Annotated in this window: 113 protein-coding genes, 1 other RNA gene and 3 pseudogenes; 37 read left to right on the forward strand and 80 right to left on the reverse strand. The window is 37.5% G+C overall.

Going from position 1 to position 105,376, the window contains the following annotated elements; translation table 11 throughout:
* The coding region (locus tag SB717_RS24315; RefSeq protein ID WP_410905100.1) for an IS3 family transposase at positions 1-157 on the forward strand (157 nt) is incomplete at its 5' end.
* Between the two features lie 49 nt (positions 158-206).
* On the opposite strand, the gene SB717_RS24320 is transcribed toward SB717_RS24315, so the two are convergent.
* Positions 207-521, reverse strand: coding sequence for an MGMT family protein (locus SB717_RS24320; protein WP_029715121.1), 315 nt, complete (start codon positions 519-521; stop codon positions 207-209).
* Between the two features lie 354 nt (positions 522-875).
* Between SB717_RS24320 and SB717_RS24325 the strand changes: the two genes are divergently transcribed.
* Positions 876-1,433, forward strand: a complete 558-nt coding sequence (locus SB717_RS24325; protein ID WP_410904968.1) for a MerR family transcriptional regulator — start codon at positions 876-878, stop codon at positions 1,431-1,433.
* Between the two features lie 32 nt (positions 1,434-1,465).
* Here the strand turns inward: SB717_RS24325 and SB717_RS24330 are convergent, their stop codons facing one another.
* From SB717_RS24330 to rnpB, 3 genes are all read right to left on the reverse strand, one after another.
* Complete coding sequence (locus SB717_RS24330; protein WP_074679766.1) at positions 1,466-2,350, reverse strand: LysR family transcriptional regulator; 885 nt, start codon at positions 2,348-2,350, stop codon at positions 1,466-1,468.
* A 358-nt stretch (positions 2,351-2,708) separates the two neighbouring features.
* Positions 2,709-3,098 (reverse strand): VOC family protein, encoded by a 390-nt coding sequence (locus SB717_RS24335; protein ID WP_045290728.1) that lies wholly within the window; start codon positions 3,096-3,098, stop codon positions 2,709-2,711.
* Between the two features lie 222 nt (positions 3,099-3,320).
* An RNA gene (rnpB, locus tag SB717_RS24340) (RNase P RNA component class B) lies at positions 3,321-3,709 on the reverse strand.
* Between the two features lie 248 nt (positions 3,710-3,957).
* On the opposite strand from rnpB, the gene SB717_RS24345 reads away from it, so the two are divergent.
* The 3 genes from SB717_RS24345 to SB717_RS24355 all read left to right on the forward strand — a co-directional run bounded on the left by SB717_RS24345 (position 3,958) and on the right by SB717_RS24355 (position 7,567).
* Positions 3,958-4,776 carry a histidinol-phosphatase gene (locus SB717_RS24345; protein ID WP_410904971.1) on the forward strand — a complete coding sequence of 273 codons (819 nt, stop codon included), beginning with the start codon at positions 3,958-3,960 and terminating at the stop codon, positions 4,774-4,776.
* A 301-nt stretch (positions 4,777-5,077) separates the two neighbouring features.
* Positions 5,078-6,658: a sensor domain-containing diguanylate cyclase gene (locus tag SB717_RS24350; RefSeq protein WP_410904973.1), complete on the forward strand. Its 1,581-nt coding sequence runs from the start codon at positions 5,078-5,080 to the stop codon at positions 6,656-6,658.
* 144 nt (positions 6,659-6,802) lie between these two features.
* Positions 6,803-7,567, forward strand: a complete 765-nt coding sequence (locus SB717_RS24355; protein ID WP_410904975.1) for an MBL fold metallo-hydrolase — start codon at positions 6,803-6,805, stop codon at positions 7,565-7,567.
* Between the two features lie 69 nt (positions 7,568-7,636).
* Here SB717_RS24355 and SB717_RS24360 read toward each other — a convergent pair whose 3' ends face one another.
* From SB717_RS24360 to gdh, 3 genes are all read right to left on the reverse strand, one after another.
* Entirely contained in the window at positions 7,637-7,774 is a 138-nt protein-coding gene (locus tag SB717_RS24360; protein ID WP_200970359.1) for a hypothetical protein, read from the reverse strand.
* A 131-nt stretch (positions 7,775-7,905) separates the two neighbouring features.
* Complete coding sequence (locus tag SB717_RS24365; RefSeq protein ID WP_410904977.1) at positions 7,906-8,895, reverse strand: DUF4003 family protein; 990 nt, start codon at positions 8,893-8,895, stop codon at positions 7,906-7,908.
* A 145-nt stretch (positions 8,896-9,040) separates the two neighbouring features.
* Positions 9,041-9,826, reverse strand: a complete 786-nt coding sequence (gdh, locus tag SB717_RS24370; RefSeq protein WP_410904979.1) for a glucose 1-dehydrogenase — start codon at positions 9,824-9,826, stop codon at positions 9,041-9,043.
* A gap of 450 nt (positions 9,827-10,276) precedes the next feature.
* On the opposite strand from gdh, the gene SB717_RS24375 reads away from it, so the two are divergent.
* Entirely contained in the window at positions 10,277-10,903 is a 627-nt protein-coding gene (locus SB717_RS24375; RefSeq protein ID WP_080890138.1) for a nitroreductase family protein, read from the forward strand.
* A gap of 63 nt (positions 10,904-10,966) precedes the next feature.
* Complete coding sequence (locus SB717_RS24380) at positions 10,967-12,271, forward strand: aldehyde dehydrogenase (protein ID WP_410904981.1); 1,305 nt, start codon at positions 10,967-10,969, stop codon at positions 12,269-12,271.
* A gap of 41 nt (positions 12,272-12,312) precedes the next feature.
* Here the strand turns inward: SB717_RS24380 and SB717_RS24385 are convergent, their stop codons facing one another.
* The 6 genes and pseudogenes from SB717_RS24385 to SB717_RS24410 all read right to left on the reverse strand — a co-directional run bounded on the left by SB717_RS24385 (position 12,313) and on the right by SB717_RS24410 (position 17,380).
* Positions 12,313-13,683, reverse strand: coding sequence for a DUF2254 domain-containing protein (locus SB717_RS24385; RefSeq protein ID WP_410904983.1), 1,371 nt, complete (start codon positions 13,681-13,683; stop codon positions 12,313-12,315).
* Positions 13,684-13,900: 217 nt separating this feature from the next.
* Entirely contained in the window at positions 13,901-14,674 is a 774-nt protein-coding gene (locus SB717_RS24390) for a TPM domain-containing protein (protein WP_410904985.1), read from the reverse strand.
* Complete coding sequence (locus SB717_RS24395) at positions 14,674-15,243, reverse strand: LemA family protein (RefSeq protein ID WP_410904987.1); 570 nt, start codon at positions 15,241-15,243, stop codon at positions 14,674-14,676. The genes SB717_RS24390 and SB717_RS24395 overlap by 1 nt, the downstream gene beginning before the upstream one ends.
* A gap of 257 nt (positions 15,244-15,500) precedes the next feature.
* Complete coding sequence (locus SB717_RS24400) at positions 15,501-15,761, reverse strand: hypothetical protein (RefSeq protein ID WP_410905107.1); 261 nt, start codon at positions 15,759-15,761, stop codon at positions 15,501-15,503.
* A 51-nt stretch (positions 15,762-15,812) separates the two neighbouring features.
* A pseudogene (locus SB717_RS24405) lies at positions 15,813-15,987 on the reverse strand (polysaccharide deacetylase family protein); the annotation flags it as partial.
* A gap of 43 nt (positions 15,988-16,030) precedes the next feature.
* A complete protein-coding gene (locus tag SB717_RS24410) occupies positions 16,031-17,380 on the reverse strand; it encodes a glycosyltransferase family 2 protein (RefSeq protein WP_410904989.1) in 1,350 nt (449 codons plus the stop codon).
* Between the two features lie 666 nt (positions 17,381-18,046).
* On the opposite strand from SB717_RS24410, the gene SB717_RS24415 reads away from it, so the two are divergent.
* The 3 genes from SB717_RS24415 to SB717_RS24425 all read left to right on the forward strand — a co-directional run bounded on the left by SB717_RS24415 (position 18,047) and on the right by SB717_RS24425 (position 20,160).
* On the forward strand, positions 18,047-18,364 hold the full coding sequence (locus SB717_RS24415; RefSeq protein ID WP_013058076.1) for a winged helix-turn-helix transcriptional regulator: 318 nt from the start codon (positions 18,047-18,049) through the stop codon (positions 18,362-18,364).
* Positions 18,365-18,404: 40 nt separating this feature from the next.
* Positions 18,405-19,040 carry an FMN-dependent NADH-azoreductase gene (locus SB717_RS24420; RefSeq protein WP_029714180.1) on the forward strand — a complete coding sequence of 212 codons (636 nt, stop codon included), beginning with the start codon at positions 18,405-18,407 and terminating at the stop codon, positions 19,038-19,040.
* Positions 19,041-19,524: 484 nt separating this feature from the next.
* Positions 19,525-20,160 (forward strand): FMN-dependent NADH-azoreductase, encoded by a 636-nt coding sequence (locus SB717_RS24425; protein WP_029714179.1) that lies wholly within the window; start codon positions 19,525-19,527, stop codon positions 20,158-20,160.
* A 61-nt stretch (positions 20,161-20,221) separates the two neighbouring features.
* Here the strand turns inward: SB717_RS24425 and SB717_RS24430 are convergent.
* Positions 20,222-20,761, reverse strand: a pseudogene (locus SB717_RS24430) (GNAT family N-acetyltransferase).
* Between the two features lie 198 nt (positions 20,762-20,959).
* Here SB717_RS24430 and SB717_RS24435 point away from each other — a divergent pair.
* The 3 genes from SB717_RS24435 to SB717_RS24445 all read left to right on the forward strand — a co-directional run bounded on the left by SB717_RS24435 (position 20,960) and on the right by SB717_RS24445 (position 22,400).
* Positions 20,960-21,169 carry a hypothetical protein gene (locus SB717_RS24435; RefSeq protein ID WP_410904992.1) on the forward strand — a complete coding sequence of 70 codons (210 nt, stop codon included), beginning with the start codon at positions 20,960-20,962 and terminating at the stop codon, positions 21,167-21,169.
* A 4-nt stretch (positions 21,170-21,173) separates the two neighbouring features.
* Positions 21,174-21,677 (forward strand): hypothetical protein, encoded by a 504-nt coding sequence (locus tag SB717_RS24440; RefSeq protein WP_410904993.1) that lies wholly within the window; start codon positions 21,174-21,176, stop codon positions 21,675-21,677.
* A 453-nt stretch (positions 21,678-22,130) separates the two neighbouring features.
* On the forward strand, positions 22,131-22,400 hold the full coding sequence (locus tag SB717_RS24445) for a YjcZ family sporulation protein (RefSeq protein WP_074679740.1): 270 nt from the start codon (positions 22,131-22,133) through the stop codon (positions 22,398-22,400).
* A 57-nt stretch (positions 22,401-22,457) separates the two neighbouring features.
* Here SB717_RS24445 and SB717_RS24450 read toward each other — a convergent pair whose 3' ends face one another.
* From SB717_RS24450 to SB717_RS24465, 4 genes are all read right to left on the reverse strand, one after another.
* Positions 22,458-23,435: a ring-cleaving dioxygenase gene (locus SB717_RS24450; protein WP_410904995.1), complete on the reverse strand. Its 978-nt coding sequence runs from the start codon at positions 23,433-23,435 to the stop codon at positions 22,458-22,460.
* 214 nt (positions 23,436-23,649) lie between these two features.
* Positions 23,650-24,273, reverse strand: a complete 624-nt coding sequence (locus SB717_RS24455) for an FMN-binding negative transcriptional regulator (RefSeq protein ID WP_029714172.1) — start codon at positions 24,271-24,273, stop codon at positions 23,650-23,652.
* Positions 24,274-24,544: 271 nt separating this feature from the next.
* Positions 24,545-24,922 (reverse strand): hypothetical protein, encoded by a 378-nt coding sequence (locus tag SB717_RS24460; RefSeq protein WP_410904997.1) that lies wholly within the window; start codon positions 24,920-24,922, stop codon positions 24,545-24,547.
* Positions 24,923-24,945: 23 nt separating this feature from the next.
* Positions 24,946-25,119, reverse strand: coding sequence for a glycine zipper domain-containing protein (locus tag SB717_RS24465; RefSeq protein ID WP_176547870.1), 174 nt, complete (start codon positions 25,117-25,119; stop codon positions 24,946-24,948).
* Positions 25,120-25,411: 292 nt separating this feature from the next.
* On the opposite strand from SB717_RS24465, the gene SB717_RS24470 reads away from it, so the two are divergent.
* Positions 25,412-25,978, forward strand: a complete 567-nt coding sequence (locus SB717_RS24470) for a CBO0543 family protein (RefSeq protein WP_255901863.1) — start codon at positions 25,412-25,414, stop codon at positions 25,976-25,978.
* 220 nt (positions 25,979-26,198) lie between these two features.
* Here the strand turns inward: SB717_RS24470 and phaZ are convergent, their stop codons facing one another.
* From phaZ to SB717_RS24485, 3 genes are all read right to left on the reverse strand, one after another.
* A complete protein-coding gene (phaZ, locus tag SB717_RS24475; protein WP_029714169.1) occupies positions 26,199-27,095 on the reverse strand; it encodes an intracellular short-chain-length polyhydroxyalkanoate depolymerase in 897 nt (298 codons plus the stop codon).
* Positions 27,096-27,302: 207 nt separating this feature from the next.
* The gene (locus SB717_RS24480; protein WP_013058089.1) at positions 27,303-27,494 is read right to left on the reverse strand and encodes a hypothetical protein; all 192 of its coding nucleotides are present in this window, start codon (positions 27,492-27,494) and stop codon (positions 27,303-27,305) included.
* An 89-nt stretch (positions 27,495-27,583) separates the two neighbouring features.
* A complete protein-coding gene (locus SB717_RS24485; RefSeq protein WP_013084107.1) occupies positions 27,584-28,114 on the reverse strand; it encodes an ECF transporter S component in 531 nt (176 codons plus the stop codon).
* A gap of 422 nt (positions 28,115-28,536) precedes the next feature.
* Here SB717_RS24485 and SB717_RS24490 point away from each other — a divergent pair, with 422 nt between their 5' ends.
* Together SB717_RS24490 and SB717_RS24495 are read left to right on the forward strand one after the other, a co-directional pair.
* A complete protein-coding gene (locus tag SB717_RS24490) occupies positions 28,537-29,040 on the forward strand; it encodes a YehS family protein (protein WP_074679734.1) in 504 nt (167 codons plus the stop codon).
* 1 nt (position 29,041) lies between these two features.
* Entirely contained in the window at positions 29,042-29,749 is a 708-nt protein-coding gene (locus tag SB717_RS24495) for a M48 family metallopeptidase (protein WP_410905000.1), read from the forward strand.
* A 54-nt stretch (positions 29,750-29,803) separates the two neighbouring features.
* Here SB717_RS24495 and fbp read toward each other — a convergent pair whose 3' ends face one another.
* Both fbp and SB717_RS24505 read right to left on the reverse strand, forming a co-directional pair.
* Positions 29,804-31,732, reverse strand: a complete 1,929-nt coding sequence (gene fbp, locus SB717_RS24500; RefSeq protein ID WP_029714165.1) for a fructose-1,6-bisphosphatase — start codon at positions 31,730-31,732, stop codon at positions 29,804-29,806.
* 885 nt (positions 31,733-32,617) lie between these two features.
* Positions 32,618-33,493 (reverse strand): YitT family protein, encoded by an 876-nt coding sequence (locus tag SB717_RS24505; protein WP_013058095.1) that lies wholly within the window; start codon positions 33,491-33,493, stop codon positions 32,618-32,620.
* A gap of 290 nt (positions 33,494-33,783) precedes the next feature.
* Between SB717_RS24505 and SB717_RS24510 the strand changes: the two genes are divergently transcribed.
* The gene (locus SB717_RS24510; RefSeq protein WP_029714163.1) at positions 33,784-33,984 is read left to right on the forward strand and encodes a cold-shock protein; all 201 of its coding nucleotides are present in this window, start codon (positions 33,784-33,786) and stop codon (positions 33,982-33,984) included.
* A 745-nt stretch (positions 33,985-34,729) separates the two neighbouring features.
* Here the strand turns inward: SB717_RS24510 and SB717_RS24515 are convergent.
* From SB717_RS24515 to SB717_RS24530, 4 genes are all read right to left on the reverse strand, one after another.
* Entirely contained in the window at positions 34,730-34,933 is a 204-nt protein-coding gene (locus SB717_RS24515) for a cold-shock protein (protein WP_014459099.1), read from the reverse strand.
* Positions 34,934-35,226: 293 nt separating this feature from the next.
* Positions 35,227-36,630 (reverse strand): MFS transporter, encoded by a 1,404-nt coding sequence (locus SB717_RS24520; protein WP_029714161.1) that lies wholly within the window; start codon positions 36,628-36,630, stop codon positions 35,227-35,229.
* Positions 36,631-37,155: 525 nt separating this feature from the next.
* Positions 37,156-37,392 (reverse strand): hypothetical protein, encoded by a 237-nt coding sequence (locus tag SB717_RS24525; RefSeq protein WP_410905003.1) that lies wholly within the window; start codon positions 37,390-37,392, stop codon positions 37,156-37,158.
* Between the two features lie 148 nt (positions 37,393-37,540).
* The gene (locus SB717_RS24530; RefSeq protein ID WP_410905102.1) at positions 37,541-38,755 is read right to left on the reverse strand and encodes a threonine synthase; all 1,215 of its coding nucleotides are present in this window, start codon (positions 38,753-38,755) and stop codon (positions 37,541-37,543) included.
* Between the two features lie 314 nt (positions 38,756-39,069).
* On the opposite strand from SB717_RS24530, the gene SB717_RS24535 reads away from it, so the two are divergent.
* Positions 39,070-39,741, forward strand: coding sequence for a MarR family winged helix-turn-helix transcriptional regulator (locus SB717_RS24535; RefSeq protein ID WP_410905005.1), 672 nt, complete (start codon positions 39,070-39,072; stop codon positions 39,739-39,741).
* A 53-nt stretch (positions 39,742-39,794) separates the two neighbouring features.
* The gene (locus tag SB717_RS24540; RefSeq protein WP_410905007.1) at positions 39,795-41,324 is read left to right on the forward strand and encodes an MDR family MFS transporter; all 1,530 of its coding nucleotides are present in this window, start codon (positions 39,795-39,797) and stop codon (positions 41,322-41,324) included.
* Positions 41,325-41,500: 176 nt separating this feature from the next.
* Here the strand turns inward: SB717_RS24540 and SB717_RS24545 are convergent, their stop codons facing one another.
* The 4 genes from SB717_RS24545 to SB717_RS24560 form a co-directional block, all read right to left on the reverse strand.
* A complete protein-coding gene (locus tag SB717_RS24545; protein WP_410905009.1) occupies positions 41,501-41,791 on the reverse strand; it encodes a hypothetical protein in 291 nt (96 codons plus the stop codon).
* Positions 41,792-42,144: 353 nt separating this feature from the next.
* Positions 42,145-42,921: an SDR family NAD(P)-dependent oxidoreductase gene (locus tag SB717_RS24550; protein WP_410905011.1), complete on the reverse strand. Its 777-nt coding sequence runs from the start codon at positions 42,919-42,921 to the stop codon at positions 42,145-42,147.
* Positions 42,922-43,391: 470 nt separating this feature from the next.
* Complete coding sequence (locus SB717_RS24555; RefSeq protein ID WP_410905013.1) at positions 43,392-43,955, reverse strand: CPBP family intramembrane glutamic endopeptidase; 564 nt, start codon at positions 43,953-43,955, stop codon at positions 43,392-43,394.
* Between the two features lie 255 nt (positions 43,956-44,210).
* The gene (locus SB717_RS24560) at positions 44,211-44,648 is read right to left on the reverse strand and encodes a helix-turn-helix domain-containing protein (RefSeq protein WP_410905015.1); all 438 of its coding nucleotides are present in this window, start codon (positions 44,646-44,648) and stop codon (positions 44,211-44,213) included.
* 268 nt (positions 44,649-44,916) lie between these two features.
* Between SB717_RS24560 and SB717_RS24565 the strand changes: the two genes are divergently transcribed.
* Both SB717_RS24565 and SB717_RS24570 read left to right on the forward strand, forming a co-directional pair.
* Positions 44,917-45,423 (forward strand): CcdC protein domain-containing protein, encoded by a 507-nt coding sequence (locus SB717_RS24565; RefSeq protein WP_029714153.1) that lies wholly within the window; start codon positions 44,917-44,919, stop codon positions 45,421-45,423.
* A 220-nt stretch (positions 45,424-45,643) separates the two neighbouring features.
* Entirely contained in the window at positions 45,644-46,588 is a 945-nt protein-coding gene (locus SB717_RS24570) for a phosphotriesterase family protein (protein ID WP_410905017.1), read from the forward strand.
* An 88-nt stretch (positions 46,589-46,676) separates the two neighbouring features.
* On the opposite strand, the gene SB717_RS24575 is transcribed toward SB717_RS24570, so the two are convergent.
* From SB717_RS24575 to SB717_RS24590, 4 genes are all read right to left on the reverse strand, one after another.
* On the reverse strand, positions 46,677-47,939 hold the full coding sequence (locus tag SB717_RS24575) for a SulP family inorganic anion transporter (RefSeq protein ID WP_074679713.1): 1,263 nt from the start codon (positions 47,937-47,939) through the stop codon (positions 46,677-46,679).
* Between the two features lie 410 nt (positions 47,940-48,349).
* On the reverse strand, positions 48,350-48,622 hold the full coding sequence (locus SB717_RS24580; protein WP_234483794.1) for a hypothetical protein: 273 nt from the start codon (positions 48,620-48,622) through the stop codon (positions 48,350-48,352).
* A gap of 11 nt (positions 48,623-48,633) precedes the next feature.
* Complete coding sequence (locus tag SB717_RS24585; RefSeq protein WP_312036107.1) at positions 48,634-48,951, reverse strand: hypothetical protein; 318 nt, start codon at positions 48,949-48,951, stop codon at positions 48,634-48,636.
* A 12-nt stretch (positions 48,952-48,963) separates the two neighbouring features.
* On the reverse strand, positions 48,964-49,869 hold the full coding sequence (locus SB717_RS24590) for a LysR family transcriptional regulator (protein ID WP_074679711.1): 906 nt from the start codon (positions 49,867-49,869) through the stop codon (positions 48,964-48,966).
* Positions 49,870-49,996: 127 nt separating this feature from the next.
* On the opposite strand from SB717_RS24590, the gene SB717_RS24595 reads away from it, so the two are divergent.
* Positions 49,997-51,043, forward strand: a complete 1,047-nt coding sequence (locus SB717_RS24595; protein ID WP_410905020.1) for a 2,3-butanediol dehydrogenase — start codon at positions 49,997-49,999, stop codon at positions 51,041-51,043.
* Positions 51,044-51,999: 956 nt separating this feature from the next.
* Here the strand turns inward: SB717_RS24595 and SB717_RS24600 are convergent.
* The 4 genes and pseudogenes from SB717_RS24600 to SB717_RS24615 all read right to left on the reverse strand — a co-directional run bounded on the left by SB717_RS24600 (position 52,000) and on the right by SB717_RS24615 (position 53,671).
* Positions 52,000-52,305, reverse strand: a complete 306-nt coding sequence (locus SB717_RS24600) for a hypothetical protein (RefSeq protein WP_029714145.1) — start codon at positions 52,303-52,305, stop codon at positions 52,000-52,002.
* A 340-nt stretch (positions 52,306-52,645) separates the two neighbouring features.
* Positions 52,646-52,996, reverse strand: a pseudogene (locus SB717_RS24605) (ATP-binding cassette domain-containing protein); the annotation flags it as partial.
* 292 nt (positions 52,997-53,288) lie between these two features.
* On the reverse strand, positions 53,289-53,528 hold the full coding sequence (locus tag SB717_RS24610) for a hypothetical protein (RefSeq protein WP_410905022.1): 240 nt from the start codon (positions 53,526-53,528) through the stop codon (positions 53,289-53,291).
* Entirely contained in the window at positions 53,528-53,671 is a 144-nt protein-coding gene (locus SB717_RS24615; protein ID WP_410905024.1) for a hypothetical protein, read from the reverse strand. The genes SB717_RS24610 and SB717_RS24615 overlap by 1 nt, the downstream gene beginning before the upstream one ends.
* Before the next feature lie 293 nt (positions 53,672-53,964).
* Here SB717_RS24615 and SB717_RS24620 point away from each other — a divergent pair, with 293 nt between their 5' ends.
* Entirely contained in the window at positions 53,965-54,246 is a 282-nt protein-coding gene (locus SB717_RS24620; protein WP_271993311.1) for a DUF4190 domain-containing protein, read from the forward strand.
* 510 nt (positions 54,247-54,756) lie between these two features.
* On the forward strand, positions 54,757-54,942 hold the full coding sequence (locus tag SB717_RS24625) for a hypothetical protein (RefSeq protein ID WP_410905026.1): 186 nt from the start codon (positions 54,757-54,759) through the stop codon (positions 54,940-54,942).
* A 522-nt stretch (positions 54,943-55,464) separates the two neighbouring features.
* Here the strand turns inward: SB717_RS24625 and SB717_RS24630 are convergent.
* Both SB717_RS24630 and SB717_RS24635 read right to left on the reverse strand, forming a co-directional pair.
* Complete coding sequence (locus SB717_RS24630) at positions 55,465-55,758, reverse strand: DUF1878 family protein (RefSeq protein ID WP_410905028.1); 294 nt, start codon at positions 55,756-55,758, stop codon at positions 55,465-55,467.
* Positions 55,759-56,015: 257 nt separating this feature from the next.
* On the reverse strand, positions 56,016-56,513 hold the full coding sequence (locus SB717_RS24635) for a hypothetical protein (protein WP_410905104.1): 498 nt from the start codon (positions 56,511-56,513) through the stop codon (positions 56,016-56,018).
* A 114-nt stretch (positions 56,514-56,627) separates the two neighbouring features.
* Here SB717_RS24635 and SB717_RS24640 point away from each other — a divergent pair, with 114 nt between their 5' ends.
* A complete protein-coding gene (locus SB717_RS24640) occupies positions 56,628-56,798 on the forward strand; it encodes a hypothetical protein (RefSeq protein WP_186326202.1) in 171 nt (56 codons plus the stop codon).
* Between the two features lie 14 nt (positions 56,799-56,812).
* On the forward strand, positions 56,813-57,586 hold the full coding sequence (locus tag SB717_RS24645; RefSeq protein ID WP_410905030.1) for a Cof-type HAD-IIB family hydrolase: 774 nt from the start codon (positions 56,813-56,815) through the stop codon (positions 57,584-57,586).
* Positions 57,587-57,612: 26 nt separating this feature from the next.
* Here SB717_RS24645 and SB717_RS24650 read toward each other — a convergent pair whose 3' ends face one another.
* From SB717_RS24650 to SB717_RS24660, 3 genes are all read right to left on the reverse strand, one after another.
* Positions 57,613-57,981 (reverse strand): cupin domain-containing protein, encoded by a 369-nt coding sequence (locus SB717_RS24650; protein ID WP_251460645.1) that lies wholly within the window; start codon positions 57,979-57,981, stop codon positions 57,613-57,615.
* A 31-nt stretch (positions 57,982-58,012) separates the two neighbouring features.
* Complete coding sequence (locus SB717_RS24655) at positions 58,013-59,266, reverse strand: erythromycin esterase family protein (protein ID WP_410905033.1); 1,254 nt, start codon at positions 59,264-59,266, stop codon at positions 58,013-58,015.
* A 139-nt stretch (positions 59,267-59,405) separates the two neighbouring features.
* Complete coding sequence (locus SB717_RS24660; RefSeq protein WP_410905035.1) at positions 59,406-60,470, reverse strand: beta-carotene 15,15'-monooxygenase; 1,065 nt, start codon at positions 60,468-60,470, stop codon at positions 59,406-59,408.
* Positions 60,471-60,718: 248 nt separating this feature from the next.
* On the opposite strand from SB717_RS24660, the gene SB717_RS24665 reads away from it, so the two are divergent.
* Positions 60,719-61,021, forward strand: a complete 303-nt coding sequence (locus tag SB717_RS24665) for a hypothetical protein (protein ID WP_410905037.1) — start codon at positions 60,719-60,721, stop codon at positions 61,019-61,021.
* A 426-nt stretch (positions 61,022-61,447) separates the two neighbouring features.
* Here SB717_RS24665 and SB717_RS24670 read toward each other — a convergent pair whose 3' ends face one another.
* A complete protein-coding gene (locus SB717_RS24670) occupies positions 61,448-61,774 on the reverse strand; it encodes an antibiotic biosynthesis monooxygenase family protein (protein ID WP_029714136.1) in 327 nt (108 codons plus the stop codon).
* 223 nt (positions 61,775-61,997) lie between these two features.
* On the opposite strand from SB717_RS24670, the gene SB717_RS24675 reads away from it, so the two are divergent.
* Positions 61,998-62,822, forward strand: a complete 825-nt coding sequence (locus SB717_RS24675) for a hypothetical protein (RefSeq protein WP_410905039.1) — start codon at positions 61,998-62,000, stop codon at positions 62,820-62,822.
* A gap of 92 nt (positions 62,823-62,914) precedes the next feature.
* Here the strand turns inward: SB717_RS24675 and SB717_RS24680 are convergent, their stop codons facing one another.
* Positions 62,915-64,372, reverse strand: a complete 1,458-nt coding sequence (locus tag SB717_RS24680) for a S8 family serine peptidase (RefSeq protein ID WP_410905041.1) — start codon at positions 64,370-64,372, stop codon at positions 62,915-62,917.
* A 257-nt stretch (positions 64,373-64,629) separates the two neighbouring features.
* On the opposite strand from SB717_RS24680, the gene SB717_RS24685 reads away from it, so the two are divergent.
* Entirely contained in the window at positions 64,630-65,496 is an 867-nt protein-coding gene (locus tag SB717_RS24685; RefSeq protein ID WP_410905043.1) for an alpha/beta fold hydrolase, read from the forward strand.
* A 235-nt stretch (positions 65,497-65,731) separates the two neighbouring features.
* On the opposite strand, the gene SB717_RS24690 is transcribed toward SB717_RS24685, so the two are convergent.
* From SB717_RS24690 to SB717_RS24720, 7 genes are all read right to left on the reverse strand, one after another.
* Positions 65,732-67,195 (reverse strand): sensor histidine kinase, encoded by a 1,464-nt coding sequence (locus tag SB717_RS24690; RefSeq protein WP_251533845.1) that lies wholly within the window; start codon positions 67,193-67,195, stop codon positions 65,732-65,734.
* A complete protein-coding gene (locus tag SB717_RS24695) occupies positions 67,183-67,860 on the reverse strand; it encodes a response regulator transcription factor (RefSeq protein WP_410905045.1) in 678 nt (225 codons plus the stop codon). Before SB717_RS24695 ends, SB717_RS24690 begins: the two co-directional genes overlap by 13 nt.
* 7 nt (positions 67,861-67,867) lie before the next feature.
* Entirely contained in the window at positions 67,868-68,641 is a 774-nt protein-coding gene (locus tag SB717_RS24700) for an ABC transporter permease (RefSeq protein ID WP_410905047.1), read from the reverse strand.
* A gap of 13 nt (positions 68,642-68,654) precedes the next feature.
* The gene (locus SB717_RS24705; protein WP_410905049.1) at positions 68,655-69,482 is read right to left on the reverse strand and encodes an ABC transporter permease; all 828 of its coding nucleotides are present in this window, start codon (positions 69,480-69,482) and stop codon (positions 68,655-68,657) included.
* Positions 69,479-70,204 carry an ABC transporter ATP-binding protein gene (locus SB717_RS24710; RefSeq protein WP_410905051.1) on the reverse strand — a complete coding sequence of 242 codons (726 nt, stop codon included), beginning with the start codon at positions 70,202-70,204 and terminating at the stop codon, positions 69,479-69,481. Before SB717_RS24710 ends, SB717_RS24705 begins: the two co-directional genes overlap by 4 nt.
* Positions 70,205-70,381: 177 nt before the next feature.
* Positions 70,382-70,531: a hypothetical protein gene (locus SB717_RS24715; RefSeq protein ID WP_312036104.1), complete on the reverse strand. Its 150-nt coding sequence runs from the start codon at positions 70,529-70,531 to the stop codon at positions 70,382-70,384.
* 54 nt (positions 70,532-70,585) lie between these two features.
* Positions 70,586-70,897 (reverse strand): hypothetical protein, encoded by a 312-nt coding sequence (locus tag SB717_RS24720; protein ID WP_029715104.1) that lies wholly within the window; start codon positions 70,895-70,897, stop codon positions 70,586-70,588.
* 409 nt (positions 70,898-71,306) lie between these two features.
* On the opposite strand from SB717_RS24720, the gene SB717_RS24725 reads away from it, so the two are divergent.
* From SB717_RS24725 to SB717_RS24735, 3 genes are read left to right on the forward strand one after another with little or no spacing between them, the layout of a single operon-like run.
* Positions 71,307-71,789: a DUF2975 domain-containing protein gene (locus tag SB717_RS24725; protein WP_074679673.1), complete on the forward strand. Its 483-nt coding sequence runs from the start codon at positions 71,307-71,309 to the stop codon at positions 71,787-71,789.
* Between the two features lie 28 nt (positions 71,790-71,817).
* On the forward strand, positions 71,818-72,297 hold the full coding sequence (locus tag SB717_RS24730; RefSeq protein WP_074679671.1) for a DUF2975 domain-containing protein: 480 nt from the start codon (positions 71,818-71,820) through the stop codon (positions 72,295-72,297).
* A gap of 10 nt (positions 72,298-72,307) precedes the next feature.
* Positions 72,308-72,523, forward strand: coding sequence for a helix-turn-helix domain-containing protein (locus tag SB717_RS24735; RefSeq protein ID WP_029714934.1), 216 nt, complete (start codon positions 72,308-72,310; stop codon positions 72,521-72,523).
* A 371-nt stretch (positions 72,524-72,894) separates the two neighbouring features.
* On the opposite strand, the gene SB717_RS24740 is transcribed toward SB717_RS24735, so the two are convergent.
* Positions 72,895-73,506 (reverse strand): DUF421 domain-containing protein, encoded by a 612-nt coding sequence (locus SB717_RS24740; protein ID WP_410905054.1) that lies wholly within the window; start codon positions 73,504-73,506, stop codon positions 72,895-72,897.
* 106 nt (positions 73,507-73,612) lie between these two features.
* Positions 73,613-74,455, reverse strand: a complete 843-nt coding sequence (locus SB717_RS24745) for a LysR family transcriptional regulator (RefSeq protein ID WP_410905056.1) — start codon at positions 74,453-74,455, stop codon at positions 73,613-73,615.
* A 117-nt stretch (positions 74,456-74,572) separates the two neighbouring features.
* Here SB717_RS24745 and SB717_RS24750 point away from each other — a divergent pair, with 117 nt between their 5' ends.
* Positions 74,573-75,316 carry an SDR family NAD(P)-dependent oxidoreductase gene (locus tag SB717_RS24750; RefSeq protein ID WP_410905058.1) on the forward strand — a complete coding sequence of 248 codons (744 nt, stop codon included), beginning with the start codon at positions 74,573-74,575 and terminating at the stop codon, positions 75,314-75,316.
* An 83-nt stretch (positions 75,317-75,399) separates the two neighbouring features.
* Here the strand turns inward: SB717_RS24750 and SB717_RS24755 are convergent, their stop codons facing one another.
* From SB717_RS24755 to iolE, 17 genes are all read right to left on the reverse strand, one after another.
* The gene (locus tag SB717_RS24755) at positions 75,400-76,122 is read right to left on the reverse strand and encodes a nucleotidyltransferase domain-containing protein (protein ID WP_410905060.1); all 723 of its coding nucleotides are present in this window, start codon (positions 76,120-76,122) and stop codon (positions 75,400-75,402) included.
* Positions 76,123-76,184: 62 nt separating this feature from the next.
* Complete coding sequence (locus tag SB717_RS24760; RefSeq protein WP_410905062.1) at positions 76,185-77,126, reverse strand: sugar phosphate isomerase/epimerase family protein; 942 nt, start codon at positions 77,124-77,126, stop codon at positions 76,185-76,187.
* 246 nt (positions 77,127-77,372) lie between these two features.
* Positions 77,373-78,275: an AraC family transcriptional regulator gene (locus tag SB717_RS24765; RefSeq protein ID WP_410905064.1), complete on the reverse strand. Its 903-nt coding sequence runs from the start codon at positions 78,273-78,275 to the stop codon at positions 77,373-77,375.
* 119 nt (positions 78,276-78,394) lie between these two features.
* Positions 78,395-78,700: a hypothetical protein gene (locus SB717_RS24770; protein ID WP_045290888.1), complete on the reverse strand. Its 306-nt coding sequence runs from the start codon at positions 78,698-78,700 to the stop codon at positions 78,395-78,397.
* A 127-nt stretch (positions 78,701-78,827) separates the two neighbouring features.
* Entirely contained in the window at positions 78,828-79,877 is a 1,050-nt protein-coding gene (locus SB717_RS24775) for a LacI family DNA-binding transcriptional regulator (protein ID WP_013084165.1), read from the reverse strand.
* A gap of 252 nt (positions 79,878-80,129) precedes the next feature.
* Positions 80,130-81,011: a sugar phosphate isomerase/epimerase family protein gene (locus tag SB717_RS24780; protein ID WP_410905067.1), complete on the reverse strand. Its 882-nt coding sequence runs from the start codon at positions 81,009-81,011 to the stop codon at positions 80,130-80,132.
* 102 nt (positions 81,012-81,113) lie between these two features.
* Complete coding sequence (gene iolG, locus SB717_RS24785) at positions 81,114-82,151, reverse strand: bifunctional inositol 2-dehydrogenase/D-chiro-inositol 1-dehydrogenase (RefSeq protein WP_410905069.1); 1,038 nt, start codon at positions 82,149-82,151, stop codon at positions 81,114-81,116.
* A 64-nt stretch (positions 82,152-82,215) separates the two neighbouring features.
* Complete coding sequence (locus tag SB717_RS24790; RefSeq protein WP_074679653.1) at positions 82,216-83,403, reverse strand: MFS transporter; 1,188 nt, start codon at positions 83,401-83,403, stop codon at positions 82,216-82,218.
* Positions 83,404-83,516: 113 nt separating this feature from the next.
* Positions 83,517-84,974, reverse strand: coding sequence for a CoA-acylating methylmalonate-semialdehyde dehydrogenase (locus SB717_RS24795; protein WP_410905071.1), 1,458 nt, complete (start codon positions 84,972-84,974; stop codon positions 83,517-83,519).
* Positions 84,975-84,998: 24 nt separating this feature from the next.
* Positions 84,999-86,006, reverse strand: coding sequence for a 5-dehydro-2-deoxygluconokinase (gene iolC, locus SB717_RS24800; RefSeq protein WP_074679652.1), 1,008 nt, complete (start codon positions 86,004-86,006; stop codon positions 84,999-85,001).
* 15 nt (positions 86,007-86,021) lie between these two features.
* Positions 86,022-86,840 carry a 5-deoxy-glucuronate isomerase gene (gene iolB, locus SB717_RS24805; protein WP_410905073.1) on the reverse strand — a complete coding sequence of 273 codons (819 nt, stop codon included), beginning with the start codon at positions 86,838-86,840 and terminating at the stop codon, positions 86,022-86,024.
* Positions 86,841-86,934: 94 nt separating this feature from the next.
* Positions 86,935-88,857 (reverse strand): 3D-(3,5/4)-trihydroxycyclohexane-1,2-dione acylhydrolase (decyclizing), encoded by a 1,923-nt coding sequence (gene iolD / locus SB717_RS24810; RefSeq protein ID WP_074679650.1) that lies wholly within the window; start codon positions 88,855-88,857, stop codon positions 86,935-86,937.
* 599 nt (positions 88,858-89,456) lie between these two features.
* Positions 89,457-90,212 (reverse strand): DeoR/GlpR family DNA-binding transcription regulator, encoded by a 756-nt coding sequence (locus SB717_RS24815; protein ID WP_013084173.1) that lies wholly within the window; start codon positions 90,210-90,212, stop codon positions 89,457-89,459.
* 379 nt (positions 90,213-90,591) lie between these two features.
* Positions 90,592-91,431 (reverse strand): class II fructose-1,6-bisphosphate aldolase, encoded by an 840-nt coding sequence (gene fba / locus SB717_RS24820; protein WP_095379114.1) that lies wholly within the window; start codon positions 91,429-91,431, stop codon positions 90,592-90,594.
* Between the two features lie 46 nt (positions 91,432-91,477).
* Complete coding sequence (iolI, locus tag SB717_RS24825; RefSeq protein WP_410905076.1) at positions 91,478-92,335, reverse strand: 2-keto-myo-inositol isomerase; 858 nt, start codon at positions 92,333-92,335, stop codon at positions 91,478-91,480.
* 22 nt (positions 92,336-92,357) lie between these two features.
* Positions 92,358-93,776, reverse strand: a complete 1,419-nt coding sequence (locus tag SB717_RS24830; RefSeq protein WP_045290907.1) for a sugar porter family MFS transporter — start codon at positions 93,774-93,776, stop codon at positions 92,358-92,360.
* Between the two features lie 20 nt (positions 93,777-93,796).
* Positions 93,797-94,690: a myo-inosose-2 dehydratase gene (gene iolE, locus SB717_RS24835; protein ID WP_410905078.1), complete on the reverse strand. Its 894-nt coding sequence runs from the start codon at positions 94,688-94,690 to the stop codon at positions 93,797-93,799.
* Positions 94,691-95,628: 938 nt separating this feature from the next.
* Here iolE and SB717_RS24840 point away from each other — a divergent pair.
* Both SB717_RS24840 and SB717_RS24845 read left to right on the forward strand, forming a co-directional pair.
* Positions 95,629-95,889 (forward strand): HPr family phosphocarrier protein, encoded by a 261-nt coding sequence (locus tag SB717_RS24840; protein ID WP_410905080.1) that lies wholly within the window; start codon positions 95,629-95,631, stop codon positions 95,887-95,889.
* A gap of 197 nt (positions 95,890-96,086) precedes the next feature.
* Positions 96,087-97,148 carry an NAD(P)-dependent alcohol dehydrogenase gene (locus tag SB717_RS24845; RefSeq protein ID WP_410905082.1) on the forward strand — a complete coding sequence of 354 codons (1,062 nt, stop codon included), beginning with the start codon at positions 96,087-96,089 and terminating at the stop codon, positions 97,146-97,148.
* An 81-nt stretch (positions 97,149-97,229) separates the two neighbouring features.
* On the opposite strand, the gene SB717_RS24850 is transcribed toward SB717_RS24845, so the two are convergent.
* The 3 genes from SB717_RS24850 to SB717_RS24860 all read right to left on the reverse strand — a co-directional run bounded on the left by SB717_RS24850 (position 97,230) and on the right by SB717_RS24860 (position 98,477).
* A complete protein-coding gene (locus SB717_RS24850) occupies positions 97,230-97,619 on the reverse strand; it encodes a MerR family transcriptional regulator (protein ID WP_410905084.1) in 390 nt (129 codons plus the stop codon).
* A 251-nt stretch (positions 97,620-97,870) separates the two neighbouring features.
* On the reverse strand, positions 97,871-98,047 hold the full coding sequence (locus tag SB717_RS24855; RefSeq protein WP_223260221.1) for an aspartyl-phosphate phosphatase Spo0E family protein: 177 nt from the start codon (positions 98,045-98,047) through the stop codon (positions 97,871-97,873).
* A 241-nt stretch (positions 98,048-98,288) separates the two neighbouring features.
* On the reverse strand, positions 98,289-98,477 hold the full coding sequence (locus SB717_RS24860) for a hypothetical protein (RefSeq protein WP_410905086.1): 189 nt from the start codon (positions 98,475-98,477) through the stop codon (positions 98,289-98,291).
* 276 nt (positions 98,478-98,753) lie between these two features.
* Between SB717_RS24860 and SB717_RS24865 the strand changes: the two genes are divergently transcribed.
* The gene (locus SB717_RS24865; protein WP_410905088.1) at positions 98,754-99,281 is read left to right on the forward strand and encodes a cupin domain-containing protein; all 528 of its coding nucleotides are present in this window, start codon (positions 98,754-98,756) and stop codon (positions 99,279-99,281) included.
* An 807-nt stretch (positions 99,282-100,088) separates the two neighbouring features.
* Here SB717_RS24865 and SB717_RS24870 read toward each other — a convergent pair.
* The 3 genes from SB717_RS24870 to SB717_RS24880 all read right to left on the reverse strand — a co-directional run bounded on the left by SB717_RS24870 (position 100,089) and on the right by SB717_RS24880 (position 103,217).
* On the reverse strand, positions 100,089-100,796 hold the full coding sequence (locus SB717_RS24870) for a hypothetical protein (protein WP_410905090.1): 708 nt from the start codon (positions 100,794-100,796) through the stop codon (positions 100,089-100,091).
* A gap of 15 nt (positions 100,797-100,811) precedes the next feature.
* Positions 100,812-101,969 carry an Alp7A family actin-like protein gene (locus SB717_RS24875; protein WP_410905092.1) on the reverse strand — a complete coding sequence of 386 codons (1,158 nt, stop codon included), beginning with the start codon at positions 101,967-101,969 and terminating at the stop codon, positions 100,812-100,814.
* A gap of 378 nt (positions 101,970-102,347) precedes the next feature.
* Positions 102,348-103,217 carry an STAS domain-containing protein gene (locus tag SB717_RS24880; protein WP_410905094.1) on the reverse strand — a complete coding sequence of 290 codons (870 nt, stop codon included), beginning with the start codon at positions 103,215-103,217 and terminating at the stop codon, positions 102,348-102,350.
* A gap of 232 nt (positions 103,218-103,449) precedes the next feature.
* On the opposite strand from SB717_RS24880, the gene SB717_RS24885 reads away from it, so the two are divergent.
* Complete coding sequence (locus SB717_RS24885) at positions 103,450-103,662, forward strand: cold-shock protein (RefSeq protein WP_410905096.1); 213 nt, start codon at positions 103,450-103,452, stop codon at positions 103,660-103,662.
* Positions 103,663-103,790: 128 nt separating this feature from the next.
* Here SB717_RS24885 and SB717_RS24890 read toward each other — a convergent pair whose 3' ends face one another.
* On the reverse strand, positions 103,791-104,282 hold the full coding sequence (locus tag SB717_RS24890; protein WP_013084188.1) for a DUF2690 domain-containing protein: 492 nt from the start codon (positions 104,280-104,282) through the stop codon (positions 103,791-103,793).
* A 375-nt stretch (positions 104,283-104,657) separates the two neighbouring features.
* Complete coding sequence (locus SB717_RS24895) at positions 104,658-105,089, reverse strand: VOC family protein (RefSeq protein ID WP_410905098.1); 432 nt, start codon at positions 105,087-105,089, stop codon at positions 104,658-104,660.
* Positions 105,090-105,376: the final 287 nt, after the last annotated feature.

Below are 105,376 nucleotides of genomic sequence, written 5' to 3' on the forward strand. Positions count from 1 at the left end.
ATCAGAGTTACTCTATCTCCAAGAATTTGAGAGTATGGAGCACTTTCAACAGGAATTAGAGAGGTATATTGTTTATTACAACCACAAACGAATAAAAGTAAAATTAAAAGGATTGACCCCTGTAGAATACAGAATTCAATCCTCATTCGCTGCTTAGATAAAGGATCTAACTTTTTGGGTTCAGTTCATTTCAGATAGCTTTTTTGTTATTTATACACGTCAGGTTCATAGAGATAGACTTTAAGATCAAGTCTTCCTTCCGAAGAAACGATTATTCCTTCCGCTTCAAGGGAAAGTTTTTGAACAAGGTGCATTTCTTCATCTTTAAATCCAATTTCTCCTTTGGAATTGATGACTCGGTGCCAAGGGAGTTTATGTTTCTTACTCATCGAGTGCAATACTCGTACAACTTGCCTTGCACCTCGCGGACTACCCGCCAGGCCGGCAATTTGTCCGTATGTCATTACTTTCCCGGATGGTATTTGTTTAATAAGTGCTACTGCTCGTTCTGTAAAACTCAAGTCGCTCCTCCTTTCGTTTCTTCTTTAGTACAACATTACCATATTAAATAAACAGTGAAGTAATCACTCGATTTTTCTTCAGCAACATTATAAGATAATAGATAAGCAGTCCACTCATCATTGTTTAATCTACTTCAGACAAGTGTTTGCTGATTATTCCCTATTCTTCAACTAACAAATCTTTGTGGGAGTGCCAGCTTATACCTCATTTATGACACTGTGATTATAAAAACGTTACAGAAACCAACACAGCAAAGTACTTAGAAGCGTTACGTGATAAGATAAACAGTAGATACCAGTACAATTTCAAATGGATGCTGACGAATAAGTAATCATTTAAAAAGTGGTGAGAAAATGACAAAATGGCTTAGTGTAAAAGAGTTATCTGAAGAAACAAATATTCCTATTTCAACGATTAGAAGATATATAGATAAATTCCAATATTTCTTTATACAAAAAGAAGATCATCGACCAAAACAATATGAAGCTGCGGCTGTGACCGTTTTACTGAAAATTAAGCAGCTTTATGATGAGGGTTATCAAGCAGAAGAAATTAATGAATCTCTGCAAAAAGAATTCTCTTTGACTGCAAGCGAGGATCAAGCTGCCGTGTCTCTAGAAGAGGACGAAGACAAAGAGGACATAGAGAACACAGCAGAAACCGCTGACCAGCCCGAGGCCGACGACCAGCAGCCGACACCTTCTGAACTTCCTGTACAGCCTTCACCCCAACAAGAGCCTGATACAAAACAAATTCTTCAGGAAAAAGACAAGCAGCTTATTCAATCTTTGCGTAAAAGCTTGCGTGAACAGCAGGCCATTTCAGAATTAGTAGAAGCTTCAAAAGAAAGCAGCGTAGTAGGTAAAAAAAGATCGATTTTAAAACGATTATTCAAACGAAAAAAGGACTAAGTTTGTAAACAAGCCTAGGCCATGAAACATCTTTATTTCTGATCATTAAATTTATGTAAAACAAAGTTTCTAAACTGTTTAACAGCCGGTGATAGATATCTTCCTTCCATCCATGCTAGTCCAATTACTCGGTGACAGTTGGCTTTAGCTAATGGGATTTTCACTATTTTGCTTTGATCTATTCCGTGTAAATCTGGAAGGATAGAAATTCCTAAGCCGGCTCCTACAAGTCCCGCTACGGTGTCAGCTTCCTCTCCTTCAAACATAATGTGAGGCTTTCCCCCTGTCTCTTCAAATAACTGCTCAAACGTAAGACGAAGAGAAAAGCCTTCTTTTAAGTGAATAAATGATTCTTCAGCAATTTCTTCTAGTGCGATACTTTCACGGCGAGCGTACCGGTGATTTTTTGGCACAATCACAAACAGTTCTTCACTCCAAAGATGACGCCATTTAATAAACGATTTCTCTTCCATCGGCGCAATCAAGCAAAGATCCAGTTCGCCGAGCTGCAGCTGCTCAAGAAGAACGTGAGAAGGACTTTGCCTCAGCTGAAAATTCACCTTAGGATATAAGCTGCGAAACGACGCGATTAAATCTGGAATCAAATCTGTGCTGAGCGTATGTAAAAACCCAAGTGACACCTGCCCTTTCTCAGGATCTAGCAGCGCTTGAATTTCCTCTTGTCCTTTATCAAATTCTTTCATCATATTATCTACACGCTTCAAAAAGACTTTACCGTATTGATTCAATCGAATGGAACGTCCTTGCCGGTCAAATAGCGGCGCTCCTACTTCCTCTTCAAAACGAGCGATTGAACGACTGAGCGCAGGCTGCGTAATTAACAGCTCTTCTGCTGCCCGCGTCATATGCTGCGTACGTGCTAGCGTTTGAAAATATTTAAACTGCTGCCATTCCATTTTGCACCATCTCCTTATCAAGCGGCTCTACTCATTACATAGATGTATAAAAAATATGATTATAATGAATTATACATTATAAATAGCGGGTGTTACGATAAAAATTGGAAACATACTCGAGGATGTTTTTAGTTCATCTTGACGACTGCCGTATACAGCTCCTATAAAATTTTTTGATCATTATTTTCTAGCAGAAAGAAGGATTTGTTATGAAACGTAAGGAAAGTTATTAAAAAGCTAACTAAAATATCGTAGTAAATGCACATGAAAAAAGACCTTTCTATCACCATAAAAGAAAGGTCTTTTTTGAGAATCTAAAACACATTTTTTCTTGTATGTACCCCTTAAAGTAGACGTTTTAAAGTTTAACCCGTTCTACTAACTGCAGCAATTCTTTGTTTGGGCCATGAAATAAAATCATACGTCCGCCTTCGAGCGTTGGCTGAGGCTCAGATGATAAAAATTCAATTCCTTTGCTCTTATAATGTTGAATTGCCTTATTTATATCTTCTACCGTAAAGGCAAGGTGGTTAACAATCCCGCTTTTGTTATACTCTCCAATCGGATCAATATCTCGAATGAGCTCAATTTCAATACCCGGCTGTTCTTCAAGATACAAAAAAGCCATCTCTCTCTTTTCGTTAGAGCCTTGAAGGCGAACTTTGAAGCCAAACATATCACAGTAGTAGTGAATCGTTTCATCCATATTTCCAACAATAATTGCTGTATGTTCCATTTTCTTAATCATCCATCTTCTCCCTTTCCCCATAATTAGTAAGTATAAGTAAACTATACAACAATTTAGGCAATATGTATTTCCATATACCTTAAGTCCTTATACTAAGGTGAGGAAAATTCAAGCACTCTAACAATAAGTCAGCTATGATTTAAAAAATAATAAACAAAAAAAACAAACCCCATTGGTTTGTTTTGATTACATATTACATAGTCAGTCTCTGTTTCAACAACGTTCGATAAGCCATGTTTTGTACCTTTGTACTGCAAACGATTTTACTCTCGTACTCAGGTGGTAATCATCTATCTACGATTACACATGTAACCGTCCGTCTCTCCGTTGAATTCCTTAGAGACAGTTCCCCTACCATTGTTTGGGTTTCTCGCTCGTGGGGTTTACCGCGTTCCACCTTTGCTGTTTCCAGCAAAGCTTCGTCACTGTGGCACTTTCAGGGATACTCGACCATATCCAAGGACTTAGGTGGTTTTTCCCGCCGTCAGCTAAGCTATAAGCCAAGCTGCCCTAGCTTATTTTTTCACTAGGCACGAACACTACGGGCATCTCAGCACCGTGCGAGCATGGACTTTCCTCTACATCAAATGATGCAGCGATTACCTGAACGTTATTTCAGATCGTGTATGAGTAGTATATGCGTTTTAGCTTGCCGAATCAAATGTAACTTTTGGAATGAATTCCATGTCAATTTTTGCAGTAAATTAAATAAAACAACTTGTTTCTGCACACTCTTTTTAGTAGATGAAACATCCGTAAGCCCAAGAAATATTCGCTTCATCCATTTCTAAGAGGGATACTTTGTTTCTTTGTAGAATACTCTATAAACCACATAAAAAGATGACAGAGGTGATGAAAAATGAAGGCTGACTTAAAATTTGATTTTCATACCCATCACGACCGATGCGGACATGCTCGCGGAACGATTCGAGATTATATAGAGGCGTCTATTGATAAAGGCCTTGATATCATTGGGATTTCGGATCATTCGCCTTATTTTGCGAGCGAAGAAAATCAGCCGTATCCTCATATTGCGATGGGAAAAAGCGCATTCTCCGGATATGTAGCTGAGATTTTGAAACTAAAAGAAGAATATAAAGAAAAAATTGAAGTGCTGTTAGGCGTGGAGTCTGATTTCTTTCCAGAGTATACAAAAATATATCAAAGCCACTACGAAAAATACCCGTTTGACTACATAATCGGCTCTGTGCATCAAGTTGATGAAATTAGTATCTTTCATAAAACGCGCTGGGAAGGACTTTCTCAAAAAGAAAAACAGCGCACGAAAGAAACGTATTATCAATTAATCGAAGAATCCGCTCGGAGCAGAATGTTTCAGATTCTTGGCCATATTGATGCCATGAAAGGATTCTATCCCTCTTTTTCTTCTATCGAGACAGCTGTAATTGATCAAACGCTAAAGGTAATTTCAGCACATGACATTGCTATAGAAGTGAATACATCAGGCAAAACCAAAGACTGCGGAGGCTGGTATCCTGCAGACGCTATTTTAGAAAGAGCCCTGCACTACGGGGTACACATTACATTTGGTTCCGATGCTCATGATCCGGAGCGTATTGGCGACGACTTTGAATTGGTAAAAAAGCGTCTTAAAGAAATCGGCTTTACAGATTGGGTATTTTTTAGACAGAAAAAAATGCAGGTGACACCTTTGTAAAACGGTGAACTTAAATAGACTGTAAATACAAATATGCCTGAAGACACGCAGATGACGGACATCGCGTATTTTCAGGCATGTGTTTTTTTACTGAGAAACTTTGACTTTTGTAGCTGAAGATAAAGTTTCTCCGTTCGTTTCAATTACTTGTTGTTTAGGCACCATTTTTTCATCGTCTTGACCTACCCTTATAGTCCCTCTACCATCTCGAACACTACTAATTTCCTACATGAAATATCCACATTTCATTTCAACTGTGCTACATTTAAGTAAAAATGTTTTCATAATGAGGGAGACACTTGTGAATTTAGATTTAACAGCTTATATAACGCTTATCTGTACGTCTGGTGTTCTTAATCTATACTTATGTTTTTACGTATTTATTAAGCGTCATCACTACGCTAACATTGCGCATTTATTTATTCTTCATACAGGTTTCACTACCATTTATTGTATGGGTGCGGCGTTTAGCTTACTATCCGTTAATCTCGGAGAAATGAAATTTTGGACCGTTATTCAATACGTGGGCATGCCTTTTTCGCCTCCTGCAGGGCTACTGTTTGTTATGCAGTATGTCGGCATAAAGGTAAGAAAAAAACATATTTTTGCCCTTTTTATCATTCCTTTTATTAGTTTGATTATGGTCGCAACAAATGACTGGCACCACCTTCATTACCGCGTGTTTGAAATTGATCCCGTTCTAGGTGCCCCTTACGTTCATCAAGAAATTGGACCATGGTACACGATTCACGGCATGTTCATCTTTTCGTCTATGTTCGTTGCTTTTTTGCTCGCCGTTTACCGCTGGAAAGAAACAGCCAAAGCTTATCGCCTGCAGTTAATTTCATTAATGGTCGGGCAATTAGTCCCAATGGTCACAGCATTTATCTATTTAATGGGCTATACGCCGCAGGGAATTGATCCAGTCCCAATGGTTTTATGGGTTTCTTCTTTCTTATATCTATGGTCCATTAACTCATCGCGTATGTTTACGGTCATGCCCGTTGCAAAAGATGCGATATTTAACAGTATCAATGACGGGGTTATCGTACTTGATGAATTCTACAGACTAATTGAATTTAACCTAGCGTCTAAAAACATGTTTCCTCAGCTAAAAAAAGCAATGTTTGGAAAACGGTTTGCTGATATTTGGTTCACGCTATCAGGCAGCTCGTTTCCTTTTACATTAGAAAATGCAAAAAGCAGTCATGAGCTGCAGCTTTTTTCTTGGGATCAATCTCAGTATACGTATCAAGTTCGCACCTCTCCTTTGCAGTATGCTAATAATAGTCACGGCTTGCTGCTTATTTTTACGGATATTACGGAGCTAAAAAGACTTCAGCTAAAGCTTGAAAATCAAGCTTATTACGATGAGCTGACTCAAATTTATAATCGTCGGGCATTTTTTCAGTACAGTAAGCAAGCGTTCAAAGAAGCAAAACAGTCCGCAGCTTCTTTTACGCTTCTTTTACTTGATATTGATTATTTTAAAAAAGTGAACGACACGTATGGTCATTATGCCGGCGATCAGGTGCTTGTACATGTCGTAAAAGCCTGCCAGTCCGTATTACCGCAAGGAGCGCTTTTTGCTCGGTACGGCGGTGAAGAGTTTGTACTCACGCTAAAGGACTATACATCATCAGAAGCTGAGGCCCTTGCCAATCAGCTTCGCAGGCACGTTGAGACTCAGCCCTTACGGATCAATGAAGAGACCATTTCTGTTACGCTAAGCCTTGGAGTAGCCCAAGCAGCAAAACAAGAAAACGACACGTTGGATGACCTTTTAAATAAAGCAGATATTGCCCTGTACGCTGCCAAACAAAACGGACGCAACCAAGTACGTGTGTATGAAGAGAAAAAAGAAATCGCAAAAAGAACCTAAACACCATTGTTTCGGTTCTTTTTGCTTTTGACTACTATTCTTTCATTTATCAAGTGAAAGTGTTAAAAGACTTGATTTTATCTATGTATTTGCGAGTAGTTTATCTTATAAACTATACGTAGATCAAAAAAAGGAGAGATAAAGATGAAGATTACACATATTCGAAATGCTACTTTACTTGTTGAATACGAGGGAAAAACGTTTTTAATTGATCCTATGTTAGCGGAAAAAGGAACTTACCCCCCTTTTCCAAATTCGATCAGACAAGATCAAAACAACCCTTTAGTGAGCTTATCGTTATCCGTTGAAGAGATTATTGATGGTATTGATGCCGTCATTCTCACTCACCTCCATTTAGACCACTTTGACGATGCCGCTAAACAGGCGTTGCCAAACGATATCAAAATGTTCGTTCAAAATGAAGAAGATGCCGCAGTAGTAAAAGAAGCTGGTTTTAAAAACGTAGAAATACTTACGCAAAACACGGTTTTTAAAGACATTCAATTAATCAAAACAAAAGGCGAGCACGGAAGAGGAGAAATTTTAAAACGTACTGGTTTAGTATGCGGCGTTGTGTTTAAACATGAGAGCGAAAAAACGCTCTATGTAGCTGGAGATACGGTATGGTATTCCGCTGTTGAAGAAGAAATCAACACCCATCAACCGGATGTCATCGTCGTAAACGGCGGTGATAATCAGTTTTTAGAAGGCGGTTCTCTTGTAATGGGGAAAGAAGATATTTACGAAGTATACAAAGCAGCTCCTAAGGCTACGATTATTTCTGTCCATATGGAAGCTGTAAACCACTGGACGCTATCAAGAGAAGAATTAAAAGGCTTTATCAAAGAAAAAGACATGACATCTCACGTCTTTGTTCCAGATGATGGCGAGGTTTATACTTTTAAGTAGAAGAGATTGAGACATAACAAAATCATTCCAATCTAAAGACGGACAAATGAGATCGCATGAATCGCTCGCTTATGACACCGCCGTTGATTTCCGTGCAAGACTACGCTTTCCGCGGGCGGCCGATGAGCCTCCTCGTCGCTTGCGCTCCTGCGGGGTCTCATCCCTTCCGCTTTTCCCGCAGGAGTCTTCGCCTTGCCCTCCAATCAACGGCTAGAAGTAACTAAATTGAGTAAACCTACCTTCCCTCTGCCAATAAAAAATTCGACCGATTCATCGTTCAGGTCACCCTTCAACTAACATACTTTTGCCCCAGCCTCTTTTTATAGCCGTTTCATTTATCAAGTAGTAGTCGTAGTAGCAACCGCTGAAGTGCTTGCAATAACCGCTAGCATAGCTGCTTGCTGAGCTTGAATAATGGTTTCAATCGTTGTATAGATGCCCGTTTCGACCAGTCTAGAATCCTTCAGCTTTTCACTGATAACTAAATTAACCGCCAGCATAACATTGATGTCTTTCTGCCATTTGAAAAGTTTGTCTGCGTTTAGCTGTTTCACTACTTCATGGATGATTTCAATTTCAGTTTCTGGTTTTTCAAATAGTGCTAATAAGCCAATGACCGGGTAATGCATCGCTTTCACTTTGATACCTGCCGATTCACAGGCTTCTTTTACAGATACGCATATTTCAATAAGGGTATCCGCATGCAGGTTTTTATCGATTGCGAGAATATGACTTAAAAATTGAAGGTCATTTCCTTTTTTAAATCCATGCTGCGCCAATGTCATATAAAAGTGTTCAATTTCATGCATCAGATCATCAGTGAACTCACATGTTTCAGCTAATAAAACCGCAAGAGGTACATCACCGCTTGACGTGAGGAAGAGATGCTTTTTTTTCATGCCCTGATAAATTTCTAATGACCGTCGAACCATTTCTTTATGACTTCGACTTGACTCATTCGACAGCATAGCCGAAGCCGCAATATACGTAAATGCGCCTCTCGTAAACCCGCCTTGTATCAATTGGTCGTATACATCCAGAAACTCATGAAACGTTTCTTTTGGATTCTCATAGCGAGTGTCTAGCATGGCTGCGATCGTAAATCGCTGCGATGATTTTAATGTAGAAAACATTCCTACTTGATTTTTAATATAGTCACTTAACTCAATATAAGGCTGAAGCTCGAGCGATTTGCCTTTCACTGCGTACATAGAAGCCATAGCCATAAACTGCTTCGGATCTGCCACTTTCCATTTAAGTTCATTTTTTAAGCTGATATAAAAACCTCTATACTGAGCTACTTTTTGTTGAATCGTTTCGGGTAGCATATCAACACGTCCTTTATTCGTCGTTAGCTTATATACGTAAAACTTCAATAAAAGTTTCAATATTCGGTAAATAATCCGTACATTTATGACAATACAAAAAAGACCTCGGAATATTCCGAGATCTTTTTCCTTTCAGCTTTATTTATTAACCTCTTCCCGCTTGGAAAGAAGGATATTTTGTCATACCGCCATCAGCAAATAGTGTAATACCTGTTACGTAGCTTGCTTGTGATGATGCTAAGAATGCTGCAACTGATGCGATTTCTTCCGGGTTGCCGATATAGCCCATTGGAATCATGCTTTCTACGTCTGCACGCTGTTCCGGATTTGCGAATTTTTCAGCGTTGATTGGCGTATCGATTGCACCTGGTCCAATGTTATTTACGCGGATACCTTTTGGCGCATATTCAAGAGCCAATGTTTCCGTCATTAATTTCATACCGCCTTTACTTGCTGCATAGTGAACAAATAATGGCCAAGGAATCATTTCGTGAACGCTGGACATGTTAATAACGTTTCCTTTAATGTCATTTTCAACGAAATATTTAATTGCTTCACGGCTTCCTAAAAATGCCCCTGTTAAGTTTGTATCAATCACTTGGTTCCAGTTTTCTAATGATAATTCATGAGAAGGAACCGGGTTTTCAACACCTGCATTATTAATCATAACGTCTAATGTACCAAATTCTTTAACAGCTGTCTCTACAAGGTTCACAACGTCTTCTTCTTTTGTTACGTCGCCTCGAACAATAATAGCTTGACCGCCAGCTTCTTCAATTTCTTTTTTCACTTCTAACGCTTCTTCTGCATTGGTGCGGTAGTTTATAACTACTTTTGACTGCTCTTGACCAAAACGAACGGCCATTGCACGACCCAATCCTTTTGATCCGCCTGTTACAACTACTACTTTATCTTTTAAATCTGTATACATCTTGAAGTCCTCCTACTTTTTCTGCTTGATATGTCTTGCTATACTGTACTAATTGCAGATACAGTTTAAGTTTTAAGAAGGGAAGAAACATTTTTCTATCTCTTCTTTCTCGAACTGTCATTCATTTAAAAAGTAACAAATTCACTTTTGTTTCTTTTCGTTACTTATCGTAACCAAGAGATAAAAAGTAGTCAAACTTTTTGTTTGTTCATTTTTATCATTTCTTTTTTCTACTTACTCTCTTTATATTTGTTCGCTCCCTGAAAATATAACTTCACACTTCAAATTAGCACCACTTCAAAAGTTTAAACTTTTTCCCTTGCAATTCTCAAATCAATGTATTATATTGTTGATGTATCAATTATTGATACGTCAAACAATTGTCCACAATCAAAAATATGGAAATGATAATAAATAAGTTTAACGCCTAAAAAGAAAGGAATAATGACTATGACTACAAAAGACTTTAACGAAATTGCTTTAAAACGCCGTTCAATTAAAAAATATGATCCTTCAGTAAAAATCAGCCGTGAGGAAATGGAGGAAATTCTTACAGAAGCCATGCGCGCTCCTTCTTCTGTTAATATGCAGCCGTGGCGCTTTGTTGTAATTGAAACGCCTGAAGGGAAAGAAAAATTAGCTAAACTTGCGAAATTCAACAGTGAACAAGTTCATACATCTTCAGCTGTTATTGCCGTGTTTGGTGACATGAACAACGTTGAATATGCAGATGAAATTTTCGGTAAAGCCGTTGAGCTTGGCTATATGCCTCAGGATATTAAAGAACAGCAGCTAAATTTCTTTAAGCCGATTTATGAAAACATGCCAAAAGCTGATATGAAAGACATCGTTTTAATAGATTCAGGTCTTGTATCTATGCAGCTCATGCTTGTTGCTCGCGCTCACGGATATGATACAAATCCAATCGGCGGATACGAAAAACACTTAATCGCAGAAGAATTCGGTTTAGATAAAGAACGTTATCTTCCAATTATGCTTATCTCAATCGGGAAAGCAGCAAGCGAAGGCCATGCTTCTTACCGTTTACCGGTCAATACGGTTACAACTTGGAAATAAGCAGTAGCTAGTTCTATTTAGTAAATAAAGGGCTAAAATTGTGAAGTAAAAGGAGATTTTCTGATGAATAACTATCAAGAACTTACAAAAAAACAGCTTTCATTCTTTAATAGCGGTAAAACAAAAGAAGTTGCGTTCCGTATCGAAACGCTAAAGAAATTAAGAGAACTTGTTGTGCGTCATGAAGACGACATTTTAAAAGCAGTAAAAGCGGATCTTAACAAACCAGAAATGGAAGCTAAACGTGCAGAAGTTGGTCTTGTGCTAAGTGAAATCGACTTTGCAGTTGAGAACCTTGCAGAATGGGCAGCGCCAAAAGAAGTAGAAACACCATCTACTCACGCAGGAGCAAAAAGCTACATTTATCAAGATCCATACGGTTTAGCTCTAGTGATTGCACCTTGGAACTATCCGTTCCAACTTGCTGTATCACCAGTAGTAGGCGCGATTGCTGCAGGTAACTGCGTGGTGTTAAAGCCTTCTGAATTAACACCTCATACGTCAAGCCTTCTTGCTAAGATGTTTAATGAGAACTTCCCTGAAGAATACTTGACGGTAGTCGAAGGTGAAGTGGAAACAAGCACGGCTTTACTAAAAGAAAACTTTGATTACATCTTCTTTACAGGAAGTACAATGGTCGGCAAAATTGTGGCAGACGCTGCTGCTAAACATTTAACACCTGTTACGCTTGAGCTAGGCGGAAAAAGTCCTACAATTGTACACGAAGATGCAAATATTGAAGAAGCAGCAAAACGCATTGCGCGCGGTAAATTTGCAAATGCTGGCCAAACTTGCGTAGCGCCGGACTACATTCTTGTTCAGCGAAATGTAAAAGACGAGCTGCTAGCTAACCTAAAACAAGTCGTAACAAACACGTACGGCGAAGATGTTTCACAAAATCTAGACTTCCCTCACGTAGTGAGCGAAAAGCATTTTGACCGTCTCAACAGCTTCTTAACAAACGGAGATATCGTTTTTGGAGGCAAAACGGATCGTTCTCGTCTGTTTATTGAACCAACTGTTCTTGACAACATCTCATGGGAAGACAATGTGATGCAAGATGAAATCTTTGGACCAATTCTTCCAGTCATCGTATACGATGAAATCTCAGAAGTAATTGAAGCAATCGTAAAACGTCCAAAACCATTGGCACTTTATCTTTTCTCTGAAGATGAAGCAGTCCAAGATCACATCTTAAACAGCGTGTCATTCGGTGGCGGTTCTATTAACGATACAATTAACCACATGACGTCTCACTACCTTCCATTTGGCGGCGTTGGTGACAGCGGAATGGGTGCGTATCACGGAAAAGCAAGCTTTGATACATTTTCACATGCTAAAAGCATCTTAAAACGTTCAAATAAATAATAAAAAAGAAAAGCCGAAGCCACGCGTTAACTTCGGCTTTTTTACTTCTTCATTTGTTTAGTTATCTGTTCATATTGCTCTTCCTTTTTTGTAGAAATAGCTAAATCATAAAGAATATGTAAAAAATATTTTTTATCTTGAACAAATAAATATTCTTCTTCAAAGCCTTGAGACGTGTAGACGGCAAACTCCCAAATGTCGTCGTAATAAGCTGGCCCAATGGCCTCGGCGAGATTTCCAAGCGTTTTAAGCAGCTCCATTGTAATGATAATATTACGTCTAGCATAGTGCCGGATATTAGCAAATCCATCATACAAAAAGTCTTCAAATTTTTTATCAGGAATGACCATTCGTACAACGCCGCTGTCATCAACTAAATACGAAGAAAACTGACTAACATCACAAATTTTCCGAAGAATATCGCTAATTTGGTGAATGGAGTTAACCGCCGTTTTGAAGTCATCACTTCCTAATGATTTAATCGCCATCTCGACAAACTTGGTAATAATATGAGTTGTGTCTTGAATATCGGTTTGAGATTTTCCTATATGAACATATCGATGGAAAATAGTTTGATCGATTTCATCCTGCTCTGCAGAATCTCGTTTCCAATAATAAAACAATATCGTTCCGTCGAGTACGTAGTCCCCTACTTCCCTCTCCATTTTGATCACTAAGTTATGCTCTTTGGCATAGTGAATTAATCGGCTGTAATTTACGGTCTGAATATAGCCAGATGTTTGAATATATACTGGGTTGTTATCCCCTTCAGGAAAGGAAAATTGTTCGTTATGAGCAGATTGCGTTCGATGAACCTCTAGCTCTTCACGTATCGTCGTTTCAATAGCTTTTATAGATTCCGTTTTCATCGATTGAGTCATGTGGTTAACTTGCAGCCATTTAACGGAATGATTAATAAAGTAGACAAACGTGCCTGCACTAAAAACTGATAGCGCCGTGGTCGCAAATGGGATAGCAAAGTAGCCATCTACTTGTGAACTGTTTAAAAAGAGAAAGACAAAAAGTGTATATAAGAAACTCCCCATAAAAATCCCGAGAATTCGCTGAGTCGATTTTGAAGAAGCAAAGTTTTTTAACACGCGAGGAGAAAACTGAGCTGCAAATGATGTAAACACAACAAGCATTAAATTAAAGGTAAACGTCGTAATCGATAGAATTCCGGGCATAATCGTACTCACTAACGTATTGGTTAAATCCATGTTGATTGAAAAAAATGAAGGAACCTTCTCTCCTAATTTGCAATAATAGTCCAGAAACAGCGTCAATGCAGCTAAAAGGACAGAAAACAGAGCATAAATTAAGGGACTAAACCATATTTGGCTATTTAGCTCATCTTTAAAAGCACGAGGAGAGAGCTGCTTCCTTGCCGCTATCCATTTAAATTTATTCATATAAAACCTTCCTTTTTATTTGTAAATCTCTAGCTTTTTTCTTAGTTCCCTTAATTTTTCTAATTATGCTTATCTAATGGAAAAAATCTATTTTTCAAAGTATAACTGTACAAACAAAAAAACCGAACGCGTCGGATTCTTAATAAAGAATCCGTCTCGTTCGGATTTTCTTTCAACTAACCTAGTCTTATCTTAGCCTCTTTTTACTCTTATCTGTTTACCAGCCCCGGCTAGCTCCGCCGCCTCCAGAGCTGCCTCCTCCCCCTCCGCGAGGACCGCTGCCTCCGCTGCCGCCACCTCCGCCTCTTCCTCCGAACATCACAAGGAAGTTTAGCAGAAATTGCATGATCGCTCCTTTAAAAAAGACGAAGTCAAGAATAAGCAAGCCCACAATAACAGCTGCGATCAGCAGCGTTTGAAGCGTTGTGAAATGAACGCCGCTATCAGAAGGCGGAGATGCTTTTGGCACTTTTTGTTCAAAATCTGTTCCTAAATCATACTCTTTCACGACTTGGTTATAAACAGCTTTGTATGTGCTTTCTAGCGCCGTATCGTATTTTCCATTTTTCAAGTTAGGAATAGCATAAGAATCTAAAATTTCTCCCGATTTGATATCGGTGATAGCTCCTTCTAACCCGTATCCTACTTCGATTCGAATTTTTCGCTCCTTTTTAGCAAGCAAAATAAGAACGCCATTGTTCAGCTTTTTATCACCGAGTTTGTACTTTCGAAACGCTTCATTCGCGTACTCTTCTACATCCGCATCACCTAATGAATCCACGGTAAGAATCGCTACTTGAGCTTTCGTTTCATCATCCAATTTTCTGCCCATTTGGTTTATTTCAGTTTTTTCCTGATCGTTTAATAAATGAGCAAAATCTTGAACGTAAATATCGCCTACCGGATTTGGAATATCAGGTGCAGCAAAAGCAACGCTTACCGTATTACATAAAAGAGACAATAATAAAGCAAACGAAGCAAGAAATTTCATCACTTATCGCTCCCAAAATCAACTTTCGGCGCTTCTTTTTCTTCATTTGTCACTTCAAAATATGGCTTCTTTTCAAAGCCGAACGTACCCGCTAACATGCTTTCAGGAAATCTCTTAACCGATTTATTGTATTTTGCAACTTCATCGTTATAGTCTTTACGCGCTACAGCGAGTCGATTTTCCGTTCCTTCTAAACTGTCCATTAAGCTTCTGAAGTTTTCATTCGCTTTTAAATCCGGATATTTTTCAACTACTACGAGCAGGCGGTTTAATGCGCCGCTCAACTGTTGATTAGCATCAGCTTTGTCTTCAGGAGTTTTCGCTCCCGCTAGCTGCGCTCTTGCCTGAGTAACTGAATCAATAGCTTCCTGCTCATGCTTAGCATAGCCTTTTACCGTTTCCACTAAGTTCGGAATTAAATCAGATCGTCTTTTTAGCTGGTTATCCACTTGGGAAAATTTATTATCTACATCTTCCTCTGCGCTAACGAGGCTGTTGTAAGAGCTCACTCCGTAAATCACAACAAGCACCAACACAATGATCGCAGCGATCAAACCTTTGTTTTTCAATGTACTACCTCTTTTCTTCATCAAAATTATGTATCTACTTACTAGTACGAATCACACTCTAAAAAGATTCATTTTTTACCAATTTTATTTGTATTGCACGTCTAAGTAAGACATCTCCTAACGATCAATTCCTCTCTATAAGGTGAAACGCTTTTCTCTACCTAGTCTTTCTATCAATTAGCACATGTAACCCTTCGCGATTTTATCTTGTTTTATAATAAAAAAAAGGAATACCTCTTGGCTATTCCCTTTTCGGCTTAAGACCACCCTTCAATCTTGTATGCGACTCGGTGAAATTCAGGAACCGTTACAAATTGATAGTCGTTTTTTATTAAATACTTAATAAGTTTCGGCAATGAAGCAACAATTTGATCCCACGCTCCGCTGCCGTATCGATCCCCATCGTGCATGACAATAAGATTCTTTTCTTGTAAATTTTTAATCGTATATTTGCATATGGCCAATGGATTTTCTTCACGCCAATCCTGACTATCTACATTCCATAGAACAGACGTCATTCCCAATTCCTTAATAGCAGCAAGAGCTGTATCATTTATTGAACTGTAAGGTGGACGAAACAGCTTTGGAGAATAACCGATGATTTTCTCTATGAATACGTTGGATCAGCTTTGGAAATCTTTCCACTTCCGAACCTACGACAAAAAAGGTCGCACGTACATTATATCTTTTTAGAATTTTCAAAATAGAAGCTGTGTAAGCTGAGGGGCTTTTACGGCGAGACAATTTTTAAGAGATAATGTTATATCTTTTTCTGCATGCAATAGCGCTACAGGTAATAGATCTGTTCAAAAGAACTCGCCAAGTAGTCAAATCCGCGAGGACGCAGTGTTTCAAACTGCTGAAGAATTTTTATTCTTTCCTCTGACCCTCCTGGGAGATCGTAGAGTTTCGTTACGGGCTGTCCACTATTTAAATATTCAATGCTTCTAAACAGCATGACGCGAAAAGCATGTTTAAATTCCTTATATTCGTCAGGAAAACGCTTCTCCAGCGCTTTATATTCAACTAATGTTTGATGCATATGCATAAACGGAAGCTCTTTCCATTCGAGAGATAGAATAAGAACGTCTATATTCGGATGTTTTTTCACAAAACGATAGTGATTCCCCCACTGTTCTTTCACTTTTCGCTTGGATATACCATGTTCCTGGTGATAAGCAACTGTTGAGGGATCTAAAACAAATTGTGCACCATTTTTATATAAACGATATCCAAGCTCCCAGTCTTCTGCCCCGTAGCCAACAAACGTTTCATCAAAAAGACCGGATTTTTTTAAGTTCCCTTTTCTTACTGATACATTTCCACTTAAAAATGCAATATAAGGTAGTGTAAATCCTTCAAGTCGCTCTCCGAAATGTTTTAGCCCGCTGTTAAGGAAATAACGATTAGGGAATGATAAACATTGAAAACGGTTTGTATCAATGTCTTCTTTTGTTACAAGAGGATAAGGAGCGTTTGAATGCTGCCTCGTCTGTTCATAGTTTTCGTACAATCTTCTATACTCGGCATCATTATTTACTAGTTCTTTTAAATGAGCCATTTGATCTTCATTATAGTCTGGCATAATAAACGTGTAGACTCCCTCATAATGCATGGCACCGGTAACCACGAGATTTGATTCGTGCATATGATGTTTATAATGATTTTTAATAAAAGAAGGAGGCGCTAGCATTTCTCCATCTAAAAAGATTAAAAGATCTCCTTTAGCATGATTAATTCCTATATTACGTACTGAGGAACGCCCTTTATTTTGTTTCATGCGGATATACTTAAATTTGAACGGGACATCAGCTTCTTTAAAAATGTTGGGCGTATTATCAGAAGAAGCGTCATCCACTAAAATGACTTCATACTCAGCTTGAGGAAACGTTTGTTTTGATAAACTATAAAGCGAAAGAGCAGTTTGATGATATTTATTATACGTAGGCATAATGATACTAACTTTAATAGGATGTTTGTGATTATTTTTCACGCTCATTTTATATAATGAATTGTCTGTTTTATTCCTTTTGTTTTTGGGCTCTTTTAAAGAATTGTGATTATTTTTTTTCTTTTTAATATAATATTTTCCATCGGAACGGTTGTAATAGGAATCATATGAGTCTATTTTAATCATCCTTTCTTTATTTTTCCTCTATATACTATTCAATAAGTCACAAGGTGCTTGTACAATATGTAAAAAGTTTTAGAAAAGGCTTATATGATGGATTCACGAACTTTTATCAGGTCGCTCTATCATTATTTTTATTAACCAAACATTCTCTTCTCATCAACATAAAAAAGATGCTTACAACTTCATATGTTATAAGCAGCTCCCTTTTATAGCTGATTTCCATATACCCCATCAATATTCGCAACAGCGGTTTGATCAAATAGATCTGCATCCATATTTGTGTTTTTCATTCGAGCACAAGCAGCTGAGATGTCTCCGTACGTTGAATTGATTCCAACAGATTTAACATCTGCCGTGTGTCAGTTGTGAAGCACTTCTCCAAAATTCATTGACCCGTTTCTTGCCATGCCATTAATTCTTGTGTTACAGATATTAATAACTCCTGCCATGACCATACCACCTTTTCTTAAAATGAATTCGTACATCGTATGCTGTAACAAGCCTACGTGTGAAAAGTTTTCAAGAAGTGAAAAGAAAAGTACAAATACTAGTGAAATTATTCAATTTCCCCTGCTTCACCCAAAGTTTCCACATGTTTTTACGTTTTTTCTGTTACAATAAATGCATAAGTTATTTTTCATCCATATTGTTTGAAGGAGGAGACGTAATATGGACGAACCAAAAGATATTCAACCTAAAGTAGAAAAGAGTTTTGAACTTATTGGAAAGAAATGGACAGGATTAATTATTTATGTACTGATGAGCGGCCCTAAGCGCTTTAGTGAACTAAATGAAAGTATACCAGCCTTAAGCAGAAGGCTGTTGACAGAACGGATTAAAGAACTTGAAGATCACGGAATCGTTGTCCGAAATGTCATTCCGGATCGTCCTATTCGCTCTGAATATTCGCTGACTCAAAAAGGAACAGAGTTAGGAAAAATACTAGGACCGATTAGCCAGTGGGCAGAAAGCTGGGTCCAAGATTAATTTGTGAGATTAAAATCACTCCATAGAAAGGATGAGCATCATGGCAAATGTTCTCTATATTACGGCACACCCTTTAGCTGAAGACGAATCGCTTAGCATGGCTGTTGGGAAAGAATTTATTGACGTGTATAAGCAAACGCATCCAGAAGATGATGTGGTTCACTTAGACTTATATCAAGCAGATATTCCATACTTAGATGCAGACGTATTTAACGGATGGAAAAAGCTTCGTTCTCACTCTTCCATCCAGGATTTATCAACGGATGAACGATTAAAAGTAGGACGATTGGCTGAATTAGGCGGACAGTTCGTACTCGCTGACAAATATATTTTTGTCACGCCAATGTGGAATTTCTCCGTTCCTGCGATTATGAAAACGTACATTGATGCGATCACCGTGTCAGGTAAAACTTTTACATATACAAAAGAAGGCGCTCAAGGCTTACTTAAAGGAAAAAAAGCAATTCACATTCAGTCCCGCGGAGACGTGTATTCAAAAGGCCCTGAAATGGCAAGAGAAATGGGCCACCGCTATTTAGAAATCATGATGGACTTCTTTGGTATTGAAGCGTTTGAAAGCATTATTATTGAAGGGCAAGTAAAATTCCCGGATCAAATTCCGCAAATTAAAGAAAAAGCACTCCAAAAAGCGCATTCAATGGCAAAAACGTTTTAAATTCAATAAAAACCAAAAAGACCTCGAAGCAGATCGAGGTCTTTTTCTTTACTCTTCCCTCCCTTATATTTCCCTTGAAATAATGATTACCTTCCTGCTCGTTTCACGCTAAAAATAGGTTTAAAGGAAAGATGAAACGCTGTTATTTTTTGTTACTATTCATAACGCAGGTTATGTAAATATGTGTTTTTCTTTTTCTTTTTAATATTATTCACTTTCAAAAAAAGATATTTATTTTCAAATCATAGTATTTAAAATCATAATGAAGGACTCATAAAACCCTATTTTAAAAGGGTTTAGGCATAAAAGAAGAAAATATATTATGAGCAAGAAACATTTTAAACATGATAAAACCCAATAAAAAACCTTTGACTAAATTTGTTACGTAAGTTACTATTAATAACGTAGTAGATGTTTTCGAACATATTATCTTTAATTCATGAAACAACATTTATATATTGAAGACAGAAAGGTGAAAAGAATTATGGCAAAAGTATTATATATTACAGCAAACCCTAACGATGCTACGCAATCATTCAGTATGGCTGCGGGAGATGCATTTATTAATGAGTATAAAGAAGTAAACCCAACGGATGAGATTGTTCACGTTAATTTATATCAAGAGCATATCCCTCACATCGACGGCGATGTATTCAGCGGATGGGGCAAACTTGGAAGCGGCGCAGAATTTGATGCACTTACTTCTGAAGAACAGCGCAAAGTTGCTCGCTTAAACGAGTTAAGTGACCAATTTGCTCAAGCGGACAAATATGTATTTGTTACACCAATGTGGAACTTCTCATTCCCACCAGTGATGAAAGCATACTTAGATGCTGTAGCAGTAGCCGGGAAATCATTCAAATACACAGCAGAAGGTTCTGTAGGTCTATTAACAGATAAAAAAGCGTTCCATATTCAAGCAAACGGCGGTATTTACTCTCGCGGCCCTGCTGGTGAGCTAGAAATGGGTCACCGCTATATGCGCATTATGATGAACTTCTTCGGGGTTCCTTCTATCGGAAGTCTATTTGTAGAAGGACAGGCTGCAATGCCAGATAAAGCACAAGAAATCAAAGAAGACGGTATTGCTCGCGCTAAAGAAGCTGCACGTACATTCTAATAACAAATATAAGCACAAAAAAAGGAACATCTCCCCGTGTTCCTTTTTTTTGTGCTTATATTTATATCTTTGCTTCCCCGCGCAGCAGCGAATAAACATATGTATCAAATGGGATACCGTCTTGGTACATGTACTCTCTTAATGTTCCTTCTTTTTTAAATCCTACTTTGCTTAATAAGGCGATCGATCCACTATTTTGCGTAAATACAATCGCTCCTATGCGATTTAATTGAAGTTCGTTGAAGCCATAAGAAATCCCTTCATGAACGGCTTCTGTTGCGTATCCTTTGTTCCAATAATCCGGAAAAAGAGCATAGCTTACGTTTGCTTTCTTATGCTAAGAAGACCACTCTTGAAACCCTACTGTGCCAATCAGCTTTTCGTTTCCTTTTAGCTGAATCCCCCATTTAATTAATTGCTTTTTTCCGTAGCCTTCGGAAAAATTCTTAATAATCTCCTTCACTTGGTCGATCGATTCTAAAGATTTTTGTCCGTAATAGCGCAGCACCTCTTCATCAGAAAAGCATTCTAAAATTTCACCCGCATCATTTTCTACAATTTTTCTTAATATCAGCCGTTTTGTCTCTAATTCCGGAAACATTTTCTTCCCTCTTTTCTGCGCAGCTTATCTATCTACGGTAAACCATACTATTCTCCTCTCAACTAGCAATATCCTGCTAAAACCTCACCCGGGAGGACTCATTTCCTGTACAAATAGTCGATTTACAGCGGGGATAGTGTTATTTTATATAGTGGGTATAAGTTGCTTTTTATCAACACAGAGGCGGTGAACGCAGAAATGAACGAAGATAAAGAATTGCTGTCCACGATACATGCTCTTCAAAAAGAGCTGCAGCAAGAAAAAGAAAACCGTGCGTATATGCAAAAAGATATGGACGAACTAAGAAGCGCTTTATTACAATCAGAACAAGTAAAACAAAACTTAATTGATCAGCTAGAAAAGAAAGTCGATTTGATTTTAACGTTGATTCAAAAAGGAGAAGCATAAAGAAATGGATTTTTTTAAAAACAGCAAAATACTATACACTATTGTAGCACTTGTTATTGCCCTCATCGCTGTATTTACCAACAATTCGCCTATTTCCCTCATTCAGCAGCATGAAAAAAATTCAAGCAGCACATCGGACACTACATCAGGCAACGAATGCTCAGCTGAGACTCAAAGCGACAGGTTATTTACCGGCAAAGAACTTGTCTTACAAGAAGGAAATAATAAATATGGATATTGCCACATTGTCGCGCATATGCAAAAACCAGGAGCAGACAATTACCATGGTAAAAGCCAATTCAGCAAATACTTAAGTGAAAAACAAGCGATGTCTGTTGCCGAGGAAGTCATCAACGAAGGTGAAGACGGCACCAATAATAAATCTGGCAATTACGTTAAAGAAAAGTACATTAGTTCTTTAAACCAAGAAGTTAGAGTTGTGTATACCGATTACAGAGGCAAAGACTACGACTACAGCGTAACGACTATGTATCCAATTGGTCATTAACCCTAATATATGAAATGAAAAAGCAGGCTCACGCCTGCTTTTTTTCATTTCATTATCTACAGCTCTAGAAAGTTAATAATTGATTTAAAGTCTATTTGATATGTAAAAAATCCGACTTTAGACTATGAAATTCTGGAGATATGACAGTAGCACTTTTACCTCTTGGACATATTCTAAATATAAAAAAGAAACAGCCTCTTGCTTCTTTACGTTCATCATAACCAGTTCTAGAAACAGCGGTATACAATTTAGAACAGGTAACCCCCTTCCCTTCTGACATAACTTATAAGGCTACAAGCATTGTAAAACTCACTGCTACATTTCCATTCACCATAAAATATAGTTAATTAACCATAATTGGGCTGTAAATAAGCTTCATATGAGGACCTTGGAACATATGAATAAGTTATCAAAGCTTTATAAAAGTTTTATAAATGAAGGGAAGATATTAAAATGCATAATAACGTAAACGCACCTTTTAGTTCTAATGAAAATATGCCGTTTTCACCTGCTATGGCTCACCACGGCTATACAGCACCTGCTTATGATCATATGATTCCACACTGCGGATATACAATGCCGGACTATGGATATATGGTTCCTGAATGTGGATATGGCGTTCCTCACCATGGATGTAATGGTTTTGCCATTATCATCGTACTGTTTATTTTACTCATTATTATTGGTGCATGTGGTTGCGGTTTCTGGCACGATGAGTGTTAACCTAAAAAACTCCAGTATAAATACTGGAGTTTTTTCATGTCTCAATAGCCACAAATCTTATAGTGTTTCATCCAAATCTAGAGGTCTCAGCTTCGCTTCAATTTCTTTGCGCTTCGGCTCTAAAAATGGTGGCAGAGCTAATGTTTGACCCATCGTTTCAAGCGGTTCATCGGTCGCAAATCCAGGTGTGTCCGTTGATAATTCAAATAAAATGCCGTTTGGTTCTCTGAAGTATAGTGCTTTGAAATAGTATCTCTCTACTTTACCGGAATTCGGCAGACTATTTTCATTTAACCGGCTTGCCCACTTATTGTATTCTTCTTCATTTGGAACACGGAATGCAACGTGATGAACGCCGCCGCGCCCTAAGCGAACTTTCGGCAAATCGGGTCTCGTTTCAATATGAACTTCGGCTCCGCTTCCGCCTTCACCCGTTGCATAAACTAAAATATCGCTATGATCTCCTGCAAGAGATGGATAAGAACCTACGTAGCGAAATCCCATAATGCTTGTCAGTACATCGACTGTTGGCTCCGCCGTACCTACCGTTAGCGTGACCGGTCCTAAGCCGATAATTGCATGTTCTAACGGAATGTCTTCACGCTTCCATGGCACGCCTGCTCTTACCCCTTTTTCACCGTTGTCCGCAACAAGAAGCAAACGTGTACCTTCATAATCTTTAAATGCTAACGTATCACGATTAGCTCGTTTAGCTATTTCTTCATATTCCACTCCGTACTGCTCAAAGCGCTCTTTCCAAAAGTGTAAAGAATCCGTACTTTTAACGCGAAGCGACACAGTCGAAATGTCAGATGCACCTTGATGCGTTCTTGCAAGCCCCGGAATATCAAAAAACGTTACTTCCGTTCCTGGCGTCCCTTCTCCATCTGCATAAAACAAGTGGTAAGACTGAGTGTTATCTTGATTCACCGTTTTTTTTACTAATCGCATGCCTAAAACTTTAGTGAAAAACTGATAGTTTTTTTCAGCTTTCCCCGTCAAAATAGATACATGATGCAACCCTAACAATTCCATCTGCTCCGCCTCTTTTCATAATATATAAATTTTTTAACTTCCGCTGAAATTATCTTTAATCTAATTATCTTTAATTAAAGATAATTTTAAAGGATATACAGCCTGTTTGTCAATAACAAGAAAATAGTTGTGAATATAACAAAAAAGAAACTAAACACATCGTTAGTTTCTTTTTATTTTTCCTTAACGAATTTATTATCTTTTCAAACGGACTTTACTTTTTAAGTACATGCTGCACATTTTGTTTCATCAGCTCGGCAATTTTTTGTTCATTCTCACGAGATGCCTGTTCTAGCTTTTCGATGACTAGCTGCTGTCTCTCTACCGAATGATTTTGACTTAGCTTTTGCTTGCCTTCCATTTTAGTGATATCGATTTTAAATCCAACGATTCCTTTGCTTAAACCATTCATATAAGCAGGATCAACGTTATTTAGTGTATATGTACTACTCGGCCTTTCATATTTCGCTACCATCTTACTCAGCAGCTCAAGCAGTTCTGCTGGTTCTTCAATCATTTTCATGGTTCCATACACGTGAACAGCTTCGTAATTCCATGTCGGTACAGCTTGATTCGTTTCATACCAAGACGGTGAAATATAACAGTGAGGCCCTTGAAACACAACTAGAATTTCTTGATCTTCAGCATCTTTCCACTGCTGATTCGGACGAGCAAAATGTCCGTATAAAGCTTTTTCTTTCCGGCTTAACATTAGAGGCAAATGAGTAGCATAAGGCTTTTCATTATGATATGAAAACAAAATGGCGAATCCATTGTCTTCAATAAAATCATACATGATTTGTTCATCATTCACTTTAAAATACTTTGGAATATACATCGGCGCTTCTCCTTTATCGCTTATTTAGTAAAGAATATAATAATACAGGTGTTTGCAACAGCGTCAGTTATGAACTTTTTATGGAGGTCAGCAAACATTTTCCCTTTTATAAATTGGTTTTTTATGAAGCTTATGCTATATTGCTGTGATGTAAACTGCTGATTTTTTATATGTATTTATTTAGCACATGATGCAATTAAATATTTGTTGGTTAAATACAGAGCTTGAACCTAAAAAAAAGAAGAGCTTGTTAGCAGCTCCTTTCTCACGTTTATCTATACAATTGAGGATTTTTTTCTCGTTTGATAGGTCCGCCTTTGGCTATATGCCACTCAATGACGCAATCTGTCAAGCGATCGTATACGTCGTCTTCTAAATACGGATCTTCTGCCGAAGTGAGCAAGGTGTGAACATCGGCTTTTATTTCGGCTAACATAGATGCGCTGAATACGTCCGGGTCATTTAATACGTCTAATATATAAAAAACCAGCATCTCAAATCCGACGTCCCAATTGGCATTTCCGTTGCCTTGAGCTTCACAGCGAAGCTTTTCAATGGCTCGGATGACCTCTCCTTCTACAATATCCGACTGCCCATTTCTTGGGACATAGTTTAACCATAGTTCTTTTGCTTCGTCAAAATATTTCATTCTCTACTCCTTTCTTCAGAAATTTATTCCTTTTTGTTTCTTTGATTCATCGTCGTTCCAAAAACAACGCCCAATGAGGTTCCAATCGCAATACCAAACCCCATATTATCCTTCAACATTCCAAGAGAAGCCCCCATCGCAACGCCCAGACCTAATCCCATTCCTAGATAATTTGCCTTTTTCTTTTCTTCAGACAAACAGCCACTCCTTTTTCTACTATTTTATTGATACCTTTTATACGTAAAAACCTCGCTAAAATTTTCATAAAAATGGAAAAAGCAGTCGCTGTAACTGCTTTTTAAATGATGAGCTGATAAACGGCCTCTCCGAGCAGCAAAATCGACGTAAGCATGCAGATTACACCGAATACATACATCGTTTTGCGTGCAGAAAAATACAAACAACTCAACAGGGAAAGGTATCCAAACCTTAAGAAAAGGGCATTTTAAAAGCAACGAAATTTTGCTTACTTAAAAAGGATGGATTACATTGACACCAAACCAACAGGAATATCTAAAAAAAATACATAGCATACAAGAAAATCTAGCCAAAACGTGGGCTGAATATTGGCAGCAATACTCCACTCCAGGCTCTTGGCAGTTTTGGGTGACCTTGAGTGCTTTTATTTTGCCTTTAGTCATTCTCTTCTTTTTAATTGATCGAAAAAAAGCGTTTCATTTAGGGTTTTATGGATTTAACGTGCACGTTTGGTTTCACTATAGTGATACAGCCGGAGTTTATAACGGGCTGTGGACGTATCCTTACCAAATCAACACAATCATACCCGTAAGCTTTAGCCTAGATGCTTCGCTTATTCCTGTCTCTTTTATGCTGCTTTACCAATGGACAATTAACCATCATAAAAATTACTATTTATACGCAACGATTCTTTGCTTATTTTTTGCTTTTATTTTCAAACCGTTATTAACAGGGATTGGCTTTTTCCAGCTGCATGAATGGGCTACTTACGGTCATTTATTTGTATTTTATCTCGGTGTGATAGTGCTATCAAAATGGATTACCAACCTTTTTCTTTATTTTGAAAAACAGAATTGAATATGTTGCGTGCATGTAAAAAAACGTAAGCCTCTTTAAAAAGACCTTACGTTTTTTGTAGTGGCTTTATTTGCTCGCTGTCTGCTTCCTCAAAAGATAACACGCTTTTTTCATCTCACAGTATCTCTTTTGCAGACAGCCCATTTTGATTGTGTGAATTTAGAACATGCTGCATCTAGCAATAATAAAACTTCTATTACTGGAGAGAATCGAGATTTTCCTAAGCCCTACTTAAATTAGCGTTGTATAAGTCCATTAAACTGCTTAAATCATCTAACAGCGGGCAGTGGCCTACACCTTTCATAATTTTTAACGTTGCATTTTCTCCTATGCCTTTCGCGATGTCAGATGCATCTCTTGTCGAAACCATCTTATCTTCATCTCCTTGAATAACCATAGTAGGAATCGTGATTTTTTCCACCTCTCCTGTCCCTTGAACAACACCATTAAAGTCGTTTGAAATATTAAATCTCATGAGTGCGTAATTGATATCAATTAAGTTGCGCTGCTTGATCGTTCCTTCTAAATACTTTTCAAATTGATCAGCAGACGGCTTATTTTTTGTATATAAAAATTGACGCAGCATCATTTTTAAAAACCATGTGTTTTTTGTTTCTTTCGCGTTTTCTACCATTCTAAATGCTTCTTTTACTTCTTCTTTGGTTTGTATAAAGTTGTTAGGAATAGGCAGTTCTAGGAACGTTCTTCTTGGAATGGGATAGCCTTTGATGTTGACGGAGCTTAATAGAATTAATTTTTTCGCATCATTCGGATGATCAATCACATATTGCATAGCAACTGCTCCTCCTAATGACCACCCGCTTATTGTAAAAGCAGACAACTTTAGAGCATCCGCAAACAGTTTGACATCATCTGATAAGTCTTTGATTGTGTGGATAGGTGTATGATAAGTGGAGTCTCCAAACCCTCTTAAATCGATCGCATAAGCTGTGATATGTTCTGGAAGTTCGTTCATTAACACATCCCAGTTAAGGGAAGAATTCATGTTTCCGTGAATTAACAAAAGTACCTCTTTTCCGCCTTTTTTCATTCGGTAATTTACTGTTTCTCCATTTGATAATTCTACTTTTGCTTGTTCTAAAGCACATACGGTCATCGCTATTTTCCTCTTTTCTTATATAATTAGAACGATCGCTAGCATTTATTTTTCAATACCCTATTTATCAAGATTTAAGCAGTTAGAAAGAAGTTGTGCAAAAGCCAAAACAATTCTATGTCATTCTATTTGCTAAAAAAAGCAGCCAAATACGCGATTCGGCTGCCTTTTTATAATGAAGAAATATACGAATGAGCAACAAGGCCATTACTTTTTCGGTGCGTCCAGGGCTTGATAGGCAAGCTGATATTTCCCGCCTTCAGCCACTTCTGCATGGTAGAGAGCTTTAAGAGCAAAGTTTTTTTCAAGGCTGTGCTCTTTCATCAGTCCATTCAGCTTACCTTGCAGTTCCTGGTTGTCTTTAATGAGCTGCTTCATCTGTGATTTTAGATATTTCATGGTGTTTTCCGCTCCTTTCACTTGATGAATATCTATCAAGTATATCACTTAAGGATAGGATAATGGTAAAACGACTTACGATTGACGAATTAAATTTGTACCGCTCTGTTCTTTAATCGTCCTACAAGCGGAACGACGATGATACCTGCTATCACAACTTGCATCACATTGCCCGGTATAGAGCCAAGCGGAAGGATCCAGTTACCGTAAAGAATCACTTCGGCAAAATAGTAGCCTACGATTTTTACAATCAGCGCAGCAACAACTGCCAGTGTGTTCACAAGTGCTCTTTTACCCGGTGCTTTTTCAGAGATAAGACCTGCTAAAAAGCCCATTGCTCCTACGATAATAAATGTAAACGGCGCCCATGCTGTCCAGCCGGAGATGAGGTCGAATAAACCCATTCCGAAAGCCCCTGCTATCGCTCCTGTTTTTTTGCCGTAAAGAAAGGCCGCTATAAAAAGAGGAACGTTGCCTAAATGGATGAGGCCTCCGTTACCCATGATGGGAAGCTTGATGTTGATAAACATGGTAGCTACAAACGTCAGTGCGATAAAAAGCGCATGCATGGATAAAGCTTTAATTTTTGTGGATTCTCTTGGTGAGTATGTTGAATTCATCTGTTGACCTCTTTCTTTTTTTACTACTATCATACTCCTAATTGGACACTTAATAAATATATAAAACTATTTATTTATTAAGATATATCATTCTAGCAGCACACAGGGATTCTTTAACTTCAAAAATTGCCCTATCCATTCTTAAAAAAATAAAGCTACCTCTGCTTCTTTTAGCAGACTGCGGCGCCTAATTTTTGTTATGGTAAAGAGTCTGTTCGGACATAATATGAGCAAATCGTTCTTTTTCAAGAGTTGACGAAGGCTGATAAATATGAGAAGTTATATGTTTGTAGAAATGAATGGAATAACCTAGAATTCCAGCGGAACCTGTTACTATAATTGTACTGATATTGACAAAGTTCGTTCAGATTGTGGCAGTCATGATTTTTACATACAGCAAGCAAGTTATAGGAGGAGCAAGAATGGATAATAACGATATTTTAATTAGATTACGATATGCCTTAGATTTAAAAAATACAGAAATGGTAGAGATCTTTAATCTTGGCGGAGAAGATGTAACAAAAGAAGACGTATTAAAAATTCTTACGAGAACACCGGATGCAGAGGACGAGGATGCAGTTCATGCGGACGATCATGTACCGTGCACGAACAGTATGTTAGATTCTTTTTTAAACGGTTTTATTACCTTTAAAAGAGGAAAACAAGACCCTAAACCAGGGCAAGCACCGCCAGCGCCAGTTCAAAGCAATCAAAATATGTATAACGTCTTATTAAAGAAAGTGAAAATTGCTTTGTCCCTAACAAGTGAAGAGATGTTAGAAGTATTTGATGACGGTGGCATACGTGTATCTAAAGCAGAATTAGGTGCTTTATTACGAAAAAAAGGCCACAAAAATTACAAACCGTGCAAAGAGAATTTTGCTCGAAAATTCCTAAGAGGCTTAACCGTACAATATAGAGGATAAAATGATACACACTTTTTCAAATCAGAGTATCCATTATGAAATACGATATAAAAACCGAAGTTCTTTTGCAATTAAAGTAGACGGATATGGAACGGTCGAAGTCCTTGCTCCTAAAGGAACGTCTACTGAACAAGTACGTATGTTATTAGAGAACAACTGGGCATTGATTCAGCAAAAAATAAATGAAATGAAAGATAGAACCCATGGATCAAAGAAAAAAGTCTATGAACATGGAGAAAGCTTTTTGTATGTAGGAAAAAACTATCCGATACAGATTCATCACGATTCGACCATTACAAAGGATTCTGTAGTGTTTGAAGCGGACACGCTTCAGATTTATGTCAATCAGCACGACGATGAAGCGATAAAACAAGCGCTCAAACGCTTTTACTATCAGCAATGTAAAGCGCTAGTAACCAAGAGTATCTCCTCTTATCAAAAACATTTTAAAACAAAGCCGCGATCCATCTCGATTTCAGATAGCAAAAAAGCGTGGGGCACGTGTGATTCTAAGCGTCAGCTAACCTTTAACTGGCGGCTGGCAATGGCACCGCAGCACGTCATTGATTACGTAGTTGTTCATGAAATGTGCCACATGGTTCACATGAATCATGATCGGTCCTTTTGGCGTCTTGTCGGAAAAATCATGCCCGACTATCGTGAACAAGAGCACTGGCTGGAAATGTCGAGCTGGGAAATGACGGTGTAGTACCGCTAAATAAAAAAGAGCAGACGCCCAGGGGCATACTGCTCTTTTTTATCTTTAACTATAGCGATATTTTCTTAAATCTTTTAAAATAGAAATTTCTTTTAACAATTCTTCTCCGACGTTTGTTTCTAAAACCATTTTTCTTTCTAGTTCTTTGTCAACCAATCGCTTCACCGATAAGACGTCCGTTCCTTCTAATAAAATCTCTTCTTTTGAATTAAAGTGTTTGTGAGCGACTAGCTGCATACCGTAAGAATTATATAACAACGTGTATCCAGCAATCCCTGTTGTGGATTGATACGCTTTTGAAAAACCGCCGTCAATAACAATCATCTTTCCATTTGCTTTGACCGGGTTTTCTCCTTCAATTTCTTTGACTGGCGTATGACCATTAATAATATGACCGTGATCAGGATTCAGATTAAATTCCGCGAGGATGTTTTGGCAGACTTCCTCATTTTCCCGTAAATAGTAGTATGGATTCTTCTTCTCTTTATGCGTTGCTTTATCACTGATAAAATATCGTTCAAACGTCGTCATTGCGCGTTTTCCGAAAAGCGATGAGTACTCCCCGGTCCATAGGTACCAGACCATATCTGTGGCCAAATCATCCGTTTCTTCAGGATGTGCAAAAGCCTCTTGTAAATAATGTTCAAACACATCAAGCAAGTTACGGCCTGCATACGTTTTATCTTCTATCGTCATTTTTTCCATGTTTCCTTCTTCATCTAAAGGAATGCAGCCGTGTATTAATAAGTTTCCGTTGTATTTCAAATAAAGGCTGCCTTTTTTCATAAGAAACTTCATATGTCTCGCCAGCTTTTCCGAATGCTGTACGGAAAGCAGCAATCTTTCCATTACCTGCTCTTCTTCTTCTAATAGCTGATCAGGCTGCGCCGGATCCACCGTTGCAAAGCAGCTGTTTTCTAGCGGATACGTGTTTCCATATATCGTAATTTCATTTTTATCATAATCAATTTTTTCAAGCAGCAGCCTTTCCGACATATTAAAGAAAGGACGTCTTTTTATAATCGGACTTTCAAGCTTGAACTGAATCATCGCAATAGCCTGATGAATTTTCGTAATTTGTAGTCGTTCATGATCCGATAGTTTGTCACTTGAGCTTACTTTTGGTCTAAAAGCAGGATTATCATCATAGTATTTCTCCGCCAAGTTAAGCAGCGGTCTCAGGTTAATGCCATATACATCTTCAATAATATCTAGATTGTCGTATCTCGCGCATATACGAATAATATTGGCAAGACACACTTTCGAACCCGCAAAAGCGCCTAGCCATAGTACATCGTGATTTCCCCACTGAATATCCACGGAGTGATAGTTAATCAGCGTATCCATAATTTTATCCGGTTCAGGTCCACGATCATAAATATCTCCTACTACGTGCAGATGGTCCACAACCAATCTTTGCGTCGTATAAGCAAGCCCTATAATAAGCTTATCGGCTTGCCCAAGAGAAATAATCTGCTGAACAATTTTTGTATAGTACTGTTCTTTATTTGTAAATTCATCCGTTTTGTACAGCAGTTCTTCAATGATGTACACAAATTGCTCCGGCAATGCTTTACGCAGTTTAGAGCGCGTATATTTAGAAGAAGCGTATGAAATGAGATTCAGCATACGATCAATGATTTCTGTATACCATTCATACAGTTCTTTTTTGTTTCGAAACTGCGCTTTAATCAACGGCAATTTTTCTTCAGGATAATACACTAATGTCGCAAATTCATTGATTTCTTGGTCAGATAATACATTTTTAAAAAGATCTTTGATTTTCTCTTTTACATTTCCTGAACCATTTCGCAGCACGTGCTGAAAAGCTTGGTACTCGCCGTGTAAATCGCTGACAAAATGTTCGGTCCCCTTTGGAAGATGAAGAATAGCTTCAAGGTTAATAATCTCGGTTACCACTTTTTCTTCCGTATCATACTTTTGTGCAAGTAAATCTAGATATTTTGTGTTCAAAACTATGTATCCCCTTTCAACGTTCACCATTTAGTATAACCACCGTTATAATCCTGTAAGATAAATTGTGATTATAATGTTACGCACCTCTTATTTAACTCTTTTCTCTCCATGCCTCACCTCTCTATTTTAACCTATTTTACGTATGGGTAAAATGATATAAAGTCTATTTGTCTATAAAGATTAACCGCTCTTGTCCGCTTGAAGAGGACAGCTAGTCCATAGCATAAAAAAACCTGCTGATCTTAGTCAGCAGGTTCGATACATATGAAAGAAGCGCACATAATTAAGAAAGTTTACTCCGACCTCTACACAATAACAGATTTTTTCTTCCCACGCTGTGAGAAAACGCACAGCGCCAAACCCTTGCTGATGGTACGATAAAGATGACCTTTCTGAGACAGGAAAAGTCATCCTTTGTATTATATAAGAATCATCATTCTGTTGAATCTCTGTTCTTCTACGTTCAGAGATTTTTTCTGTTGAATTTGTTAGATAAAGCACGAGAGGAAAGTTCATACAAATACATATGGTACACGAAGGAAGAAGTTATATGTGGCTTTTTTCAGTAACAATTGCTTCTATTATAATATGGAGCGCTGTTGTCAAATCTTCAAAGAAGAAACACAAAGGAAAAATCATGACGTTAATGTCTGCAAGTACCCTATCCGGCTTCATTCTGAACGTTTCACTTTTTCAAAGTATCCGGTTTTTAAAAACCTCGGCTAAGTAAATTAGCTATCCAACAGGCGGCTTCTCGCAAGTGGATGGTACGATACAAAAAAAGCAGCGGATGCAAGAATCACGCTGCTTTTTCTTATCTCTACACGCCTAAATAAAAGAGGATATGGCAGAGTGTTCGTAAAAATGTATTGATTGGTGTACTTAGTGGATATTATTCTTTCGGAAATTACCACCTTTAACTTCGGCTACGTCATATACCGTAACAAAAGCCGTTGGATCAATTTCATTGATAATTTCTTTCATTTTGCTTTCTTCCAAGCGATTGATTACACATGTGATTTCCTTGAATTTCTCATGGGAGTATCCGCCGTAAGCTTCTTTATATGTAGCACTTCGACCTAAACGATCACGTATTGTCTCTACCATTAACGCAGGCTGAGAGGTGATAATTTGGAAGGTTTTCGATCCGCTTAGACCTACCTCTACGATGTGAATAACTTTGGATGCAATAAAGTATGCAATTGCAGAAAGAATCGCACCTTGCAGACCAAATACCAATGAAACAAAAATAAATACAAACGCATTTAAGAACAAAATAAGATCACTTGTTCCAAACGGCAATTTTCGAGAAAGCAGTACAGCTAGCATATCGATGCCATCTAGCGCGCCGCCATTACGCAATGCAATTCCCATTCCAAAGCCAAGGATAATACCGCCGACAACGGTTACGAGTAGTGTATCTCCTTCAATAATCGCTGGGGTGTGATGCATGAGGCTTGTACCGACAGCTAGTGAGACGATTCCGAGGATGGAAAATATAGCAAAACTTTTTCCGATTTGTTGATACCCTAACCATACAAAAGGAATGTTAATAACGGCAATTAGAACTCCTAGTGGTAAGCCAAATAGGTTTGAAGCAACGATACTAATGCCTGTTACTCCTCCATCTGAGACGTGGTTTGGAATTAAGACAGTTTCTAGACCGTAAGCTGCAATAATCCCTCCGATAATGACCATTAGTGCTCGGAAAGCAATTTTTAGGCGCTTAGGCCTGTGGTGTTTTTTAGTTGTGTTCATATAATTCCTCGCTTTTAAATGTTTTTTACTATTTAAGTGTACCACAAACATTCTCTTTATTTGAACTGAGGAGGCTTACGTATCGTTTTTTAGCTCATATAGTGCAAACATAGACAAAGGAGAACTTCTAGCTGTACAGACTCTACTCTTGCAATAAGTCTCTATTTCTGTTAAGTTTAAGAAGAATTATTTTTGTTCGGTAAAGATTGATAAGTTAAATAACTTTCGTCTGTAGATTTGGGCAAGGATAGTAACACAATGTGTGCGTGTCACACTAGGAGGCAACAATTATGGAACAAGGTAAAGTAAAATGGTTTAACGCAGAAAAAGGTTTTGGATTCATCGAACGCGAAAACGGAGACGATGTATTTGTACATTTCTCAGCAATTCAAAGCGAAGGCTTCAAATCTTTAGACGAAGGTCAAGAAGTTACATTTGAAGTAGAACAAGGTCAACGCGGCCCTCAAGCTACTAACGTTCAAAAAGCATAATCCATCATAAATATAAAAAGACAGACTCCATGGAGTCTGTCTTTTTCATTACTTTGAAAATGTAATAATAAAACCCTATCCGCTGAGGAATAGGGCTTATTAATACAAAAATAGTAATCGGTAATACAAATGGTAAACTCAGTATAGCATAGTATTGGCGTAATCCAAACTATAAATCAATATTTCTTCATGAATAATTATGATTCGTGTTTCATTAACTCTTCTTCAAAGAAAAATGTACTGGGATATTTATCAACTGTATAAGAATATCTTTTCATGTTTTTCACATAATGACTTTTTACAATGATCACTATTTCATTAGATGCTTTTATACTTACTGTTTCTCCATTAGCAAATAAGCTTATACTCATATCCTTCATCCTCTCTCATATCAAAAACAATTAAATTTTTAACTTTATTTATCGGGAAATATAATGTGCATCTTATATTTTACTTCATCAGCATTCTGATAGTCAGCAACCTTTTCCAACGGCTACTCCAGCGAAAGTTAGTTATTTTTGATACCTTACGTATACCTGCTCCTAAAGCCTATCGTTCTACAGCTATCAGGTATTCTTTTCTATTTATTTACGACACAGGATATAGGTAGCTCTTCTTTACTAGCTTTCTGTCTCCAATGTCTATACTTATGTTTAAAGTAACCTTTTTAAAATCATTTCTTTTTAAATTATTAAAATTCAACGTAAAAAGACCCCTATGTGGAGTCTTTTTTACTTTGGATTAATTATGCTACTTTATGAACGTTAGCAGCTTGTGCTCCGCGTTGACCTTGTTCAATGTCAAACGTTACTTTTTGACCTTCTTCTAACGATTTAAAGCCTTCACCTTGAATAGAGCTGAAATGTACGAATACATCGTCTCCGCCTTCAACTTCGATAAAGCCGAAGCCTTTGTCTGCATTAAACCATTTCACTGTACCTTGTTCCATAATATTGCCTCCTGGTGTGGAATACTCCACGATTGTATTACTACCCTTGTCCAACCATACTATCTTAAGATAAAAAATTCTATTGAAGAGATTTCTCTTCTCTCAATCCTATACCGAACAAAAATAATTAATTTAATCGTAACATACGGAACGGCAGATAGCAAATACAGGAAATGGATAAATCGTCCAACGATAAAAAGAGCCTTCTCTTTGTAGCTCTATACAAAGAGAAGGCTCTTTTGAGTATTCTTATTTTACGCAGCAGTTAATGTAGCAGCTGCTTATTATTTACTTTATTTTTCTGTTTGCTCTGTGTGCCACCATAATGAGTCTTTTGGATTTTCAACCGCTTCATTGTACTCAGACTTAGAAGCAACTGTAGGGTATGAACCTTTCAGTGATTTTCCTGCCGTGTTCGCGAACAGGAACAAGATTACGAAAAATCCGATGATGCTCACAATCGTTAAATAGAACGCTGGAGCCAAGTGATTGCCCGTTGCGTGAACTAACCATGTCGCAACTAATGGCGTCGTTCCACCAAAGATAGAAACTGAAACATTAAACGTAATCGCTAATGTTCGGTAGCGAATATCTGTGTAGAACATCGTTGGCAGCGTTCCAGGCATTGTTCCTTCATACGTAGCAAGTAAAGCACCTAGAATAAGAATACCGATTGAAATAAAAACTAAACCATTTAAGTTGATTAAATAGAACGAAAAGGCTGACAGTAAGCTCAATCCGCCTAAACCGATTAAGAAAACTTTTTTGTTTCCGATTTTGTCGCTCAGTTTTCCAAACATAAGAGCAAGCGGCACCATTAAAATCATAACTGCCGTAATTAATACCGTACCAACTGTGTTAGATAAACCAATAATTTCATTTAAATAAGAAGGCATGTACGATAATAGCATATAGTTTGTAATGTTAAAGAAAGCCACGGCTACGAAACAAACAAACACATCTTTTTTGTGATTTTTTAAAATAGAGAGGAAGCTTTCTTCTTCAACTTCGTCTTCGTTGGAAAGTTCATTTTCAAAAATAGGTGTTTCCCCTAAACTTCTTCGTAAATAAAAACCAATAAGTCCTAAAGGCAATCCTAATAAGAAAGGAATTCTCCAGCCCCATGAGGCCATCTGTTTATCCGAAAGAACAAAAAACAGTAAGCTAGCTAGCAGTGAAGCAAGAATATAACCAACAAGTGTACCGATTTCTAGTCCACTTCCAAGCACATTTCGCTTATTGTCTGGAGACGATTCTGCAATATACACCATCGCACCAGCATATTCACCACCAGTTGAAAAACCTTGGATGATTCGTGCAATTAATAAAAGGATGGGTGCCCATATACCGATTTGATCATATGTAGGTAACAACCCAATGAGTAATGTGGAAAAGGCCATTAAAATAATGGTGGTGGTTAAAACGACTTTCCTTCCTAACTTGTCCCCAATTTTACCGAATATAACACCGCCTAATGGACGCATTAAAAAGGCAATCGCAAATGTGGCAAATGTGAACACTAATTTGAGCTGATCATTTTCAACTGCGCTAAAAAAGTTTTGACTAATAATTACGGCTAAATATGAATACAAGCCAAAGTCAAACCATTCCATCGCGTTTCCTACTCCTGTAGCAAAGACGCTTTTTTTAGCTTTGTCAATATCTACGACGTTAATTTTTTTCTTATTAAACTTCATTTCATTACGTCACCTCCGCGGTATACGATTATACAAGACTGAGTAGTAAAGTCAAATTTGACTCACTGTATTTCACATGTAAATGTGTTGGAACACTTCTTATTTTTAAGTAAAAAACGAAAACTATTCATGTGATGTTAAATATTAAAAAAGGTTATGGCTAAAGGGTTTGAAGCCAAAAAAAGCTGAGGAAGGAACGCTAATAAATAAATGAATTAAAACCAAAATAAACTTTTTTTATTTCAACGTACAATTGGTTGCTATTAAAAAAACGATTTCCGCCTAAAATAAGGATCGCTTTCGATGGAATTACAGTCGCTGAAATAGCAACTTGTCGTTAAAAATAGCGCATCTGGTTCACAATGTGATTGGTATAAATTCCTACTCAGGTTATCTGACAATTATTTTTACAACCCATTAGATATAAGCTTTATTTTGTAATAGATACACTGTTTCTATTACAAAAATTATGTAGCCTTAAAAATAAATATAAAGCTCGTTTTAACAAGTGCAGCACTGGATGATTCAGTCCATAGAATAAAACTTTAAGATTTTGGCTGGGGTACGAGGGGATACAAATTCGACTCCTTTCTCCGTGTAATCATTCGTGGCTTCAAGTAAGTTTTCTACTGTAAAAGCAAGCTGGTTTACAGTGCTACTTTTGTCATATTCTTCAACTTGCGTAATATGCCAGCTCCACTCCCTGATGACGCTGTTTTTCCAGATAGAAAGATACTCTCTTTCTTCTTTTAGATACCCCATAAGACGAACTTTAAACCTAAATACATCCGTATAGTTTTGAACATAAAGATTCACACATATTACATTTTTTTACATTAGATAAACGTTTTATCTGCGATAGAATAAAAAATAGACCTCCGCTTAGACGGAGATCTATTTTTTACTTGCTTTATTTTTTAGCAAGGCTGCCATTTCGTTCTAAAACAGGGACTTCAATATCTACCGTGTTTGGATATTTAACTCCAAGCCCTGTATTTAAAGCCACAACCGTTTCGTTTTCTTTAATCCACCCTTCTTCTCGCAAACGGCGTGCAGCTAAAAATGTTGCAGCGCCTTCCGGACAAATGAACGAACCTTCAAGCTGTGCAACCTTTTCTTGTTCCTCCACAATCTTATCTTCGTCCACCGCAATCGCACATCCATTTGTATTGTATACGGCTTCTAAGACAAGAAAGTCTCCGATTGCTTTTGGTACATTAATCCCAAAGGCAATCGTTGAAGAATCCGCCCAAAATTCAGATTCTTGTTTTTGTTCATTCCACGCTTTTACAATAGGCGCACAGTTTTCAGCTTGTACCGCAACTAAACGAGGAAGATCACCTGTAATCCAGCCAAGCTCTTTTAATTCATTTAACGCTTTATAGATGCCGATTAAACCAACGCCTCCTCCTGTTGGATATAAAATCACATCAGGAAGATTCCAAGATAACTGTTCAGCAATTTCTAGACCCATTGTTTTTTTGCCTTCGATTCGGTACGGCTCTTTAAGCGTAGAAGCGTCATAAAGATCCCAGGCTTTAATAGCTTCACCGACAATTTTACCCGCATCGCTGATGAGTCCATCTACTAAGTAAAGGTCAGCTCCAGCGACAGCACACTCATTTCGTGTAATAACAGGCGCATCTTTTGGCATCACAACCGTTGCTTTTATGTCAGCGCGTGACGAATACAGCGACCAAGCAGCTCCAGCGTTCCCATTTGTAGGCATCGCTAACTGTTCAACGCCCAGTTCTTTTGCTTTTGACACCCCTACAGCGGCACCTCTAGCTTTAAATGATCCCGTTGGAATAATACCTTCATCTTTCATATATAAGTTTGGAATATTCATTTCTTTACCTAGCTTAGGCATTTTTATAAGCGGAGTCATCCCTTCGCCTAAGGAAATGACGTTTTCCGGATCTTCTACTGGAAGCAGCTCATGATATCTCCATAAATTTGGTTCTCTGCTTTGAACAGCTTCTGGAGTCAGGTTATCTTTCAATCTCTCTAAATCATACGCTACCAATAGCGGTGAGCCACATTCACATAATTGATGTTTTTCTTTTGGACTATATTCTTTTTTGCATTTAGAACAATATAAGTGAGAAACATAACTAAACGGCATCATACACACTCCTTTAAATTCTGTAAACATACTACCCTATATATAGGAATAATCATTTAAGAAGTAGTAACTGCTCTTCGAATTTCACCACAGAAACGTTTACTGCTATTCAAAACAAAATTTACTTAGCAAGACCTTTCTTCAACTATCCAGCTTTTATACATATGTTTAACTTTTTCAAAGTATCTTTTTTATAAGATATTGACATTTTAGTAAGGTACCTTTATTATTTTATTAAGGTACCTTATCTTTTTGAGAAGATAACATTTTTTGTCCAAATCAGGATAACGTTAATTAGCAAGGAGGTTTTTATCATGAATGAAAGAGATAGCGAATATTTACACGAACAAGATTTGATTGATCAATTTTTCAGGTTCCAGAGACAGCTAGCAAGATATCAGCGATACTACTTTATCAGCAGAAGAGATCCTGGAGCATTAGGTGATCAGCACCGAGGGCAAGGACGGATATTAAAATTACTAAAATTACAGCCTAAAACTACACAAAAAGAGCTGTCGTACTTACTGGACATGAGACCTCAGTCAATAGGTGAATTACTTAGTAAGTTAGAAAGAAAAGGTTACATTGTTCGTACACCATCCGAGAAAGATCGACGAGTACTCTCCGTTGAGTTAACAGAATCCGGACTAGAGGCTATCGAGGCTACGGAGGAACAAAACAATAGCTCAGGCATCTTTGATGTTCTTTCAGAAGAAGAGCAAGATACTCTTTCACATTTAATGCAGAAGTTAAATACTTACTTAGACGAAGAGATGTTAAAACAAGGTCATGATAAAGCCCAAGAATTTCGACATCCTAATGATCTGCGAGGATTTGGACCTCACCATAGATTCTTTGGTGGTGATCCAGAGCACGGACCAAGAGGTTTTGGGCGCGGACCTTGGGGAGACGCTTCTGAATCTAGAACACCGAGATTTAGAAATCGAAACCCCCGAGAAACTAATAGAGACAATAACGAGAAATGATTCACATGCTGTTTAGTGATTCTTTCTACTGATTTTATGAGAGGAAATGCAATATGGAAAACATCTCAAATGTTGGAGAACAAGTTTTAAATAATAAAAACAATAAAATATTAGTAATGGCTGGATTGATGATTGGAATCATTTTTTCTGAGCTTGATGAAACGGTTGTAAATACAGCCATGCCAACGATTATACGTGATCTTGGCGGATTATCTATGTATGGCTGGGTTGCAGGCATCTATATGCTAGCGCTATCTGCTTTTATGCCTATACTAGGTAAATTAGCCGATTTATTTAGTCGAAAAAAAGTCTACTTCGCTTCTATGGCTTTCTTTATTGGAGGCTCCATTATATGTGGGCTTTCTCATTCCATGATTATGCTTTTAATTGGACGAGGAATTCAAGGACTTGGCGCGGGTGGCTTAATGCCATTAGCCATGACGATTTCGAGTGATTTGTTCCCTGTTGAACAACGAGCAAAAGTTCAAGCGTTTATGGGTCCAGTTATGTTTATCCCTATGCTTTTAGGGCCGTTAATGGGCGGCTTTTTTGTAGATCAAGCAAGCTGGCATTGGATTTTCTTCGTAAATATTCCTGTAGGATTAATAGCAGTCATTTTTTTAGCAAGTGGGTTAAAAGAAACACACGAAAGAAAAAAAGTAAAGATTGATTGGGCAGGAGCCGTTCTTCTGGTAGCCGCAATCATTTCGTTATTAATTACGCCTGTTTTAGTCGAGAATGAAGGATATGCGTGGAGCTCTCCATTCATCATTTCGCTACTATGTGTAGGCGTACTTTTAATTGGATTTTTCATTTGGGTAGAATCAAAAGTGGTTGAACCTATCGTACCGCTGCATCTATTTAAAAATCGTAATATTTTAGTATTATCACTGCTTGTTTTTACTGTAGGCTGTGGATTAATGGGATCATTCTCATCTTTCCCTTACTTTGCACAGAACGTATTAGGCCTTACCCCTACTGAATCTGGGTATTTAACCTTGCCCATGATGGTAGGTGCTGTTGCAACTTCAATTGTTTCTGGGTTTCTATTAACAAAAGTTCGGTACCGCGAATTGTTTGTGATTTCTTTCATTATGCCTGTTATCGGCTTTTATTTATTTTCTAAATTAAATATTAGTACCACTACCCTGCAGGTTATCGTTTTCTTTTTCATCACCGGTCTTGGCTTAGGCGTCATGTTTGGGGGGGATAACTTAATTGTTCAAGAATCCGTAGAAAAAGAACACAAAGGAATTGCATTAGCAACCGTTCCATTGTTTCAGTCTATTGGCGCAACTGTGGGCGTAAGTGTGTTTGGTACGCTATTATCTTCCACACTTACTTCAAAGCTAAGTAGTTTAGGCGATGAATTGCCAAAAAGCATGGCGGATAATATGAATAGCCTGGCAGCAGGAGGAATTCCAAACGGTATTACTCCAGAATTATTTATAAAAATCAAAGTTTTATTTATTGAATCATTTCAGCATATCTATACTTACGCATTTGTACTTACAATCATTTCCTTTATTTTATGCTTCTTTCTAAAAAAAGAAGTGCTATCTTCAAAACCAGAAGAGGAATAAAAGAGATTCATACTTTAGTCAAAAGTTTATTTGTACAACGATGGTTCCCAAAAATGAAAAAGCCAATTCGAATTTAACACGAATTGGCTTTTTTTATTAATAGATTAAAGATTTTACTTTAGTTATTTCAGAGTCATATTACTATCAGCTGTACTCTTGATTGTTCTTTCTTTTTCTTAAATAGATTTATTCGCACTCTCTTTCTTAAAGACTCCTATTAACAGCGTAACCAGTCCTATTAAAAAGAAAAACGGAAACAATAACATCATTAATGAAACTCCTGCAAAACCTTCTTCCTGGCTAATCACAAACAAAATTGAAACGGCCCATGAAAAGAACGGAGCTATGATTAATATAGTTGTTGTTCCCCACACTATATATTTTCTTTTAGCCGATTTTCCTTGGCTTAGTCCGCTTGCAAACATCAGACCTAATACTAAAACAAGTAATGCAACTCCAATTGCCATATCATCCCCACCTTGAGCAGCCGTTTAGTTTTCACTTTATAGCGTTTTCTTTTTCGCCTCTTGAACGGAAATGAATACACTTGTAATAACGAGTAAGATCAAACCTTCTCCGATAATTATTAAACCTTTTATTTGACTGTCTAGAGCATCAAACCCGCTTATTTTGGCAAAAGCGTAAAGAAGTAAAAATGAACCGAATAATATAGAACAAATGAAAGAACAAGGGCAACTATTCTTTTGTTAAACGCAATACTTATAAAAAAAATTACCGTAAATACGATACTAATGGCTATACAATTATTAAGAATGAACGACATAAGCATCCCCTTAAATACCTTTTTATTTCATTAATCTTACTCAAACCTAAACCCAATCCCACCGTCTACAATAATGTTTTGCCCTGTAACAAAAGAAGCGTCATCAGAAAGAAGCCACTTTACTGCTTTTGCCGCCTCAAGCGGATCACCAATTCTGCCTAGCGCGTTTAGCTTTTGATAGGATTCATTGAGCTTTACTTTTTCCTCTGAAGATAAATCTGAAAACCTTTCTTCTAACATAGGCGTACGAAATGCACCTGGGCAAAAAGAGTTAATTCTTATATGTTGATGACCATATTCTTGAGCAACTGATTTCGTTAAAGCGATCACACCGCTTTTCCCAGCCGCATATACACCAGTCCCCGCTGAGCACAAAATAGCGTCCATTGACGATGTATTCACAATAACACCTCTGTTTTGTTTGGTCATGACCTGCAGCTGATATTTCATACAAAGCCATACACTTTTTAACGTAATGTTGATCAAATGGTCAAAGTCTTCTTCTTTGAATTCGTGTGTAGCATTAAAGGAAGCCTCTGTGTTAGCCGCATTGTTAAAGCCCACATCGATTTTTCCAAATGTAGAGTATGTTTGGCTAACAAGGTTTTTGACATCTTGACTATTCGTTACATCGGTTTTGATAAAAAGAGATCGAGGAGACCACTTTCTTAATCTAGAAAGAGCTTCTTCTCCTTTTTCACTGTTTCTAGAGGCAATGACAACATGCATGCCCTCTTTTGCGAGTAATTCCGCTGTTGCTAAACCAATCCCCGACGTTCCACCCGTAATAATCCCTACTTTTTCTTCAAACATATAGTTTTCCCCTTTTGCGTTTAATAAGATCTCAACAAATTAAATTCACCAGCATTAGTCATAAGAGTTATTCAGCTTTGGATAGATTAATACCTGCTTCGAAATTCTAAAAAGAGAGTGAGACCACAACTAAAGCAATTCAATCTAAAGGCGAGCGAATTGGACAAAGGAGCTAGTATAGGTCACTTGCTACACCGCTGTTGATTTCCTTGCAAGGCTTCGCTTTCCGCGGGCGGCCGGTGAGCCTCCTCGTCACTTACGTTCCTGCGGGGTCTCACCTATTCCGCTTTTCCCGCAGGAGTCTTCGCCTTGCCCTCCAATCAACCGCTAGAAGCACCCACCCACATAAACGAAACCTAGGTTCATCACAACAACAAAAAATCCGAACGAGTTTGATTCTCCATCAAGAATCTCCATTCATCGTTCAGATTTTTCTTTAACTAAAATACTGTTGTTGCAGTCTCTTTTGACTAGCTACTAATCTGATGTTGAGAAACAGATAAAGTAGCTTTTCGATTCCATAAATAAAAGGCGTATCCGCTTAAAAATAAAAGCAGCGCGTAATTAATAAGTAAAGAATCGTTAGCGTCAACAGGGCTTGTAAACTGGAGAAAATTGTTTAAGCCGTGGAATACAATCATAATTCCAATCGATTGACCATTAACGATCAGCAAAGCCAGCACCAACCCAATCACAAATGCAAATAAAATTTGAAAAATTGTATTTGCTACCGATTGACCGCTTAGCATATTCAAACTGTGCGTAAAGGCAAATAGGAACGACGATAGAAGAACCGCTACTTTATAGCTTTTTGATAGCAGCAGATTAAGGATAAATCCTCTAAATACCATCTCTTCTACAAATGCTATGACTAGAGTTTGGGTAAGCAAAATAAGAACAAGATCAGCAATGGAACTTCCGTGTGCACCTTTGTTATCAATGAGGATAATAAGCAAATACAAAAGAAGCGGAGAAAGAAACAGGATTCTCGTTTTAAAGACCCGTTTTGTTGAAAGGAGAAAAAATGCGGCCACTTTTTTGTTTTTGTTAGATAAAATGCTATTCCAATCGCCAAAGGGAAGATTCCTAAAAACTGAAGATAATGTGTAGCAGGATGCGTCATGCTCACGTATGCACCGTTTACCACAAACCAAAAGATAACTAAGATTTCTAGGCCAATAACTTTCCACAAAAGCTTTGACTTGATCATCACTACGTCACCTTCCTGCTTTAGGTTTCATTGATAACCTATACTATTCGTTTTAAGGATTTTATATGTTTTCACCCTTTTATCCTTGTTCATAAAAATCCTTTTTGACATCTTGCAAAAGTTTTAAAATACCTTTATAAAAACAAGCAATTAGCATTCCGGCGATATTGGATGCCATCGTAATTGTAAGATTGCCGATAACCAGGCTAAGTAAAGTACCAAGAAACATAATACCTATTCCAATATAAAAACCTGGGTGAAACATTTCATCGTCGTCTTCTTTTTCTTCTTCACAAATGTTTATGCTGTTTTGTAATGCAATATCGTTTTTAATAAATTCATCAATGGTCGTCTCGTAGATGTCCCCTAACTTTAAAAGATGCTGAATGTCAGGATAGCTCTGATTATTTTCCCACTTATGTATGTGTTGTACAGATACACCCACTTGCTTAGCAACCTCTTCTTCAGATATCTTTTTTTCTTCTCTTAATTTTTGCAACTGATTTCCTAACCTCAACTCATTCACCTCTATAACTATGGCAGCGTGTAAACAAAATTTGCTTGCACTACGTTTTCTCGTTTTCTACAATTCTAACATATTGTGGTAAAAAAGAAAGAAACAGTTAATGAGGCGCATACCAAAACCTACAACGGCAGTGATAAAAAATAGTGAGAATTCTCATGTGTAAAAAATGAAAGAATGCACTTTTATCTTCATCCTTTTATTGTTTATACTAAATAGTGGATTGTACGAACATAAAAATGAAAAAGGAGGCCAAATTACGATGGAAATGCTATTTATTTATATATTGGTTATCGCTCTTATTGGATTCATTATTTGGAGAAGGGTTAAAAGGAGACATAGACCCATTAAAAGGAATGGACTTGGTATATTAGCTCCTATTTTGTTCATATTGATTGCATTTTCACTTAGTCTAAGTCAGCTGATGCACATACCGGGCCAGCCCTTTCACTTACCACCCTACTGGGAAATGCTGATTGCTGGTGTATTAGGTGTTATATTCGGACTCATTATGCTTAGCCAAACAGACTATGAGGTAAGAGAAGACGGCTTCATTTACTCAAAGCCAAATAAAAATTTTAAATATGTGATTATCGCCATTATTTTTATAAGAATGGCCTTGAGCCAGTACTTTAAAGGCTTAGACTCCATAGACTTCGCGGTCTTAACGATGACACTAGCTTTTATGTATATTGTCATTTGGAGAGTTGGCAGCTATTTAAAATTCCGTAAACTAAATGGTGATAGCTACAGTGTAAATGCTGGGTAATCATCAATATGACTAGTCCTTCTTCCTGTTTGGAAAGAAGGATTTTTTGTCATGGGGAGTAAAAGGCCCGCCTGTTGTGTAAGACAATACGTATGTTGTATAATGCAATATGTGTTTTTTATAGCAGTAGTCTATATATAAAAATAAAACAGATTAAATTAAAAATGTACCTGATCAACCGCTGTTTAATTTACAGGTAGATTATGAAAGGAATTACACTATGACATTTATCAATTCTGTAACAGGCCCAGTCAACGCGTCAGAACTAGGGCTAACGTTAATCCATGAACATATGCGCGTTCGTTCTGAATCTGTTCACGCACAGTTTCCTCATTTATATGATGAAAAACAAGAAGTGGCAAAGGCAGTGGAACAAGTAAATCGCGTGAAGAAACTCGGAGTCAAAACAATCTGTGATCCTACGGTGATGGAACAAGGACGAGATATTCGTTTTATTGAAAAAATTGCCCGTGAAACGGACACTCAAATCATCGCAGCTACGGGAATTTATACGTATAACTACATCCCTACCCATTTTCAAACTCGTAGCATTGACTATATGGCAGATCTGTTTGTTCGAGACATCGAAGTCGGCATTCAAAACACGTCGATTAAAGCCGGCTTTCTAAAATGCGCTACAGATGCACCTGGCGTAACGGCGGATGTAGAAAAAGTAATGCGTGCCGTGGCACGCGCTCATAAAAAAACGGGCGTGCCGATTATGACTCATTCACATCCTGCAAGCGGCACAGGCTTAAAGCAGCTGGACATCTTACTCGATGAAGGCGCTAATCCAAATCAAATTCTGATTGGACATACGGGTGATACGGATAACCTCGAGTATATTTCAAACATTTTAAAGCAAGGTGCCTTTATTGGTATGGACCGCTACGGCCTGACAAGAGAATGTTCAGCTGAAAATAGAAATGAAACGGTCATTGAATTAGCTAAACAAGGCTATTCAAACCGCATGTTTCTATCACAAGACTACTGCTGTACAATGGACTGGTTTCCAGAAGGCGTGATTGAAGAACGTTTTCCAAAATGGTCGATGAGCTTTGTATTAGAAGAAGTCGTGCCGGAATTAAAAAGAAAAGGCGTAACCGAACAGCAGATTCAGCATATGCTTTTTGATAACGCCCGCTGTTGGTTTGAAGGAAAATAATTGAGATAGTCTTTTTCATTACTACTAAAACCCCCACTGTCTAAGCCTGCAGTGGGGGTTTTTCCGCGTATTATTTTATATGATTATATTAACCAGTTTTTCTTAATAGCTTTTGTTTTTCTTGACTCTTTTTCACTATAAAATGTACACCACATAAGCATAATCCGACGCCTATTCCAACTGTTAGGTTTGTAAATACCGTTAGCGAAAATGTCGTAAGTAAAACCAATGAATGAAATGATTTTTCTTTTATCACTTTTGCAAACTGTTCTTTTTTACTTATATTCCATGCCACGACCATCAAAACTGGCGCGAGACTGGCAAGTGCCACGTATGAAGCGTACGGAGCGAGCACTAGCAGCACAATCAACACAAAGATAGCGTGCGTGATCCCTGCAATTGGAGACGAAGCTCCGTTTTTAATATTGGTAACAGTTCTTGCAATCTCTCCTGCCGCGGGAATACCTGAAAACATCGGCGTTACCATGTTTACGATTCCCTGGCCAATCAGTTCTTTTTTGCTGCTGTGCTTTGATTTTGTCATTTCATCTGCAACGCGAGCTGTCAGTAAAGATTGTAACCCTACAAGTATAGCAATGACAAATGCAGAAGGTAAAAGAGTTACCACCCTCTCCACTGTTATATCTGGAAACGCTGGCGCCGGGAAATGACGAGGTATCTCTCCGTAAATGGAACCAATGGTTTCAAACTGATTTGCAAAGAAAAAAGATGCTAAGCCCGTTGAGACAATAATTCCGAGTAAATAAGACATTCCCAGCGACTTAGGCGAAAAGTAAAGAACAATTAAAATCGTAGCTAAGCACAATCCTGCTGTAGCGATACTATAGATGTTGATGAAGTGTAAATTACCAAAGATCTCTTTTATATTCAAATGAAAAAACTGAAATTTGTCAATCGCGTGCAGCCCAAGGAAGTTTGGGATCTGCCCGCTAAAGATAATCAGCGCAATTCCCGACTGAAATCCTACAATAATAGAGGACGGAAAATACTTGATTAAAGCTCCTACTTTACATAGCGCAAAGATAATGAGGAGAATTCCGGACATAAAGCCGGCAATTAATAAGTTTTCATAACCATATTGCAACACAATCCCTAATAAAACAGGAACAAACGCACCGGTAGGTCCCGCGATTTGAAACCTACATCCACCTAAAATAGCAATTAGCAAGCCCGCTACAATCGTTGTATAAAGTCCTGTAACAGGCGATATTCCAGAAGCTATCGCAAATCCTAACCCTAAAGGTATAGCTATAATGCCAACAACAATACCCGATAGTATATCTTTCTTCAAATGCTGCAAGGAGTAATTTCGAAAAACCTCTAGATTCATAAGTGTACATCAGCCTCCATTTTAAGTAGTGAGGTTACCCATTCGTATTTTCGTCATACAACCTTATTGAGCTTTCAACCATTCAAAATAAGGTGGGCTACTCGATTACTTTTATTTTAAAGGAGACAACTTACAAAAAAATAAAGGAGAAATTAGAAGTTTCTTAGCAAGTTATTAAAATTTCCTTAAAAATTCTTGCTATTTATTCTTTTAGTTATTTTTCAACTAAACTGCGCTTCTTAGTAATAAATAAAGCAAGAAATCTAAACAGGTGAAATCTACGTTCATCCTAACAAAAAAAACGAACCACCCATCAAGCATGTTGATCGAGGGTCCGTTTTTCACTTGAGTTAACATACGTTTGTCCCAGGCTCGTTTTTTTACTAATAAGATATATAATACCAATTCTTTTATACCTTTTTTATTTCTTCAAACTTCAGACCAAAATCGCCTGATGAAGGTTTAGGGTTGTTTGGGTCATAAACAAAGCCTGAGAAATGACCTAATATTCCAATATTTTTAAATAAAAGCACGGATGTCCCCTTTCCTTTGGTTTCTACTGCGACATCATCTCGACCTCTAGATACGCTCGCATACTCTTTAGTTAAATCAATAAGCGATGAGTTGTCGGGTTCATTGGGTAAAGGAATGAGCGATGGGTAGTTGGCTTCATCGGATTTCAAGGCGCCACTTTTTATTTTAGATGCACTTCTTCTCTCTTCTGTTGATGGAGTTTAAAGTTTATGTCTAAATTAAGTTGCTCAAACGGAATAAAGAACCACAGCACCACGGTTATCACTTGAATAGCCAGTGGCAGCCATTTTCTACTGCTAAACAGATAAATTCCTGTCCACAGCGTTAGTAGTAAAAAGAAAGGAATGACAAAGAATAACCATATATATGGACTTACGTATTTCCCTATACAATTATCTAAATCCCATTGAAACAGTGACAATAAAAAAATGAACAAACTACTACATAACGATAAAAGCAAGTTTAAATGACGTTTCACACAATTCACTCTTTATAATTCATTATTTACTATAGTTCTATGAATCCGCTTTAAGAATTCTCTTATTATTCTAGAAAGCCCATTATTGGCATTATAAAAGTACCCAAAAGAATAAGTTTTATAATGCGGAGGAGCAAAGTTAACGACTACATATTGATCACTTCTAGATAAGCCGGCATCTGTTTTAAACGCATAGTCAAATCCTATATTTATTGCCGTATTATTTTCCAACGTATTACGAATTGTATCTACATTATTGGTAGTAAGCAAGATATCACATGGCAGTGAGCTAAAACCTTTCATAAATTCCTGAATATATTTGTCGTTATATAAAACAATGGGCTGGTTAATTAACATCTCTTCAGTAATGAGTGTTTGTTTGGCTAATGGCGACTTCTTATTTACTGCAGCTACCATATGACCATCTAATAACTTTTTAAATACCAAGTTCCGATACTTTTTTTCTTCTTTTTCTGTATAAGTAATAAACCCTACATCTACCTCCCCATCTAGAACTTTCTCTATAATGTACTCGGTGCTATTTTCATAGACGGAAGCCTTTATGTTCGGATATTCTCTTTTAATTTCTGTTATTAAGTGAACGAGAAGCTCCATTGGTCCTGGGTAGGTTGCAATCTTTATTTCACCATTCATTGTATTTGTATACGCTTCTGCTTCATCCATAAATTCTTGAATTTTCAATAAAGCAGAGTTGGCCTTTTCAATTAACCTATGACCTTCTTCAGTTGGAATAGATCCTCTTCTAGAACGATGAAAAATAATTATATTTAGTTCTTTCTCTAAATTTTTTATAGATTGGCTTAGTGCAGGCAACGTAATATGCAGGTTATCAGCTGCTTCTTTTAATGAACCAGTTTTACCTATTTCCACCATATATTTTAATTGTTCAATATTCATAATGCCCTCTTTTTCTTTTAGTTAAGTATTGCTTAACAATCGTTAATATTAACTAAATTTACCATAAGTATATCTGGTTGTATACTTATAGCTATAGTAAAAGAAATGACACAAGGAGATGTAGTATATGAAGGCGCTAAGATGGCATAATCAAAAAGATATTCGTCTTGAAGAAATAAATGAACCGGTTGTCCAGGCTGGTCAGGTGAAAATGAAAGTTAAATGGTGTGGAATTTGCGGTAGTGATTTACATGAATACTTAGGTGGTCCCATCTTTATTCCAGTTGATAGACCGCACCCTCTCACTAATGAGGTTGCTCCAGTGACGCTTGGACATGAATTCTCAGGTGAAGTAGTAGAGGTTGGAGAAGGTGTGACCCATTATAAAGTTGGTGATCGTGTGGTAGTTGAGCCAATCTTTGCTACACATGGACACCAAGGTGCTTATAACCTAGATGAACAAATGGGATTCTTAGGTTTAGCCGGAGGCGGTGGAGGTCTTAGTGAATATGTTGCAGTAGACGAAGAACTTTTATTCAAACTTCCAGACGATTTATCTTATGAACAAGGTGCTTTAGTAGAACCAGCGGCAGTAGCTCTTTATGCAGTACGTTCAAGTAAAGTAAAAGCAGGAGACAAAGTTGCTGTATTTGGATGTGGACCTATTGGACTTCTTGTCATTGAAGCGTTGAAAGCAGCAGGTGCAACTGATATTTATGCAGTTGAATTATCTCCGGAAAGACAAGCAAAAGCAGAACAATTAGGAGCAATCATCATTAATCCTGCTGAAGTTGAAGATACGGTAGCCGAAATTGCTAGATTAACTGAAGGTGGCGTAGATGTATCATTTGAAGTAACAGGCGTACCTATTGTATTACGTCAAGCAATCCAATCTACAGGAATTGGCGGAGAAACTATTATCGTTAGCATATGGGAAAAAGGAGCAGAAATTCTACCGAATGATATTGTAATTAAAGAACGAACTGTTAAAGGAATCATTGGCTATCGTAACGTGTTCCCAGCAGTATTGTCTCTTATGCAAAAAGGCTACTTCTCAGCCGAAAAATTAGTAACGAAAAAGATAGCCCTAGACGATGTAATTGAAGAAGGGTTTGAAAGCCTGATTAAAGAAAAAAACCAAGTTAAAATTTTGGTTAAATCGGAACAGCAATAAGAATCATCAACAATGAGGATTTCTCTAAGCCACTAATAGCAATTAGTGGCTTTTTATTTCTTTAATCGGGTCCAGCCGAGATATGTGTAAAATTTCCCTAACATAGTTTGACAGTTTAGAAGAATTAACAAGTAAACTACATAACGATGTCCATTGATTTAATTACATTTGAATCCATGAGACGCTTGGTTACCTGAATCCCATGGACTACAAAAAGTTGCCTAGTTTAGCGTTGACGTACCAATAGGTTAATTGATGAGGATCACACAGATATAAAATACACATGTCTGCTTTTTTTAAGCACCGTAGTAATACTTTAAAAAGTTTAAGATAGATAACAGGATAATCAAAATAACCAAAACTCCTCCAATACATATACCAATCGAAATAAACAGCGCCTGATTCATCTGAAGACTCGGATTTGCCTCTGCCTTACTATAAATGACAAAACACACAAAGCTTAAAAAAACCTATAGCTAAAGGAATGAGCGCGTGCCTGTACCATTTCATTGTATTAGCCTCCCCTCTTTTTCACCCCACCTAGCTTGATCGTGGCAGCATATGATTGATTTGTCAGCAATTAAGAGATGCACCGATTAATAGCACAATCCTGTTTAGGTAAAATGACTTCCCGTTATAGCGCTGGCTAAAAGAACGATTACGGCTAGCCCTCTCACCATATAGATTTGGCTTTCACTCAAAGGTTTCCCCTTGCTTTCACTTATAACAGAGTAAAAATAAAAAAGATAAAAAGAGAAAAGAAAACCCATACCTCCTGTCACAACTATGATTATTTCCAAATTATCACATATTCTTTTCCTTCTTTTCTTCTTGCTAAACACGTTTAGCCAAATAGTCAGCGGCGCCTCTCGAGAAAATACAACCCACCTTGAAATCATACAAAAATAAAAAAGGCGGGATTTCTCCTGCCTTTTTGCATATGTAATTCCTCTTCACTATGTCAACTCAGCGCTTTTAGCGAGCATAAAAGCAGAGATACTAAACAAAACAATCAATAAAGAAGCGGCATGTAACAGTAAAAAAAGAAATTTTTGGCCGCCTTTAATGAAGAACGAATAAATCATTCCTAGGATTGTTGCTAAGATTAAAAGTGCTGCTGCTATTTTAATTACTATAGCAAAGAAAGCTCCCGCAAATACAATTGACGGAATAAAACACGCTACAATAATGATATACAAAATCAGTGTAGCAATAAAAGCGGTTTTTGATACGTTTGAAGCCCGTTTAAACAAATTCCCCATATAATCTCCTTTCACATTTTAAAACTGCATCTTTTACTATAATACATGTGCTTAGAGGACACAATTAACTTTTGTAAAAATCCCCATAAGTTAAGCCTTATCCGCAATGATATCGGTTATATTTTTAAGATCTTGTTTGCTTAGTTTATCAAATGTTGTGGCTGTTTTTTGTTTGAATTATTTGTTGATAAATAGCCTTCCGGAACGCTTGGTAGTCTTTACTTCAAAATCAATTCACACTAAAATTCTCTCTTCCAGTAGATAGACAGCGCAATAAAGTAAGAAGCAATATACATCAACATTCCAAAGAGAGTATATAAGATAGGAACATGCAAAGAAGAAGCAACCGGTGAAAATCAGCTTCTTCCCAAGAATTAAATAGTTTCTTGAAAACATTTTTTAGCTGTCTTATGGTCAAAGAAACCGGCAGATTAATCGCGTCAAACACGACGCCAATATCTTCTTTAATCGTCGCATCTGTATTCAAATTGTCTTCACCAAATATTTCTACAGTTCCGCTATCTCTCGAAATTAATCCTAGTACTGCTTTAAACGTCGTAGATTTCCCCGCTCCGTTATCACCAATAAATCCCACAATCGATCCAGGAGGTACATTAAATGAAACATCTTTTAAAACCTCATTTTGGTCAAACGATTTTGCCATGTTTCTAACTTCTAAAAGATTTGTCATTTGCTCACTTCACTTTCTCTATTAGTAGTTAGGTGTAATCATAGAAAGTAACTGATTTAGTCATTTTGACGGCACACGAAATCACTTTTTTACAAAAAAATTACTATTAAATACCAATTATATCCAGTAAATTATAAAAAGTCGATGATAACATAAAGCTTTGCTTCCCCTTCGTTTGTTTTTTATGACCGTAATATGTATGACAACATCTACATATACTATTCTTTTCATATTCACTTATTGAAAGCACAAATAAAAAAAGGATCTGCTATATCAGATCCTTTTTTCTTCACTATAATTGATGACCCTGCTTTTTTTCTTTTTCACTTAATATGTAGTCGGTTATAAAACCGAGAATAAGTCCAAGGGCCACCGGTATCAAACCGCCTTTTGCTTCCATTTGAAAATTTTCCGATTCATTTACATAAATCCACTGAACTGACAGTAACGAAATATGAAATGTATTGCCTATAAAAAACAGAAGTGCTATGGTGCCAAATGTTACGCCGAATGAAATGATGTATTTCTTCACTATACTCCTCCTTCTATTTTCTGCAGGCACACATGCTTATGTATTGTTTGAAATATAGCTAGTTTAATAGCAGCATGCAAAAAGAATGCTGTCATAATCGCAAATGATACATACAGAAAAGCATCCAGTATAAACAATTCCATTTATTAACATTCTCATGGGTTATTGTATCATATTTTCCTTAATTTAGGTTAATTGATTTTATGACGCAGAATCTTCTAGCTCAGTAAATATACTCTACGAAGCTGATTTCCTTATAGGAACGTCAAAGAATAAGTTTCTTTTTGTACATATCATCTTACGTTTAATGAAACGACGCATAGAAAATATACAGAGACACATATAATTCTAAAAATTTCTACTTTTATTAGTAAAAAGGACATTATTCCTTTTTATGGTATAATCAAAAAAATATAATTTATAGGGAGTGAATTCGTTGGAAACTAACACAAAACCTCAAGTAAACACCAACTCTATTGTTTCTCTAACTCTAGGTATCCTGTCCATTTTTATTCCAATCATCGGGTTTATTACAGGTATTATTGGCATTATCTTCTACAAAAAAGCATCAAATCAAATAGCTGCTACCAATCAAAGCGGTAAAGGACTCGCAATCGCCGGGCTGATTTGCAGTATAGTAGGCGTAATTTCTCAGCTGTTCTTTGTATTAGGGATTATTACGTTTATGTTTGGCGGAACGACGGTGGACTATGAATAAAACAGGTAAATTAAAAATGTAAGAATATCGGGGTGTAGATAGGAGTATTAAAATTTCTACATGAAAGAATAAAAGCTTGATTTTCGACTATCCGAAGATCAAGCTCTTGAAATTTAAATGTTAACTGTGAATCATTGTTACTACAACTATAGCTTTTAATGTAAATTGAAAAGGAGAATAAAAAATTAGACCTATCGTTGAATCTAGAATAAAAGAAATAATGATTGTTCTACTTACTTTACTGCTAGTCATCTCTGTCTTGATTAACTGTTCTAGCTATTTTAATAGTACTGAAATAAAAACGTTGACCTCAAAGTGTTACGATAACAGCGGAGAAGCCATAGTAGAAATACATAATTCAATTACCAATGATTATTCTTTTGAATGTAAATAACTGAGTTAAAAAACAACTGGTCACTTAACAAGCTTACTTAAAAGAGGGCTAACGATTTAGCCCTCTTCTATACGTTTAAATATAGCTATATGAAGTCAATAACAAAGGAGTTTTTTATGAAACATGTTATATTAGGCATCTGCGTATTTTTCTATGCAGTACTATTAGAATATCTAAAATATAACTATGGTTTTAACCTTATAGGAAAGATGCTAATCCTGTCCGTTTTAACTGGAGTTACGTATAAAATTATCGAAAAGATATACGAAAATGGAGCTGCTACACCAAAGGATGAGGAGTAACGTTAAGTCAGCGTACTATTTTAATTGTTTCTGCAGCGTGCTTACTAAAGGTTATCTAAATGAGAATCTTTTTTAGTATCTTTTATGTATCTGCTATGAAAAAAGATTGCCGATGAAGATAATAAATCCTGTTACTAGAATTAATCCAGCACTAATTACCACCGTTAGAATACTTCTTAGAGCCGATGCCTAATTGTTTATTCCAAAGAACCCTGCAATGCCGACGAAAAATAGAATCATTGCTAAACAAAAATTTATATTAAATAACGCTGGGTGATTAAAAGCGATGAAAAAGAACACAACGCACAGTAACGCACACATAAATGACCAAAAGTTGATAATTCGTGCCACTTCAATTAAACTTCCTTTCCCTTTAAACTCTACATATTTAAAACCCTCTTAAATCATTTATTTCAAATCTGTTTTTAAACACTTCAAGAAAAAATCACAAACTTCGGTTTGAATAAACTGCTTATTCAAACTGCACAATAAATATTCTAGTTCAAATTCCTGATAAAAAATTTAAGCCACATACATTTTTAATTCTTCTAACGTAGGTGGTTCTGACGCATATAGTTTATTTAACCAAAGGTTAAATTGAGAGAACAGCTGATCATTTTGATACCATTCGAAAATTTCTTCACCTTTTATTCGACAGCTACACAAACCTAGTATTTTTAAGAATGCCTTCACTTGATTTTCTTCAAATTCATGATCAATCGCAAACATAAAAAAAGGGTGTTCCTCTGCGTTAATCATGTGCTTCATGAGACTCATTTGATATTTTAATAGCTTTACTTCTTTTACGACATCCAACTTCTTCCCATCTTTCTTTAAAAAATGATACTACTATACTCTGTGAATTTTACCATAATATAGTAGATCTAATAAACCGTTTATAAGAGTATGAATTTGTAATTAATGGAATAATGAGGTACATTATTATAAATGAGAATAATTTCATAAATTGAAAGTAAGGAGACATATGGGTTTATTCCGTACATTAAGCCTTTTTTGTAAATATCAGTGCGGTTAACCTATAGCTCTTATCCAAAAGTTATAGGCTAACCAACTTATTTAACCACCACTACAAATTGTTTATCTTCAAATGTAAACATCTCCCCTAATTCATAGATATACTTCTTTTTATCTAATTGATAATGCTTTCCAAAATACAGCGTTTTTAAGTTAATACTCGTATCTAGACTTGAATCTTTTTCTTCCGCTTCATCTCCGTCCAAGCACGAATATAATTCAATGTAACACCCCTCTATAAGTTGTTCTTCAATATATGTAAAAAGCTCTCTCATTGATTTAGAATGTGCATCACAAGATAATTCGTAGATATATGGCAAGGTGAATACACGCTTTATATCGCTGTACCCGTCAGTTAAGCGATTGATACGAATACCGTACGCATCTTCTTCTTTTTCATAAATTGTAATCGGCTTATCTTTCTTTTGATTTCGATTAAAAAGAGAAACTTCGGGTAAAGGCACCAGCGTTTCTTTTGTGCCAAAACTTCCTGTAGGCAATTCATAGGGAGATCCTATATAGTGATGTACGGTCATATTCGTCACTTCGCTTTCTCTTTACTTTTGTAAAATGATATTATTCTATCGCTCTCACTAAGATTACATACAAATACAAGAAAAATATGTATAATAAAACCAGGAGGTGACAACATGAAGAAACTACTGCCTTTTCTATTTTTAGCCGCTCTTTATTTGTATGACTCTTCATACAATCATACTGCTTTTTTACATAAACCGGTTGTTTCTGCGTTTTTATATGCAGCTGCTATTTTAATTTGTGCATTATTATTTATAAATGTAAAAAAAGATCGAGCTGTTTAAGCAAGGAGAATACTATGAGCTATAAAATTGTATTTTTTGACGTGGACGGAACCCTTACGCACCACGAAAACGGGACTATCTCCGCTAAAACTCGAGAAATTGTAAAAAGCCTAAAAATTAAAGGATTAAAAGTCGTAGCCGCAACAGGCAGGCCTTTATCTCTCTGTGAAGAAATTAGAGAATTAGGTATAGATACGCTTATTACCGCAAACGGAGCGTTTACTGTACATAATGAAGAAGTCATTCATAAGCTGTCTATGGATAAGCACGTTACGCGTGAAGTCTTTGAATACGCGGCATTAGAAAATCACGGTCTTTCATTTTATACAAAAGAGCTCAGCATGAACGGTGTCAAAGATGATAATATTTTAAAAGCACTGAAGGAAACGCTATCTCTCAGTGATTATCCTCGAATGAATGAGCGTATTTATGATGAAGATATTTATTTAATGTGCTTGTATGCCGATGACAAAACCGCCAAGCAGTATACACAGCGATTTCCTCATTTACTATTTAAGAGATGGCACCCTTTTGTCGTAAGTGTTCTTCAAGAAGAAATTACAAAATCAGTAGCTATTGTGAAGGTTTTAAACTATTTTAACATCGATCAATCCGAGGCTATCGCATTCGGAGACGGAGAAAATGATATTGATATGATCGAGTTAGCCGGCCTTGGAATTGCGATGGGCAACGGATCTGATAAATTGAAAAGCCTCGCAGATTTTGTAACGAAAAAATCGGGTGAAGATGGAATTGAATTTGCTCTAAAAAAATTCAAAGTCTTATAGAAAAACAGCACGCTTGGATAAGTCATCTAAGCGTGCTGTTTTTTTATCTCCATAAATGCTTCAGGGTGTAAAGCCTCGGATTGAATGACAATCGCCGTCATGCCGGTTTCACTTCCCGATGTATGCCATTCTCCTTTTCCCCACAGTGCTGCTTCTCCACGTCTAATGGGTATTCGTTTTCGATTCTCTCCTGTTACCCACCCTTCACCTTCAACTACGATAAATAGCTGAGCTATAGGCGCTTCGTGATATCCTACCGTTCCTTCTCCTTCTATATACATATAACCGATAGTAGCTGCTTCGTTTGCTTGTGCCATTTTTACGTAAGTAGCTAAATGCGACTGATATTTTTCTACTTTTTCGCCATGTTTTTTACTAAATTTATAGATTTTCAATGTGCACCTCTTCTTTGTTCATTACGATTTCTTATTTATTTTTACTGCGTTTAAGATACTCAGGCGGAGACACAGACTCAACAAATAAAGCACCGTCTAGCTGATCGCGTGGTACAAATAAAGTTGGCATAGTACCACTTTCTAAAAAGATCGTTTTAGTAAATATCCATTTGTTGTCTGAGTTTTTTTCAAGCTGTGAGAAATCAGTAAATAAAGCCGGTGACTGCACTTGATGCATATAGTCCTCTAGACTTTTTTTAGGCGGCTTCTCTATTTTATAAGGCTGCCCTGTATCCGTATGTATTTCACCTTCATACATAAATAAGCCTAAGTAATAAGACTGTTCTTTTATTTTATTGGAGACAATTGCTCCTAGAGGTTCAAATCCCGTAAACGTTTTGTATTGTTTAAAGATATGAAGGTTATGGGCCCAAATAATAATTTTCTCGTCAGGGTACAGCTCCTGGCAAACCCACTCTAGATTTTCTTTCATTCTTTTTTCTCTTACTTTTTTATACGTTCGATGATTATGGTGAATATGGTTAATAAAATATAAGCGATTTTGCAGGCATCGAATAATCATTTTAACCTTACATACAAGCTCTTGATTTTCAAGATACAAAACGTATTCTGCATGTAGATAAGCTTCTAAGTCCGCTATTACTGCATTTACTTTTTCTTTAAACCCTTCAAACTCACGTAGCATTTCTGCTGGGACTTTTTTTCTTCTCGCTTTATATTGCCCTAGCTGGTAGTACCATTTATATATACTTAATTCAATGTATTCTATCTTTTCTATCACGTCTTCAGACATTCCGGGACTCAGCTGCTGAACAAATTTTACGAAAAGATCAGGATTAGAAGAAGGGTTACTATCTATTCCTATTAAACTTAAATCTGATTTCTTCATTAGCTGAAACAAAGACAGATTTTCTTTTGTTGCCCATAAAGAATAAACGGCGTTTTTTAAAAAGTCTTCATCTGTAAACTCTTCCTTTAACTCATTAGCGCTGCAGCATTCAGCTAATCCGCTTTCAAATGCCAGTACGGTAAAATTCATTTCTCTATGTAGAAATTCTATTATTTTTGACTTCATCATATTATGTTCTCTTATGTTATGACCGTTTTCCCCTAACCACACAATTCTCTTATCTTTTACGATATGCCGGAGAAATTCAAACTCTTGCGGCGTACATTCAGTTGGTTTGCTTAAATGGATTGAGTTTTCAGATAGCCATTCTATAGAGTTTAAATACTTCTCTTTTCCTCTAAAAAAAATTCCCATCTCTATCCCCCTTCACTGTGTTACCTATTACTTCCATTTTACTAAAATACAGCTAACACTTCACTATTTATGTCCGGTAACTAATCAACAGCAAAAAGACCTTATAGATACCCCTATAAGGTCTTGTCTTTCTAGAGTTCTAGATCAACTCATCCCGCTCAGCTTTCTCCAAACGTTCTTTGACTATTTTTTTAAACGCATGAGGATCATCTACCCGAATGGCGACCTGCTGGTATTTCTTTTTGATTCCCATAAAAAGCGTTGCTTCGATTGGAGATTTTAGTTTTAGTAAAAGATCGGGATGCACAGTTTCAAAATCGCGTGCGATAAATTCAATCGTGGTGCTGGGTATTTTTTGTTCGAGGATGTGAGTGTCTTCTACTATCTCAGCAATATCTCTAAATGGTATTTCCATACGCTTAGCTAAACCAAATGAAATGTATAGACGATCATCATCGACTCGTAAAGGGTTAAGCCTTAATGCTTGAATGTCTCCTATGAAGAAAACAATGCTGTAAATATTCAGAATCAGTAAAATAGTCGATAGAATCATAGACGTATTGTGCAGCACCCAGTGAAGCCCTAATGTTTCAATGACAATGGCGTGAATAATCATAATTTGAAACGTGATAAAACTTGAGCGTTTATAAAGAGTAAACGTATTCCCTCCAGTACTCGGCTGTTTCTTCCACGTTCCAAACGCATAGTAAAACATCAGCATTTCTGAACAAAGGATGTGTATAAACGTTTGGTTGGGAAACTTTTCGTTTACAGCACGCGAAAAGGAAAATAAAAGCGGTAAAGAGCTTGATTTGATCCTTTTCAAAATAGGCGGTACATTTTTAACTAGCATAAACAGCAGTGAAAGTTCAAATAAAATGAGTACTCCTTCTATGCCAACACCTAGCCACATAACCGACTGAAAAGAAGCCAAATATTCACTCGGAATGATAAAACGTGCAGCAATAAGGCCTGTAGCCATTAATACAATAAAATATTTCACGCTGAACCTACGCTGCCAGGCTAGAAATAAGAGCGGAGCCACAAGGCTTAAGTCTAAAATAGAACCTACTACTACTCCGTTGAGATCAGCAGGCAAAGACTGAAGTCCAAAAGAAGAGTGGTACAACACGTAATTTGAACTTATGACTAACAGCAGTAAAAAAAGAGCAACAAAAGAAACTGTTTTTTTATGAAGAACCACACAACTCACCTCACTTTTAGTTGGTGAAACACAAAAATTCCTGTTACTTCCATTTTACCAATGGAGTTGATTTAAGTCACTTTATAACATGACTTTGTGTTATAAAATCCATTTAAAGATATCCAATCTTCTATAGAGATTCTTATATACAAATAATTTACAATGTAAAAAGAGTTTGACATTTTTGGAACTGATGATACAATGATAATGTAAAACACTTTTTACATTTTTAACAAGGAGGAGTAAGAATGGATTGGGTTAAAATTGTGTATTCATTCATCCTGTTAGCTTGCGGAATTTTGATTTTTATTTCATCATCTTCGCGAAAAGGTGACGAAAGAAAGAAGTTTATCAACACGAAGGCTCAATCGTATTCATTTATGATCGTTATTGGTGTACTAATTTTAGATGTTGTAGAGTCCATTTATCGGACTTTTCAAGGGAAAAGTTCTTATAATGGCAATGGCATTTCCCCGCTAGTTTTTCTAACGACGATTTCAGTTGTATATTTAATAACGTTTCTCACGTACAGAAAAAAATACGGTGATTAAATGAAAGATCACAAGTAAGAAATAAAGAAGTTCAGCTCATCTTTCCTGATGAAACGATAAATATAGCCTTACTTTATAATTAGCTTTTAATACAGCCTCTAGATGAAGACAGTAGATGAGCTTGTTATAAGTGTTTTTTTAAAAGTAATAACTAGACCTCCTACTGAGGTTTTTTTTATGCACTCTTAAAATAAAACATCTCCCGTAGCTAAAGTCAGGAGATGATATCATAAACGTTGAGTTCATTAGGGTTTGTTTACTCTCTATTCCGTTTCTCAAGTAATTCAACAATTCTATCGTTTTGTTTAACAATCGTTCTTAGCTTTGCTTCTAGTGAACACAAAGTGATAAAAACGGCCATAAACCCCATAACAGCTAAAAATATAGCGGCTGCTCATCCTTTTTAAACAAACAACCATGTACGCCCTACATCTCAAAAAAGCTATGTCTTTCCACTTTGCACACTCTAAGCGAAAACGTTTGATACCATTCTGTTTTCCCTTTGTGCTGTGCTGCGCGGTGGGCTGAATTTTCTTTCCACATTCTTATTGATTCTAAGGAATCCCAGTATGAAACGGTAATGCCCAAATCTCGATCTCTGGCACTTTCTATTCCTAAAAAGCCTTTTTGTTTAGATGCAAGCTCCACCATTTTGTCTGCCATGATTCCATAACCCTTCTCGCCTTCTGTTCTTTCAGAAGCAAAAATAACGGCATAATAAGGCGGTTCGGGGGTTTTAGCGATTCCATCCATATTGATTTCCTCCTTTAGAAGTCAAATTAACAGTAAAAAAGTATAAGTGTATGGTTGTTTGTTTGTTTTTCTTTTAACACCATTTTTACAAATTCCATTATAATACTTTTTTTAGTTTATCTACACAGAATGTAACATTTAATAGTATATAAAGATAAATATTCCATTTTTATGATATAGTTTTTATATGTAAGTAATAAACAAATAGAAATGGAGTTTCAACATGAGGAACATAAGCAAGGTAACAATAGGAACCATTACAATAGCTTTAGCGCTGGGGTTAATGGGATGCAGCCACACACGCTCAAACAATGAAAGCATAGATGGAAGCGAGGCAAAAAAAGCGCTGGCCATAGAGCTGAAATTTCTGCAAAACGAGTGTGAACGCTTAATCAATAGGGATGGAAAGACAGACGATAAAACGTTTCAAAGCTATAAAAATGATTTTAACCTGCTTTCTGCGTCTGTTAATAGTACGTCAAAAATAGAAACACAAAGTGATAGAGAATTAAAAAAAAGCATAGCCCAATTAAAAAGAGATGTAGATGATTTAACAGAAAAAGAGTATGTACAATCCTATAAAAGATTTAATTCAAGCAAGACTATCTATGAAGTTACGCTCATGAACAATATGCATGACGTTATAGATGCAACAAAAACTTGGGAAGGAAGCAATAACGTGTCAGATTCATTTGATGATAAGCACTTCCATTCTTCTGAAGCACAAATAAAAAAAGATATGGGGCCTGCGATTGATCATATTAACACCGTATCTAAATATAAAATAGAGCTTATGCAAGACGAAATCCAAAAGCATCGCGATAGTTTCACCAAGCTGCAGCTCGAACAATTAAAAAAAACGACTCATAATTTTAATTTATCTCTCAACGATCAAATTAAATCGATTCAATTCTATAAGCCTATAAGTGGAGATTACAATGTAAGCAGAAACTTTAGCTATGCTTCCTATGATAAATATACGAATGCCTGTGTATACATCACCGACTTTGAATCTAATTTAGGAATTGCTAAGGCAGATGAGTTTTAAGAAAACACTAATGCTCAAGATGATAATTTTTCAAAAAAGTCTCTCTAAAAGCAATGTTTTAGGGAGACTTTTTACTGTATCCATTACAAGCACTAATTCTTTATATCTTCTAACGCTCTATAAGCATTTGCTTCTCCTGAACCAAATAAAGCGTCATGTCCTTTTTTTCCATAGTCAAAAGCTGTTTGCTTAATACGCGCTGTTACTTGAGCGGGTTTATACTCAGGATGAGCGGCTTTAAGAACTCCTGCAATCCCAGCTACTTGAGGAGTTGCCATGGAAGTACCGGCGTTTAACTCATAGGAAGTCCCTAAATACGTAGGCCATGTACTCAGAATTAAATTGCTTGGATCAGCTGCTGCAGGATCATTAGTTTTTGCATATTTCTCTCCAAAATCTCCTCCTGGAGCCGCCACATCAATGGCGCTGTTTCCATAGTTAGAGTAGAAAGCAAGCTGCTGAGTAGACCATTTTGTAGAAGCTGAGACATTAATCACTCCTGGCATTTGTGCCGGTACAACAGTTACGGGCCCTTTGACACTTATTCCATACGGTTCATACAAGGTATTTAAAAAGTCATTTACTTCCTTTTTATTATCCAAATTCAAACTTTCATTTCCGCTACCGGCTACAACCGTTACGCCATTTTTCACGGCGTACTGAATGGCTCTTTTCCAAAGCAGTGTTTCAGCAATTGATTTATAGCTTTCTCCTTCAATAGTCATTTTGTTATTATTATAGAAACGAAGAGACATATTAATAACATCGACTTTATCATTGGTTGCGGCAATAATTCCGTCTATAATCCAAGCAGGCATTCCAAGAGCTTGCTCTGAGTACAGGACGCGATAAGAACGTATTCCGAGTTCTGGTCCTACTCCTTTTACTTTTCCGTTCGCTCCGATGATCCCTGCAACATGCGTACCGTGTCCATTACGATCTTTTATATCTGCGGGATTCCCAGTTTCAGATTCATCCATTCCAGCCGGAACAAGATTACGTCCACCTAGTATATTATTTTTCAAATCAGGATGAGATGCATCAATACCCGTATCAATTACTCCCACCACTGCTTTATGAGTTGTACTACCGTCTTTATTTTTATATCCGCCTGTTTCTACATCATAAGATTTTCCGCCATTTGTCACTCGTTGAATATCCCACTGAGAGTCCCAATAATTCTCTGCATTCTGTGAGCTGATCATATTAGACTGATAGTTATAAGGACTACCTGATGTTTTTTCCAAGCTTAGAGGAATTTCCCTGTTAGCAGCTTCGATCGAAGAATTCCCTTTTAAATTATTAAGAAAAGAAGCCTGTTCAGATTGAGCTTCTATTCCTCCTACTTCAGGAAGCGCTTTAGTCACTTTGCCACCAGCTTTTTGAATAATCTCTTGATAGTTGTCTGGCAATCCATTTTTAAAAGCGATTGTGTATGTGTTACTTATCTTTTGATCTTGACTCTTAGCTTGAGTAGGAACTCCGCCAACGGCAAATATTCCTGCTCCTACTGCAAGTGAAAGCACCGTATGTAGAATTTTCTTTTGCATATGTCTCCTCCTATATATGGAAATATTTATCATATACTATCTTATTACATACTCTTTTAAATTCCAAGTTTTTCTAATAGATTACAATTATTCAAAATAAGAATAGGGTTATATTTCACAAACAATAACCAAAATAAGGATTTTAAAAGAGTTTTACAGCTCATTTATCGCATAAAGGAACCTTATTATTTGATACATCAACTAATAAAGAGTAAAGTTTTTCTATAATAAAGGTTAAAAGCGAAAGGATGAGTAACATGTTTAAAGACGGTTATGTAAAAGTGAATGATATAAACCTCCATTACGTGACAAAAGGTGAAGGCGAACTTATGCTGTTTTTACACGGATTCCCTTACTTTTGGTATACGTGGCACCATCAGTTAGAAGAGTTTTCGAAAGATTACCGCGTGGTAGCTGTAGATATGCGAGGCTATAACTTATCAGATAAGCCGGAAGAAATTTCTGCTTACAGCATGCCTCACTTAATGGAAGATGTAAAACAGTTAATTGAAGCATTTGGTGAAAAAGAGTGTGTGGTAGTAGCACACGATTGGGGCGGCGCTGTTGCATGGGCATTTGCTTATACATATCCGCAGTATGTCAAAAAATTAGTCATGTTTGATGCACCGCACCCTTATACCTTTATAAGAGAGCTTGCTGAAAATCCTGCTCAACGAGAAGCAAGCAGCTATATGAGCTTTTTCCAACAGCCAAACTCTCAGGATGAGCTACTCGCGAATAATAGTGAAAAATTAAGAAACATGCTGACGGAGCCCGGCATTAAAAAAGGCTATTTAACTAAAGAAGAAGAAGCTAAATATGTAGAGGCGTGGAATCAGCCAAATGCAATGAAATCAATGCTTAACTACTATCGTGCGTCTTCCCTTTACCCATTTGAAGAGCGCGTTCATAAACCTGTAGCACTGCCGCATAAAGTATTCCACTCTCCGACTTTAATTGTATGGGGAAATGCAGATGAAGCGTTTGAAAACAGTAATTTAGACGGAATTGAAGAGTACGTTCCAAACATAACGATTCATCGCTTAGACGGTGTAGGACATGCACCTCAACATGAACAGCCCCAAAAAGTGAATGAATTTATGAGAGATTTCTTACGCAAATAAAATAAAAAAAGACTGCAGAATACGGTATACAGCCGCTCTGCAGTCTTTTTTATGAATGATAAAAGCTAGTTAGATCTATTTTTTACATTATTGGTTTATTTTTCAACGTTTTAACAAGTGTATACCGGGTATAAATTTCACTGTACAGATGCAGTCCCCCCAAAGGAACATGTACATTTCTTTCTTACTTACCCTTTTTTGAACTCTTCTTTTGGAGGGTTCTTTTTTTACGCATTTACTCTTTCCCTGTCGGAAGAACAATCTTAAACAATGCCCCTCCCGTCTCTTTATTATCGGCTGTGATGCTTCCTCCGTGGTTTTTCACAATGGAATGAGCAATGTAAAGACCTAGCCCCAAGTTTCCGTGGCCGCTTGTTCTTGACGCATCTTCTCGGTAAAACTTTTTAAACAGCTGTTCTTTGTTCGATAGCGTAAAACCAGGTCCCGTATCATGTATTTCAAAGATTACTTCGTTGTGATGAATGACGGTCTTCCAAGCTATCTCTCCTCGTTCAGGCGTGTAGCGAATACAGTTTGTGATGATATTATCTAATACTTGAGAAATGCGCTGAGGATCTCCGTAAAATTGATTGGATGCATCTTCTACACTAATTGAAGATAAAAAGGTAATCTCTTTTTTTTGACATAAAAGCTGAAACTCGTCCGCTTTTTCATGAACAAATGTGTAGATATCAATAGGTTCCCGTTTTACGGTAAAGCCCGGGTTTTCTATGATAGATACTTCTTGCAGCTGATTTAATAGTTGAATCGAACGCTGTGTATTTGTGTAGATCGTATGTAAATATCGATTAAGCCTCTCCGGGTCTTTTTTGCTTCCTTCTACTAAAATTTCGGTGTGACCGTGAATAATCGTAAGAGGCGTTCGTAAATCATGCGCAATCGCAGCCGTCATATCTTTGCGGTCTTCTTCTAGCTGCCACTGTTTAGATAGCGATTGCTTTAATTCTTTTCGCATTTCTTCAAAGGCATGTAGCAGCTGACTTAATTCTTTTGCGTCTTGAGTGACGGACAGCGAAAAATCTAAATTATTATGCTGAATATTTTTGGCTGCGGTCATCAGCTCATTAAAAGGCCGTTCAATTTTTTTGCTAAATCGTCTTCCAAACAAATAAGCAAACAAATAAAAGTAAAGAAACGGGCTGGCTAACGATAAAAACGTTACAAGCGCAACAATCCATTTAATATTTGGATTAGCCGAAGCCACATTTAATTGATATCTTAAAGCAATCGCCCCGTTTACTTCGTCTTTTGAATTAAAAAGCGGATAGACTTTTATAATATATTTACCTGAATGAATATTTGTATTGACCTGAGAATAAAGATCCCGTTTATTTTTTATGTATGAAGTGGACATGGACCCATACACGATTTGTCCTTCTTTATTTATAATTTGATAATCCATTCCTTCTAGCGGAATAACCGCTTCTACTTGGCTTTGAACATCTTTCGAAAGAAGCGCATCATCTCTTTTATTCACAAACTGCAAAATATCAGGAATTTGTTTTTCATAATAATTTGCTGGATTCAGTGCTCCAGGCATAAGAAACCAGTTCACTAAGATGACAATTCCCCACGTTAAAAGCGTCGCAAGCAGGCTGTACAGCAAGATCAAATGAAAGGATAAAACAAACTGCGCTTTTAACGTCGCCCGGTTCATCCATTTTTTTATTTTACCCATTTGTAGCCAATGCCCCAAACGGTCGAGATATAAGATGTTTCGTCATATTTTAATAGTTTGGCTCTAATTTTCTTCACGTGTTCTGTAATCGTAGATGAATCTCCTTCGGCGTCGTAGCCCCACACTTTTTCATACAGCTGTTCGCGTGTAAACACCTGACCTGGATGAAGAGCGAGGAAATGAATAATCTCAAATTCTCTCGAAGTAAACGGAATTACTTCATTGTTATGTAAAATTTGATAGCCGTTTAAATCAATGGTTAGCTCTCCAAAGTGAAGCCTGTTATAGGAATTGCTGCTAATTCTCTGCTCACGGCGCAGATGGGCGTAAATCCGGGCTTTTAGTTCTTTCATACTGAAAGGTTTAACTAAATAATCATCTCCACCGACCAATAGTCCTCTTACTCTGTCCTGCTCCGTTTGCTTGGCGCTTAAAAAGATAATGGGAGACGATATGCTTTTTCGGATCATCTCACAAAGTGCAAAGCCGTCCATGCCTGGCATCATCACATCCAGCACAATTAAATCTGGATTTATCTTTAACTTTTTTAAGGCTTCCTGCCCTTCGTAAGCAAACATCACCTCATATCCTTCATCTTGCAGCGCATCTTTCATAAAGGAAATAATATCTTTTTCGTCGTCCACTAGTAAAATTGTTTGATTCATCTCCAGCTCACCCTACCCATTCCTTCTTTTTCCATACGAATAGGTTTATTATAAAGCTAATAAGTAAAATTGGAAATAATAGGTTCACTAAAAATTCAGAGTTTGGCCTGCTTAATTCATGAAAAACAGAATCGGTTACGGAGAAAAAGAAGCTTAGTTTATCTGACACATACACACTTCCAATTAAAGCACCAATAGTTGCTACGTAAGATAAAATGGAATTAGGCATAAGAACACTCAGGATACTCCCGATACTAATAACCGCTATAAAGATGCAAAAACAAATGCCGTAAAATTTCAGCGAATATAGTAACGCCCATAAAGTCCCTAGCGTATGTCCGCCTAAAAACGTTGTTTCATTTACATAAGGCATAACCATTCTTCCAAGACAAGTCCCCACCAACCACGTAATACAAAGAATAATAAAAACTAGTAAACATTGAACGACCCATTTTACAAAAAACAGCTTCACACGATGGTGCGGTCGAATCAGTACCATGCGCAGCGCTCCCGATGTGTACTCGCTGTTAAAGCTATCTGCCACAAACATCGGAATGACAATAAACGTAATGGCAAAGGATAGGTCTCGAAGAAGCAGCGGTGCTGAATTTAAAGAATCAATTTTCACGTCATGAGCCGCATCAAAAAACGAAATGCCTCCCCTTTGAAAGAAAAAGAACCAGCTAAAAGCAAGTAACCCTGTGTACACACCTAGTACCACCGCCGTTTTCTTTCGTTTAAACGTTCGCTCTAATTCACTGATAAAAAGTCCTGTCATCATGTCTTCTCTCCTTTTATAAAAATGATTCTTTTTTTCGAATCGCTACATACGTTAAACCGCTAAAAAATAAAATATAAAAACCTAAAACGCCAAAATTCCACCCTACAAACTGCGGTTTTTCTGCCATCATGACTGTGATCCCCTGCCATTGAATCATCGGTACTGAAGTAAAAAATAGCTGTCCAAAAAGCTCTTCACTCATCCACTGCCTAAATCCTCTTAATAAAGCCGGATACGAAAACGAGATCATTATAAAAGCAACACCAATTCCAACAGCCGTAGTGGTCGTTTTGCTGATAACAGAGATAAAAAACAGCACACAGCATATCGCAACAGTCGTTAAATAGGCATATCCATAGAATGAAAGATTATATACTAGCGCTTCTTTTATGTTGAAAGCATGACTGTGATAAAACACAAAGTAGGTTTGCGGATGTTCAAACATTAGAAAGCCTATCGCATAGCTCATACAAAAATACGTAATAAAAAAAAGTAAATTAAACAGCAGAAGCACTGCAGCTTTCGCTAGGATGATTTCTTTAAACGAATACGATCGTATCATAACCATTCGCAGCTGTCCTGACCGGTACTCGCCGGTAACAACGAGCGTAATAAAAACTAAGAACATAGCATTAAAAACGGTAAATAACATTTCGGCTAAGCTCAGTACAGGAAAGTTTCCCGCAAACGTATACTGTGGTAAATCGACTGTGAGTGCTCCGTTTTCTTTTTGAAGATAGGATGAAGCAGCTAACAGCACCACCGGCACTAATAGAAAGGTCAGCCACGCCACTTTTCTTTTCCAAAGTCTTTCCCACTCCGCTACTAACAGCTCCTTCATTGTGACACCAGCTCTACAAACGCATCTTCCAGATTTTTACCGGATGCTAACTGGTCCAGAGCGCCGTCCCATATTAGCTCTCCTTCTCTCATCACAACGATTTGATCACATACTCGCTGTAATTCATCCAGCAAATGACTAGAAATCAGAATCGTTTTGTTATAGTCGCGTTTTAAGGTAAAAAGCAGCTCGCGCAGTTCACGTACGCCCATTGGATCTAAGCCGTTGGCTGGCTCATCTAGTATTAATAAGTACGGGTCGCCTAAGAGCGCTTGGGCAATTCCGAGCCTTTGCTTCATTCCAAGAGAATACGTTCGAACTTTATCGTTTTCTCTGCCGGTTAATCCCACAATATCAAGCACTTCTTTTACTTTTTGTTGCCTTTCTTGCTTGGTGTGAAATGAATGCAGTCGAGCTAAATTTGTCAGGTTTTCTTTTCCCGTCATATAAGGAAAAAAGATGGGCGACTCCACAATTGCACCAACGTTTTGCAGCGCTTCTTTTCTTTGTGAAACAATATGTTTATTATTAATAAAAACTTCTCCCCCGGTTGGTTTAATCAACCCCGTCAATAAACGAATTAACGTCGTTTTACCAGCTCCGTTTGGCCCTAGCAGTCCACATATTTCCCCTTCGTTAATTTGAAACGAGACTTCTTTTACTAAGTGACGGCGTCTTACTTTTTTTGAAATGCTTTTTACGTCTAAAATGATATTTTTCATATTAAATCCCCCCTACACGTAGTATAGGAGGAATTTATAAAGAATTTATAAAGTTTTTAAAAATTATTGTACAGGCTTTTTAGCTACGATATAGGATACCACTGCGAATAAAAGCAAAAACACGGATAAAAACAAATAGCCCGCACCTTCAAAACCTCTTACCTCTACATAACCAATCTAAAAAAGAATAGCGGCAGCCATAACGGTTAGCATTGAAGGAAGCATTCTAATGACTTTGTTCCACTTCATCTTTCTGAACAGCCAAGTTACGAGGATTACAAGTACACCTGGCAGCAGTGCAATAAGTAAAGGACCGCCTATCATCATAATCTATCAACCTCTCTAAATCCTCGTCATTTACCTATAATAAAAATAATAAGCTTACGGTTCAGAAATGCTATTTGCAATTGCTAATAAAAAAATTAAACCAGAAAGCAACACAAAAAAGATACTGTTTGCGATAATGCTGAACCACACAACGCTCGGCTTCTTCGTTCGAATGCCTAAAACTAACGCTACAATAAAACCAACGTCTATCGCAAAAAACAGCCATAGCAGAATGGTCAAATCACCGGTTTCACTTGGGAAAATTGAATTTTGGGGAAGCAGCCGATTTGCAAAAAATACAAAAAACGCGGCTACCAGCAAAATAACGGTTAATACAATCGATTTATTTTCTTTTGATATACTCATTTCAAATACCCTCCTAACTAAAGAAAATAATACCATATATTATTAAATAGAAATATACAGATTCCATAGTCTCAACATCAAAAAGAAAAAAGAACATAGATTTTTACTAACGGGTTCTTTTCAAAGGTGCAAAATTTAATTTCATACTGCATTTTCAAGTAGGTTCTGATATCTTTCGTTGTTGATTCACTTTATTAAACTGTTAGGGAGTTTTGTTGAAAAAGTTGTAAATTTAACATTCTAAAGTAAGAGCATTTCTTTGGATTGAGAAATGGTTTTTATTTTATTTAAAATTAAAAGGATATTTCGATAACAACAATAATATAATAAAAAACGATAATATTTTATTGTAAAACGATAAATCGTATGTTAAATTCGTATTATCATTAAAATAAGTGAGGTGTTTTTTATGAATGTTAAACGAGGCTCTACCACTTTCTTAAAGGTAATAATTTTTCTGATTGGAATTGCAGTGCTTGCCGCATGCATATTTTTGTTGCCTGAAGCAGCCAGAAGAGATGCTATAGAGCGTCCTGGTGATTATTCGTTATATCCACTGTTGATATGTACATATGGAATATGTATTACATTTTCTTTGGCCTGTTATCAAGCTTTTAAACTTTTAACCTATATCGAGAAGAATAACGCTTTCTCTGAGTTATCTCTTCAATCTTTGAAGGTAATAAAAAAATGCACTTTTACTGTCATTTTGTTTATTTTGTTAGCAATAGTTTATTTAAGAGCGCATGCTCAATTCACGGGTGATGATGCAGCAGGTCCAATATCTCTAGGTCTAATGGGCATCTTGGCAACAAGCATCATCGCAGCCATTGTGGATGTGTTTCAAAAACCTATAAAGAATGTTATGGATTTACAGACAAAAAACAATTAATATTTTGAAATATAGAAGAGGTGTTTTTATGAAGATAGCAACCACATTATTTTTGAAGATAGCAGTTATTCTAATTGGAATTCTAGTTCTCACTTTGTGCATATTTCTGGTTCCTGAACTGGCAGTTGCGGTAGCGGAGTTCTTAGGTATTCATTCCATAAAATATATCATTTTCATCCTTTTATATGGAGGAACATTACCTTTTTACTTCGCCCTTTATCAAGCTGTTAAACTGTTGAGTTATATTGACAAGAACATTGCTTTCTCCGAATTGTCTGTTCGAATTTTAATGAGCATCAAATACTGTGCCATTTCTATCTGTAGTTTGCACGTCTTAGGTTTGCCCATTTATTATCTCGTGGCAGATAAAGACGATGCCCCAGGTCTCATTTTTGTTGGAATGGTTATTCCTTTTGCTTCGTTGGTTATCGCAGTTTTTGCTGCTGTTCTCCAAAGGCTTTTGCAAGAAGCAATTAACATAAAATCAGAAAATGATTTAACGGTCTGAGGTGTAGGATATGGCAATTATTATTAATATTGATGTGATGTTAGCAAAACGAAAAATGAGCGTAACGGAGCTTTCAGAGAGGGTTGGAATTACTATGGCGAATCTTTCCATCCTGAAAAATGGGAAAGCAAAAGCGGTTCGTTTTTCAACATTAGAAGCAATATGTAAGACTTTGGATTGTCAGCCAGGCGATATTTTAGAGTACAAAAGCGACGAAGAGAATTAATAATAAAAGACAACAAATTTCTTCAACCATGAGAATTAGGTAGTGAAATTAAAATGAAGGGGCAGCTTAATTGCTGGCCCTTCTCTGCTTTTATTGATTTATCTAATTAGAGAAATCGACTGAGAATTATATTAATATTGGTAACAAAAAGTGTGATGCGATTTGAAATGTTTGCCCCTCAAAAGGGAACACTTTAGATTTTTCTACGTCCTCTTTATTATTCATTTGGTACATACTCTAAAATGTCCTAATGATTTATAAACGTTAATCCCAAAAAAGGTTCAAATCATCTGCGATTTGAACCTAAAATAACTATGCTCATTTAATTAATAATCATTATACGAAAAAGACGACTTTTTCTAGTGACTGTATCACTGGAGGTATTTAGGGTTTGGTTTAGAATGGTGCTTAATTTCTTCAAATATATCTGAAGAAGGGTTAGACGACACTTTGTTATGTAGATCTTGCGCAGGTACTCTAGTTTGAGAAAAAGATGGCATATATAATTCCATTAACTGTTTAAAGTCACCTACAGTCAACGGTTTTGCATCTTCTTGAAGTTCGTACCCTAGCTGTCCATTTGGTTCAATTGTTGCAGTTTTAATATCTTTTATAGTTGATATGCCTGCATTTCGTAATCTCATTTCTAATTGATCAGCGGTTAAACGTAATTTTTTAAGCTGCTTAGTATCTAATTGACCATTATTTATAACGATTTTAGATTTACCTGTCAGAAATTTTTCAAACCCATTAAACTTTAATTGTAAGTACTCTAAAACTAAAATAGCAAGAACAAATATAGCTGCCCCGCCGATCGCTTTTAACATACTTTTTTCAACAATGGGCTGCACGATGATGGTACCTAGAGAAAGCATAACGACCGTTTGAGCGAGCGTCATTTGAGCAATCGATTTTCTCCCCGCTATTCTTAGTAATAATATTCCCGATAAAATCAAGATTACAGATTGCCAAATAAAATTCATAATATCATCCTTTTTATTACAGTTTGCTTTTAGAGTAGGCATCTGAAAGCAAATTATTCATGTATCAAAAATTCCGTTTGCACTCCTCATACCCTAAAGACAGAATCTATAGGCTTTCTAAAAAACGAATAAACTTTTTAAGACTTTGCGAGCGCTGCTTCCCTTTCTTTACTACAAAATCAATTTGAACGTCTTCTGCAAGCTCTTGATATTGAATGCTTTTCATATCACCACGAGAATTTACTACGCTAGCTGGGACTACACTTATTCCAAGCCCATCACGAACGCCTTGTAAAATAGCTTCTAATGAATCAAATTCCATCATGTTAGCTTTATGTGTATGATGTTCTTTTGAAAACGCTACTAGTCTGTTTCTATAGATGCAGTTTCCATCACTATTGATGAGTAGCGTTGGTTGATCTTTTTCTACTCTAGCTTCATATAGAGGTGAGATGAGTACTATCTTTTCTGCATAGCGATAAACCGTTTCAAACTGCGCTTTGTTATAAGTACCACTAAGAAAAAGGCCATCAATTTCTCCGTACGAAAGCATTTCTTGTAAGACTTGTTTTCTATCTGTTTTGATTTTAACTTCAATATCCCGATGTTCTTTCAAAAAAGACGAAAATAAAGCTGGAACTTTACTAGCAGAAACTGTTTGGGAAGCACCAATGATTAAAGATTTTCTAAACTTATTCGGATTAACTTCTGCCTTAGCTTCCTCCATTAACAGTAAAATACGCTGGGCATAGTTAAACAAAGCTTCTCCTTCATCCGTTAACGTAACTCCTCTATTTGTACGTGTCAGTAATTTAGTATCTAACTCTTCCTCTAATTTTTTCATTCGCTGGCTGATATGCGGCTGAACATATCCTAATACCTCCGCAGCTTTTGATAATGATTTTTCTTCTGCCACACATTTAAAAATTCGTAAGTCTTGGCTTTCCAATTTCAATTCCTCCGTTGATATCATTTTAAATGATATCTCTCTTAGTATTACCTATTATATCCTTTTTCCCATCGAAGATATAATAAAAGATGTTAAGAGAAAGGAAGGTTTATAGAAATGATCGACTTTAAAAATAAAGTATTTATTATTACGGGCGGCGGCACTGGCGTAGGTAAAGCAACGGCTTTAAAGCTAGCTGACATGGGTGCGAAACTTGTTATCAACTACAGCAACTCAGAAACAGAAGCGAAAAAAGTTGTGGAGGAGATTACTGAAAAAGGAGGCATCACGTTTGCTTTTAAAGCGAACGTAGCCAACGAGCACGAAGTGAATGAAATGATTCATCAAACGATTACACAATTCGAACGGTTAGATGGATTACTGAATAATGCTAGTATTACAGCTCAAATCCCGATGAATGACTTAGAGTCTGCAACTGATGAAGTATGGGACTCCTTATATGATGTAAACGTAAAAGGCATGTTTCACTGTGTAAAAGCAGCCGTTCCACATATGAAAAAGCAAAAGTCAGGGGCGATTGTTAATGTAGGAAGTGTTGCGGGTACAACTGGAATCGGATCTTCTATTCCCTACGCAGCGACAAAAGCAGCGATTCATACAATGACTAAGTCGTTAGCGATTGCACTAGCACCCCATATTCGAGTAAACTGCATCTCTCCTGGTGCGGTCGACACAAGATGGTGGGCTGGCAACGAAGATAAAATGTATCAGCTTGCAGGCAATCTACCTCTTCAGCGCATTTCTTCTCCTGAAGATATCGCAGATGCCATCTTGTTTCAGCTAAAGCAAGAGTCCGTGACGGGCCAAGTATTTACGATTGATAACGGGCAAACTCTTTAAGCATATGCGAATATTCCTAAAAACAAACCCCACTACTAGCAAGTAATAGTAGCGGGGTTATAACAAGCACCGTGCTATTGATTTTATTGCTCTTTCCCCAAGGAGAACCCTTTAAACAGCCGGCCTCCATGTGGTGCTAACACTTTATCCACCAGTTGAATCACTTTATCTTTACTCCCTGTTTTATAAAAGGTATCAAATGCCTCTACAAACTCTTTACTAAAGCGTTCATTATAGTCATTCAAAGACCTGACAATCCATTTAGAATCCCCGATCCAATGACCGTTTGTTCTTAAAACAAATTCGTGCGTTATGTAAGCGATCGTGTTAGCAATAAAAAGTGATTCACCTTTATTTGAAGAACCAATTAAATCATCTAAGGCATCGCTTATAAAATACCTTTTTAATCTAATCGTCTCTTCCGACCATTTTTCAGGGCCTTTTTCAAGTAAGTGTTTTGCTTCTTTTTTTATAGACTGCACTACTCCTTTATCGGCTAAAATAATTCCCTCGGAAATCATTCTTGGCAGTGACGGTCTAGCCCTCTTACAGTCGCTTTTAAAAAAGGCTTGGTATGAAGTCAGATTATGAGCAAAAACTTCAATTGCCCATCCAAATTCAATGAGGGACTCCCTAAAAGAAGAAATAAGACTATCATCGAAAATAACAAGATCGAGGTCGGAAGTGCGCGTAGCTTCTCCTCTCACCACGCTTCCAGCGAGCAATGCGCCTTGACAGTTAGGGTAATGTTTAAAAATGAATTGTGTAGCTGCTTGCAGCGGTTCTAACCTTTTTAGCTCTTTCATCATATTCCTCCAGAAAACAATATATATTATTTTTCTGGTTAGAACGTGGAAATCCCTTTAAATTAAAAGCTAAGCGTTTGTTTTAATGACTCAATAGAAGTTCGAACCCCTGCTTCAACTGACATTGTTAAATCTTCCATTTCTAAAGAAACTTCTTCATCATAGCCCATCATCTTAACAACAGAGAAAAACTCTTTCCACCACTGTAAATCCTGTCCACAGCCTACGGCCACGTAATTCCAGGCTCTATTTGCGACATCCGTCACTTCTTTTGTTTCCATTACTCCGTTCACTCCTGATAGATGTCTCTCAAGGCGCACGTCTTTTCCATGCACATGGTGAATGGCTGCTCCTAGTTCTCTAGCTGACAAAATAGGATCTGCGCCCATCCAAATTAAGTGGCTTGGGTCTAAATTTAATCCTACGATAGGTCCCACCGCATGCCGAAGTTTAAATAATGTTTCAGGGTTATAGACTAATTGAGAGCTGAAGTTTTCAAGAGCGATTTTTTCGATACCGCAGGCTTCAGCTTTCTTAACGAGCTCTTTCCAGTAGGGGATGGCTACTTCATTCCATTGATAATCTAAAATCTCTTTTAACACTGGTGGCCAACTTACTGTATACGTAATCCAGTTTGGAATCTTGTCTTCAGGACTTCCAGCTGGTAATCCGCTCATCATGATTACTTTCTTTACACCTAATAATTTGGCCAGCTCAAACGTTTTATCTGTTACTTCCCGATGTTCTCTTCCCAGTTCACCTGGATCTAAAGGATTGCCAGAACAGTTTAACGCACAAAGCTTGATGTTACGCTTTTCTAATGCATGTAAAAATTCACTTCTTTTATCATTATTTTCTACTAATTCATCTAGTCTCAAATGAGGTGCTGGCGACCAACCCCCTGTGGTCATTTCAATCGTATTGATTCCCATCTCTGTGATTACATCTAACATTTCTTCAAAAGGTAAATGTCCTAAACTGTCTGTTACATAAGATAATTTCATTGTCTTCTCCTCCTAAAATACCGTCTGCAGCTTTTAATCTCAACAAGCTAAAAAACAGAGATTGTAAACGCTTTTATTTAACTTTAATAAAGTATAGCTGTTATTATATAATCTTGGATCTTAATCGTCTTTGTTTTAAAAAGACTGCTTTTTATCTTTTGAGGACATGTTTGAATCCTCATTAATTTTATTTCATAAAAAATAACTCTCCTCTGCTCGGGACACATGTAAGCAAAGAAGAGTTGACTAATCTTTATATGCAGTTGTTTTTAATTTTGTATATAGATTACGAAAACGTCCTGGTGAGCTGCGCATCGAAGCAGTAAAAACACGCGTAAAGTAGTGAACGTCAGGAAACCCTGTTTCTTGAGCAATATCTGTAATCGATAAATCTGTTGTTTTGAGCAGTATTGCAGCTCTTTGAATTCTTTCATTTTGTACATATTCCGAGTAGCTGACACCTAATTCAGTTTTAAAGAGACGAGACAGATGACGGCTAGATAGATGTAAATGAGTCGCTGTATCCGTAAGTTTAATAGAATTGGCTAGATTGTCTTTAATGTATAATTTTGCAAGATTAAGGGTCAAAGAAGATGTCTTTTGAACAGCTTTCTCATGATGGTAATTTGAAGACAAAACAAACGTGTTTATGAGCGAAAGAAGAAGAGAATGAGCTAAATTTGTCAGTATTTCTTCAAAAAAGGCATCTTCACTTTTTGTTGCGTGATTCAAAAGAGACTTCCAAATTAACGGAGCAGTTCCATCTTCTTTTATATCTATCACTACTTCAGAACATCGTTTGGCTTCTTCTATTAGTGTGATCCACTTTTCAGCTGATTCTGATTCAACCAGTTCAAAGCCTACATACAAAAGAAAAAGACCAGTATCGCTTTTTATGTGGTGTAATACCCCGGGCCTTGAAAGGAATATTGTATTTTCTTTTACCGGATAGGGACGCCCGTCGTCTATGTAAGTTCCTTGTCCTTCAAGCACGTAACACACCTCAAAGAAAGAATGTTTGTGAGGGACATTATCATAGTGCTTAGGCATAACTCCCCAATAATGAACATGAAAAGACATTCCGTTTCCTTGTGTACGATGGACACGTTCATTTAAAGAAATTTTCCCCGCGATAAGATTAGCTGTCACATTCTCCACCTCCTTCTTATCTGAAGGAACCTATAATTTATAAGAAATTTCAGAATTTAAATCCCATTAAAATATGATCATGATTGATGACGATGACCAGCCGTTTTATGTCTGACAGCTTAACTAGTTATCGGAGAAGGTTTTATTTCTTTAATTGTTTTTACGATAAACACAGGGACGGGCAGAAGGCTGAGTTTTCCTAATGAAGTAATGATGCGAATGTACTTCATTTCACCTTCCACATCAATTTCATCTCCGATATTCCAGCATTCCATTGATTTTTGACTAAGAACAGGAATGATTTTCAGCACATCGCCATCAAAGGAGATGTTATCTTTCACCTCTAAAAAAGACAGGTGATCCATTCTTTTATAGTGATGCTTTGGATATGTTCTTTTTTTGAATACTGTTCCCTTAATCCTCACTAAAGTCACCTTCTCTTTTTTATCAGAGTGTTCCTTCCGCTTTGCTATAAACAAGAGAAGACAAAGATGATGGTCTCTCTTGTTTACTTCTCAGCAAAAAACCTCATAGCATAGCGTTTAAACAGCACTAGTTAATTTTCTTAGCTGAGCCTTCAAGCTGGATAAAATTTTTCACTGTAGTTTTACTTCCGCAAGACTCGCGTACGATTAGTTCATCTTTTAATACAAACTTTTTTTGTTCTAACGCTTTTCCGCTCATTAATCCAAGCAGTAATTCCATCGCTTTTTTTCCAATTTCATATTTAGGCTGCTCAATCGTTGTAATATGAGGTTCAATGATATCCGACATTTTTGAGTTATCAAACCCCACTACAGCTATATCTTCAGGCACTTTTAACCCGCTGTCTTTTGCGGCTTTTATCGCTCCGATCGCCATTTCATCGTTAAAAACAAATACGGAAGTTGGCCGTTGTTCTAACGATAATAAGCGAATCATTTGATGATAACCGGACTCTAAGCTAAAGTCTCCTTCTTGAATAAAAGCGGAATCCACGGGTAAATCGTGGCTAATCATCGCTTGGCGGTACCCTTTTAATCGATCACGGCTTAAGATAACATTCATAGGACCAGTAATATGCGCAATTTTGGTATGTCCAAGGCTTATTAAATGCTCCGTTATTTTTCGCGCCCCGCTAATATTATCAATAGATACGGTAGAAATATCTAAGCCATCAATGTATTCGCACGCAAGAACCGTAGGGAACTGTCTGGAGACTTGTTCAATTCTGTCTTTATCCATGCGGGCTGTTAAAAGGATCATGCCGTCCGCTTGCTTTTGGAATAATAAATCAACAAACTCTCCTTCTCGCTCAATGTCATTTTCTGTATCTCCTAAAATTACTCGGTAGCCGCTTTTAATGGCCGTATGCTGAATTCCTTTAAGAACTTCAGAAAAAAACGGGTGGGTAATATCAGGAACCACTACTAAAATGGTTTTTGTTTCTTTTTTTCTGAACTGTCTTGCGATGATATGGGGCTGATAATTTAATTCTTCAATGGCTTTTAAAACTTTTTCCTGCGTTTCTTTGCTTACTAGGTGGGGCTGACTAAGAACTCGCGAGACAGTAGCTGGAGCTACATTAGCTAGTTTGGCCACATCACTCATTTTAACTGACATACGTTCACTCACCTTTATCTGTAGTAATTAACATTTTATAATAAAAAGTTCTATCCGTTTTGCATCTATCTTTATTATACATTACTAGCATAATAAAGCCTCTCTTTATCATCATGATGGAAGCCGAATAGAACAATTAAGACTATTTTAAACTAGCTATGCCCACAAGTTCTGATCTTCTTTCAAGCATAAACCATGAAAAGTGATGCAAAACATATCTTTTTATGCTTCGCATCACTTCGGTAGATCACGTTAAACGTTTAAGCCTTCTTTGATCTTTAATCCTTCTCTAATTGACTTTAACGTTACTTCGTTTGACCATTCTGGTCGATCAGGGTAGGCAAATACAGAGTTTGTTACGATGCCGTCAAATTTAATTTCTCTTAATTTGCGATACAGTGCGTCAAAATCAATTTCTCCTTCACCAGGATTTAAATGCTGGTGAATCGTTACCTTTGCATCAGGCGGATTTACAATATAGCGCAGTCCAAACGCTGCTTTATGGTTAAGCGTATCAGCAATCAGAACGTGTGCAAGCAAATCACCTGCTTCATCAATATGCTTTGCTACATCGCCGATGCCATCGTCATAAAAGAAAGCATGAGGAACAGAATAAACTAATTTAATCCAGTCTTTGTCCAGCGCCCGAATCATTGCAATAGCTTCTGTGTTTAACTCAATAAAATCATTTGGATGCGATTGAAGGTTAAGCTTAATTCCTTCTTTTTCAAAAATCGGCATCAGCTCTTCCATCGATTTAACAAAAGCCGCTTCGCTTTCAACAGGCCGGCTCTTGTCGCCGCTGAACTCACTGTTCATTAAATCTACTTCCAGCTCAGAAGTAATTTCGATTGTACGCTTCCAGTTCCTTACTGCCGCTTCACGTTCCTGCTCATTTGGTGAAGACCACTGCTGCACCGGAAGCACAGAAGAAATTTTCACTCCAGCATCGGCACAGTATCTTTTTAAGTCTTTTATACGCTGTTTATCAACTTTTGGGTATTCATAAAACCAAATAAAATCTTTGCGCGGAGATAACTCTACGTATTCATAACCTAATCTTGCAACTGTATCAATCGTATCTTTTAAACTTGTATTATCACGGTAATGTGACGGATCATATGCTAAACGCAATTTAAAGCTCCCCTTTCTTTTATGCACACTAGACGTGCCCATCCCCCAGTATTTTAATGTGGTCCATGAGTAAGCTGTTTCATAAACAGAACGTTCGTACGCTTACATTTTGCCTGCTGCGGTTAACGTTTTATGATAGAAATCAGGACGCTCGCCTAACGAAATTGGAACAATATTTCCTGATTTTTTTGCTTCTAAGCAAGCATCTGAAGTAACGGCCGCAACATAACCGTCCCAAGCAGTTGGTCCATTTACTTCGCCTTTAAGCGTTGAAACAATCCAGTCTTGCAGCTCTGTATCATAAGAGTCAATGAATCGATCTTTCCAATCTACTAAAATCTCAGTAGATTTTTTTGCTTCACTGCGTAACACGACGCTTGAAGGCTCAGGTAAATTAGCGATTCCTGTTTCTCCTACTACTTGACATTGAATATCATAGCCGTACTGGCAGTTTACAAAGACCTCAGCATCAATTCGAACGCCTTGCTTTGTTTCAAGCAGCACCATGATTGGATCTTGCAAATGTTCAAGCGCCTTGCTCGTTTTTCGCGGTGCCACAATTTGAACAGATACATAATCGTCATTTAATAACCAGCGCAAAACGTCAATTTCATGGATGAACGTATCAACGATTGACATATCGCCTGTATATGTATCAGGTACCGTAGGATTTCTGTGTGCGCAGTGAACCATTAATGCTTCACCAATTTGTCCGCTTTCAATCACTTTCTTTAAAGCGCGATACCCTGTGTCATAGCGGCGCATATAGCCAACTTGCACCAATGGCTTGCCGTGTGTAATTTCAGCATCAACGATTCTTTTGCAGCCTTCTGCCGTTGTAGCAAGCGGCTTTTCGCAAAATACAGGTTTTCCGGCTTGAATGGCTGCCAGCACAAATTCCTCATGCGTTGGTCCCCAAGAAGTAACAACAACTGCATCTACATCTTCCGACTTAATCAGCTCATGTCCGTCATCATAAATAGCGGCATCTAAGTTTTGATTTTTTACAACAGCTTTTGCTTGTTCTTGATTTACATCCGTAACCGCAACGATTTTGCCGCCTGATAACGTATTTGTAATTCTTCTAATATGATCTTGTCCGATTGCTCCTGTTCCAATAACACCAATTTTCAACACCATAATCTATGGCCTCCTTTAATATGTGAGCTTTAAAAATGGAAATAGATGCTTGCTTCCATACGTTTTATTTTGCTTTAAAAACTTTATATGACGCTTCTTTGTTATCCCATGCCGCTGCAAAAACAGTAGCGGTTAACCCTAAGGCTGCTGCAAAAAAGAAGCCTGCTTTAAGTCCCATCCAAGAATTTAATATTCCTGCAACAAAAGGACCTCCGAATATTCCTAACGCATACAGCGCTTGGTAGCCTCCCATCGCCGTAGCTCTTTTTTCTGCACCTATTTTTTCAATAGACATTCCTAGCATAAGAGGAAATACTAATCCTAATGAAAACCCGTTCACGCTTTGAATGATACAAAGCAACAGTTTATTTTCTGTCATAGGAATCATACAGGTAAAGAATGCAGCCAGAAAAAAAGCGGCCTTTAAGATGCTCCATTTTCCAAAGCGCCAAACAAATAGCTTTTCCATAATAAGAGGAGCAGCTGCATGAGGGATCATAAAGGAAAAGACAATCAAACTCAGCTCGCTCTCTTTAAATCCTGCGCTTAATGCGTACACAGGAGTAAAACCAAACATGGTCGTGAAAATAAGGCTATGTGCTAGAATAGACAGCAGCGAAATTTTTAATAGCGACGGCTCTTTTATTACGCTCATTAATTCTTTAAGCTTTATAGGCGATCTCTTTACGTTCTCTTTGGGCTCGTAAATGAAAAGAGAAAGAACAGCGCCTATGACACTCAAGATCGTCCCTATCCAAAACGGAGCGTGCCATCCCCACTCACTTACAATGTAACCGCTTAAACTCATACCCAAAAGCTGAGCCAAAACTACTATAAACGAAATGATATTCATAGCCCGAGTCGTTTTTTCACGTTCAAAGTAGCTTGAATATAAAATCGTAAAGGCAACCCACGTTGCAGCTGCCAATCCAGCCAAGCAGCGTGATATAAACACCCCTATTAAGCTATCGGTCAACGAAAATAGCAGGCAGCTTGACATGCTGGCTATCATGCCGAAGATAACAAACGGTTTTCTCATTTGCACAAAGTCTGAAAAGATCCCGAGCGGAAGGCGACATAATAGCTGCATGAGTCCATAGCTGCTTAACACTAAACCAATAAAGGCATACTTGCCTCCCAGCCCTTCCATATAAGGAGACAAAATAGGTACGTAAATAAACTGCGAGAACCAAAAGATAAATGAAACGGCTGCAAAAAGATACTTATCTTTGACGGTACGTATAGCACTCAACTAATCACTTCCATTTTGTTACTGCGAAAAAAACGACTTTTATTTTTTTATACGATTGTACTACGGGGTACTAGCAAATGTCGCTAGTATCCCATAGTACGATAAGTGAATTCTTAGTAGCGTGCCGTAACCATTTTCTTTCTTGTGTAAAACTCTACGCCGTCCGTGCCGTTGGCATGAAGATCGCCGTAGAAAGAGTCTTTCCAGCCTGAGAATGGGAAGAACGCCATAGGTGCCGGCACCCCTACGTTCACTCCTAGCATGCCTGACTCGATATTTTCACGGAACTCGCGTACGCTTGCGCCGCTGTCTGTATAGATGCAAGCTCCGTTTGCGAATCGAGAGTTATTGGCAATGTCAATGGCTTCTTCTAACGTTTTTACACGCACGATAGAAAGCACCGGTGCAAAGATTTCGTCTTGCCAGATTCTCATTTCTTGTGTAACGTTATCAAAAATAGTGGGTCCAACAAAATAGCCGTTCTCTTTTACCGCATGATCTTCACGGCCGTCACGAACTAAGCGAGCTCCTTCTTCTACGCCAGATTCAATATAGCTAAGCGTACGTTCTTTATGGTTTTCACGAATCACTGGTCCTAAGAAAACATCTTTTTCTAATCCGTTTCCAATGACGATGTTGTTTGACTCTTGAACAAGTCGTGAAATTAATTCATCTGCCACTCCTTCTTGCACTGTTACGACAGATGCTGCCATACAGCGTTCACCTGCTGAACCGAAAGCAGCTCCGATAATTTGTTTTGTTGCTACGTTTAAATCTGCATCGTTTAATACGATTGAGTGGTTTTTAGCACCCGCTAATGCTTGAACACGCTTTAAGTTTTCCGTACCCTTTTTATACACATATTCAGCTACTGGCTGTGAACCTACAAACGAAATTGCTTTCACTAATTTATGTTCAAGAAGGCCATTTACCACATCATGCGCGCCGTTGACAATGTTTAATACGCCTTTTGGCAATCCAGCTTCTTCAAATAATTCTACTAATCTTGCTGCTAAAAGCGGCGTGCGCTCAGACGGCTTTAATACAAATGTATTACCGCAAGCAATTGCCAGAGGGAACATCCAGCAAGGAACCATCATCGGGAAGTTGAACGGCGTGATCCCGCCAATAACACCGATTGGATAGCGATACATGCCAGACTCAATGCCCGTTGCAATATCAGGGAGCTGTTTTCCCATCATTAACGTAGGAGCACCCGCTGCGAATTCTACACATTCAATTCCGCGCTGTACTTCTCCGCGCGCTTCATTAAAGCTTTTTCCGTTTTCAAGCGTCACAAGTTTCGCTAATTCGTCCCAGTTATCTACTAATAGCTGCTGATATTTAAATAGAATACGCGCACGTTTTGGCACCGCAGTTTTTGCCCATCCTTTGAAGGCTTCATTCGCAGCTTGTACCGCTTGATCTACATCTGCTTTTGTTGAAAGAGGAACCTCTGCAATGACTTCACCCGTTGCAGGATTATAAACTGGTTCTGTCAGACTTGTAGATGAATCCACCCATTCGCCGCCAATATAGTTTTTTACTGTTTTTACTGTTGTTTGTGTCATGTTCATTCTCCTCTCAATTTTTGATTACGCTTGCTGCAGTACTTCTTCAGCTGTTTCCATAAACTGCTTAATTTCTTCTACCGTTGGCATTGCATCTGAAGAACTGTGTTTTGATATAACGATGGAAGCAGAAGCACCGCCAAATCTCATCGCTTCAGGAATTGTAAACCCTTGCATTAACCCGTAGATAAAAGCAGATGCGTAGGAGTCGCCAGCTCCAAATGTTTTAAGCACTTTTGTTTTAAAGATGCCTCCTCGATGAGACTGGCCGTCTTTTGTATAAGCAATCGAGCCTTCCCCTCCGTGCTTGATGACAACAATCTTAGCGTGATGAGAAAACCATCGTTCAGCTGTAACTTGGTCATTTGATTCTTCATAATTTAAAAGCTTTTCCATCATATCGAATTCTTCTCGCGTACCGATAATCACGTCTGATTTTTCTGCCGCTAAATTATAGTAGACGGCCGTTTCAGCTTCTGATTCCCACGTATACGGACGGTAGTCGACATCAAAGAATACAACTACGCTATGTTTTCTCGCGTATTCAAGAGCAAGAAACACGGCTTCTCTTGAAGGACTTTTAGCAAGAGCAGTTCCAGAGATAAGCAGCGCTTTTGATTGCTTAATATACTCTTCAGAAACTTCTGTTGGATGGAGCTTCAAGTCTGCCACATTATCACGGTACATCAGGATGCTGCACTCTTCAGGACTTTTAATTTCAGTAAAGGCCAGCCCCGTTACGGCTCCTGTTTGATCAACTACAATGCCTTCTGTGTTAATGTTATTTTGGTTTAAATATCTAGTGCTGAAGCGGCCCATTTGATCGTTTGACACTTTTCCAATAAAGCCTGTCTTCATTCCAAGCCTAGAAAGACCAATAGCGATATTAGCAGGAGATCCTCCTACGTATTTTGTAAACGTCATCGTTTCTTCCATCGGGCGATTAAATTCATTTGCATTTAAGTCGATGCAAAGCCTTCCTACTGCAAGAAGGTCAAATCGCTTTTGTGAATCAAATGTTAAATAACTCATACTCACATCGTCTCCTTACTTTAATGCTAATTTTTCTTCCATAATCCATTCATGATCTTTGCTATTATTAAATTTCCATGTTCGCACAGGACCAGCCATGACGTTTAAATAATAAACTTCATAACCTGGAGGAGCAGATACCGGGTGATAGCCTTTAGGAACTAAGACTGCATCTCCATCTTTAATGACCATTGTTTCATCTAGAGATTGATCGTCCGTATATACTCGTTGAATCGCAAATCCATGTCCTGGGTTGACTTTATGGTAATACGTTTCCTCTAAATACGATTCATGCGGCAAGTTGTCTTGATCGTGCTTATGAGGAGGATAGCTTGACCAGTTTCCTTCCGGCGTAAACACTTCCACTACCAGCAGACTATCGGCCGGCTTTTGTTCTGGAAGAATGTTATGGACTTGTCTCGCGATATTTCCTGCTCCGCGATGCTCTACGCCCACATCCTGCGGTGCAATTAAACGAGCAGGGTATGTACCTTTTCCAGGCGCTGCGCATACCGCAATTTCCAAGTCGGTTACAGCTTCTACTTCATAGTGATCATCATTCGATACATATACGGAGTACGGAGGGATTTTTTCAAAGATATTCATTCGCTGTCCGATGTTTTCCCATTTTTCTTCTTTCGTAGAAACGTTGGACTTACCGGTCAAGATTACAATACAAACCTCTTGATTTTCCGTGTTCTTTTTAAGTGTTTGACCTTTTTTTAATGAGTAAACGTCAAAGCCAATGTACTCCCATCCCGCAGATTTCGGCGTGATGCTTAGTACGTTTCCATCACTGTCAGCTGTTCTTGTCGGTACGATTAAATCAGCCATTCCTTTCCACACCTTTCTATTTCTTGTTTTTTAACGGTTTATACTAGGGACACTCTTTAATCAAGCAAACTGGATATTCTAGCTTTTTAAAAGATTAATATTTTCTTGCTTTTTGCAACTGGCTTTCTTTGCCTTCAAACGCCGTTTGAACATCTGAGCTTTCAGATACGGCTGCTACTCCTACATGCCACCAAGAATCGTAGCCGTCCGTCATTGTTTTTGGAAGAACTTTAATGTCAATCAGTGTACTAACACTTTGTTTTTTTGAATCTTCAATGGCATATTCAAGCTCTTCCATTGTATACACTTCGTATGTTTTGGCACCGTACGCAGCTGCAGATTGAGCAAAGTTGATGCGCATAATATCTCCATCAAGCTGCCCCGTCCGCGGGTTACGAACGCGGAACTCTGTGCCGAAGCTTTCAATTCCATTATCCATCTGCAAGTTGTTGATGCAGCCAAAGCCGGAATTATCAAAAAGAACAATATTTATTTTAACTCCTTCTTGAATGCTCGTTACCAGCTCACTATGAAGCATTAAGTAGCTTCCGTCTCCTACCATCGCATAAACTTCTTTATCCGGCTCAGCCATCTTAGCGCCCAAAGCAGATGCAATTTCATAGCCCATACATGAATATCCGTATTCAAGGTGATACGTATTACGTTCATTTGAAATCCACATGCGCTGAAGGTCACCCGGGAGGCTTCCCGCTGCACATGTAATAATAGAATCAGGTGCAATTAGTTCATTTACTTTACCAAGCACAGTCGTTTGGACAAGTTCGGTGCTTAGGCTATCTTTATACTCCGACAGGCTGTGATCAAAATGCCCTTTAATTTCTGGAATAAATTCTTCGCCTGTGTATGCAATATTTTTTAGACGAGTCAGCTCTTGATTCCACTCTGATTTGGCTTCTTCAATTTCAGTTTCATAGCCTGATTTATAGCCTTCTAATGCAGACGAAAGAGCTTCAAGACCCACTTTGGCATCCGCGACAATTTTAGTAGCCTCCAATTTTGATGCGTGAAATTCAGAAATGTTAATGGTTAATACATCCGTCTCAGCGTAAAACAGCTTTGAAGAAGTCGTAAAATCTGTAAAACGTGTACCCACGCCAATAATTAAATCCGCTGATTGCGCTATTTTATTAGCAGCGCTGTTACCCGTTACGCCAACTCCTCCTAGATTTAAAGGATGATTGCTTTCAAGCCCGCTTTTTCCAGCTTGCGTTTCACTAAATGGAATATGAAACTTTTCAGCAAATGCAGCAAATGCATCCGCAGCCTCTGAATAACGAACGCCGCCGCCAAAAATAAGAAGAGGCTTTTTCTTTGATTTAATCAGCTTCACTGCATTTCTGATACTTTCTTGCGAAGGCTCGCGGCGTTCAATAAGATGGGTACGCTCGCGGAAGAAGCTTTCTGGAAAATCCCACGCTTCCCCTTGTACATCCTGCGGCAGCGCGATTGTAACGGCTCCTGTATCTGCCGGATCTGTTAATACACGCATCGCATTGATCATAGCCGACATCAGCTGTTCTGGACGGCTGACTCGATCCCAGTACTTGCTGACAGACCGGAAAGCGTCATTTGTAGAAAGAGATAAATCGTGCGTTTGTTCAATTTGTTGAAGTACCGGGTCCGGCTGGCGAGTGGCAAACACATCGCTTGGCAAAAGCAGCACCGGAATATTGTTTGCAGTAGCTGTCGCAGCCGATGTAACCATATTCGCTGAGCCTGGACCAACGGAAGAAGAGCAGGCCATGATTTGCTTTCGATGTTTTTGTTTTGCAAAAGCTACCGCAGCATGAGCCATCCCCTGCTCGTTTCTGCCTTGATACACTTCAAGCTCGCCTGGGTTTTCTTGCAGCGCTTGCCCGATCCCCACCACATTTCCATGTCCAAAAATGGTGAATACTCCTTTAATGAAACGCTCTTTTTTTCCATCAAACTCTACATATTGCTGATTTAGAAATTTTACTAAAGCTTGACTAGTTGTTAACCTTATCGTTTTCATATACCTTCCTACCTTATCTTCTGAAATTAATCACCATCAGATTGATTTTTCTACCCTTTTTTCACATTTTTAAATGAAATCGATTTCATTTTGTGTAATAAATGAGGTTCTATCCTTTTACTTCCTAGCTCTTTCCTTTGTTTCAGCTGCTATTTAGCGATGAGACAAATACTTTCAGCCCCTGCACTTTTTAACGTTTAAAGATGGAGAAAAGCTCGAAAATTCATCATAAATTCCACTTTCAAATGAAATCGATTTCATTTGGTCTTAAAAAAATATTTTTCAAACCCCATCCTTAACTTTCCCATCATTTTTCCATACTCTGTCTTACCTGTAAAACCAATTTTATTATACATGTAGCTTCGTTTGATGAAATCGATTTCATCTTATTTTAAAAGCGCTTTCTTATCTATGAACCTAGTTTATAATATTCAGTTTACTTTGTAAACACTTTTTTAAAAATTTTGTTAGTTTATCTTTTTGTTTACTGTAATCGCTTTCTAGAGGAGCGATTGCAGTAAACAAAAAAGAAAAGGCATACTTCTTTTGTATGCCTAATAGCACTTAGTCTAAGCGTATGTATAATCACTTAAAAACATTTATTCTTCCGCAAGGACAAATGTAATCTCATTTTCTTTTGCATAGTGCTGATAGCTGACGTCCACTTTATCTGTAATTAAATAATCCACTTCATGCAACTGACAATACGTAATCATTGCATACTTATCAAATTTTGTATGATCTGCTAATAAAAACACTTTTGTACTTCTTTTTATAACGGTTTCTTTAATTTCACTTTCAACGGGCGATGAATTGGTAACCCCATTTGATATGGAAATACCCGTAGAAGCCATAAATACTTTATCAAAGTTGTAGTTCTTTACAGGATTGGCATGGTTAAAACTTGAAAATGATTGAGTTTCACGTTCAAGGTAGCCGCCAGTAGAAATTACTTTTAACGCATCAAAAGGCAAGGCTTTTACTATAACATCTAAACTATTGGTAACAATCGTGATCGATTTGTCTTTTAGAAATTCAATCATTTCTAACGTAGTGGTTCCTGAATCAATAAAGATCACGTCTCCGTCTTCTACATACTGAGCTGCCGTTTTGGCAATCAAACGCTTTTGAAACTGATTTCTTGTTTGTCTTTCATTAAATGATTCAAGCTTCACATGGTTAACAGCTACGCCGCCATATACTTTTTTTATATGCCCTTCATCCACTAACTTTTGAACGTCGCGTCGAATCGTGTTTTTGGAGACTTCAAACACTGAAACCAAATCATCTAATGAGACAGATTCATGTTCAAAAACATACTCTTGAATTTGTTGAATTCGCTTCGTTTTTAACATTTCTACCTCCCCCGTTTACCTTTCTTTTCGCTTTTTTGTTACTTACTATTATAACCTTTACAAAAGGCATTTTCTAGAAGTGTAACCGCTAAAACAAAGAGAGATTGAGACATGACTACATCAATTCCAGCTAAAGGCAAACAAGTTAGATACATAAGCTAGTAGGGATCGTTTGTTACACCGCTGTTGATTTCCGTGCAAGGCTTCGCATTCCGCAGGAGTCTTCTCCTTGCCCTCCAATCATCAGCTAGAAGCAACTCAATGGATTAAAACCCTACCATAGAAAAAATCCGAACGAGCTGGATTTTCTATCAAGAATCTCCATTCATCGTTCGGATCTTGCTTCAACTGTAATGCTTTTATTCCAGCCTCTTTTTTATTAAGCTTTATGACTTGTATGAAACTCTCTCATTTTCTCTTTTACAGTCGCCATCACCGCTTTTTTTCCCGGTGTAAGAATGGTTCGGGGATCATACACGTCACTGTCCCTTTCCAACGTGTGACGAACCGCACGCGTCCAGGCCTGAAGGCACTCGGTGTTCACATTAATTTTCGCGTGTCCAAGAGCTATTGCTTTTTGAATTTGATAGTTTGGTATACCGGAACCGCCGTGTAAAACCAGCGGTACATCTGTTAAGTCAGCTATTTCCTTCATTTCATCAAAGCCCAGCTGCGGTTCACCTTGGTACTGTCCGTGAACTGATCCTAAAGCGGCCGCCAAAGCATCGACTCCCGTTTCTTTTACAAGACGCAGACATTCAGCGGGATCAGCGTACACGATGTTGCCAATAAGCCCGTCTTCCATGCCTCCGACTGTTCCAACTTCAGCTTCAACGGAGACATACTGAGCAGCAGCATAGTCTACTACTTGCTTAGTCATGGAAATATTTTCATCAATTGGGTAATGAGAACCGTCAAACATGACCGAGCTAAATCCAGCGTCGATAGCTTTTTTACATCTTTCTACACTCATACCGTGATCTAAGTGAAGCGCAACAGGAACGGTAATATTCATTTCCTCTAACAAGCCTTCCATCATGCCTACAATGGTTTTAAATCCGCCTAAATAGTCCACAAGCCTGTCTGAAACGGCGGCAATGACAGGGGCTTTTTCCTCTTCGGCAGCTTGTAAAATAGCCTGTGCCCACTGCAGGCTGTTAATATTATACTGACCAACCGCATAGTTTCCTTTTTTAGCTGCTTGAAGCATATCTTTCATTGATACTAGTTTTGAAGATACTAACGTCACGGACTGACACTCCTTATCATGAATATGATTTTGTTGTTTGAAAGCTGTAGTATTCCGAGATAGCCTTAATGGTTGTCTCTTTAGCCGTCTTAATTGCTTCTTCCGCGTTTAATTGATAATATTCAGGTCGGAATAGCTCTACAGATACCGCATCATTATAGCCTTTTTCTTTTAATGTTGAGAAAATAGCATCTAAATTAATTGCTCCTAGACCTGGCCATACTCGGTCTTCGTCTGTTAAGAAGCCAATAGGAAAATCTTCCGTGTCATCAATATGAACGATAAATATTTTAGAAATATCCGCTTGTTTTAAGTCTTCTAGTTTTGATCCCATCGCATGGAAGTGGAAGCAGTCAAGTACTAATCCTACGTTATCTCGGTTCAAAGTTTGAACAATGTCATACGCTTGACCAAACGTATTAACCGTACACTGAGGATGACCTACAAACTCAACGGCGATTTTAACTCCGTAAGGTTCAGCCAATTCCGATAATTCATTCAGCACTTGTACGCAGCTATTTTTAATCTCTGCTTTTACGATTTTTTGTTCTGTTACTAAAGGAACGGCTACGATATAGGGAGCGCCTATCTTTTGAGCAGTTTCTAGCATACTCTTAAACTCTTCTATCACTTCCTGGTACTCTTTTTCACTGCGGTTATTAAAGAAAACTAAAGCGTTCAGCGCTAGTGGTTTAATATGATTTGTATTAAAAAACTGCGCTAAATTATCCATTGAGTGACTTTCTAAATACTCAGGGAGTTTATCCATTGTGCGAATTTCGATATAATCATATCCGTGCTTGTTGCAATATTCAAGGTCCTTTACAAGATTTGAATTTTCTAATGTTGTTGCTTCGTTAAAACATAGTTTCATAATGATTCTCTCCATTCTTTACTTAGATAATTTTATTGTCATTCATAACATCAGCGTCTTCATTATCATAGCTGCGGAACCTTTGTTCCAGTTCTTCAAGTGTAAGCCCTTTTGTTTCCGGCAAAAACTTTTTAACAAATAAAATCGCTCCGATGCCGAGTACAACAAAGACAAAAAACGTAGTGGATAAGCCAATGCTGGCCAATAAAACAGGAAACGTTAAACCTACAAGGAAGTTAATTCCCCACAGACAAAATACGGTAACACCCATCCCTAAGCCTCTTAATCGTAAAGGGAAAATTTCTGAAAGCATTAGCCACGTTACCGGAGATATAGCTCCTTGTTGAAACGCGAGAAACGTAATCGTTAGTGCTAATACGATATATGGAAGTGCCGCAGACCCTTCAAATACAAGAGAAAATATACCAATCAGCAGCAGGGCAGTAGTCGTCCCTACCAATCCTGTTATAAGCATTGGTCTGCGTCCAACTTTACCTAGCAGCCAAATTCCTACAAACGTGGCTAAAACGGAGATGACTCCATTTCCGATATTTCCAATAAGAGCAGCTTCTGTTTGAAAACCTGCGTCTTTTAAAATTTCAGTGCCGTAATACATAATGGAGTTTACGCCGGTAATTTGCTGTACAACAGCAATTCCAATACCAAGGAAAACGACTCTTCGAACCCACGGAGTTGTTAAGTCTTTAAACGTTGCTTTTTCCATTTTTGCTTCTTGCTCGTAAGCGCTCTCAATCTCTTGCAGCTCTGATTTGGCTCTTTTACTTTCCCGTATCTTTTGAAGAACCGTTAGCGCTTCGTTATTTTTCCCTTTTGACACAAGCCAGCGTGGACTTTCTGGTACTCTAAGCATGCCAAAGAATAAAAAGACAGCTGGAATGGCAGCGATTGGCAGCATATATCGCCAAACGTGAGGGTTTTCTCCTAGCATATTTCCGATAATCGCGTTAAACGTAAAGGCAAGAAGTTGACCAGTAACAATCATAAGTTCATTTTGAGTTACCATTTTCCCCCGGCTTTCAGCTGGTGACATTTCTGCTAAATATGTCGGTACGGTAACAGATGCGCCCCCTACAGCAAGTCCTAATAGAAAACGGCAAAGAATCATAACGGCTGCGTTTGGCGAAATTGTACATCCGATTGTGGAAACAAAAAATAGAATGGCAAGATACAGAATCGTTTTACGACGCCCGTTATAATCTGCTAGCCTGCCGCCTACTACCGCACCAAACGCAGCACCAAATAACAGAGCGCTCGTTACAAGACCTTGAGTAAAAGAGTTGAGATTCAATTGATCAGATTCAGACATATAAGGCAGGGCCCCGTTAATAACTCCTGTATCATATCCAAAAAGCAGTCCACCAAACGTAGAAACTAAAATGATCGTACGTAAAAATGAATGTTGATTTCCCTGTTTACCCATGCTAATTCCCCCGTCTTATTTTAAGAATGAATAACTAACTTTTCGTTAATGTACTTTCGGGCCATTAAAGCATATTCCAATGGATGTGCGATGGAAGGGTCCTGTTCCGCCTCCACTACAATCCATCCTTTGTAATTGTAATCAACTAACGCTTTATACACATTTGTAAAATCTACACACCCATCACCCGGCACGGTAAACATACCGGCTAGAAACGACTGTAAAAATGACTTTCCTTCTTTTTTGCACTGCTCCAGCACGTTTCTTCTTGCATCTTTAAAGTGAACGTGTTTAATACGATCTATATGTTTATGTAATAGCTCCATATAGTCTCCGTCAGAAACGTAAATATGTCCCGTATCATATAAAAGATGAACATGATTTGCATCCGTTCCTTCCATTAACCGATCAATTTCAGCTAATGTTTGTACACCTGTTCCCATATGGTGATGATAGACAAGACGTAAACCGTATTCTGCTGCGATTTTTCCCAGCTCATTTAATCCTGCACATAAAGCTTCCCATTCTTCATCACTGAAATAAGGTTTTTCAGCGAAAACATTTCTTTCAATCCCTTGAACACTGTAAGTTTGCTCAGATACGACCGCCACATCAGCATGTACTTCCTGCAGATACTGACAATGTTTGTGAAATAAATTTGACGTCTCCTCTATCCCATCACGAATGATAAAACTGCTAAACCATTGACCTGCAATTCTTAAATTCCGCAGCTCAAGCTCTTTGTTTAATATGCTTGGTTCAGGAAAAAAACCTCCCACTTCCGTTCCTTGAAAGCCCGCTACGACGATATCGCTTAACAGATGCTGCAATGTGTTTTCTGCACCAATTTCAGGAATATCATCATTTCTCCACCCGATTGGAGCAATTCCCCACAGAATATTTTCTTTTCCCATTTTGATTCCTCTTTTCCCCTTATTGTGTAATGCTGCCTCACTAGCAACAGATAGTGATAAAACTTACCAATCTTATAACTTTACAAATGAAATCGATTTCATTTGTAAATAAAAAAACTCATTTGTTATGTGTTGGTTAAATATTGGTTAAGTTTGAATTAATATTAATATTAAAAACGCTTTCAGTCAATAATAAAATTTCAGAATTTTTTATACACTGCAACTGCCTAAAAGCTTGTTCCTTCTAAAAATGCTAGTTATAAAAGATATCATATCCACTTATGTAACCACACAAAAAGCTTTACCTACTGTTACTTCAACAATAGACAAAGCTTTTATGAGCAAAGATATATTTCTTATTTTAATAGTATGATTATTTAGTATGAATTTATGGAATAGATTTATAAAAAAATAACCTGCATCTTTTTAGAATCAGTTTCCTTTTACTTTTATAATTGCTTCTCCGTAGCTTGTCATTGACGTTTTAAATTCAGTTATGAACTTCTCTACTTTTGAAATAGATTTTTTCATTTTATCGTCCCCTTTGGCTCTTATATAGCTCTATTATCAACAATTGTCTGCTGTTTGACAAAGTCAGTGGAAACGGAAACATTCGGCATGAAAACGTACACATATCTGTTAAAAGAGGCAAATCTTCTCATTTGCTTAGTATTTCATCATTTTTCTTTCTTTTTTAGGGTCTCTTCTTACGTGTTTTGCTCATCCAACAAAAGGATTTAAGAGAACTCTCCTTTAAAATCGGCTTTACACTTCATTCACATTCCCTCGTACTAACAACAGGATCACTATGTGCATTAACAGTAGGCTTATCCTTTCTTCCCTTTCCACTTTTTATCCAAATTACCTCTTGCCTTAAAGTTAACTTTAACGTTTAAGCTAGTTTTATAGTTTTTAAAATACAAAAAAGGGGAAACACTATGCTAATTAAAAGAATGAAGGTGCAACTTTCCGGTGGACTTCTAGCTAGACATACAGCTTTGTTTGTACGCGAAGCGTGTTCGTTTCAAAGTGATATTTTTCTTTCAAAAGATGGAAAATGTGTAAGTGGAAAAAGCATCATGAAGGTAATGGCTTTAGCTGTTAAGAAAGGAGATGAAATAACACTGCTGACAAATGGAGTTGATGAACAAGCTGCCGCTTGCACCCTTGAAGAATTTCTTTTAACTAAACAAAGATAGAAAGCTGCCATGCTATTCCTTCCTTTCCTTTTTTCATAAAGTCATAGAAAGAAATTTTTTTCAAAAAGGTCTTGCTTTAAAGTCGACTTTAACGTTTAAGCTAGTATTGTAGTTTTTAAATACATCAAGCGTAGTCAGTGAATGCGAGTGTATTAGCAACTGGTTATGTTTAATATGAAAGGATTGTGTTTTTACTTATGTGTAATAATCATCAACATACAACAACATCACGTGTTTTAAGTGCGCCGCACGCAAAGGCAAAATTCGAGAACACGACAATTGAACGCAGAGAACTGCGAGCAGACGACGTTTTAATTGATATTAAGTTTAGCGGTATTTGTCACTCTGATATTCATAGTGCATTTGATGAGTGGGGCGGCGGGATGTTCCCGATGGTTCCTGGTCACGAAATCGCAGGAGTAGTTGAAGCAGTTGGCGAAAACGTAACAAAATACAAGGTGGGCGATCGCGTAGGCGTTGGATGTTTCGTTGACTCTTGCGGAGAGTGCGAGTACTGTGTGAACGGGGACGAGCAATACTGTACAAAAGGCGTTGTTCAAACGTATAATTCATTAGATTACGACGGAAACCGTACATACGGCGGCTACAGCCAAAAAATCGTCGTAAAAGAAGGATTCGTTGTTCGTATTCCTGATAATTTAAGTATGGATGCAGCAAGTCCTCTTCTATGTGCAGGGATTACAACATTTTCTCCGTTAAAGCACTGGAATGCTGGTCCTGGCAAAAAAGTGGCGATCGTGGGAATGGGCGGCCTTGGACATGTAGCGATTCAATTTGCACATGCAATGGGTGCTGAAGTGACGGTATTGAGCCGTTCTAACAATAAAAAAGAAGAAGCGCTAAGCTTTGGTGCAGATCATTATTTTGCAACAAGTGATGAGACAACATTTACTGAATTAGCGGGTCGCTTTGACCTTATCTTAAACACGGTATCGGCTAATCTGAACGTGGATCAATACTTATCATTACTTCGCGTAGATGGAACGCTTGTTAACGTTGGCGCACCGGCTAACCCAGACCAGTACAGCGTATTCTCACTTATCATGGCACGTCGCAGCATTGCTGGTTCACTTGTAGGCGGCATTCGTGAAACACAAGAAATGCTTGATTTTGCGGCTGAACACGGCGTCGCTCCTATGATTGAAGTTATCGATGCTAAGCAAGTAGATGAAGCGTACGAGCGCGTTCTTCGCAGCGACGTTCGCTATCGATTTGTTATTGACATTTCTACACTGTAAGTTGTAAAAAAAAGCAGGCAGCTAATTCTATTAGCTGCCCGCTTTTTATTTCTTTATAAAATACGAAAAACAACCGGTAAATTAGGCTTTAAATGAAAGCTCTTCTTGATACTTTTGTTCTAATTTATCATAGTAGTCAATTTTCGTTTCCACTTTTCTAAAAGCTGCGTCCAGCTCTCTTTGCTTTTCCATCATCTTTTCTCTATGTTTTTCAAATATCTCCTTGCGCAAACCGATTGTATCATCGCCTTCTTGTGTTAATTCAACAATTTTACGTAATTCTAAAAGAGCGATGTCCGTTTTTCGTAAGCAAATAATAAATTCCAGCCACTCGATATCGGACTCGCTAAAAATACGATTTCCGTTTTCATCTCTTTTTATAAAAGGCAAAAGCCCTTGCTGCTCGTAGTATCGAAGCGTATGCGTAGGCAGCCCTACCTTTGCAGCGGCCTCTTTAATATGATATTCCATTCCACTATACCCTCCATCGCCATTCTTAGTGCGGCGTTTGCTTTATGTATCTAAGCTTCCCTTTTCACAGGTGCTTTCAACTCATCTTCTAGGTTTCTACTATACGATATATATAATAGATTCCGCTATTTTCTTTGCTATGAGGTAATTGTATAAATAATATTATAAACATTAAAGTAAACGTTAAGGCAACTTATAAAGAGCTGCCGTGAAATCAGCAGCTCTTTTCATTTTTATATAAAGAATACTATCTAATCTGCGGCCATCACTTTACTTAGTTCATTTAATAAATAATCAAGGGTTTGACTGATTCGAACTGTATTACGGCTTGTAAGACCTTCTGTAAGTCCTAACATAACCATATGCTCTCTTGCTGTTTCGATTTCTGTCATTAAGACTTGCATGACAACTCCTTTATACCACTTCACAGCTCATCACCCCTTTTACTATACATATATCTCATATGCGGTAATCTTAAACCTATCATACAGGTTTTTGGGGGTGAATAGCGAGTTTTAGAGCTTCAACAGTTTTATTTTTCATATAGTAAATATATTAATATACTTATTGAAATAGAAAGTATCACTCCACTTTCTACTAGAAGTTAAGAAAAGGCCTCCTGAATGGAGGTCTTTTCTTATTTCTTATAAAGCAGTCTAATACAAAGCCTTAGCCTTTAAAATATTCTCTGTAATACGAACCTTTCTCACATTCTATCTCATAGCGCAGCCTCGTTTGCTTTCTGTAAAGCTCTTCGGACAGCTCGTTAAATTCACCTTCTGTGATAGATCCATGAATTAAATTGTTGAATAAATTATTAATATGTTCAGTTAATTCTTGAAGTTTTTTTTCTTTCAATGAACGTCACCCTTTAAAATAATTTTCATCTACTAAAATTATATCAAATAAAACGTTTTCATACGATACTTTTTTAATGAATTATCGTATTAAAGTGATGAAATTATTTTTTAACTGCTGTAAAACAATTTAATATCTGGTATAAATAGTTAATTACATGATTTTCAGCAAAAAAATAAGTGGCTAAAGACCACAGACAAAAAGGCAAATGGTATCAACCGTTTTGAAAAAAGCATAGGATGAAAAGAAAAATTAAACGAGAAAAGGAGAATGAGTATGCACTATACACCTTATTATCATCAGTGGCAGCCTCCCGTGTACTACAGCTGGCAGCCATATAGTTATTATGTGCCGAACCACTATCACACCAACGAACATTTTGAGCAAAGAAACGGTAAATTAAAGGACTATGGACAAAGACCATTTGTGATTAACATTAATGAAGCGTCAAAACAAAACAATACGTACCGCACTGCTTTATGGACGGGAACACATTTACAAGTGACGTTAATGAGTCTAAAGCCCGGTGAAGATATCGGGTTAGAAATTCACCCTAACGTTGATCAATTCCTGCGTATTGAACAAGGGCAAGGCGTTGTTCAAATGGGCAAAAGTAAAAACAACCTAACCTTTAAACGAAAAGTCTACGATGATGATGCGATATTTATCCCTGCCGGAACATGGCATGATGTCACCAATATCGGTACCACTCCGCTAAAACTTTATTCCATCTACGCTCCTCCAAACCATCCATTCGGTACGGTTCATGTGACAAAAGCAAATGCCTTAGCTGAAGAACATTAACTAACATAAGCTTGCTAGAAAATCGGTGTACTACCTTTTCTAGCGGGCTTTTTTTAAACTTGCTATACATACAGGATTTTATAGCCAAGGAAAGAATTATAGAATAAACGAATCTTTTTAAACAGCTTAAAATAACTGAAAGGCAAACAGGCGATGAAATTATTTTATAAAATTCCCAAATTAAACGTAAACCCTTCTCTGAAACTAGCAAGAAAAATTCTATATATATCTGTAGAAGCAGTCATTATGACCATGCTTGTGATTAAATCTTTTACTGTGGCCTATGAAAACGACACAAATTTAATTCTCAGGCAGCTAAATGAACTAAAAGCTTCGATTGGCGGATTTGGCATAAACGAATCGTTATTTTGGTTTATAATAAAATGCAGTATTTGTACCATCGCTATATTCGATATGTGCTTATACTTTCGAAAAAAGCTAAAAAGAAACAAAAGAGCTTTATGATTTATACGCTAAAGCTTTTACATTGGACCGCTGTTAATTTCCGTGCAAGGCTTCGCTTTCCGCGGGTGGTCGATGAGCCTCCTCGTCGCTTGCACTCCTGCGGGGTCTCACCTGTTTCGCTTTTCCCGCAGGAGTCTTCGCCTTGCCCTCCAATCAACCGCTAGAAGCATTTAAACACATGAAACCTACATTCAGCATACCAATAAAAAACCGAACAAGTTGGATTCACAATCAAGAATCAAACTCGTTCGGATCTTCCTTTAGCAAAAATACTTTTGCCCCAGCCTCATTTTTAATAGAAAAATAATAAAAGTAGAGGCATATCACGCCTCTACTTTCTGTTTAGAAATCTACATCGATATCTTCTTGAATGGTTCCGGTCACTTTTTCACTTTTAATTAATTGACCTTCTTTAAATGTTTCTTCTTCCTCATTTTTAACGGGTTTCAGCTGCTTATAGGAAGGAGCTGACGCAGAGCCAAGCTCTTTTTTAAGCAAATGAATTTCGCCTAACAGTTCGGTTCTCAATGAATGAATTAACGATTGAAACTCTTCTTCCCGGCTGTCTTTCTGCCCGTTTTGTTCCACAAGCTTCGCTACATAATCCTGAAGTTCTTTTGCCTGTGAGGACTCATACTCCTCACGATTTGCAGCAAGACGTGAATTCATTTCTTGTTTTAGCAAGTCAATTTCGCCCAACAGCTCTTTTCGAAGTGAATGAACGAGCGTCTCGACTTCATTTTCTTTGCTCTTTTTTTGCAAGTCTTGCTGTATGAGTCTCACTATATAGTCCTGCAGCTCGTTTGCCTGCTGTTTTTCTTTCAGAAATGAAGACACTTCTGACGGAATGTTAGAAGTTTCGATTGTTAAATTTGCACGTTCATCTCTATTACTTGCGGTCTTTTCCCTTGCTCCCATCATATCTGCTGATAGATTGCCAGCTGTCAGAAACGCATTTGATAGTAAGTAAAACGGTGCCGCCACTTGGGAACTTAGCTGACCGTACCAATCGTCTAGTGCTTCTTTAAGGCGCGTGTGTTGATGGCTCATATATGCTCCCCCTTTTTAAGCATGAACCGCTGCGTTTGTTTCATGTCTGCTTAAAATTTCAAGACCGTATAAGTTTAATTTGCGTGTCTCCGGCAAGAAAAGGTGATTTTCTTCTCTGATTTCTTCCCCGTACATGTTATCAATCTTCTCTGCAATAAACTGTTGAAGGATAGGAGCCAGTCCTCCAATATAAATATATTTATAGACTTTATCTTTTGGCGATGGAAATAGATTTTCAACTTTCGTTAATAAAATTTGCGTGTATTCTCTAAGCGAAGCGTGAATAGGCTCCGTGAGATCGACTTTTTTCCCGCTGTTGCCGTCTCTTTGCTCCATTTTTGCTTTATGGATATTGGCAATAATAAATTCTTCTAATGAACGAACATCATCAAAATACTCAAGCAGCTTTTCATTTCTTAGCTTTTCAATATGCTTCAAATATGAAATATCCGTAAGACACTTCAGTGAGTTTCTGCTTTTAGGAGCTTGAAGTCCTGCAGGAAGCAGTGCCAGGTCAACCGTGCCTCCGCCCAAATCTACAATTAGTGTTTCAAAATGTTTGAATGCATTTGCTTCTTCTCTATCTTGTAATTCAAAATCTTTTTTGATCGCCCAGCGAGCCACTTCGCTTTCAATACGGCATTTGCTCGTTTCAATGTTCACAGTGAGCGTTTTTTCTAATCCAGGAGTCAATACCGTAACCGTGTGCTCTCCTTGAAAACGTTCGGCCATCTTCTGCTGCATTTCACTGAATTTATTTGTTTTCTTAAGCAGCCAAATCGGAAGCATAGTCGAGAAATAATTAATCGTCACATGATTATCCTCTTTGTCTTTTCCTTTAAGTATGTTGTAATAAGCAATTGAAGCTAAAAACATTACATAAGGAATATCAGATTCAGTTTTATTATGTAACTTATTAATATGGATATTGCCTAGCACGTGTTTCTCTGCTGCGTCTCCTACTAAATAATACTTTTCTACTCCTTCGATTGTTGTAGAAATCAGTAAATTTTGAAGAAGTAATTCCGGTTCATTTACACTTGAAGGAAAATGACCCTCTGCTTGATCTTTTGTGATTTCTACTACGTTTGTAGGAATTTCATAGTAATAACCATCCACTAGCGTTTGAAAAATTGAGTTACCAAAATCAACGTTTTGACGTTTGATATCCATCCTTGTTTCTCCCCTTTATCTTTTCGTGACAACACTAATAAGTATATATTTTCCTCATTTGTTTGTCTAAGTATTTAAATAATTTATGTTATTCTAAATTGACAATTAATTAATTTTAGACGGCTAATGTAATTGAAAAGCAATTGAAATGCTTCTTTTTACCAGTACCCATTTTTACAGGGAATGTAACATGTGACGCTGTGACTTCCCCTTAATTTTTTTGCAATATAAGCCATTCAATCACCAGCTAGAAGCAGCCATATACATGAAACCTACGTTCACCCTAACAACAAAAAAACCCGAACCATCAATCAGATTAATAGTTCGGATTTAACATCAACTAAAATATTTTTTCCAGCCTCTCGGCTTTTTTATTTATTAATAACGCCATTTGTCTTTTTTTCTTTGCGGATTTTCTAGCAGTTTACTAAAGCCTATTTCTTCAAGGCCTTTTTCTAACGTCGCTTTTGTTTTAATTGTTCCAAAATCCACGCCTAAATCCACAACGGTTTGCGCGATTTCCGGACGTATTCCGGTAATCATCGTTTTAGTGCCGATAAGCTGTAAGGCTTTTACAATTTGAAAAATATTGTCCGCTACCATCGTATCGACGATAAGAACACCGGAAATATCAAATATTAAATAACTCAGCTGCAGCTGAGCGCTTTTTTCTAAAGCCGTTTCCATAATAAGCTGCGAACGATGCGTATCAATTTGTCCAACGATTGGCATCACAGCGATTCCTTCAGAAAGAGGAACGATGGGAACTGATAATTCTTCTAGCGCTGCATAAGCGCGTTTTATGGTTTCCGTATTATGTTCTTCGTAGATTTCAACAAATATATGATTAAGCTCATCAAGCATCGGATCAATTTTTTTACTTACATCAAGCATCGTAATAGGAGCAAACTGCTTCTGCTGCAGCTCTTCTGTAAAAACACCCCATATCACTGTTCGAAACAGCGTAAGTGATTTTAACGTTTGACTCAAAGAAAGTCCGTTTTCCACAGCCACTTTTCCTATATCTGTACCCCACTGAACGATTTTCTTTAAAACGACCGAGCGCTCCTCGAATAACGACGCGCCTAAATACTCAATGAGTTCTGCTCTCCATTTTAAAACTTCGCTTTTTTCGTGGTAAACCAGCTTCCGCTTATATTCTGAGTCCATCAGATCAGAAAATTGTATCGCTAATTCCTGTTTATTATCGATAATTTTCTTCCCTATATATAACAACTCATCCCTCATTTTTTTCTTTATCTCCTTTAGTTAGCAGAATTAACGATTACATTTTATAACAATAGTTATATCACATATAATATAAAAATATAACCGAAATAAAAAAATTGTTAGGCCCTCCCTATTTACTTTTACCCCTATTCTTCTAATCGGTATACCTACCATAAAATGATTGAAATTTCAGCGTTTGGGTAAAAAACTACTATGAATTTATTTCTATACTTATAAGGGGGCTTTTTCAATGAGCAAACATAAAGGAACCGTTAAATCGTTCAACGAATCAAAAGGATCTGGATTTATTACACCCGAAGAGGGATCAAAAGAAGTGTTCGTTCACTCCAACGCGATCGACCGTGAGGAATATAAAAACCTGGCAGAGGGACAAAAAGTAGAGTTTGAAATTCATAAAGGAGCTAAAGGACCCAGCGCTATAAAAGTACATCCAGTTGACTGATAGAGTGGTTATTCATGTAGTATTGATTACCAAATATAAAGTTGCTGGAAGATTTCCCTATCAATCTTTTTGAACAAAAAACACCTCTTAGACTTTTTCCTAAGAGGTGTTCATTTATATTATTTCTATTAATGTCGGCCGGTCTGCGCTTGGGCAATAACCTTTCCGTCTGAACTATAAACAAATACAACGGCTAAGGAATTGTACGGGTCTTTATCCCATAATTGACTTGTATAACATGACGTCTCCCCTTTGTTTACCATGCCGTTGCCACCGGAACTGTTACAGAATGTTCTAGCATTAGAGGAACTCGAAGACCCTTCATATCTGTACGTTCCGACGTTTGCATACCCGTTGTAAGGGGAGTTATTATAAAATTTTACATATCCCCATGCTGTATGGCAATAAGCGCTTCCTTTTAACTGCACATAACCGATTTTTACACCGCTTTTATAAATATACTTCGTTTCATAAGTGATGGGACTTTTGCTTGCACATCCTGTTGTGTATGGATTTGAACCATCATACGATAATGCAGATGCCTTACCCGTAGGTCCAACGCCAAGAAATAAACCAAAAATCAGGAAAAAGAGAACTCCGATATTAAAGACTTTCTTCATCAAAAACCATCCTCCTTTATTTCGTTGACAAACACAACTATCATTTTATTTTAATTTTCAGAATTTTACATCAAACTATACTACTGTTACATCATAATAAATAGCCGTGTTTTTCTGGAGGAATATGGTTTAAGCTAGTTATTTTTGCTGATAAGGCCTGCCATCCTGATGAGCTATATAACAGATTACTTTCTATTGGGCCCGCAACATAAAGCATGAGAATATAAACAGGCACAACAAACAAAAAAGCGCGTTTTGAAAAAGAGAATTCAAAATGCGCTTTTGCTATTTTATACGGTTAATCTTTTCGTGTTGGACAAAATGTTTACTACTAATCTGCTGCTGAAGCTATCTTGCTTAAAAGTACACTTTTTCTCAGCTATCACTATCCGCATGCGTCGAAACTTGCCAAGTTACTCCGAATTTGTCTGTTACTTGTCCATATAACGGGCTCCAAAAAGTTTCTTGAAGCGGCATGATTACTTCGCCGCCTTCTTGAAGCTTTGCGAATATTTCTTTCGATTTTTCCGCATGATTTACCGTGATAGCTAAAGTAACTTGTGATCCAAGCTGATAAGGCTGACCCGGAAGCGTATCAGAAAACATCAGGTCAGTATTGCCAACTTTTAAATGTGCATTTAATATACGGTCTTTGGCTTCTGCTGGAATAGGAGACTCTGGGTTTTGGGGCATTTCCCCAAAAGTTTGAACACTAATCACTTTTGCATCTAACGCATTCTTATAAACTCTAACTGCTTCTTGACCATCACCATTCAAAACTAAATAAGGATGGATTCCTAAAATCATACTGAGCACCTCTTTTTATATTTTGTGTTACTATTTCCTTTCTATTTATACAACAACTTTATTTCTGTATCCTGCTCTATCCGACAAAACAATTTCTAAAATGATGCGTTTTATTTTTGCTTAACATCCCAGGAAGTTTATGATATCCATAACAAACTAACTCTTGAGTATTTTCTCAAATAAAAAGCTACCTCGCTCCAATGCCAATGAAATGGTATGCTCCCCTTATAGTAGACAAATAAAAGAAAGCAACCTATTCTGTCTACTATGGAGGGGATTTTTTATGG

It is taken from the genome of Priestia sp. SIMBA_032, assembly GCF_046535215.1.
GTDB lineage: Bacteria > Bacillota > Bacilli > Bacillales > Bacillaceae_H > Priestia > Priestia aryabhattai.

Bases quoted from the DNA above. Each gene is read 5' to 3' on its own strand.
- SB717_RS24390 (WP_410904985.1), bottom strand. From the start codon at position 14,674: ATGAAATTTCTTGCTTCGTTTGCTTTATTATTGTCTCTTTTATGTAAT.
- phaZ (WP_029714169.1), bottom strand. From the start codon at position 27,095: ATGACCGTATGTGCTTTAGAACAAGCAAAAGTAGAATTATCAAATGGA.
- SB717_RS24675 (WP_410905039.1), top strand. From the start codon at position 61,998: ATGAGGAACATAAGCAAGGTAACAATAGGAACCATTACAATAGCTTTA.
- SB717_RS24760 (WP_410905062.1), bottom strand. From the start codon at position 77,126: ATGAAATTATCTTATGTAACAGACAGTTTAGGACATTTACCTTTTGAA.
- SB717_RS24740 (WP_410905054.1), bottom strand. From the start codon at position 73,506: ATGAATTTTATTTGGCAATCTGTAATCTTGATTTTATCGGGAATATTA.
- SB717_RS24535 (WP_410905005.1), top strand. From the start codon at position 39,070: ATGAATGAAAGAGATAGCGAATATTTACACGAACAAGATTTGATTGAT.
- SB717_RS24815 (WP_013084173.1), bottom strand. From the start codon at position 90,212: ATGTTAAAAACGAAGCGAATTCAACAAATTCAAGAGTATGTTTTTGAA.
- iolD (WP_074679650.1), bottom strand. From the start codon at position 88,857: ATGAAAACGATAAGGTTAACAACTAGTCAAGCTTTAGTAAAATTTCTA.
- SB717_RS24480 (WP_013058089.1), bottom strand. From the start codon at position 27,494: ATGAAATATCTAAAATCACAGATGAAGCAGCTCATTAAAGACAACCAG.
- SB717_RS24700 (WP_410905047.1), bottom strand. From the start codon at position 68,641: ATGATGACAGGACTTTTTATCAGTGAATTAGAGCGAACGTTTAAACGA.
- SB717_RS24625 (WP_410905026.1), top strand. From the start codon at position 54,757: ATGAAACATGTTATATTAGGCATCTGCGTATTTTTCTATGCAGTACTA.
- fba (WP_095379114.1), bottom strand. From the start codon at position 91,431: ATGAAAGATATGCTTCAAGCAGCTAAAAAAGGAAACTATGCGGTTGGT.
- SB717_RS24725 (WP_074679673.1), top strand. From the start codon at position 71,307: ATGAATGTTAAACGAGGCTCTACCACTTTCTTAAAGGTAATAATTTTT.
- SB717_RS24365 (WP_410904977.1), bottom strand. From the start codon at position 8,895: ATGCTACCCGAAACGATTCAACAAAAAGTAGCTCAGTATAGAGGTTTT.
- SB717_RS24570 (WP_410905017.1), top strand. From the start codon at position 45,644: ATGACATTTATCAATTCTGTAACAGGCCCAGTCAACGCGTCAGAACTA.
- SB717_RS24840 (WP_410905080.1), top strand. From the start codon at position 95,629: ATGCTAATTAAAAGAATGAAGGTGCAACTTTCCGGTGGACTTCTAGCT.
- SB717_RS24490 (WP_074679734.1), top strand. From the start codon at position 28,537: ATGGATAATAACGATATTTTAATTAGATTACGATATGCCTTAGATTTA.
- SB717_RS24485 (WP_013084107.1), bottom strand. From the start codon at position 28,114: ATGAATTCAACATACTCACCAAGAGAATCCACAAAAATTAAAGCTTTA.
- SB717_RS24590 (WP_074679711.1), bottom strand. From the start codon at position 49,869: ATGAATATTGAACAATTAAAATATATGGTGGAAATAGGTAAAACTGGT.
- SB717_RS24845 (WP_410905082.1), top strand. From the start codon at position 96,087: ATGTGTAATAATCATCAACATACAACAACATCACGTGTTTTAAGTGCG.
- SB717_RS24595 (WP_410905020.1), top strand. From the start codon at position 49,997: ATGAAGGCGCTAAGATGGCATAATCAAAAAGATATTCGTCTTGAAGAA.
- SB717_RS24695 (WP_410905045.1), bottom strand. From the start codon at position 67,860: ATGAATCAAACAATTTTACTAGTGGACGACGAAAAAGATATTATTTCC.
- SB717_RS24445 (WP_074679740.1), top strand. From the start codon at position 22,131: ATGCATAATAACGTAAACGCACCTTTTAGTTCTAATGAAAATATGCCG.
- iolE (WP_410905078.1), bottom strand. From the start codon at position 94,690: ATGGGAAAAGAAAATATTCTGTGGGGAATTGCTCCAATCGGGTGGAGA.
- SB717_RS24575 (WP_074679713.1), bottom strand. From the start codon at position 47,939: ATGAATCTAGAGGTTTTTCGAAATTACTCCTTGCAGCATTTGAAGAAA.
- iolC (WP_074679652.1), bottom strand. From the start codon at position 86,006: ATGAGTTATTTAACATTTGATTCACAAAAGCGATTTGACCTTCTTGCA.
- SB717_RS24615 (WP_410905024.1), bottom strand. From the start codon at position 53,671: ATGGAATTGTTTATACTGGATGCTTTTCTGTATGTATCATTTGCGATT.
- SB717_RS24750 (WP_410905058.1), top strand. From the start codon at position 74,573: ATGATCGACTTTAAAAATAAAGTATTTATTATTACGGGCGGCGGCACT.
- iolI (WP_410905076.1), bottom strand. From the start codon at position 92,335: ATGAAACTATGTTTTAACGAAGCAACAACATTAGAAAATTCAAATCTT.
- SB717_RS24385 (WP_410904983.1), bottom strand. From the start codon at position 13,683: ATGAATAAATTTAAATGGATAGCGGCAAGGAAGCAGCTCTCTCCTCGT.
- SB717_RS24775 (WP_013084165.1), bottom strand. From the start codon at position 79,877: ATGTCAGTTAAAATGAGTGATGTGGCCAAACTAGCTAATGTAGCTCCA.
- SB717_RS24890 (WP_013084188.1), bottom strand. From the start codon at position 104,282: ATGAAGAAAGTCTTTAATATCGGAGTTCTCTTTTTCCTGATTTTTGGT.
- SB717_RS24330 (WP_074679766.1), bottom strand. From the start codon at position 2,350: ATGGAATGGCAGCAGTTTAAATATTTTCAAACGCTAGCACGTACGCAG.
- SB717_RS24880 (WP_410905094.1), bottom strand. From the start codon at position 103,217: ATGAGGGATGAGTTGTTATATATAGGGAAGAAAATTATCGATAATAAA.
- SB717_RS24645 (WP_410905030.1), top strand. From the start codon at position 56,813: ATGAGCTATAAAATTGTATTTTTTGACGTGGACGGAACCCTTACGCAC.
- SB717_RS24850 (WP_410905084.1), bottom strand. From the start codon at position 97,619: ATGGAATATCATATTAAAGAGGCCGCTGCAAAGGTAGGGCTGCCTACG.
- SB717_RS24715 (WP_312036104.1), bottom strand. From the start codon at position 70,531: ATGATGATAGGCGGTCCTTTACTTATTGCACTGCTGCCAGGTGTACTT.
- SB717_RS24335 (WP_045290728.1), bottom strand. From the start codon at position 3,098: ATGATTAAGAAAATGGAACATACAGCAATTATTGTTGGAAATATGGAT.
- SB717_RS24635 (WP_410905104.1), bottom strand. From the start codon at position 56,513: ATGACCGTACATCACTATATAGGATCTCCCTATGAATTGCCTACAGGA.
- SB717_RS24400 (WP_410905107.1), bottom strand. From the start codon at position 15,761: ATGACGTCTGTTCTATGGAATGTAGATAGTCAGGATTGGCGTGAAGAA.
- SB717_RS24795 (WP_410905071.1), bottom strand. From the start codon at position 84,974: ATGACACAAACAACAGTAAAAACAGTAAAAAACTATATTGGCGGCGAA.
- SB717_RS24380 (WP_410904981.1), top strand. From the start codon at position 10,967: ATGAATAACTATCAAGAACTTACAAAAAAACAGCTTTCATTCTTTAAT.
- SB717_RS24540 (WP_410905007.1), top strand. From the start codon at position 39,795: ATGGAAAACATCTCAAATGTTGGAGAACAAGTTTTAAATAATAAAAAC.
- SB717_RS24410 (WP_410904989.1), bottom strand. From the start codon at position 17,380: ATGATTAAAATAGACTCATATGATTCCTATTACAACCGTTCCGATGGA.
- SB717_RS24600 (WP_029714145.1), bottom strand. From the start codon at position 52,305: ATGGGGAATTTGTTTAAACGGGCTTCAAACGTATCAAAAACCGCTTTT.
- SB717_RS24375 (WP_080890138.1), top strand. From the start codon at position 10,277: ATGACTACAAAAGACTTTAACGAAATTGCTTTAAAACGCCGTTCAATT.
- SB717_RS24670 (WP_029714136.1), bottom strand. From the start codon at position 61,774: ATGGATGGAATCGCTAAAACCCCCGAACCGCCTTATTATGCCGTTATT.
- SB717_RS24525 (WP_410905003.1), bottom strand. From the start codon at position 37,392: ATGGGGTATCTAAAAGAAGAAAGAGAGTATCTTTCTATCTGGAAAAAC.
- SB717_RS24870 (WP_410905090.1), bottom strand. From the start codon at position 100,796: ATGAGCCATCAACACACGCGCCTTAAAGAAGCACTAGACGATTGGTAC.
- SB717_RS24460 (WP_410904997.1), bottom strand. From the start codon at position 24,922: ATGAAATATTTTGACGAAGCAAAAGAACTATGGTTAAACTATGTCCCA.
- SB717_RS24510 (WP_029714163.1), top strand. From the start codon at position 33,784: ATGGAACAAGGTAAAGTAAAATGGTTTAACGCAGAAAAAGGTTTTGGA.
- SB717_RS24435 (WP_410904992.1), top strand. From the start codon at position 20,960: ATGAACGAAGATAAAGAATTGCTGTCCACGATACATGCTCTTCAAAAA.
- SB717_RS24565 (WP_029714153.1), top strand. From the start codon at position 44,917: ATGGAAATGCTATTTATTTATATATTGGTTATCGCTCTTATTGGATTC.
- SB717_RS24720 (WP_029715104.1), bottom strand. From the start codon at position 70,897: ATGAGTATATCAAAAGAAAATAAATCGATTGTATTAACCGTTATTTTG.
- SB717_RS24710 (WP_410905051.1), bottom strand. From the start codon at position 70,204: ATGAAAAATATCATTTTAGACGTAAAAAGCATTTCAAAAAAAGTAAGA.
- SB717_RS24515 (WP_014459099.1), bottom strand. From the start codon at position 34,933: ATGGAACAAGGTACAGTGAAATGGTTTAATGCAGACAAAGGCTTCGGC.
- SB717_RS24550 (WP_410905011.1), bottom strand. From the start codon at position 42,921: ATGTTTGAAGAAAAAGTAGGGATTATTACGGGTGGAACGTCGGGGATT.
- SB717_RS24425 (WP_029714179.1), top strand. From the start codon at position 19,525: ATGGCAAAAGTATTATATATTACAGCAAACCCTAACGATGCTACGCAA.
- SB717_RS24680 (WP_410905041.1), bottom strand. From the start codon at position 64,372: ATGCAAAAGAAAATTCTACATACGGTGCTTTCACTTGCAGTAGGAGCA.
- SB717_RS24735 (WP_029714934.1), top strand. From the start codon at position 72,308: ATGGCAATTATTATTAATATTGATGTGATGTTAGCAAAACGAAAAATG.
- SB717_RS24325 (WP_410904968.1), top strand. From the start codon at position 876: ATGACAAAATGGCTTAGTGTAAAAGAGTTATCTGAAGAAACAAATATT.
- SB717_RS24730 (WP_074679671.1), top strand. From the start codon at position 71,818: ATGAAGATAGCAACCACATTATTTTTGAAGATAGCAGTTATTCTAATT.
- SB717_RS24355 (WP_410904975.1), top strand. From the start codon at position 6,803: ATGAAGATTACACATATTCGAAATGCTACTTTACTTGTTGAATACGAG.
- iolG (WP_410905069.1), bottom strand. From the start codon at position 82,151: ATGGTGTTGAAAATTGGTGTTATTGGAACAGGAGCAATCGGACAAGAT.
- SB717_RS24545 (WP_410905009.1), bottom strand. From the start codon at position 41,791: ATGGCAATTGGAGTTGCATTACTTGTTTTAGTATTAGGTCTGATGTTT.
- SB717_RS24685 (WP_410905043.1), top strand. From the start codon at position 64,630: ATGTTTAAAGACGGTTATGTAAAAGTGAATGATATAAACCTCCATTAC.
- SB717_RS24690 (WP_251533845.1), bottom strand. From the start codon at position 67,195: ATGGGTAAAATAAAAAAATGGATGAACCGGGCGACGTTAAAAGCGCAG.
- SB717_RS24420 (WP_029714180.1), top strand. From the start codon at position 18,405: ATGGCAAATGTTCTCTATATTACGGCACACCCTTTAGCTGAAGACGAA.
- SB717_RS24495 (WP_410905000.1), top strand. From the start codon at position 29,042: ATGATACACACTTTTTCAAATCAGAGTATCCATTATGAAATACGATAT.
- SB717_RS24640 (WP_186326202.1), top strand. From the start codon at position 56,628: ATGAAGAAACTACTGCCTTTTCTATTTTTAGCCGCTCTTTATTTGTAT.
- SB717_RS24705 (WP_410905049.1), bottom strand. From the start codon at position 69,482: ATGAAGGAGCTGTTAGTAGCGGAGTGGGAAAGACTTTGGAAAAGAAAA.
- SB717_RS24655 (WP_410905033.1), bottom strand. From the start codon at position 59,266: ATGGGAATTTTTTTTAGAGGAAAAGAGAAGTATTTAAACTCTATAGAA.
- SB717_RS24440 (WP_410904993.1), top strand. From the start codon at position 21,174: ATGGATTTTTTTAAAAACAGCAAAATACTATACACTATTGTAGCACTT.
- SB717_RS24830 (WP_045290907.1), bottom strand. From the start codon at position 93,776: ATGGGTAAACAGGGAAATCAACATTCATTTTTACGTACGATCATTTTA.
- SB717_RS24865 (WP_410905088.1), top strand. From the start codon at position 98,754: ATGCACTATACACCTTATTATCATCAGTGGCAGCCTCCCGTGTACTAC.
- SB717_RS24505 (WP_013058095.1), bottom strand. From the start codon at position 33,493: ATGAACACAACTAAAAAACACCACAGGCCTAAGCGCCTAAAAATTGCT.
- SB717_RS24665 (WP_410905037.1), top strand. From the start codon at position 60,719: ATGGATTGGGTTAAAATTGTGTATTCATTCATCCTGTTAGCTTGCGGA.
- SB717_RS24885 (WP_410905096.1), top strand. From the start codon at position 103,450: ATGAGCAAACATAAAGGAACCGTTAAATCGTTCAACGAATCAAAAGGA.
- SB717_RS24345 (WP_410904971.1), top strand. From the start codon at position 3,958: ATGAAGGCTGACTTAAAATTTGATTTTCATACCCATCACGACCGATGC.
- iolB (WP_410905073.1), bottom strand. From the start codon at position 86,840: ATGGCTGATTTAATCGTACCGACAAGAACAGCTGACAGTGATGGAAAC.
- SB717_RS24415 (WP_013058076.1), top strand. From the start codon at position 18,047: ATGGACGAACCAAAAGATATTCAACCTAAAGTAGAAAAGAGTTTTGAA.
- SB717_RS24450 (WP_410904995.1), bottom strand. From the start codon at position 23,435: ATGGAATTGTTAGGGTTGCATCATGTATCTATTTTGACGGGGAAAGCT.
- SB717_RS24895 (WP_410905098.1), bottom strand. From the start codon at position 105,089: ATGATTTTAGGAATCCATCCTTATTTAGTTTTGAATGGTGATGGTCAA.
- SB717_RS24755 (WP_410905060.1), bottom strand. From the start codon at position 76,122: ATGAAAGAGCTAAAAAGGTTAGAACCGCTGCAAGCAGCTACACAATTC.
- SB717_RS24520 (WP_029714161.1), bottom strand. From the start codon at position 36,630: ATGAAGTTTAATAAGAAAAAAATTAACGTCGTAGATATTGACAAAGCT.
- gdh (WP_410904979.1), bottom strand. From the start codon at position 9,826: ATGTATACAGATTTAAAAGATAAAGTAGTAGTTGTAACAGGCGGATCA.
- SB717_RS24455 (WP_029714172.1), bottom strand. From the start codon at position 24,273: ATGTATATTCCAAAGTATTTTAAAGTGAATGATGAACAAATCATGTAT.
- SB717_RS24530 (WP_410905102.1), bottom strand. From the start codon at position 38,755: ATGCCGTTTAGTTATGTTTCTCACTTATATTGTTCTAAATGCAAAAAA.
- SB717_RS24875 (WP_410905092.1), bottom strand. From the start codon at position 101,969: ATGGATATCAAACGTCAAAACGTTGATTTTGGTAACTCAATTTTTCAA.